The sequence below is a fragment of the Ruegeria sp. BJ5 genome (assembly GCF_056537865.1).
Genome location: NZ_JBQFSH010000002.1, coordinates 111587 through 225826 on the forward strand (window position 1 = coordinate 111587; position 114240 = coordinate 225826).

Below are 114240 nucleotides of genomic sequence, written 5' to 3' on the forward strand. Positions count from 1 at the left end.
CACGCTGATACAGATCCGCGCGCAGATCGGCGCGCGGCCGGTTTGGATCGCCAGCTCGACCCACGCAGGCGAGGAAGAGACCGTTCTGGCCGCCCATGCCGAATTGCTGAACCGCTGGCCCGGCCTGCTGCTGCTGCTGATCCCCCGCCACCCGGAACGGCGGGACGAGGTCTGCGCCCTGATTGATGCCGCAGGTCAAAGCCACGCCCTGCGCAGCGCCGGGCAGCCGATCACCGGCGACACGCAGGTCTATGTGGCCGATACGCTGGGCGAAACCGGAACGTGGTACGCTTTGTGCCCGATCGTGTTTCTGGGCGGGTCGCTGAAAGAGATTGGCGGCCACAACCCGTTCGAGCCGGCGCAGGCTGGCGCCGCGGTGATCACCGGGCCGGGTTACTACAATTTCGCCGAGACATTTGCCCCGCTGGTGGACAGCGGCGGCGCGGTCGAAGTCGCTTCGGCGCCGGAGTTGGCCAAGGCGGTCGAGCTCTGGCTGTCGGACAAATCGGCGCTGGCAGCGGCGCAAGCGGCGGCGCAATCCTGCGTGAACACCCAGAAATCGGCGCTTGATGCGATTGTGGATACGCTGTGCGACAAACTGGATCTTGAGGACGCAGGCCCCTGACCGCAAGCGGCAGCGGGGGCCTGCGCCCCCGCCACGGTATCAGGCTGCGGGCATCCGCTGTTCGACGATCTCGGCCCACCAGCTGCACCCGGCAGGGATCGCCTCGTCGTTGAAATTGTATTCCGGGTGGTGAACCATCGCCGTGTCGCCATTGCCGACCAGGATATAGGCGCCGGGGCGCTCTTCCAGCATGTAGGCGAAATCCTCGCCGCCCATGACCAAAGGCGCCTCCTCGCAGGCCCCCGAAACCGAGCGGGCGACCTCGGCGGCGAACTCGGTCTGCTCGTCGCTGTTGATCATGACCGGATAGCCCCGGATATAGTTGACATCGGCAGTACCGCCGAATGTCGCGGCGACGCCCGAGCAGATTTCGTTGATGCGCTGCTCAGCAAGGTCGCGCATCTCTTTGCTCATCGTGCGCACGGTGCCCTTGATCTGCACTTTCTGCGGGATCACGTTGAACGCCTTCGACGAGGTCTCGAACGAGGTGACCGAAACAACGACCTGATCGATCGGATCGGCATTGCGCGACGCGATGGTCTGCAACGCCAAAACCGCCTGCGCAGTCATGACAGTGGTGTCCACGGTTTCGTGCGGTTTGGCGGCATGACCGCCACGACCTTCGAAAGTGATATCGAACTGGTCAGTTGCCGCGAAGAACGCCCCCGGACGGATCGAGAAGCTGCCCACAGGCTTACCGGGCCAATTGTGCATTCCGTAGACTTCCTGAATGCCCCAACGCTCCATCAGGTTGTCTTCGCACATTTCGCGGCCGCCGCCGCCACCCTCCTCGGCGGGCTGGAAGATCACAACGACGGTTCCGTCGAAATTGCGCGTTTCGGACAGGTATTTGGCCGCCCCCAGCAGCATGGCGGTGTGGCCGTCATGGCCGCAGGCATGCATCGCACCCGGCGTTTTCGAAGCATAGTCCAACCCCGTCGCCTCGTGGATCGGCAAAGCGTCCATATCCGCCCGCAATCCGATCACCTTCCCCTTGGTGTCGGCCTTGCCTTTGATCACCCCGACCACTCCGGTGCGGCCAATCCCCGTGACCACCTCGTCGCAGCCGAATTCTTTCAGCTTTTCCGCGACCAGCGCACTGGTGCGATGCGTATCGAACAGAATTTCAGGATTCTCGTGAATATCACGCCGCCAGGCGGTGATTTCATCCTGCAATTCGGCAAAGCGGTTCTTCACTGGCATTTTCGTCTTCTCTCCTTAAAAAATCTCAGGCCACCGGCATCCGGCGTTCGACCATTTCTGCAAACCACGAGCATCCGATCGGAATGATCTCGTCATTGAAATCGTATTCGGGGTGGTGAAGCCCGGCGCTGTCGCCATTTCCCAAGACTATGAAGGCCCCGGGACGTTCCTGCAACATGAACGAGAAGTCTTCGCCCCCCATCACCATCGGTGCCTCGGCACAGCTGCCACCGACGGCAATTGCCGCGGATTCTGCATATCCAGTCTGCTCTTCCGCATTGATCGTGACGGGAACGCCGCGCGAGTAGGTCACCGTGGCGGTGCCACCCATGGTCGCCGCGACACCTTGCACAACTTCTTTCAGCCGCTGTTCGATCAGGTCGCGCATCTCGTTCGAATGGGTGCGAACGGTGCCACGCAGCCGGGCCGATTGCGGGATCACGTTGAACGCTTTCGACGAGGTCTCGACCGCAGTGACCGACAGAACGGCCTGCAAGATCGGGTCGGCGTTGCGCGAAACGATGGTCTGCAGGGCCACGATCAGTTGCGACAGCATGACCGTCGTGTCCACGGTTTCCTGCGGCTTGGCGGCATGACCGCCGCGGCCTTCAAGATGGATGTCGAACTCGTCCGCCGCTGCCAGCAGAGGCCCGGAGCGAATGGCAAACTGCCCGGTCGGCAGGCCCGGCACGTTGTGCATCGCATAGACTTCCTGGATTCCGAAGCGGTCCATCAAACCGTCCTGGCACATGGCTTCAGCACCGTTGCCGCCTTCTTCGGCCGGCTGAAAGATCACGATCGCGGTCCCATCGAAGTTCCGGGTCTCGGCCAGATATTTGGCGGCGCCCAGAACCATCGCAGTGTGACCGTCATGGCCACAAGCATGCATGGCGCCCGCAGTCTTGGAGGCATATTCCGCTCCCGTCTGCTCCTGCATTGGCAGCGCATCCATATCGGCCCGCAGACCGATCACGCGGCCTTGGGTGTCGGTCCTGCCCTTGATCACACCGACCACCCCGGTCCGGCCAATCCCGGTCACGACATCGTCGCAACCGAACTCCTTCAATTTTTCGGCAACCAATGCGCTGGTCCGATGGGTATCGTAGAGAATTTCAGGGTGTTGATGTATGTCGCGCCGCCAACCGGTGATTTCGGGGTGCATTTCGGCAAAACGGTTCTTGATCGGCATGACTGTCTTTCCTGTTTCAGGCGATGGGCATTCGTCGTTCGACAAGCTCGGCGAACCAGCTGCATCCGGCCGGAATGGCCTGGTCGTCGAAATTGTATTCGGGATGGTGGCACATGGCCGTGTCGCCGTTCCCCAAGAAGATGTAGGCTCCGGGCCGTTCTTCAAGCATGTAGGCGAAGTCTTCCGACGGCATGATCGGATCCGTTGCGTCATTGACCTTGCCGGCCACCGCCTCGGCGGCTTCGGCGGCGAAGGCCGTTTCCGCTTCGGAATTCACCGTCACCGGGTAGCCGGGCGTCCAGGTCACGCGGGCTTTGGCGCCAAAAGCCGAGGCTGTGTCTTCGGCGATCCGGCGCACGCGCTCCTCGGCGATGCCACGGTATTCCGGGTCCAGTGTGCGAACCGTGCCCTGCAGCCGGACCGTGTGCGCAATCACGTTCGAGGCGACGCTGTCAGTTTCAAACGTCCCCACCGTCAGCACCACCCGTCGGATCGGATCGACGGTGCGGGATACAACCGATTGCAGCGCAACCACGATATGCGATGCGACCAAGGTTGAGTCGATGGCTTCATGCGGTGCGGCGGCGTGGCCACCTTTGCCGGTCACGACAATCTCGAACTCGTCCGACGACGCCAGCAGCGCGCCGGGCCGGATTGCGAACTCTCCGACAGGCAGGCCGGGCATGTTGTGCAAGCCGTAGACTTCCTGAATGCCCCATCGATCCATTAGCCCATCACGGCACATGGCCAGACCGCCGGCCCCGCCTTCTTCAGCCGGTTGAAAGATCAGTACCACCGTTCCGTCGAAATTGCGCGTCTCGGCAAGGTATTGCGCAGCGCCGAGCAAGATCGACGTGTGCCCGTCATGCCCGCAGGCATGCATCTTGCCCGGCACGGTCGAGGCATAGTCCACTCCGGTCGCCTCGTTGATCGGCAAGGCATCCATGTCGGCCCGCAACCCGATCACGCGGCCCTGCGTGTCCGTCCGCCCTCGGATCACGGCCACGACACCGGTTTTGCCTATACCCGGCGTGATTTCATCGGCACCGAACGCCTTGAGCCGGTCGACAACGAAGCCGGCGGTTTCATGCACGTCGTACATCAACTCGGGATGCGCATGCAGGTGCCGCCGCCACTTGGTGATCTCGGCGTGCATTTCGGCAAGTCTGTTTTTGACCGGCATGTTCAACTCTCCGAGCTTCTGACTGAAATCCTGAGTTTCCAGTGCCTCTTTTGGGTCACGCCGCCAGTTTGTAGATCAGACGCTGCATGAAGTCATGGCCGGCGTTGAACTGAGCGATCGTGATGTATTCGTTCGGCTGGTGCGCTTGGGCGATATCCCCGGGCCCACAGATCACGGCCGAGTATCCGGCTTCCTGAAACTGACCGGCTTCGGTGCCATAGCTGACGACATGGGTAGCGTTGTCGCCCGTAAGGGCGCGCACCAGCGTCTCGGCTTCGCCATCGGTTTCCGGGACCAACGCCGGAACGGCAAAGCTGGCCTTCACCTCGATATGGGCGTCCGGATGCACTTGCTGCATCTTCCTTTCCGCCGCTCTTACCTGTTCCAGATAGGCTTCTTTCCACGTCGATGCCTGCTCGCCGGGGACGACCCGGAAATCCATCATGAAACGGCAATCCTTGGCCGTGATGTTGTGCGCAGTGCCGCCCTTGATCATGCCCACGTGACAGGTTGTCCAAGGAGGATCAAAGACTGCCGCGATGTCGCTGGGGTCCGCCGCCATGTTGATGTCGTTCTGGGCATTTGCCCAGTCGATCAGCGGCGCTGCATACATGATCGCATTGACACCGGTATGCATGATCGAACTGTGCACCTCGTATCCAACCACATGGGTATCATAGCCGAAACCGCCCTTGTGGCCGGTGACGGCCTGCATCATCGACGGCTCGCCCACCACCACGGCCGAGCCCTTGGGCAAAACCTCCTGCATGGCGACGATCATGGGCGGCGCACCGGTGCAGCCGACCTCCTCGTCAAAGCTCAGCGCCAATTGCAGCGGGCGTTTGACGTCGGCGTACTGCGCCTCGACCAGCGCCCAGATGGCGAGGGCGTCAAAGCCCTTCATGTCACAGGTGCCACGTCCGAAATACTTGCCGTCCCGTTCGGTCACGACAAACGGGTCGCTGTCCCAGGGTTGTCCGTCCACCGGCACCACATCCGTGTGACCGGAAAGCACGACCGCGCCTTCCTCCCAGGGGCCGACATGGGCAAACAGGGCCGCCTTGTGCGGCTGATCCGGATCCGGCCATCGGTGGGCACGGATACCGTGGCCGTTCAGGTAGTCTTCGACCCAGTCGACCAGCGGCAGGTTGCTGTCGCGGCTGACGGTGGGAAACGAGATCAGCTTGGTCATGATCTCAAGCGGAGTCAGGCGCTGTGGCATATGGGTCAGTAACCGCTGTCGGTCGTCAGAATGAAGTGACCCGGCTCGACCTCGCGGTATTCCGAAGGCGCAGGCTCATAGCCGATTGGGTGAATTGGAGACGGGATCGGTTTGAAATTCAGATCTTTTTCCGACTTGCGCTGATTGGGATCGGCGATCGGAACCGCCTTCATCAATGCCTGCGTATAGGGGTGCTGCGGGTTCTCAAAAACACGCGCCCGTGGGCCCAGTTCGACGATCCGGCCCAGATACATCACACCCACGTGGTGGCTGACCCGCTCAACCACGGCCATGTCGTGGCTGATAAACAGATAGCTCAGGCCAAGTTCGGACTGCAATTCCATCATCAGGTTCAGAACCTGCGCCTGAACAGAAACGTCCAGCGCGGAAACGGCTTCGTCCGCAATGATCAGTTTCGGGTTCAGGGCCAGCGCCCGGGCAATCGCAATTCGCTGCCGCTGCCCACCCGACATTTCGTGCGGGAACCGGCGCATGAAGCTGCGTGGCAGGTGCACCTTGTCGAACAGCTGTGCGACCCGGTCCTGCAGTTCCGACCCCGATGCCACGCCATAGTTGCGCATCGGCTCGGCCACCTGATCAACCAACTGCATCTGCGGGTTCAGCGATGCGAATGGGTCCTGAAAAATCATCTGCATATCCAGACGGGCCTTGCGCAGGCCCTTCTGTTCCAGCTTCATGATGTCCACACCATCAAGACTGATTTCGCCGGCCATCGGCTCTATCAACCGCAGGATCGAGCGGCCGGCCGAGGATTTTCCACAACCCGACTCCCCAACAAGGCTCAACGTCTGCCCTCTGTTCAGGGTGAATGAGACATCTTCAACCGCATGCACATTCGAAATGGTGCGGCGCAGGATCCCGCCTTTGACCGGGAACCGCGTGGTCAGGTTCCGGACTGACAGCAAAACTTCCTCGGTTCCGGGAATCGGGGCGATCTTCTGTCCTTCGACACCCAACAACTTCATCGGCTCGGGGGCGGACTTTCCGCGCATCTCACCCAGCTTGGGCACCGCGGCTAGCAGAGCCTTGGTGTAGTCATGCTGGGGATTCTCGAAAATCTCGGTGACGGTGCCCTCTTCGACCTTGTTGCCGCGGTACATGACGACGACCCTGTCGGCCATCTGGGCGACCACGGCCATGTCATGGGTGATGAACATGACCGCCGTGCCGGTTTCACGCTTCAGCCGATCCATCAGAGCGAGGATCTCGGCCTGGATCGTCACGTCCAGCGCCGTGGTGGGTTCATCGGCGATCAGCAGGCGCGGCTCGCAGGCCATGGCCATTGCGATCACAACCCGCTGGCGCATCCCACCCGACAATTCGTGCGGATACTGCTTGAGCCGCCGCTCGGGTTCGGGGATACGGACCTGTTTCAGCAGTTCCAGGGCCCGTGCTTCGGCCTGGGACTTGGACATATCCTTGTGAATCCGCAACCCTTCGGTCAGCTGTCGCCCAACCGTGAAGACGGGGTTCAGCGCCGTCATCGGCTCCTGAAAGATCATCCCGATTTCGTTGCCGCGAATCTGCTTCATAAGGTCCTGATCGGTCTTGGCCAAATCCAGCTCGGTTCCGTCGGTACGGTCGAAAATCAGCTGTCCGCCGGCGATCTCACCCCCGCCAAATTCAACAAGGCGCATCAACGACAGCGAAGACACGGACTTGCCCGACCCCGATTCGCCCACGATGCAAACGGTTTCGCCCGGACGGACCTCGAACGAGACGTCCTCGACCCCGACGACGGGCCCATCCTTGGTTTGGAATTCGACCCGAAGTTCCCTGATCTGGGCGATAGGCTGATCCAGCACGCGAGCGCTCCCCTTGGCTGCATGAGTGTTTTGATTGCCGAACGCTAAGGCGGGCTGACAGGAAAAGTCAAACGCATTGCCAGTTTCGCTGCGGCAAGGCTTGCAATTTCTGCAAACTCTGTTTCGATACCCCGCGTAACCGTGCCGAGAAATTGGGCGTAGTGCGCAGACATTTGCGCAATTGTCTTTTGTTTCAGCGACTTGAGCCCGGCACGGCAACGCCAAATCCGCAGGCCTTGCGGAGAAAATCGAGACACGAATGTGTCCAACAAGGAGTGTATGATGAAAATCAAAACCCTTTTGCTTGGTGCGATTGCAAGCACGGCGATGGCCCCGATGGCCATGGCCGAGCGCGGATCGGACGGCAACGTCAGCATCATCTATTGGCAAGCACCCTCGATCCTGAACCCGTTCCTGTCGGGCGGCACCAAAGACGTCGAAGCGGCCTCGCTGGTGATCGAACCCCTGGCACGCTACGACCAAGACGGCAACATGGTGCCCTATCTGGCAGCCGAAATCCCGACCGTCGAAAACGGCGGTGTGAGCGAGGATCTCACCTCGATCACGTGGAAGATCGCTCCGGGGATCACCTGGTCGGATGGCACGCCGTTCACCTCGGCCGACGTGAAATTCACCGCCGATTACTGCATGGACCCCGAAGGTGGCTGTGCGCAGGTGACCAAGTTCGAAGGCGTCACCAGCGTCGAAGCTGTGGATGATCTGACCGTCAAGGTCACTTTCGACAAGCCGACCCCGTTCCCCTACGGTCCGTTCGTCGGCGGCGAAAGCCCGATCATCCAGGCAGCTCAGTTCGCGGACTGCATGGGCGCGAAAGCTCCGGAATGCACCGAGCAGAACTTCAACCCGATCGGCACCGGCCCGTTTGTCGTCACCGAGTTCAAGCCGAACGACGTGATCACCTTCAAGGCCAACGACAACTATCGTGACCCGGCGAAACCGGCCTTCGCAACCGTGACCTTCAAGGGCGGCGGCGATGCGACCGCGGCCGGTCGCGCCGTGATGGAAACCGGCGAGTTCGACTATGCCTGGAACCTGCAGCTGGCGCCCGAAGTGATCGCGCAGATGCAGGAAGGCGGCAAAGGCACTCCGGTGGCAGGCTTTGGTCCGCTGGTCGAGCGCATCATGCTGAACCAGACCAACCCGTCGCCCGAACTGCCGGAAGGCGAGCGTTCGACGGCCAAGCACCCGCACCCGTTCCTGCAGGATCCGGCGGTCTACAAGGCTATGTCGATGGCAATCGACCGCCCGCTGCTGGTTGAGATCGGCTATGGCCAGGCGGGTAAAGTGACCTGCAACTGGGTACCGGCTCCGGCTGCGTTCAACTCGACCTCGATGACCTGCGACACGCAGGATATCGAAGGCGCCAAGAAACTTCTGGATGATGCCGGCATCGTCGACACCGACGGCGACGGCGTCCGCGAGAAGGATGGCGTTCCGCTGAAGATTGTCTATCAGACCTCGACCAACGCTGTCCGCCAGGACTTCCAGGCGCTGATCAAGGAATGGTGGAGCCAGATCGGCATTGAAACCGAACTGCGCAACATCAACGCTTCGGTCTTCTTCGGTGGTGACCCGGGCTCGCCCGACACGTTCCAGAAGTTCTATGCGGACGTTGAAATGTACGCCAACACCTTCAACGGCACCGACCCGCAAAGCTATCTGGGCAACGGCCTTTGCGACAAGGCACCGCGTCCCGAGACCCAGTGGCAGGGTGAGAACATCAGCCGCTTCTGCAACGAAGAGTTCGACAAGCTGCACGCCCAACTGGCGCAGACCGCCGGTCTGGAGCAGCGCGCCGAAATCGCGAAGCAGCTGAACGACATCATGGTTCAGAACGGCGGCATGATCCCGCTGGTCCACCGTGGTCGTCTGTCGGCCCACGCCAACACTCTGGGCGGTGTCGTCCTGAACGTGTGGGACAGCGAACTGTGGAACATCGCTGACTGGTACCGCAAGACCGGTTCCTAAGCGCTAGCCTTGCACAGCCGCGTCCCGATCTGTATCGGGGCGCGGTCTTTCGCAAGTTCCACCAACAAGAAGACGCATATAAAGGCGCCTCTTAATGCTCAACTTCACCATTCGACGACTGATTCTGGCCGTTCCGACGCTCTTGTTCATCAGCCTCGTCATCTTCCTGCTGCTCGAGCTCGCCCCCGGCGACCCGATGGCACAGGTTCCGCTTACCGTTCCGCCCGAAGTCAAAGAGAAGATGCGCGAGGCGCTTGGCCTCGGCCAGCCGATGCATGTCCGGTTCTGGAAATGGATCGTGCAGTTCTTCTGGATCGAACCGCAGGTTCTGGTCGACCACATCTTTGGCACCACCTTTTCCGAAGGTGACCTGCGTGTGATTTCGTGGCAGACCCGCTCGCCCGTCATGGACATCGTCGTTCAGCGTATCCCGCAGACCCTGTGGGTTGTCGGCACCGCTTATGTGGTCGCCATCCTGATCGCGCTGCCCATCGGCATCTATTCGGCCTATCGCCAGTATTCGTGGTTCGACCAAATGGGTACTTTCGTGTCGATGGTCGGTTTCTCGGTTCCGCCGTTCTTCTCGGGGGTGCTGGTGATCGTGATCTTCTCGGTCCAGTTGGGCTGGTTCCCGTCGATCTATGACACGACGCATGTGGTCAATGACTGGGACAGCTTCGTCGTTCAGCTGAAACAGATGATCATGCCCGTGATGGTGCTGGCGTTGCAGATCACCGCGCAGCTCAGCCGGTTCATGCGCGCCTCGATGCTGGACAACCTGAACCAGGACTACGTCCGTACTGCTCGCGCCAAGGGCCTGAGCGAGTACACCGTCGTCATGGTGCATGTCCTGCGCAACTCGATGATCCCGGTGGTCACCGTGATCGCCCTAGGGATCCCGGCGATATTTGGTGGCGCGATCATCACCGAGCAGGTGTTCAAGGTGAACGGCATCGGCCAGCTGCTAATCGGCGCCATTCAGGCCAATGACCTGCCGATGGTGCAGACGCTGACCTTCATCTTTGCCGTGCTGATCGTCCTGTTCAACCTGATCGCAGACGTTCTCTATGGCATTTTGGACCCGAGGATCCGCTATGACTGATCACAATCAATCAGACACGCTGGTCCCTGATGAGGGCCTTGCGCCGGCCTCGACGGCCTTGCCGACTGCCGATGTAATGGAAGAACTGACCACCCCGCCCCGCAGCCAGTGGCGCGACGTGTGGGACCAGTTCAAGACCCACAAGGGCGCCATGATCGGCGCAATGCTGTTCATCTTCATCGTCGCAGCCGTCTACCTGGGCCCGTTCCTGTGGACCATCGACCCGACCCAGATCGACATCCGTGCCCGCAACCAGGGGCCCAGCTGGGCCCACCCGTTCGGCACCGATCAGCTGGGCCGGGACATCATGGCGCGAATGATGTCGGGGGGGCAGACTTCGGTCTCGGTCGGCATCACTGCGATGCTGCTGGCGCTGTTCCTGGGGTCGTTCATCGGCGTGGTTGCCGGGTTCTTCAAACGGCTGGACGGGCCGCTGATGCGCCTGACTGACCTGTTCCTGGCCCTGCCGCTGCTGCCGCTGCTGCTGGTGATGATGCTGCTGTTCCGCGAGCCTCTGTCCGCTGCGTTCGGGCTCGAGCGCGGGATCTTCATCCTGATCGTCTGCGCCATCGGAATCACCTCGTGGATGCCTACGGCGCGGATCGTGCGCGGCGACGTGCTGGCCATCAAGGAACGCGAGTTTGTTCTGGCTGCCCGCTCGATCGGCACAAGCAACACGCAGATCATCACCCGGCACATCCTGCCCAACGTGCTGTCGCCGATCATGGTGTCGGCCACGCTGGGCATCGCCACGGCGATCATCACCGAAAGCGCGCTGTCCTTCCTGGGGCTGGGCTTCCCGCCCGATTTCCCCACCTGGGGCCGGCTGCTGTTCGATGGTGTTGACTATCTGCAGCAATACCCCGAGCGTGTGTTCTGGCCCGGCCTGGCGATCTCGCTGACCGTTCTCAGCGTGAACTATCTGGGCGACGGCCTGCGCGATGCGCTCGATCCGCGGATCCGCGGACGCTGAACCAAAGTCAGTCGGCGCGCCTGAGCGCGCCGGCCAACACCACGATCACAACGGCCAGCGGCAGCAGGACAGCAAAGGCCAGCCGCAGTGACAGAATACCTGCCAGAAGCCCGATCAGCGGCGGACCGATCAGCAAACCTCCGTATCCCAAAGTGGCCACACTGGCGATGGCCTGCCCCGGCGGGACATGCGGGTCGTTCGCGGCCCGGCTGAAAGCCAGCGGCATGATCACCGCATAGCCCACGCCCATCATCGCGAATCCAACCAGCGCCCCGACCGCGCCTCCGGCCGATACCACCAGGAACACGCCAACGGCCGCGCAGACTCCGCTGACCCGGGCCACCGGCACCGGGCCGAACCGGGCGATCACGAGACCGCCCAGCAGCCGCACAGCAACCATGAACACCGAAAAGACGGCATAGCCCAAGGCCGCAACGCTTTCAGCCACACCCGTGACATCCCGCAGGAAGATGGCGCTCCAGTCAGCCACTGCGCCCTCGCCCAGCGCGCCGCACATCGCGGTCAGCCCGACCAGAACCAGAACGCCGCTGGGCAGGGCAAAGATGGCGGTTACATCAGACTGCACCCGCCGCGATGTCCATCGAACCCAAGACAGGGCAAGCGCCAGCGCCACGGTTGCCCCGCCGGCCAGCAGGAAATGCGGCAACACGTCAAGCTGCAGCTGAACCGCGCCATAGCCGCTGAGCGCTCCCAACCCGGCGCCGAGGCTCCACATCGCATGGAACGAGGACATCACCGGTTTGGCATAGGCCTGTTCGACCTCGGCGGCCCAGGCGTTCATTGCCACATCCATCGAGCCGTGGAAGGCCCCGAAGATGAACAGGAACGCTGCCAGCATGGCGAAGCTGTCGGCGGCCGCAAGAAGGATCAGTGATGCTGTGTACAGAACCGCGATCACCCGCGTCACCGTTACCGCGCCGAACCTGTCGGTCAGGCGTCCGGTGACCGGAAAGGAACACACCGCGCCGGCTGCCATGAACAACAGGCCATAACCAAGCTCCTCGTGGCTCAGCCCCAGACGGTCACGGACGGCCGGAATGCGCGAGGCCCAGATCCCGAACAGGGCGCCGTTCAGGATGAACATGGCGGCCACGGCCCGCCAGGCTGAAACCAATCCGATCATGAAACCTGCCCTGCCTGCGAAATATCTGCCTCGCAGCAATACAGGCCGCGCCCCGGTTGGCAAGCCGCGCTATTCCAGCGTGCGGCGGATGCGGCGCACGGCCAGCCAGACAAGCGCCACTACAGGCAGCGTCACGCCTGCGGTCAGCATCCCCTTGCTGATCCCCGCATTGGTCAACGGGTACAGCAGGTAACTGACCAGCGACACGGCATAATAGCTGATAGCGACCACCGACAGACCTTCGACCGTGTGCTGCAATCGCAGCGCCAGATCCGCCCGGCGGTCCATGCTCTCCAACAAGGCCTGGTTCTGCGCGCTGCGCTCGACATCGACGCGCGTCCGCAGCAGGTCGCCGGCGCGAATGGCCCGGTCCGAAAGTGCCTGCAGCCGCCGTTCGGTTGCCTTGACCGTGCGCATGGCCGGGTCATAACGGCGCATCATGAAATCGGCGAATGTCTGACGCCCGTGGAAGCGATCCTCGCGCAGCGCCTCGATCCGCTGGTGCACGATGGCCTCATAGGCCCCCGTCGCGGCAAAGCGAAAGGCCGAACGCGCCGACAGCGTCTCAAGCTCGGTCGAGGTGGCCAGCAATTGCGGCAGCAGATCGTCTGGATGGGTCGTGTCCTTGGTCATTTCACCCATCAACTGGGTCAGTTGCCGGTCCAGCTCGCCGATCTGGGGCATCAGGGCCTTGACCCGTGCAAAGCCCAACATGGACATCGCCTTGTAGGTCTCGATCTCGCACAGGCGCTGGATGATCCGGCCGGTGCGCCTGCGCCCGGTCCCCTCGGACACGAACAGGGCAAACCGCATGTGGCCCGCCGGGTCGATGCGAAAATCGCTGGCGCAAATCGCCGAGTCGTCCAGCACCCGCGACACCGCCAGGCTTTCCGGTTCGAACCAATCCGCCAGCGCGGCTTGCGTGGCCCCGTCATCCGGGCGCGGCACCACCCGCAGCATGATCGAGGTCACGCGCTGGCCCGGACTGGCCATCAGCCAGTCAGGGGGGAACACCTCGAAATCGGCGGGGTTGAACGCGCGCTCGCTGACATTCTGAGTGATGGCCGTATAGGTCACGAATTCAGTGTGGTGCTCCCACTTCAACCAATGCCGCCCGATCTGGCCGGCATAGTGGGTGGCATCGGGCTGCGGATGCTGCGCCCCGTGGCGGTCCAACAGGTCGATCAGGTGAGCCATATCTTTGGCTCGGTCGCGCGCCACCGCGGCGACCGGTTTTTTGATCGCAAGGAATACAACCGTGCACGGCGCCTGCGCCACGGGGAACGGCCGCGCGTGCAATTCATTGGCCAGCGCATAGCGCAGCGGATGATCCTCGATTGGCGTCATGAGCGGCTCCTTGTGTTCCGGGCACTATACGACACCGAAGCATTTCATCAATTATCTTTTTATTTCATATACTTACATGGATACCGCGGTATACAAGCCGGCTATCTCATTGATTTGGCTGCCAGAGCTCGATCGGATTGCCCTCGGGGTCGTGCAAACGGGCGAAGTTTCCGATCTCGCTGTTCCATTCGTCACGGGTCTCCACCTCGATTCCAGCCGCACGCAGCTGGTCGACCATGGCCGCCAGATCGTCGACGCGGAAATTGATCATCCATTGCTGCACGGCATCACCGAAATAGTCTGTGTCTTCGGCGAATGGGGCAAACACGGTGTAGCCTTCGCGCTGCTTCCACGGAACCGGGTCATAGTGATTGACGCCCAGATGGGTCTCGTACCATTGCGACAGAGCCTTTGGATCCCGGGCGCGGAAGAACACGCCGCCGATGCCGTTTACCTTATGCATGGAGCACCTCCTGCCGATTGGGGTTGATACGGCATCATACCCTGAAACGGAAAAAGGCGCCCGCGAGGGGCGCCTTTTCCAAGGATAAGAGCCACAGATCAGTCGATCATTGGCAGCAGCTTGTCCAGCGACTGCTTGGCGTCGCCATAGAACATGCGGGTGTTCTCCTTGTAGAACAGCGGGTTTTCGATGCCCGAATACCCGGTGCCCTGCCCGCGTTTCGAGACGATCACCTGCTTGGCCTTCCAGCATTCCAGAACCGGCATCCCGGCAATGGGGCTGTTCGGGTCTTCCTGTGCCGCAGGGTTCACGATGTCGTTCGAGCCAATGACGATCGCCACATCTGTTTCCGGAAAGTCGTCGTTGATCTCGTCCATTTCCAGCACGATGTCATAGGGCACTTTGGCCTCGGCCAGCAGCACGTTCATGTGGCCCGGAAGACGGCCCGCGACGGGGTGGATGGCAAAGCGCACATTCTTGCCCTTGGCGCGCAGCTTGCGGACCAGTTCGCTGACCGATTGCTGCGCCTGCGCCACCGCCATTCCGTAGCCGGGGATGATGATGACGCTGTCGGCATCGTTCAGCGCTGCTGCAACACCGTCGGCGTCGATCGCCACCTGTTCGCCTTCGACCTCCATCTGGGGTCCCGAAGTGCCGCCAAAGCCGCCGAGGATCACGCTGACAAAGTGACGGTTCATCGCCTTGCACATGATGTAGGACAGGATCGCACCCGACGAGCCTACCAGCGCGCCGACGACGATCAGCAGGTCGTTGCCCAACGAGAAACCGATCGCAGCCGCGGCCCAGCCCGAGTAGCTGTTCAGCATAGACACAACGACCGGCATGTCGGCACCGCCGATGCCCATGATCAGGTGATAACCGATGAACAGCGCCGCCAGCGTCATCAGGAACAGCGGGAAGAACCCACCCGAAGCGGTGTACCAAATCAGACAGATCAGCGAGAGGCCAGCCGCCGACGCGTTCAGCGCATGCCCGCCCGGCAGCTTGGTGGCCGCTGAGGTCACCTTGCCGGCCAGCTTTCCATAGGCCACGACCGAACCGGTAAAGGTGATCGCACCGATGAAGATGCCCAGGAACAGCTCGACATGCAGAATGGCCAGCTCGGCCGGAGTTTTCTTGGCGATCAGTTTCGCGAAGGCCCCCAGATCCGACAGGTCGGCATCCTTGGCCGCGTCAACGATCGCAAAGACTTCGGCGACGTTCTTGATCTCAAAATGGGCGTTGTAGCCGACAAAAACCGCCGCCAGACCCACCAGCGAGTGCATGGCGGCCACAAGCTGCGGCATCTCGGTCATCTGGACGCGCTGCGCCACGTATTGACCAATCAGACCACCGCCGATGATCAGCAGCAGCGACAGCAGCCACAGGCCCGACCCGGGGCCGACCAGCGTGGCGAACACCGCCAGCGCCATGCCGACGATGCCGTACCATACCGCGCGCTTGGCGCTTTCCTGGTTCGACAGGCCGCCGAGCGAAAGGATGAACAGAACAGCCGCAACGACATAGGCGGCAGTGGTGAAGCCAAATTCCATGTGCCCGGCCTCCTTAAGATTTCTGGAACATGGCGAGCATGCGCCGGGTTACGAGGAAACCGCCGAAGATGTTGATCCCGGCCATGAAGATCGACAGCGCCGCCAGCAGAATGACGAGGAAAGACCCCGACCCGATCTGCATCAACGCGCCTACGATGATGATCGAGGAAATCGCGTTGGTGATCGCCATCAACGGTGTGTGCAGACTGTGGCTGACGTTCCAGATCACTTGGAAGCCCACAAAAACGGCCAGCACGAAGACGATGAAATGCTGCATGAAGCTGGCCGGAGCCACCAGCCCCACCAACAGCATCAGCGCCCCGCCCACGCCCAGCAGGGTAACCTGCTGCTTGGTCTGCGCCTTGAAGGCCGCGATCTCTTGCGCGCGCTTTTCTTCGGGCGTCAGTTCCTTGACCTCGGCCTTGGGTTTGGCCGCGATGGCCTGCACCTTGGGCGGTGGTGGCGGGAATGTGATCTCACCTTCGTAGGTGACGGTCGCGCCACGGATCACGTCATCTTCCATGTTGTGATTGATCTGACCGTCCTTGTCGGGGGTCAGGTCAGTCATCATGTGACGGATGTTGGTCGCATAAAGCGACGAAGACTGAGCCGCCATCCGGCTGGGAAAGTCGGTATAGCCGATGATGGTCACGCCATTGTCGGTCACGACCTTTTCATCCGGCACGGTGCCTTCGACATTGCCTCCACGCTCGGCCGCAAGGTCTACAATGACCGAGCCGGGCTTCATCGCCTTGACCATATCCTCAAGCCACAGCTTGGGGGCCGGGCGGTTGGGGATCAGGGCCGTAGTGATAACGATGTCCATCTCGGGCGCCAGCTCGCGGAACTTGGCCAGCTGAGCATTGCGGAACTCCTCGGACTGAACGGAAGCATACCCACCGGTGGCCGAGCCATCCTGCTGTTCTTCCTCAAAGTCCAGATAGACGAATTCGGCGCCCATCGACTCGACCTGTTCGGCGACCTCGGGGCGCACATCGAACGCATAGGTGATCGCGCCAAGCGACGTCGACGTCCCGATGGCGGCCAGACCTGCCACGCCGGCACCAACGATCAAAACCTTGGCCGGCGGCACCTTGCCCGCGGCCGTCACCTGGCCGGTGAAGAAACGGCCAAAGTTGTTGCCCGCTTCGATCACCGCACGGTACCCGGCGATGTTGGCCATCGAAGACAAAGCGTCCATCTTCTGCGCGCGGCTGATGCGGGGCACCATTTCCATCGCGATGACATTGGCGCCCTTGGCTTTCGCCAATTCCATCCCTTCTTCGTTCCCTGCCGGGTTGAAGAACGAGATCAGCGTCTTGCCCTTGGTCAGGCGCTTCATTTCGGTCTCGGTGGGCACGCGCACCTTGGCGATGATGTCCGACGATTTCCACAAAGAGGCGGCTGTCTTGACGATTTCCACCCCGACGGCCTCGTAAGCCTCGTCCGAGAAACCGGCGGCAGCACCGGCCCCCTTCTCGATGGCGCATTCGTAGCCCAATTTCTGCAGCTGCACGGCTGACTCCGGAGTCATCGCGACCCGGTTCTCGCCTTTCAGTATTTCCTTTGGCGTGCCTATTTTCACCGGCAAGTCCCCCTAATTTTCACTCTGACCGAGCGGGTGGTCGGTATTGTTTGTTAAGCAAAGATCTATCCTGCGCAACATTATTTCGCAAGCGCAGCATTCATTACGTTGTGTCACGGGTCGGCGCATTTCAGATCCACCGACGGGTTTTGCGTTCGTAACGCGCGAAGTCCGCACGGAAGGTGCGGCGCAGGCGGTCCTCTTCGGGCAGGATGAACCGCCGTTCCAGTACCCAGACGAAGACCGGAACCAAAACCAGCGACAGCACGGCATCGAAGCGCAGGATCAACCCGGCAAGGATCAGGACATCGCCCAGATAGATTGGATTGCGGCTGCGTTTGTAGATGCCCGATTGCACCATTGCGGTGGGTGTTTCATGCGGAATGACCGTCGTACGGTGGCGGCGGAATTCTACGATTGCCAGAACCGCCAACAGGATACCCCCACCAATCAGCAGACCGCTCAGCAGGTCGGTCAACCCGCCTTCCAGCGACAGGCCGAGCGACAGATAACGGCCCTGCAACCAGGCCAACACCGCGAAGCCCAAAAGCCACAGTGGCGGTACGTCGATACGGCGCATGTGCATCCCTTTTGAATGACGACATGCACCGACACATGTCGCTTCCGGGCCAAGTCCTACCGCTTTCAGACCCCGATGGCAAAGCATCTTGGCCCTGCGGCCGAATATTGTGCACCCGAGCCACAAACAGGTGGGCGTAGACAGCCCGGCACCGATCCGATACCCCGGTTCGGACACAAGAAAACACCGGGATTGATCATGACCGATTTCGCCGCCACCAAAGCCATGTTCCACCTGCCGGAAGGAGTGCTGTATCTGGACGGCAACTCGCTGGGCCCTCTGCCCAAGGCGGCGGCCGCGAAAGTACAGAAGATGCTGACCGAGGAATGGGGCCAAATGCTGATCACCGGGTGGAACAAGGCCGGATGGATGAGCATGCCGACTGACCTGGGCGATCGGATCGGCCGCCTGATCGGCGCCGCACCCGGCACGGTCGTGGTAGGCGACACGCTGTCGATCAAGGTCTATCAGGCGGTTGCGTCGGCATTGGAGCTGAACCCGGGGCGCAAGGTGGTGCTGTCAGACAATGGCAACTTTCCCTCCGATCTCTACATGGCTGACGGGCTGCTGCGCTCGCTGGGCGAGGAGTACGAGCTTCGGGTCGTGGACCCCGAGGCCGTGGCCGAGCACATTACCGACGAGGTCGCGGTGCTGATGCTGACCGAGGTCGACTATCGCACCGGTCGCAAGCACGACATGAAGGCGTTGACCGAACTGGCACATGCTCGGGGCGTCATCACCGTGTGGGACCTGGCCCACTCAGCCGGGGCCATCCCGGTGGACCTGGCCGGTTGCAACGCCGATTTCGCGGTCGGGTGCACCTACAAATACCTGAACGGCGGTCCGGGCGCCCCGGCCTTCATCTATGTCGCGCCGAAATGGGCCGACACCGCGCGCCCGGCCCTGTCGGGCTGGCTGGGGCACGAGGCCCCCTTTGCCTTCGACCTCGATTATCGCCCCGGCGCGGGCATCGAGCGCATGCGCGTCGGCACGCCTCCGGTGATCCAGATGACCGCGCTGGCCGCGACGATGGATATCTGGGACATGGCCGACATGGACGATGTGCGCGCGCAGTCCATCGCCCTGACCGAGCAGTTCATCCAGCAGGTCGAGGCCACCTGCCCCGATCTACAACTGGCCAGCCCCCGCGACCCCGCGATGCGCGGCAGCCAGGTCTCGTTCCGGTTTGCCGACGGGTACGCGGCGATGCAGGCCCTGATCGCCCGCGGCGTAATCGGGGATTTCCGCGCGCCCGACATCATGCGGTTCGGCTTCACGCCGCTGTATATCGACGAAGGCGACGTGACGCGCGCCGTCGAGATCCTGACCGACATCTTGCAGAACCGTTTGTGGGACAAGCCGGAATACAAGATCCGGCAGCGGGTTACCTGACCTCAAGCCCCGCGCCGATCAGCGCGGTCAGCTGGGCGATGCGCTGCTCGAACTCCTCGGCGTTCGAGGCGGTCATCTTGATCCCCTTCAGCGCGGCGGTGATGGTCCGCGCGGTCTCGGCCGGTCCGTCCGGCAGGCGCACGCGACCGGCCGCCAGTTCGCGCTTTAGCCATTCAGCGTAGAGATCCGCCAGCGCCGCCTCACCCTCGGCCACGATGTCGGCAGCGGTGGACTTGCTGGTATCCAGCATCTCAAGCCCATGCGGCGAGGCCAGTATGGCCGCCATCCCGGCGATCTGCGCGTCAATCGCCCGCGCCAGGATCTCGGACACCGCTCCGTCGCCCTGCAGCGCATGTGCCACCGCCGCGATCTTTTCGGCGTAATGCGCCTGTGTCAGGCTGCGAACGATGGCATCTTTGTTCTTGTAATGCAGATAGACCGCTGGACGGGACATGCCCGCGCCACGCGCTATGTCATCCATCGAGGTCTTGCGGAACCCATAGGCGGAAAAGGCCTGAAACGCCGAAGTCAGGATCGCCTTTGCCCGTGTATCATCCAGTTTTTCCGCCATGAATTGACCTCTGACAGTTTCGCGCGAAATTGTCAATTGACGCACTGACATTTTTCATCAATTATGTCAGAAACCAGCCACAGCCAAAAGAGGTGCGCCATGGCGACCACGCTGACGATCAACGGAAAGCCACATCAGGTCGATCTGCCCGACGATGTCCCCCTTCTGTGGGTGCTGCGCGACGAGGTGGGCCTGACCGGAACCAAGTTCGGCTGTGGGGTGGCCGCCTGCGGAGCCTGCACGGTGCATATCGATGGCGAGGCCGTCCGTTCGTGCCAGGTTGCCCTGTCCGATGTCTGGGGCGAGGTCACCACGATCGAAGGGTTGGGGACGCCCGACAACTTGGCCACGATCCAGCAGGCCTGGGTCGACCATCAGGTCGCGCAATGCGGCTATTGCCAGTCGGGGCAGATCATGCAGGCCGCCGCGCTGCTGGCCGAAAACCCTGCCCCCTCTGACGAAGAAATCGACGAGGCGATGCAGGGCAACCTGTGCCGCTGCGGCACCTACCCCCGCATCCGCGCCGCGATCCACGACGCCGCCGCCAAGCTGAAGGAGGCCTGATCCATGGCCAGCATCGGAAAAATCCTGCGCCGCACCTTCCTGATCGGATCAGCCGCCATCGTCGGTGGCGTGGCTTTCGGCGTCTATTACGTCAACCGCCCCGCCAAGAACCCGCTGAAACCGGGCGACGGCGAAGCGGCCCTGAACCCCTTCATCCTGATCGACCAGAACGGCGTGACCCTGTTTGCGCCCCGCGCCGAGATGGGCCAGGGCGTGAAAACCACATGGGCTGCCCTGATTGCCGAGGAACTGGACGTGGATCTGGATCAGGTCACCGTTCTGCACGGACCTGCGGCGGCGGCTTATTACAACTCGGCCCTGATCGGCGAGAGCCTGCCCAACAAGGGCTATGACGTCTCGAACTTCCAGCACAATCTGGGCGAGGCCCTTGGCGTGATCGGCAAAGCGCTCAGCCTGCAGGTCACCGGCGGCTCGACCTCGATGAAGGACGGGTTCGAGCGAATGCGCGCGGCTGGTGCCTCGGCCCGCGAGACGCTGAAACAGGCCGCCGCCGACCGACTGGGGGTGGATCGGGCTCAGTTGAAGACCGCTTCGGGCCATGTCATCGCGCCTGATGACAGCAAGATCGCCTATACCGACCTGGCTGCAGACGTGGCGCAGATGGAACCGATTGAGGCAGAGCTGCGCGACCCGTCCGAGTGGCGTTATCTGGGCCGGACCCTGCCGCGTCTGGACATGGTGGAAAAGGCTACCGGCACCGCCCAGTTCGGCGTCGACGTGCGCCTGCCCGGCATGAAATTCGCCAGCGTCCGGATGAACCCCAAGCTGGGCGGCCAGATGAACGGCTTCGACGACAGCGCCGCCAAGGCAATGCCTGGTGTCGAAAAGGTTGTCGATCTGGGCAACGGTGTTGCGGTGATCGCCACCAACACCTGGCTTGCCAACCAGGCGGTCGAGGCCATCGACGTCGATTGGGGCGAGGCCCCCTATCCGCCCGAAACCGACGCCATCTTTGCCGAGATCGCCAAGGCTTTCGACACGGACCCGAACTCGACCATGCGCGATGACGGCGACGTCAGCACCGTTCCCGAAGGCGCGACAGTGATCGAGGCCGCATACACTGTCCCCTACCTGGCCCACGCCACGATGGAACCGATGAACGCCACCGCGCTGTTCACCGGCGACGCCTTGGAACTGTGGTGCGGCAACCAGGCCCCCACGCTGATCCAGTTCCGCGTTGCCAACACGGCCGGTCTGGACACCGAAGCCGTCCAAATCCACACCACCTATCTGGGTGGCGGGTTTGGTCGCCGTGGAGAACTGGATTTCGGCGACATAGCAACCAAAGTGGCCATGGCGATGCCCGGCACTCCGGTCCAGACGACCTGGAGCCGCGAAGAGGATATGCGCCACGACTACTACCGCCCCGGTGCGATGGCGCGCATGCGCGGTGCGGTTCAGGATGGCAAAGCAGTGCTGATCGACGGTGCGGTCGCCGCGCAGTCCTGCACGCAGCAAGCCGTCGAGCGCTATACCGGAATGCCCGGCGCTGGCCCGGACAAGGTTCTGGTCGAAGGGTTCTTCAACCAGCCCTACGCGGTGCCCAACTATCGCATGAGCGGCCATATCGCCGATCTGAAGATGCCGGTGGGCTTCTGGCGCTCGGTCGGCAACAGCCACAACGGGTTTTTCCACGAAACCTTCATGGATGAGATGGCCCATGCCGCCGGACGCGACCCGCTGGAGTTCCGACTGGAGCTGATGCGCGATGAACACGCGCCGTCGGCCGGGTGCCTCGAGGCGGTGCGCGACATGTCCGACTGGACGGGCAAGACCCCCGATGGCGTGGGGCGCGGCGTGGCCTTCACCTACAGCTTCGGCACCCCGGTCGCGCAGGTGATCGAGGTGGTCGACGAAGACGGCACCATCCGCATCAGCAAGGCCTGGATCGCCTGCGACATGGGGCTGGCGCTGGACCCTGAAAACGTCAAGGCGCAGATGTTCGGCGGCATGATGTATGGCCTGTCGGCGGCTTGCTACGGCGAGATCACCTTCGCCGATGGCGAGGTCGAACAGATGAACTTCCCCGACTATGACGCGCTGCGCATGCACACCGCACCGCAGGTCGAGGTTCAGGTGTTGGAAACCAACCGCTTCATGGGTGGCGCGGGCGAGCCCGGCACGCCGCCCTCGATGCCGGCGCTTGGCAACGCGCTGTTTGACCTGACCGGCCAGCGCGCTCGGACCCTGCCGCTCAACAAGCAGTTCAACCTGCTGGTGTGAAACGAAAAAAGACCGGCGCGGTGATTGCCGCGCCGGTCTTTTGAAGAAATCCGAGAGCCGATTGTCAGGCCGATTGCCGCACCGGCGTCGGCATTGCACTTGCCGACCAAGCCCGCACCGCGTCGCCGAAAGCCTGAAACAGAGGCCGCGACACCGGGTCATTCGCGGCATCCCATTCCGGGTGCCATTGCACCGACAGGGTGAACCCGGGCGCATCCTGGATATAGATCGCCTCGGGCGTACCATCCGGCGCGTGGCCGTCGATCACCACGCCCTTGCCCACCGTCTTGATGCCCTGCCCGTGCAGCGTATTGGTCATCACCTCACTGGCACCGAACAGGCGGTGGAACACCCCGCCCTCGGTCAGCTTGACCACATGGCGCAGGGCGAATTTCTCTTCCAGCGTGCCATCGGGCGGCATGCGGTGGTTCATCCGGCCGGGCAGATCGCGGATTTCCGGGTACAGAGTGCCGCCCATGGCCACGTTGACCTCCTGGAAGCCCCGGCAGATGCCCAGAAAGGGCTGGCCGCGTTCCACGCAGGCCCGTACCAGCGGCAGGGTGATCGCATCGCGCGCCCGGTCGAATTCGCCATGCGCATCGGTCGCCGGCTCGCCGTATTCCTCGGGGTGAACGTTGGGGCGGCCACCGGTCAGCAGGAACCCGTCGCAAACCTCAAGCAGTTCGGCCACGTCGACATAACGCGGGTCGGCCGGGATCAGCAGCGGCAGACAGTTCGCAACATTCGCGACCGCGTCCGAATTCATCGTCCCCCCGGCATGGGTGGGGTACTGGTCGTTCATCAGATACGAATTGCCGATGATGCCAACGACGGGTCGGGACATTGCGCTACCTTGCTGTTTTACTTGAACTGGTCGGAAATTATCCGCCCCTTCAGTAACGTGCAAGAAAACACGCCCTGCACCATGGCGCAAGGACGTGTTCAGATACGCACATATTGTTCCCGATTTCCGCAGAGCGCTGGACGAATTTCCCGAAACAGGCGGCCGCGGCGGAACGGCGCTTTTACAGATCAGGTCTCGCCAGTCAGCCCGGCGGCCTCGATCCCGGCCATGGCGGCAGCGGCGTCGTTGTCCGAGGTGTCGCCGGTGACCCCGACGGCCCCGATCACAGCGCCCTTGCGGTCGCGCAGCAGCACGCCGCCCGGAACCGGAACGACCTGCCCGCCATAGACCCCATTCACCGCAGCCATGAAATAGGCCTGCGCCTCGGCCCGCTGCATCTGGGCGGTGCCTGCCATGCCCAGCATGACCGATCCATAGGCCTTGCCATGGGCAATCGCGAAGCGGCCGGGGGCCGCGCCGTCCTCGCGCTCGAAGGCGATGACATGGCCACCGGCGTCCAGAACCACCACCGACAGGGGTTTCAGGTCCATCTCGCGCCCTTTCTCAAGGGTTTTGCGAATGATGGTGCGGGCCTTTCTGAGTGAAACCGACATGATCTTGTCCTCTGTCTGCGGTGGTCTGCCCCGGTTCTAGCCCTGACGGGCCTTCAGTTCCAGCCGCCGCGCATGCAGCACCGGCTCGGTATAGCCCGAGGGCTGCACCCGCCCCTTGAACACCAGATCGCAGGCGGCCTGAAAGGCGATGCCGTCGAAACCCGGTGCCATGGGCCGATAGGCCGGGTCGCCTGCGTTCTGCCGGTCAACCACGGCGGCCATCTTCTTCATCGCGGCCATCACCTGATCGGCGCCGATCACGTCGTGATGCAGCCAGTTGGCCAGCGCCTGGCTCGAAATCCGGCAGGTGGCGCGATCCTCCATCAGACCCACGTCATTGATATCGGGCACCTTCGAGCAGCCGACACCCTGATCGACCCAGCGCACGACATAGCCCAGGATGCCCTGCGCGTTGTTTTCGATCTCCCGGGTGATTTCATCGTCGCTGAGGTTGCGGCCACTCAGCAGCGGGATGGTCAGCAGATCGTCCAGCGTGCCGCGCGGACCTCCGGTAGCGATCTCGTCCTGACGGGCCAGAACGTCTACCTTGTGGTAATGAGTCGCGTGCAGGGTCGCTGCGGTGGGCGACGGCACCCAGGCACAGGTCGCACCGGCCATCGGGTGGCCGATCTTGGCCTCGAGCATCTCACCCATCCGGTCGGGCATGGCCCACATGCCCTTGCCGATCTGCGCCCGGCCCTTCAGCCCGCAGGCCAGCCCGATATCGACATTGCGATCCTCGTAGGACTGGATCCAGGGCGTATTCTTCATGTCGCCCTTGGGCAGCATCGGCCCGGCCTCCATCGAGGTATGGATCTCATCCCCCGTCCGGTCGAGGAACCCAGTATTGATGAAGGCCACGCGCGATTTCGCGGCGCGGATGCATTCCTTGAGGTTCACCGAAGTCCGGCGCTCTTCATCCATGATGCCCAGTTTCACGGTGTTGCGCGGCAGGCCCAGAATGTCCTCGACCATGTCGAAGATCTGGACCGAGAACGCGACCTCTTCTGGGCCGTGCATCTTGGGCTTGACCACGTAGACCGAACCGTGGACCGAGTTGCCGCCATCACGCTGCAGGTCGTGCATCGCGATCAGCGTGGTGCACAGCGCGTCCATCAGCCCCTCGCCGATCTCGTTGCCTTCGGCGTCCAACACGGCGGGGTTGGTCATCAGGTGGCCCACATTGCGCACCAGCATCAGCGACCGGCCCTTCAGGCTGCCGGCCGATCCGTCGGGCCGGGTAAAGGCGATGTCCTCGGCCAGTTTGCGGGTAAATGTTCGGCCACCCTTCGAGACCTCTTCGGTCAGATCGCCCTTCATCAGGCCCAGCCAGTTGCCATAGGCCACGACCTTATCCTCGGCATCGACACAGGCCACCGAGTCTTCGCAGTCCATGATGGTGGACAGGGCCGATTCCAGGCGCACGTCGGAAATGCCCACCGGGTCCGAGGCGCCGATGGTGCTGGACGGATCGATCATGATCTGGATGTGCAGGCCGTTGTTCTTCAGCAGCACGAAGTCCGGGGCCTCGGCCGCACCGCCGAAGCCCACGAATTTCCCGAGTTCGGCCAGCGCCGGGACCAATGCACCGCCTTCGACCTTCAGACCGGACACATCGGCCCAGCTGCCTTGGGCCAGCGGTGCGGCCTCGTCCAGAAACGCCTTGGCCCAGGCGATGACCCGCGCACCTCGGGCCGCGTCATAGCCGCCCCCCTGCGGCAGGTCGCCCATCGCGTCGGTGCCATACAGCGCGTCATACAGGCTGCCCCAACGGGCATTGGCCGCGTTCAGAGCAAAACGCGCATTGGTGATCGGCACCACCAGTTGCGGGCCGGGCGTCGCGGCGATCTCGGGGTCGACATTCGCCGTGTCGATCTGGAAATCGGGGCCTTCATCCAGCAGATAGCCGATCTCGCGCAGGAACGCCTGATACTCGGCCATGTCGATGGGTTGCCCTTTGCGCGCAAGGTGCCACGCGTCGACACTGCCCTGGATATCCGAACGCTTTTGCAGCAAGGCGCGGTTTTTCGGGCCAAACTCGGACACCATCCGCGAAAGACCGGCCCAGAATGCATCGGGCTCAACGCCCGTTCCGGGAAGTGCGCGTTCCTCGATGAAATCGATCAGAACCTGATCTACGTCCAATCCGCTCCGGATAGCTCTGCCGTTCATGACTCGAATCTCCTGCCCATCGTGTGCCGTTGTATGCAGTCTTCAATTAGGGTCATTGTTTCCGATAGGCAACTTGCCGCTGCATCAATCCGTCTTTCCATTCCGGCTGAAACAGCTTCAAACCGTACAAGGGAATGCCGCCCTGACCCGCCTGCTTGCAGCGCCACGGCGATCCTCCTAACGTCGCGCGGGAACACACCGACACGAGGCCCCAGATGCGCGACGCCGCCCCCACTACGATCTACCTGTCCGACTATTCGCCCTTCGGTTTTCTGGTCGACAGCGTTCACCTGACCTTCGATCTGGCCCCGCAGGCAACGCGCGTGACATCGCGCATCGCGTTCCGGCCCAATCCGCAGGCCACCGACCGCACGTTTTTTTTGCACGGTGAAGAGCTGAAGCTGATCCGCGCCAGCATCGACGGCACCCCGATCACTCCTGACGTCACCGACAAAGGCCTGACCGCCAGCGTCCCCGATGCCCCCTTTGTCTGGGAGGCCGAGGTCGAGATCGACCCCGGCAACAACACTGCGCTCGAAGGGCTTTACATGTCGAACGGCATGTATTGCACCCAGTGCGAGGCCGAGGGGTTCCGCAAGATCACCTTCTATCCCGACCGGCCCGACGTGATGACCACCTTCACCGTGCGCATCAACGGCGACTTGCCGGTGCTGCTGTCGAACGGCAACCCGACGGGCAAGGGCGAAGGCTGGGCCGAATGGACCGACCCCTGGCCCAAGCCCGCCTATCTGTTCGCGCTGGTCGCAGGTGATCTGGTTGCCCACTCCGACAATTTCACCACCAAATCGGGCCGCCATGTCGATCTTAACCTCTGGGTCCGCCCCGGGGACGAGGGCAAATGCGCCTTTGGCATGGAGGCCCTGAAGCGGTCGATGAAATGGGACGAGGATGTCTATGGCCGCGAATACGATCTGGACGTGTTCAACATCGTCGCCGTGGATGATTTCAACATGGGCGCGATGGAGAACAAGGGGCTGAACATCTTCAACTCGTCGGCGGTACTGGCCAGCCCTGAAACCTCGACCGATGCCAATTTCGAACGGATCGAGGCGATCATCGCGCATGAGTATTTCCACAACTGGACCGGCAACCGCATCACCTGCCGCGACTGGTTCCAGCTGTGCCTGAAAGAGGGGCTGACCGTGTTCCGCGACGCACAATTCACCTCGGACATGCGCTCGGCCGCGGTCAAGCGCATCCATGACGTGATCGACCTGCGCGCGCGCCAGTTCCCCGAGGACAACGGGCCGCTGTCGCACCCCGTGCGCCCCGAAAGCTTTCAGGAGATCAACAACTTCTACACCGCGACCGTCTATGAGAAAGGTGCCGAGGTGATCGGCATGCTGAAAACGCTGGTGGGGGACGAGGCCTATTCCAAGGCGCTGGACCTGTATTTTGAAAGCCACGACGGGCAGGCCTGTACGATCGAGGACTGGCTGAAAGTGTTCGAGGACACGACCGGCCGCGACCTGACCCAGTTCAAGCGGTGGTACAGCCAGTCCGGCACGCCCCGGGTGAAGGTCGAGGAGGTTTGGGCCGACGGCACCTATACCCTGACCCTGTCCCAGAGCACCCCACCCACGCCCGGCCAACCCGAGAAGCTGCCGCAGGTGATCCCCGTGGCCGTGGGCCTGCTGGGTCCCAATGGCAACGAGGTGCGCGGCACCGAGGTGCTGGAACTGACCGAAGTGCGCCAGAGCTTCACCTTCGAAGGGCTGGCCACGCGGCCCGTCGCCTCGATCCTGCGGGGGTTCTCGGCGCCGGTGATCCTGGAGCATGACCGCCCCAACGCCGAACGCGCGTTTTTGCTGGCCCATGACACCGATCCGTTCAACCGGTGGGAGGCCGGACGGACGCTGGCGCAGGATACCCTGCTGCGCATGATCACCCAGGACGCGGCCCCCGATGCCGAATACCTGGATGGTCTGCTGGCCGTTCTGCGCGACGCCGAACTGGACCCGGCCTATCGCGCGCTGATGTTGGGCCTGCCGACCCAGTCGGAACTGGCCGCCGCGCTGCACGAACAGGGCGAAACGCCCGACCCGATGGCGATCTGGCGCGCGGTCGAGACCCTGCGCCAGGCCACCGCCCAGCACATGCAAGACCTGTTGCCCCGCCTGCACTCCGAGGCGCTGGTCGACGGCCCCTATTCGCCCGATGCCGAACAGGCGGGCAAGCGCGCCCTGGGCAGCGCCGCGCTGGCCCTGACCACCCGGCTGGACGGCGGGGCGATGGCGGCCGAGGTCTATGCCAAGGCCGACAACATGACCCTGCAGCTTAGCGCTTTGTCCTGCCTGCTGCGTGCTGGCAAAGGTCAGGCGGAACTGGCGGCATTCTACGACCAATGGCGCCATGACCGGCTGGTGTTGGACAAATGGTTCGGGCTTCAGGCCTCGCTGGCCGCCCCGGACGATGCGCCGCGGATCGCCCGCGCCCTGTCCGAGCATCCGGATTTCAACTGGAAGAACCCCAACCGGTTCCGTGCGCTGATGGGTGGGCTGGCAATGAACCATGCCGGGTTCCACCACGCCAGCGGCGAGGCCTACGCCCTGCTGGCCGACTGGCTGATCCGGTTGGACCCGGTCAACCCGCAGACCACCGCGCGCATGTGCACCGCCTTTCAGACCTGGAAACGCTATGACGCCGACCGTCAGGACCTGATCCGCGCCCAACTGACCCGCATCGCCGAAACCCCGAACCTGTCGCGCGACACGACCGAGATGATCTCGCGCATCCTCGGGGCATGACGGCGCCCGAGGGCTCCGGGTTTCGCTTTACCCGACACAACCGGTCGCCCCGCAGCATCGCCATCCTGGCCGCTGTCTATGCGGGGCTGCTGGCACTTGTGCTGGTTTTCGGCGCGGCCTGGTGGCTGATCGGGTTGCTGGCGCTGGGCACCCTGCCCGCGTTGTGGGACGTGCTGCGCGACACCGATGCCGGGCTGAACCTGGACCCGGCCAAACTGAGCTGGCATTCGGGCGCGCGGCAGGGCGAGATCGACCTGACCGAGATCGACTTCTTCCGCTTCGACACGCGCTGGGATTTTTCCGTGCGCGTGTCGATTGTGTTGACCAGCGGCAAGCGGTTGCGCCTGCCGGACGAGTCCCTACCGCCGCACAAACAGCTGGAACAGGCGCTGCAACAAGCCGGCTTCCGGGTTGATCGGCACCATTTCACGGTTTTCTGAAACGATTCACGGAATCCGCGTAGATTGATCCTGTCTGATCCATTGAAGCAGAAAGTTTAATGTTAGAATCCTTGAACTGGTCACAATTCCGGTTCAGAATTCATCGCTAGTTAACAAGTTTGTACAGTTTCGAGTGTTTTCGATGTTCCGGTCGTTCTGGGCAGGTCTTGCCCGTATCAATCCCATATCAACTCACGTGGCTCCGGTTTCGGACGCGGGTTCCCGCTGTCTGGAAGATGTCGGGCGTCTCAATATTCCCGTTGCGGAACTGGGTGCGGCTGACCTGATCGGGCGGGACATGATCGAACGCGGGCGCCATCTTGCTCGGCAGGATCGTTGGGCCGAACTGTCAACCGAGATCCGGGCCGCGGACCAAGCGCGGACAACAGCCCCGGACGGGCTGCCCATCGCCGATCTTCTGGCGTTTGGCGCGCGATCGGATGTTGTCCTGGCCGCCGAACACGCGCTGTCCGACGGCGGTGCGATCGCCGAGTACGACCTGCTTGGCGGTATTTCCGAGCTTGAGGGTGTGAAACAGGATCATCCCGATGATCCGATGATTGCTCTCATCGTCGCTCTGGCCCACATCGATCTGGCATGGGCGTGGCGTGGCACGGCTCTGGACGCTGCGCTACCGCCGCTGCATCGTTCACGCTGTGCTGCACATTTTGACCGGGCTGCAGCCATACTGCCCCAGTGCCGCAAGGCGCTGCCGGACAGCCCTGTGGTCGCCGCCGCCGACTGTGCCCTGTTGGCTGGTCAGCGCACCAAACGGGCCCGGGTGGCGGATCAGTACGAACGCCTTATTTCGCTGGATCCGCGAAACCATCGACACATGCGCGCGATGGGCAGCCACCTGCTACCGCGATGGTTCGGCAGCTATGAAGAGCTTGAGGTGCAGGCCCTGCGCAATGCCGCGAACACGCGCGACACGTGGGGTGCCGGCGGATACACATGGGTTCAGTTCGACGCAATTGCATTGGATGAACAAGCCTGCGCGCGGCTGGACATCGAGTATTTTCTGGAAGGTCTACGCGACATCGTGCAACGGATGCCGGACCAGAAAACGATCAACCTGCTGGCCTCGTATTGCGCGATCACGGTGCAGAATGGGTTCGGTCTGGACGACAAGGCCGATCTGGTCCGGTCCCAGATCAGGGAGGCCGCCCAATGGCTGATCCGCGATCATTTGACCGAACTGCACCCGCTGATCTGGGCCCACGCGGCCAACGGGTTCAACAACTCGGTCCGCGTCAACTCACCCGAGCGGTTCGCGGCACGTGGACAGCGTGACGCCTTGCGCGCCATCGGTGATCTGTTCCGCGAGGAATTGCGCAACGGGACCGACGTGACCTTCACGCCTTCAGGTCTGCAACTGACCAGCCACTGAGAATTGCGTCTCGGCGCCCTTTGCCCCTTGCCCCTTGGCCTTGCCGGGCATAATACCCATGCCTGAACTTCTGCGGAAATGAGGCGCGCCATGCTCGACTTGACCTATGAACTGCCCAAACCCAAGACCATCGCCGGTGCCAAGCACGACTGGGAACTGGTGATCGGGATGGAGGTGCACGCGCAGGTCTCGTCCAATGCCAAGCTGTTCTCGGGGGCATCGACCAAATTCGGGGCCGAGCCGAACTCGAACGTGTCTTTCGTGGATGCGGCCATGCCGGGCATGCTGCCGGTGATCAACGAATTCTGCGTGGAACAGGCAGTGCGCACGGGTCTTGGCCTGAAAGCGCAGATCAACCTGAAATCGGCCTTTGACCGCAAGAACTATTTCTATCCCGACCTGCCACAGGGCTACCAGATTTCCCAGCTGTATCACCCGATCGTGGGCGAAGGCGAAGTTCTGGTGGAACTGGGCGACGGCACCGCGCGCATGGTGCGCATCGAGCGTATCCACATGGAACAGGACGCAGGCAAATCGATCCACGACATGGATCCGAACATGTCCTTCGTCGACCTGAACCGCACCGGCGTTTGCCTGATGGAGATCGTCAGCCGCCCCGACATCCGCGGCCCGGAAGAGGCCGCCGCCTATATCGCCAAGCTGCGCCAGATCATGCGTTATCTGGGCACCTGCGACGGCAACATGCAGAACGGCAATCTGCGGGCCGACGTGAACGTGTCGATCTGCCGTCCGGGCGACTATGAGAAATACATGGAAACGCAGGACTTTTCGCACTTGGGCACGCGTTGCGAGATCAAGAACATGAACTCGATGCGTTTCATCCAGCAGGCCATCGAGGTCGAGGCGCGTCGCCAGATCGCCATCGTCGAGGGCGGGGGCAAGGTCGAGCAGGAAACCCGCCTGTATGACCCCGACAAGGGCGAGACGCGCTCGATGCGGTCCAAGGAAGAGGCGCACGACTATCGCTATTTCCCCGATCCCGACCTGCTGCCGCTTGAGATCGAGCAAGCTTGGGTCGATGGCATCGCCGCCAAGCTGCCCGAGCTGCCAGACGAGAAGAAAGCCCGGTTCATCAATGATTTCGGCCTGACCGACTATGACGCCTCGGTGCTGACCGCCGAGGTTGAATCGGCCGTGTACTTCGAAGAGGTCGCCAAGGGTCGCAACGGCAAGCTGGCCGCGAACTGGGTCATCAACGAGCTGTTCGGCCGCCTGAAGAAAGATGACCGCGACATCACCGACTCGCCGGTTTTGCCCGCGCAGCTGGGTGAGATCATCGACCTGATCGCCTCGGACGCCATCTCGGGCAAGATCGCCAAGGACCTGTTCGAGATCGTCTATACCGAAGGCGGCGACCCGGCGCAGATCGTCGAAGAGCGCGGCATGAAGCAGGTGACCGACACCGGTGCCATCGAGGCTGCTTTGGACGAGATCATCGCTGCCAACCCGGCCCAAGTCGAGAAGGCCAAGGTGAACCCAAAGCTGGCCGGCTGGTTCGTCGGACAGGTGATGAAGGCCACCGGCGGCAAGGCCAACCCCAAGGCGGTCAACCAGTTGGTTGCGCAGAAGCTGGGCCAATAAGGTCTTTCCATTTGTACAGGCCCGGCAGCCGGGTTTGCCCGGTTGCTCAAAGTTTTACCCGGAGTTCTTGACGCCTTCCAGGCTCGAGGCGGCGCTTGACTCGGGCGGCCGGTTGCGGCCTTTGTCTTGGCCAGAGAGGTAAGGTGCCATGCAGAACAGATTTGACCAGGAGCTGGAGGACCGGCTGGTTCGCTACGCTGCTATCGACAGCCAGAGCGACGAAAACTCACCCACCACCCCCAGCACGGAAATCCAATACGACATGCTGAACCTGCTGCGGCAGGAACTGACCGAAATGGGCGCGCAGGATGTGACCATGACGGACTATGGCGTCGTTCTGGCCACCATTCCGGGCACCGCGCCGGGGCCGACTATCGGCTTTCTGGCCCATGTGGACACTGCACCGCAGTTCAACGCGACCGGGGTCAAGCCGCGGGTCATCAAGGGCTACAATGGCGGCGACATCACCTTTCCCGACGATCCGTCGCTGGTGCTGTCCCCGGCCGAGCATCCCTATCTGGCCAGCAAGGTCGGCGACGACCTGATCACCGCCTCGGGCACCACGCTGCTGGGCGCCGACGACAAGGCGGGCGTGTCGATCATCATGACCATGGCCCGGCGCCTGTTGGCCGATCGGACAGTCGCGCACGGACCGATCCGCATCGCCTTTACCCCCGACGAGGAAATCGGCCGCGGTGTGACCGAGGCGCTTCCCAAGGATCTGGGCGCCGACTTCGCTTATACGCTGGATGGGCAGCAACTGGGCGAGATCGAATACGAGAGCTTCTCGGCTGACCGGGCGGTGATCAGGATCGAGGGCGTTTCGATTCACCCCGGCCTGGCGAAGGACAAGATGGTGAACGCGACCCATCTGGCGGCCAAGATCGTGCAGACGTTGCCGCAGGCCACCATGACCCCCGAAGTCACCGACGGGCGCGAAGGGTTCATCCACGTGACCGACCTGAACGGCGGCTCGTCCGAGATGGAGATCAAGCTGATCCTGCGCGATTTCGAGATGGACGGGCTGGAAGCCAAGGGCGAACTGGTGCGCAAGGTCTGCGACGCGGTTCAGGCCAGCGAACCGCGCGCCAAGATCAGCGTCGAGATCAGCCACCAGTACCGCAACATGCGCTATTGGCTGGAAAAGGACATGACACCGGTGGATCTGGCGCGCGAGGCCTGCCGCGAAATGGGGATCGAGCCGGTCTCGGTTCCGATCCGCGGCGGCACGGACGGGTCGCGCCTGACCGAATTCGGCACCCCCTGCCCCAACATCTTTACCGGGATGCAATGCATCCACGGGCCGCTGGAGTGGATCTCGGTCCAGGACATGGCGGTGGCGACCGAGCTGTGCCTGAAGATCGCCTCAAAGGCGACGCAGGGGGAAAGCAACAGTCGAGGCTGAAATTCGCCGGGGCGCGAAGTTTTCTGTTCCCCGTCCCGGACGGAACGATACATTGCCCGCCAACACCAGTTCAGGAACCATTGATGCAGCGTTACGAATACAAGGTCGTCCCGGCCCCCAAGAAAGGCACCAAAGCCAAAGGGGTCAAAACACCCGAGGGCCGGTTTGCCGTCACCATCGAGCAATTGCTGAACGAGTTGGGTGCGAAAGGCTGGGAGTACCAGCGCGCCGAGCTGCTGCCCAGCGAGGAGCGGGTCGGCCTTACCGGAACCGCGGAAAACTGGCGCAATGTTCTGGTGTTTCGCCGTGCGGTCGAAACCGAAGTCGCCAACGACGACGTCGCCGCACTCCTGACCCCGCCAGAAGAGGATGACACTCCACTGGCACGACCGGTTCCTGGCCCGGACGATGCGGCTGCGGCCGGTCAAGTCGAGGCTCCGGCCCGCATCGCGCAGGACCATGACGACCCGCCGCTGACGCTGAAGCCGGCCAAGTCAGAAGATGCCCCCAAAGCGGATGCCGAGGACGAAAAAGAAAAGCCCGACAGCTAGGCGAAGGCCGCGTCAGGCCGGCGCGGCACCGTAGGCGTTTTCGGCCTGCTCGCTGGGTTGAATGTAGAAATACAGAAGGATCAGCGTACCGATCAGCGGAATCAAACCGATCAGGATCCACCAACCGGACCGCCCGGTGTCATGCAGACGGCGCACACCCACCGCGATGTTCGGCACGATCACGCCCAACGAGACTAGCCACGACAGCGGTTGACCGGCTTCCGAAGCGAAGGCATCGAAGCCCAGCAAAGGCGCCACCACCGCACCGTCTATCAACTGTGTGACAACCAGCACCAAAAAGAGCGCCAACACCCACCACCAGAACTCGGAGCGCGGCGCGCGCCCCTGAAAGGTTGCGTATTTTGACAGCACCGTACGAACGGCGTGGCTCATCTGTTCCATAGTTTCCTCCGCGCAAATCACGGGAAACATAGCAGATTATTGAAAAAAGCCGACAATAATCGACAACGTCGGGCGGAAGGCTTCAATCACCGATGTCCAAAGCCAGGGCGTGGATGCGCGGAACGATGTCGCCCAGGGCCTTGTGAACGGCCCGGTGGCGCGCAACGCGGGACTGCCCCTGAAACGCGGCAGCGCGAATGCGGACGTTAAAGTGGCTTTCGCCGCCTTCCTGAAACCCTGCGTGGCCGCGATGGCGTTCACTGTCATCCACGACTTCCAGTTCACGTGGGTTGAACTCGGCCTGCAGTCGCTGGCGGATTTCGTCGGTCACGGTCATTTTTACGCTCAGCGGCAATTATTTTGCCGCGCCCCTCTTCTACTTTCGATCACTTAGATTAAACTGCTGCCTCCGAGTCGAAAAGACGCGTTCATGAGGATGAGCATATGGTGAAATCAGATCCCTTCGGATTCGACATGTCGGTGTCCAGCGCCAAGAAGAAAAATCCGCGCGGGCGTCGGGGCATGTCGGGCGCGTCCGAGACCTCGACCCGGGTCTGTGACCACGAAGGATGCCAGGAAGCCGGCAAGTTCCGCGCGCCCAAGGCACCGGATGTGCTGGACGACTTTTTCTGGTTCTGCCAGCAGCACGTGCGCGAATATAACCAGAAGTGGAATTTCTTCGACGGCACCACCGAGGCCGAACTGAACGCCCAACGGTCGAAAGACAAAGTGTGGGAGCGCGAAACCAAGCCGATGGGCGATCCCGAGGCGCGGGCTTGGGCCCGGCTTGGCATCGAAGATCCGCATCAGGTTCTGGGCGAAAACGCGACCAAGAACCCCGGTCGGGCCGCAACAGGCCGTCGTCTGCCGCCTACTGAGCGTCGTGCGATCGAAATCCTCGAAGCCAAGGACACCTGGACCAAGGCCGAGGTTCGCAAAGCCTACAAAAAGCTGATCAAGGTGCTGCACCCGGACATGAACGGCGGCGACCGCAGCCAGGAAGAACAGCTGCAGGAAGTCGTCTGGGCCTGGGATCAAATCAAGGACAGCAGAAACTTCAAATAGCGGTTTTAGTGCGCGAACGTATCGCGTAACGCGGCAGCTTCGGGGCGTTTTAGGCAACGGACGCGCGTTTGCTCAAAAGCGGATGCCGCGTTTCGCAGTTCGGGAAATAGCACACGGAGTTCCTCGGCATCCTCCCGATCGAAGGACATCACCGCCATTTCACCTAAAAACAGACTTTCAGTTGGCAAACCATTCGACAACAGTATCGCGTGGCGACAGCAAGCAATGTGGTAGTATGTAACGGGATCATAAGTATTTACTTGGCGAATTGTTTGTTCGTTAACGAGATGAACTGCCGCGGCGAAAACTTTTGGCTCTCCAAACAGCAACTCTGCGCGCCAACCCTCCACGACAATCCTATGTTGTGGAGAAACGTACAAATCTCGGTCAGGCAGTCCTTTTCCGAATGCACCTTTCTGAATGCAAACCGGACGTAACTGGGGGTTTCGCTTCAAAGCTTCTGCCTGCAGGGTCTTCTCTCCGATCCACTCGATGCGTAGCAGTTCACCACTGGAAGCGCGCACTTTGTCACCAACAGCGAGTTCCTCAACAGCGCGACAGCCACTTTCAGTTTCAATCAATGTCCCTTTCACGAAACACGGCACCGTTCCAGCGGGCAAGCTAACGGTTACCCCAATCGAGGCATTGTTGCCATTTCCAGGCCCGCTGGAGGCGCTGACGATCAAACTCAGAGTTGTATTTGGGGGAACAATAACCCCCGGCTGCAGGTCCACTGTTAGTAAACCAGAACTGGAAATCGTAACCGAGTAATCTGAAGGAGAAAGAAGTCCGTCATCTGTTACAGATACAAACCAAGACGCTGGCTTGTTGGAGTTGTAGTCCACAGAAAAGGTGTCCGTGTTCGGAGGAAAGAAAATCCTCGTTGGACCGGTAATTACTAAAGCCATGGCAACCTTTTACTCAAACTAAGTCCGAAATAGTGTACCACCTCCACAACACATTTCAATATCTGCACGTGACGAGCCGCAAGTTGTGACGATTTCTTGTGGCATTTGCCCGAGGTCACTTTCCCGTTCGCCGAAAGTGTTGCCCTGCCTAGTTTCTACACGTCCTTAGGATGACGCTGAATCCAGAAACTGCCATCTCGACGTCTGGTATTGCCGCCTGACAGTTCTGGCTCGCGACTAGCAAAGAAATCTGCTGTGTACTTGAGCAACTTGCAAAAAGCCCCATGAGACCATTTTTCATATGTCTGATAAGGTCATTTTCAACATTTGGATTATTGAATACTTACCTGCATACAGCATTTCCGACACATGGATCGGCATGTGCGTCCGAACAGGCCGCAGTGCCTTTGTTGACAAACGCGGCTTGACCTGCACCTGGTACGCGTCGCGACCAAGGATCGCCCGCGCGTCAATAGGGCCAGTTTGAAAGAAAAACCTGCTCACCTTTCCAAGGGGGCCGCTTTCCCTTGCCCTTATCTGCAATATGTTGCACCACACACGGGTTCAAACCCGGCAAAACGGGCCAAAGGATAAGGACAAGGCGAATGGCTGACGGATCGACCGATATCAACGCAAAACCCACCGAAGAGATCTCGGTCCGTGACGTGTTCGGGATCGACAGCAATATGTCCGTCAAAGGGTTCGCCGAAAGCAGCGACCGCGTTCCGGCAATCGACCCTACCTACAAGTTTGACCCCGAAACCACGCTGGCAATTCTGGCCGGGTTCACCCACAACCGCCGGGTGATGATCCAGGGCTATCACGGCACCGGCAAATCGACCCATATCGAGCAGGTTGCTGCGCGACTGAACTGGCCTGCCGTGCGCGTCAATCTGGACAGCCACATCAGCCGGATCGACCTCATCGGCAAGGATGCGATCAAGCTGCGTGATGGCAAACAGGTGACTGAATTCCACGAGGGCATCCTGCCCTGGGCGCTGCGCAACCCTGTGGCCATCGTGTTCGACGAATACGATGCAGGCCGCGCCGACGTGATGTTCGTGATCCAGCGGGTTCTGGAGCATGACGGCAAGCTGACCTTGCTGGACCAGAACGAGATCATCACGCCGAACCCCTATTTCCGCCTGTTCGCCACTGCCAACACCGTGGGCCTTGGTGACACCACCGGCCTGTATCATGGCGTTCAGCAGATCAACCAGGCCCAGATGGACCGCTGGTCGCTGGTGGCGACGCTGAACTATCTCAGCCACGACGCCGAGGTGATGATCGTTCTGTCCAAGGCGCCGCATTACAATACCGAAAAAGGCCGCAAGACCGTCAGCCAGATGGTCACCGTTGCCGACCTGACCCGGACGGCGTTCATGAACGGCGATCTGTCGACCGTGATGAGCCCGCGTACGGTTATCAACTGGGCGCAGAACGCCGAAATCTTCCGCGACGTGGGCTACGCCTTCCGCCTGTCTTTCCTGAACAAATGCGACGAGCTGGAACGGCAGACCGTTGCCGAGTTCTATCAGCGTTGTTTTGATGAAGAACTGCCGGAAAGCGCGGCCAGCGTGAGCCTGGGTTGATGGCATCGGCTGCGCCCGGTTCGGGCGCAACGCCCCCGGCGGGGACATCGGGGGCCAGATGAAGGCGGGGTCCGGTAACTTCGACCGGGCGTCGGGCCTAAGGGCGTGAGTGAGGGCTGATAGATATGGCGCAGAAGAACGACAACCCTGCTGATCCGTTCAAGAAGGCTCTGGCCGAGGCGACCAAGGTCATGGCCGATGATCCCGAGTTGTCGGTAAGCTATTCCGTCGACCCGTCGGGCCTGTCCGGAGACTCGATGCGCCTGCCGCAGGTGTCACGTCGAATGACACGCGAAGAGGTTCTTTTGGCGCGGGGCACAGCAGATGCCCTCGCGCTGAACCGGCGCTACCATGACGATGCGACGCATGCGCGCTATGCGCCTCCGGGAGATATGGCGCGCGACCTCTATGAAGCGATGGAAACCGCCCGGTGCGAGGCGATGGGCGCCCGGGACATGCCCGGCACGGCTTCGAACATTGACGTCAAGATCGGTCACGAGGCGTTGCGGCGCGGCTATGACCAATGCAAGCAACCCTCCGAGGCACCGCTTGCGGTGGCGGCGGGTTATCTGATCCGTCATCTGGCGACCGGGCGTGATCTGCCCGCTGCAGCCGAGAACGTCATGAACCTGTGGCGCGGGTTCATCGAAGAACAGGCCGGCGGGGTGTTGGAGAATCTCGACGAGGTGCTCTCGGATCAGGCCGAATTCGCCAAATTCGCCCGCCAGATGATCAAGGATCTGGGCTATGGCGACCAGTTGGGTGACGACCCGGACGAACTGGACGAAGATCAGGAAGATCAGGCCGAGGAAGACGCCGAAGAACAGCCCGATCCGGACAGCACCGGCCAGGACGACCAAGACGAACAGGACGCCGACGCGACGCCCGAGCAAACTCAGGAAGAGCAACAGGATCAGTCTCAGGCGCAGGTCTCGATGGACGAGATGGCCGAGGACGAGATGGGTGAAGAAGCCGAGATGCCCGAGGGCGAAGCGCCTTTGGAGCCGCCTGCCCCTCCGCCCGCCTCCGAGGCCGATCCGGACTACATGGTCTACCTGAACACACATGACGAAGAGATTGCGGCCGAGGACCTTGCCGAACCCGCCGAACTGGAACGGCTGCGCGCCTATCTGGATCAGCAGCTCGAGCCGCTGAAGGGCGCTGTAAGCCGCTTGGCCAACAAGCTGCAGCGCCGCCTTCAGGCACAGCAGAACCGCAGCTGGGAGTTTGACCGCGAAGAGGGCATTCTGGATGCCGGTCGGCTGGCGCGGGTGGTAGCCAACCCCACGACACCGCTCAGCTTCAAGGTCGAGAAGGATACCGAGTTCCGCGACACCGTGGTGACGCTGTTGCTGGACAATTCTGGCTCGATGCGTGGACGGCCGATTTCCATTGCAGCGATCTGCGCCGATGTTTTGGCCCGCACGCTGGAACGGTGCAACGTGAAAGTCGAGATCCTGGGCTTCACGACGCGGGCATGGAAGGGTGGACAAGCGCGTGAGGCGTGGCTGAACGATGGCCGCCCACAGCAGCCCGGCCGCCTGAACGACCTGCGCCACATCGTCTACAAGGGCGCCGACGCGCCTTGGCGCCGCGCACGGCCCAATCTTGGCCTGATGATGAAAGAAGGCCTTCTGAAGGAAAACATTGACGGCGAGGCGCTGGAATGGGCCCACCGCCGGATGCTGGCGCGTCGCGAACAGCGCAAGATCCTGATGGTGATCTCGGATGGCGCTCCGGTCGATGATTCAACGCTCAGCGTGAACCCGGCCAACTACCTTGAGAAACATCTGCGCGATGTCATCGCCATGGTCGAAAAGCGCAAGATGGTCGAGTTGCTGGCCATCGGCATCGGCCACGATGTCACCCGTTATTATGATCGCGCGGTCACGATCACCGATGTCGAACAGCTGGCAGGAGCGATGACCGAGCAATTGGCCGCGCTGTTCGACAGCGACCCGCGCGCGCGGGCCCGCGTGATGGGCATGAAAAAGGCCGGCTGAGGCCGGTCTTGCCTCCAGCGGTAGCATTTACGAAAGAAAGGTGAAGGCAGGCGACCAAGACCTGTAGTGAGCCGAAGGAGAAGCAGATGTTCCAGTCTTTCGAAGTCACGGCGCGGCCCGAACAGGGGCCGCCACGATTGGCGGCGTTGCGCACAGAATTGGAGCGCGAACGACTGGATGGCTTCATCGTCCCGCGTGCCGACGCGCATCAGGGCGAATATGTAGCCGCCCGCGACGGGCGGCTGGCATGGCTGACCGGGTTCACCGGTTCTGCCGGGTTCTGCGTTGCGCTGCGAAACGTGGCCGGCGTATTTGTGGACGGACGGTATCGCACTCAGGTCAAGGCGCAGGTGGCGTCCGATTTCACGCCGGTACCGTGGCCCGACGTAAGCCTTGCGGTGTGGCTGAAACAGCAATTGCCCGATGGAGGGCGGGTGGCGTTCGATCCCTGGCTGCATTCCGCCGGACAGATCACGGCGACCCGGGCCGAGCTGCAGAATAGCGGGATCGAGTTGGTTCCGTCAGACAATCTTGTGGACCGTATCTGGTCCGACCAGCCACCACCGCCAATGAACCCGGTCAAGGTGCACCCGCTGGAATTTGCAGGCGAAAGCGCCGAAAGCAAGGTCTCGCGGCTGGCTTCGGCGCTTGCTCGAAACGGACGGTCGGCTGCCGTCATCACGTTGCCGGATTCGATCATGTGGCTGCTGAACATCCGCGGGTCAGACATTCCGTACAACCCGGTTGCGCATGGGTTTGCGATTTTGCAGGCCGACGGGCACGTGGACCTGTTCATGGCCGCAAAAAAGCTGAATGGGATGGACGAGCATCTGGGGCCGCGGGTTTCGATCCACGAGCCCGACGCGTTCCTGAACGCTGTTGCGGCGCTTGAGGGCGCGGTGCAAGTGGACATGGGAACTCTGCCGCAGGCCGTTGCCGATGTGCTTGGCGACCGGGCTGTGGACGGCGGCGACCCCTGCGCCCGGCCCAAGGCCTGCAAAAACGAAGCCGAAATTGCCGGTAGCGCCGCCGCGCATCTTCGTGACGCCGCCGCAGTGATCGAAACACTGTGCTGGCTGGATGCCCAACCACCTGGCAGCCTAACCGAAATGCAAGTGGTCACACGGCTGGAGGAGAACCGGCGGCGCGACAATGCGTTGCAGGATATCTCGTTCGACACCATTGCCGGCACCGGGCCAAACGGCGCCATCATGCACTACAGAGTGACCGAGGAAACTGACAGCCGGCTTGAGGACGGTCATATTCTGGTTCTGGACAGCGGCGGACAGTATCTGGATGGCACCACGGACATCACCCGGACGATCCCCATCGGCACGGTGGGAGACGAGGAAAAGACCTGCTTTACCCGGGTTCTGAAGGGAATGATCGCGATGTCGCAACTGCGCTGGCCCGTTGGCCTGGCCGGTCGAGACATCGAGTGCATCGCCCGGGCACCTTTGTGGGCCGCGGGCCAGGATTTCAATCACGGCGTCGGTCACGGTGTCGGCGCATACCTGAGCGTTCACGAAGGGCCACAGCGCTTGGCGCGGGTCAGCCACGTTCCGCTCGAGCCCGGGATGATCCTGTCGAATGAACCGGGTTACTACCGCGAAGGTGCCTTCGGCATTCGGATTGAAAACCTGCTGGTTGTTGAGGAAGCCCCCGCCCTGCCCGGCGCAGATCCCGAGCGCGCGATGCTGTGCTGGCGGACACTGACATATGTCCCCATCGATCGACGCCTGATCGTCGTCGACATGCTGACCAGTGCCGAGCGTGATTGGCTGAACGCGTATCACCGGGACGTGGCAGAAAAAATTCGGCCAAGACTGTCACATGCCGCGCAACTGTGGTTGGATGCCGCAACCGCGCCCTTGTGACACCCGTTTGTCACATAGTGTGGGCATAGGCGAAGGCCTGAACACAACGAGGCCGCGAAGACGAGGGAAGGAGCAGACATGACAGATTACATCAAGATCCGCAAAGCACCTGGCAAGTGGTGCGTCAGGTCCGGTGGCGCGATTCTGGGCGAAACGTCCAACGCCCTGGAATTGTTGGAAGGCGATCTGGCCCCCGTCATCTACTTTCCGCGCGCAGACATCGCGATGGCCTTTCTGGACAAGACCGACAAGTTGACCCATTGCCCGCACAAAGGCGATGCCACGCATTACTCGATCGTCAACAAGTCGAGCGTGACGCAAAACGCGGTCTGGAGCTATGAAGATCCAATTCCCGCCGTTGCCGAAATCAAGGGCTACCTTGCGTTCTACCCGCTGGAGTCGGTGAAGGTCGAACAGATTTGAGGGTCGGACAAACCTGGCCCTCAACTACGTCTGTCAGAAACTGTAGCTGTATCCGAGAATGAGCGAGTGCGAAGAGTAGCGGCCATTCGTGAGATCTGTCGGAATGAAAACTTGGGTCGTGGTGAAATCAAGATCGCCGGTCGTCTTGTAGCGGTACCCGATGTCAATGTTCCCGCGTTCCCCTACCTGAAAGCGTCCGCCAAACCCCAATTGCCCCGCAATGGCGGTGTCACTGTCATCGACCAATGTGACGCCAGCACCGGACTGACCGTCGTGGGACACGCGCGCAAACCCGAGCCCGCCACCAACATAGGGCTTGAACCTGCCCTGTACCGGGACGTCATACCAAAGGTTTGCCATTCCGAAGGTCGCATCAAAGCTTCCGTCATACTGAGTAAACGGGCGACCGATTTCCTTGGTATCATTCGAAGCATATGAAAGTTCGAACTCGGCCCGTAGATTTGACGCGACACGTAGTCCGACGGCCAGACCGTAGGTTACTCCATTGTCGGTTGTGATGGTGCCTTGGCCAACCACGACCGAAGGAATTGTCTGGAAAAAATCAAAATCATAGTCGCCCATATCGGTGATACCGAGAAAGCCGGTCACATACGGAGCCTCCTGCGCCCGCGCGGGGACAGCACCAATCATCGAAACCGCAACCACGACAGTCAGCAAAGAAGACCGTTCGAAAACCATGTTTACACCTCAATCAAAGTGGCTATCAGGAGTACTTCTTCAATCAGGCTAGAATGCTCCCACTTTTTGACAAGGTATCAAAATCAAAGAGAAACCCTCAGTGGCTCGCCAGCCACTGCTGCGTCATGAGTGTTCCTCGGCAGCTGTTGCGGCCAGTGCACGGTTGTACGCCTTCAATGCGTCCACGTGGTACAAGGCTCCGACCGGGTTCTCGACCCCGTCATCATCCCGAACAACCACCGGGAGCCAGGTGATTCCGTCTCGATCGAAATACGGCATTGCCGCCTCGAGGGTTGCGCTGGCCCGGACGCAGAGGCCCTGCTCGATCATCTCCTGAACCTCCTCCCTGCTTGCCGTATTCGGATCTCCCAGCGGTCGCATCACGGCCCCGGCGCGCAGCATCGCCAGCAAATAAGCCTGTGGCCCGGCGGCCAAATGCACCCCGCGGCGCTCGAGCTGGGTCAGGAAGAAGGACCGGTCCACAAGGCGGGAGGCCAACGCCGTGGACATCGACACCGAGACCATCACGGCAAGCCCGATCTGCCAGTCTCCGGTCAATTCAAACACAATCAACGTGGTCGAAATCGGAGCGCCCAGAACCGCCGCCGCGACAGCACCCATGCCGGCAAAGGCATAAAGCGTATGCGTGCCCGAAACGCTTGGCAGAAGGCCTGTGGCGATCAGGCCAAAGGCAAGGCCGGTTAGCGCGCCGATCATCAACGACGGAGAAAACACCCCGCCGCCCATACGACCACCCATGGTTATGGCCACTGCCACGGTTTTCATCACTGCAAACAGAATGGCCGTGGTCAGCACCAGATCTCCGGTCAGGGCACGGATGGTCGTCTCGTATCCGACGCCGATGATATGCGGGAACCACACCGCCAGCACGCCCAGCATTGCGCCGGACACGGCGGGTCGCAGCCAGCGCGGCAGCGACAGGCGCGCCTGCACGTGATTGCCAAAGTCTTCGGCAAAAAAGATCGACCGCATCAGCAACAGCGAGACCAGCCCACAGATCAGCCCAAGGATCAGAAAGGCCGGAAGTTCGACGTAAAATTGCAGGGATCCGGGCGTATCCAGGACAAACTCTGTCACATCGCCATATGCCAGCCGGTTGATGACGGTGCCGGCCACCGACGCGATCACGATCGGAGCGAATGCGTGGACTGCAAAATGGCGCAGCACGACTTCCAGCGCGAACAGCGCTCCGGCGATCGGGGCGTTGAAACTGGCCGATACAGCGGCGGCCACTGCGCAACCCAGCAGGTCGCGGCCGGTTATTCCATCCGCATTGATGCGCTGGCACACCCAGGTCGAAATCACGCCGGCCATGTGCACGACAGGTCCTTCCCGGCCCGTCGACCCGCCCGTGCTGAGTGTGATCAGCGAGGCGAAAAACGACGCGACCCCGGCCTTGGTTTCGACCCGGCCATCGCTGATCGCGGATCCTTCGATCACATCGGCGACAGACCGAACTCTCCCGTCATCGGTAAAACGGTGCAGGATGATCCCGACGACCAGCCCTCCAACCGTGGGGATTGCCAAAATCCAGGTCCAGTGCAGTTTCTCCGCAAAGCTGTGCAAAAACAGGATGTCATCGGTCTGATAGACCAGCGCTTGCAGAGCCGCGATCCCCTTGCGAAACCCCAAGGCCATGAAACCCGCCGTGATCCCGATCACCAGCGCGATGAACCAGAACTGGATCTGGCTTGGCCCGCGGCGCCGCAGCACCCGCCACGCGTCCTTGAGCGCGGCCAGGGCCTGGTTGAGCTGAGTGCGCAGGACGGTTCGGGTTGATTGTGTCATAGGGCTTTGTGGATAAACAGGTATCCCTTACTAAGCCACGCCGGGCGCTTAGAAAAGTCGGCTGACAAGATATTGAAGGCAAGTGTCGCCGCCCGGCTGCATCAGGCTTGCAACAACGAACGGGCGGCCGCGCGGGCTTCATCCGTGATGACGTCGCCCGAAACCATGCGCGCGATCTCGTCGATCCGGTCCGGCTCGGACAGTGGCAGGACGGTGGACAGGGTCTGCCCGTCGGCCACATGTTTCTGAACCCGCCAGTGATGCGCGGCACGGGCCGCGACCTGCGGCGAATGGGTTACCACCAGCACCTGCCCGCCCTGTGCCAGCGCCGCAAGCCTGCGGCCCACGGCATCGGCCGTGGCGCCGCCGACGCCGCGGTCGATTTCGTCAAAGATCATGGTCCGGGTGCTGTCATCGCCCGACAGGCACACCTTGAGCGCCAGCAGAAAGCGGCTGAGTTCTCCACCCGAGGCGATCTTGTTGAGCGGCCCCGACGGCGCGCCCGGGTTGGTGGCCACGGTGAACGCCACGGCGTCCTGCCCCTCGGGTCCGGGGTCGGCGGGCGTGATCTGGGTCTGGAACACAGCACGCTCCATCTTCAGCGGCGCAAGCTCGGCCATCACCGCCGCGTCCAGCCGGCCGGCCGCCTTTCGCCGCAGAGCGCCGAGCGCCTCGGCGGCCGCGTCATAGGCGGCCTGCGCGGTCTGAACCGCAGCACGGCGGTCGGCCAGGTCAGCGTCTCCGGCCTCAAGCTGGCCCAGACGGGCGCGCAGCGTGTCGGCGAAACCGCTCAGGTCATCGGGGGCCACGTCATGTTTGCGGGCCAGTGCGCGGATGGCAAACAGACGTTCTTCGGTCTGCTCCAACTCGACAGGGTTGAAGTCCAGCGCCTCAAGGCAGGCGGTCACGCCGTCCTGCGCCTCGCCCAGTTCGATCAGGGCGCGCCCCAAGGCGGCGATCGGCTCGTCCAGCTGGCCCTCGGCCCGGTCGGCGACACCTTCCAACCAGCGCACGGCATCCGCCATCGCCCCTTCGGCCCCGTCACCGCCCAGCAGGGCAAAGGCGCGGGCCACGTCGTCGCGGATGCGCTCGGCCCCCTGCATCATCCGGCGGCGGGCGTCGAGCTCGGCATCCTCTCCGGGTTGCGGATCGAGCGTGTCGAGTTCACCCACGGAGTGCCGCAGAAATTCCTCTTCGCTGCGCACGGCGGCCACAGCGGCCTCGGTCTCGGCCAGGGCCTTGCGGGCGCGTGCCATCTCGGCCCAGGCAGCGCGTACGGCGGCCAGTTGCGGCTCGGCCCCGGCATAGACGTCCAGCATGGCGCGATGGCCGCGCGGGTTCAGCAGGCCCCGGTCATCATGTTGGCCGTGCAGTTCGACCAAGGTTTCCGACAACGCGCGCAGCACCTCGCCCGAGCATCGGCGGTCGTTGACCCAAGCGGTTTTGCGCCCCTCGGCAGTGTTGACGCGGCGCAGGATCAGTTCCGACCCGCCGGGTAAACCAGCCTCGGCCAGGATCGCATGGGCGGGATGGCCCTCGGGCAGTTCGAACTCGGCCACGACCTCGCCCTGCGCAGCCCCCTGCCGGACCAGTTCGGCCCGTCCGCGCCAGCCTAGCACGAAGCCCAGCGAGTCGAGCAGGATCGACTTGCCCGCGCCCGTTTCGCCGGTCAGCGCGTTCAGGCCCGGCTGAAAGGTCAATTCCAGCCGGTCGATGATCAGCATATCGCGGATATCAAGGGCGCGCAGCATCGGGTCGTCAGCGTCCCAAGCCTGTGACCATGGCGACTACAACCACTGGCCCTTGATGGTCTGGCGGTAGATCGTGCTGAGCCAGTTGTTGCCGCGGCTCTTGAGTTCAAGCCCGCGCGAGGTCAGCAGATTGTAGGCCGCATCATACCATTCAGACGACTGGTAGTTGTAACCCAGGATCGCGCCGGCCGATTGAGCCTCGTCGACCAGACCCAAGGCCAGATAAGCCTCGACCAAGCGGTACAGCGCCTCGGCTGTGTGGCTGGTGGTCTGGAAATCCTCGACCACAACACGGAAACGGTTGATGGCCGCGGTATAGTGATCCTGACGCAGGTAGTAGCGCCCAATCTCCATTTCCTTGCCTGCCAGATGGTCGAAGGCCAGATCGAATTTCAGCACCGCCGAGGTGGCGTATTCGCTGTCGGGATAGACCTCGATCACCGTGCGCAGCGCCTGCAACGCCTGGAAGGTCAGGCCCTGGTCGCGGCCGACCTCGTCGATCTGGTCATAATAGCTGAGCGCCAGAAGGTATTGCGCATAAGCTGCGTCTTCGTCGGTTGGGTAGAAGTCTATATACCGCTGCGCGGCTGCGCGGCTTTCCTCATACTCCTTGTCCGAGTGGAACGCGAAAGCCTGCATGATCAGTGACCGCTTGGCCCAGTCGGAATAAGGATAAAGCCGTTCGACTTCGGAAAAGTACCAGGCCGCATCTGCGGGACGATTCTGAGCAAGCTCGTATTCGCCACGGGTGTAGATCTGCTCGGGCGTAAAGCCTTCAAGGTTCTGGGATTTGTCCGCGCCCCTGTTGCCAAACAGGCCGCCTGCGTTGCCGCAGGCCGTCAAAGTAGCTGCCAGAATAATCGCGCCCGCAAGCCTGACTGCCGCTTTGGTGCCAACCATACCGCCCATCCTAGTCGTCTTGTCTCTTTGGGTAACCCCGGATTGAGCTTTGGTCTAGCACATAAAATTCCGGTGCAAAACGCCTTATCGGCCCCGCGACCGATTTGTCGCCGGGCCGTGCCGGATCAGGCAACTTCGGGGATTTCGTCCCAGACCAACCCCTGCCCGGGCAGTTGCGCGGCTTGTTCAGGCGTACACAGCACCGGGCGCACGGCGCCAGGCGTTTCGAACAGCTTGCGCAGCAATGTGTTGGTCATGGCATGGCCGGATTTCTCGCCGACGAAGTGACCAAAGATCGGGCCGCCGGCCAGATACAGGTCTCCCAACGCGTCCAGCATTTTGTGGCGCACGGCTTCATCCTGGTGACGGAAGCCACCCGGTGTCAGCACTTCGGCCCCTTGAACAACAACCGCATTCTCCAGAGTGCCGCCCAGTGCCAGACCGTTTTCGCGCATCGCCTCGACATCGGTTCGGCGGCAGAAGGTCCGGCAGTCGGACAGTTCCCGAGCAAACGACCCGTTGCGCATATCCAGGATCTTCGACTGGCTGCCGATCGCAGTGTCTTCGAAATCGATGTGGAACTCGATGATCAAACCGTCAGCCGGCCGGATCGAGGCACGGGCACCTTCCCGCTCTGCCACGACCGGCTTGAGGACCTCATACGCCAGAACCGGGCTGGCCTGACGGCGGACACCCTTGGCGATGATACCGCGCACGAAGTCGATCGAAGAACCGTCCATGATAGGAACTTCGGGTCCATCAATCTCGATCAGGGCGTTGTGGATCCCGCACCCTGCCAGCGCAGCCATGATATGCTCGACAGTCGACACCGAAACGCCTGCGTCATTGACCAGGCGCGTACACAGTTGGGTTCTTTCGACCACATCGTAGATGGCCGGGATCAACGCATTGCCCAGTTCGATATCGGTCCGCTTGAACCAGATCCCGTGACCGGCAGCTGCCGGTTTCAGAACCATCGTCGCGGGCTTGCCACTGTGCAGGCCCACGCCTTTGAACGTGATCGAAGATTTGAGCGTCTGTTGCAAATTGAACCTCGGTGAGCGGTGTCCAGCCTTTTCCGGCTGTGTTGCACCCTCAGTTAAGGAAGCGCGGGTCAAGGCTCAACTCACTCTTTGTAACTGAATGAAACAGTTCTGCAACAGATCGGCAAAACCCTGCTTACTGGCACTTAAACGTCTGCATCAAAAGGAAAAAGGGCCGCCTTTCGGCGACCCTGTGAGTGGATATTGTTACCGCGATCAGTTGGCCTGACGGCGCAGGAAAGCCGGAATTTCGATACGTTCCTGCTCGGGATCGACCTCTTCATGCGAGGGTGCCGTAGCGTCAGTCTGGCGCATCGCAGGCTGTTGCCGGGCCGGTTGAGCGGGGGTATCCGGGGCGTGCCCAGTCATCCGGTCGATCAAACGGTTGAACCCGAACCGCGGCCGTTCCTCGGCGGCGGGCTGACGCTGCGGCGCCGGTTCCTGCGGGCGCGACGCGGTCAGACGCTGGGCCGAAGTCGGTACGTTCTGAACAGCTGCCTGCAGCCGTTCCAGCGCGGCAGGCGAAGGCGTTCCTGGAGTATGCGGCACCTGTTGCGGCTGATAGCTTTCCGCCGGGCGTTCGACCGGCTCGGGCTGCGGATCGAACTCGGCGCTGCGCGGCTGATAGGCCGGGGGAGGCAGCCCGTCGTCATCGTCCTCGACAGCCTCATCCGCGCCTTGACCGAATTGCAAAGTCGTGTGCGAAGGCTCTTCGGCCGCTTCAAACAGAGACGGTTCGCGCGGAGCTTCGGGCTGCGGGGCCGGTTCAGCAACCTCCGCCGCGACCGGAGCCGGCTGTGCTGCTTCTTCTTCCGCCGATACGGTACGGGTCAGAGGAGCGGACATGGACCGGCGCGGAGCCGGCGCCTCGGAGCCGCTTTCGCTGGCATCGATGCCGGTTGCCACGACCGAGACGCGCATCTTGCCTTCCATCTCGGGATCCAGCGTCGAGCCGACGATGATGTTGGCCTCGGGGTCCACTTCCTCGCGGATGCGGTTGGCGGCCTCGTCCAGTTCGAACAGAGTCAGGTCATGGCTGCCAGTGATGTTAATCAATACGCCCTTGGCGCCCTTGAGGCTGATTTCGTCCAGCAGCGGGTTTGCGATGGCCTTTTCCGCAGCCTGGATGGCGCGATCTTCGCCCTCGGCCTCGCCCGTACCCATCATGGCCTTGCCCATCTCGTCCATCACCGCGCGGACGTCGGCGAAGTCGAGGTTGATCAGGCCCGGACGCACCATCAGGTCGGTTACGCCCTTGACGCCCTGGTACAGCACGTCATCGGCCATCGAGAAGGCCTCGGTGAACGTGGTCTTTTCGTTGGCCAGACGGAACAGGTTCTGGTTCGGGATAATGATCAGCGTATCGACGACTTTCTGCAGCGCCTCGACACCGTCCTCGGCCTGACGCATGCGCTTGGCGCCTTCGAACTGGAACGGTTTGGTCACCACGCCCACGGTCAGCACACCCAGTTCACGCGCAGCCTGCGCGATGATCGGAGCGGCGCCGGTGCCGGTGCCCCCGCCCATGCCGGCGGTGATGAAGCACATATGCGCGCCAGCCAGATGGTCGACGATCTGTTCGATGCTTTCTTCGGCGGCGGCGGCGCCGACCGATGCGCGGGCGCCTGCGCCCAGACCCTCGGTTACCTTGATGCCCAGCTGCACCCGCGCCGACGAGCGGCTTTGCTGCAGTGCCTGCGCGTCCGTGTTGGCCACCACGAAGTCAACGCCGTCGAGTTGTTTTTCAATCATGTTGTTGACGGCGTTGCCACCTGCACCGCCTACGCCAAATACCGTAATCCGAGGCTTGAGTTCGTCGTGCCCGGGCATCGAAAGATTCAATGTCATGCTCTGTCCGCCTGTATTTATGATCCCGCAAAGCGGTGTTTTTCTTGCCTATCCGCTTGTGATTCTACCTTTCCAAACGTCAAACGTCACGCCAAAAATCGCGTGAATCCACAAAATATGGAAGAAATAAGGCGGTTTTTCGCGGCATTTCGCCCGACTGCGCAAATCTAGCGGTTCGGGGCGGACAGACCACCACACACGCGAATACCCCCAGCCTGATTTGGCGGGTGCGATGCTGGACATCCTGTTCAAACTGCGGCTGACTGCTCGGGTCCTGCCGACGAGCCTCTGACGGGCCTTGTCGATATTCTGAGGGATAAATCCCTGCACCGCAACCGGAATTTTCAGCTGATGGGAACGGAAGGACAATCCAGGCCGTCGTCCGAAAACCCGCTGACTTCCTGGATTTCGCCATCCCCCAGCCGCGCGATCCTGACCAGCAACCGCCCATCATGCTCGAACGGCCACCAGCATACCGGGCCGGGCTCGGTGTCATAGAGGAAGCACAGCTTGCCGTCAGGCGTCGTGATCTGGCCATAGACACAGCCCTCGCCCTCTCGCCGCCAGACCGAGCGGGTTGGGCTGAGGAACTCCTCGGTGCCCACAAGCATACCGCTGGTCAATTCGTGGAACGTGACGGTTTTCCCGACCACCGCGTCCAGGAATGCTTCGGGCGAGATACGGGTCTGCGCGACAGCCGCAGCCGGAACCCAGGCTGCGCAAAACACCGCAGCCCGGAGCAGGAACCTACCAGTTGTCACGGAACCAGCGCACGGCACGCTTGAACGGCCGTGCTGCGTAGGTATCGACCGGGATTTCAAAGTCCCACCATTCGTCCTGCGGATGCGCCGCGAACAGCGCAAGACCGACCGCCGACGAGAACCCCGGGCCTGTCGCAGATTGCGGCAACCCATGCACACGCAGCGGTCGGCCCAGACGCACCCGCTGACCTAGTATCCGGCTGGCCAGCCCATCCAGACCGGGGATCTGACTGGCTCCACCGGTCAAAACGATCTGTTGGCTTGGCATATGTTCGAACCCTGCAGCGTCCAGCCGAACGCGGACTTCCTCGAGGATTTCCTCGACTCGCGGGCGCATGATGCCGATCAGCTCGGCACGGCTGACGGTACGCCGGTCGTGTTCCCAATCCCCAGTGTCGCCGCCAATGTCGATCATGTCGCGGTCATCGGCTCCGGTGGCGTGAACCCCGCCATTGAAGGTCTTGATCCGCTCGGCGACCGAGGCGGACACACCAAGCCCCATAGAGATGTCACTGGTGACGTGATCCCCGCCCATGCGGACACTGTCGGCATAGATCATGTGCTTTTTGATGAAGATCGAAACGCCGGTGGACCCACCGCCCATGTCGATACAGGCCGCTCCAAGTTCCTGTTCGTCTTCTACCAGCGCAGAAATCCCCGACACATAGGCCGAGTTCGCGATGCCAGCCAATTCCAGGTCGCACCGCTTGACGCAACGAATGATGTTCTGAATCGCAACCGCATCGACCGTCAACATGTGCATGTCGACCGCAAGCGTCTGCCCCATCTGCCCCCGCGGGTCGATCAAGCCAGATCGGTTGTCCAGAGCGAAGTTCACAGGTTGTGCATGCAGCACCTCGCGCCCTGACCCATAGTCCGGGACATCGCACGCGTTCAGGACACGACCGATCTCGGCCTCGGTCACCAGCTGACCGTCCAGATCCACCTGCGCATCCAGCCCATAAGACCGAGGGTTTGCCCCCGAGAAACAGGCGATCACATGGTCTACCCGGATATCGGCCATCTTCTGAGCGGCCTGCAGCGCGGTGCGGATGGCGCGCTCGGTCTCCTGCATGGCCGTGATCTCACCAAAGCGCACCCCGCGCGATCGGGTCGTCGCCGCACCGATCACCCGGAACCCGGTCTGCCCGGCCATGGACCCGATCGAGTTGTCCTCGCTGAGCCGCGCCGACCCATCAAAACGCAGCACAAGACAGGCGATCTTGGAACTTCCGACATCCAGGATCGCAACGACACCGCGTTGCATGGCCTGTCTGCGCATCTGGCGCATTGCGCGTTGAGACTGATAGAGATCCGTCATCATCGTATTACTGCCCGTTACCCATAGTCACTTTTGTATTCCACCAGTCTGCGCTGGCGGCTTCTGTCATCCGAATGGTCGGCCGCGCCCCTATGCGCATATCGACCACGGCAACATCCCGTTCCAGAAGGTCCTGCACCTCGTTCACCGCCAGTACACGCTCGAGCGCGCGCACCGGGCGCTCCGTCGGCAGCATGACCCGTTGGCCTCGGTCCAGAACCAGGTCCCAGCGCCGCTCGCCGACGCGGACCAGACCGCGCACCCGGCTGCCCAGGCTGCGCGCAGTGGCCAGAAGCTCCAGTGCCTCGGCCACATGCTGATCTGCACCCTGACCGGCAATCAGCGGAAGATCGGAGCGCTCGGTCCGAGCCGCGATCTCGGCCACGTGTGTGCCCGTTTCGTCCAACAGCTGGATGCCTTCACGGGTGCGCCAGACGATCACGGGCTGACGTTCGACAACATCGACCTGCAGAATGCCGCCCGGACGGATCCGCACGGTTGCCGATTTGACCGGGTCCAAGCCGGTGATCGTGTCCCGGATCTGCTCGACATCCAGATCCCAGGAGCTGAGCGGGAAGTCCAAAGGCACGACTTCGCGGATGTCATCAGCAAGGCCGGCCCCCGCCCCGTCGATCGCCATGAGCTTGACCATGAATTCAGGACGCTCCTGGAACGACGTGATCAGGTTGTCCACCTGCGCCCGAACCGCTTCTCGCCGCTCTTCGGCCGCGAAGTAGAGCCCAACCGTCGCCACGACGGCGCAGAGCGGCACTCCGATCTTGACCCCCAGCCGGATTCCCGGCGTCAGCATCCATCGCTGGAACCGATAACTGAACCGCGACGGTGCCGGGTCCGCACGGCCCTTGCCACGGCGGAAGAACCGACCACCGCGCAACCGCAATTTGGGCTCTGCGCGGTCGGCGTCGGCATCCGCAGACTGGAACTCGGTATCCGGGCCGGAAAGAGGCTTGGCGCGGTGGATCACCGGCGCACGTGTGGCGGTCAGCGGTCGCATGAGGCGTCCTCGACCATCCAGGCGCAGAGCTGACCGAAGGTCATGCCCAGATGCGCGGCTTGTTCAGGCACCAGCGAGGTGGGGGTCATACCCGGCTGGGTGTTGGTCTCCAGTAGAAACAGGCCCTCTTCGCCCTTGGCGTCGTCCCAGCGGTAGTCGGTACGGCTGACGCCGCGGCACCCCAGAACCTGATGGGCGCGCAGGGCATATTCCATGCACAACTCGAAGATCCGCGGCGGGATCTCGGCCGGCAGCACGTGGCGCGATCCGCCGGGCTTGTATTTGGCGTCGTAGTCGTACCAACCGTCGGTCAGAATCTCGGTCACGGTCAAGGCGCGGTCGCCCATCACGGTCACCGTCAGCTCGCGCCCCGCCACGTATTGTTCGACCATGACCTGTTCGGGCATGTCATCCGACAGCTGCGGCGGGCCCTTCGACCCTTCGAACACAAGGTAGATCCCGACGCTCGAGCCTTCGTTGTTGGGCTTGACCACATATGGCGCGGGCATGACGTGCCCCGCCATCACGTCCGATTTCGGAACGATCACGCTGTCGGCTACAGGCAGGCCGGCCGCGCGGAAAACCTCTTTGCTGCGCTGTTTGTCCATGGCCAGCGCCGAGGCCAACACGCCGGAATGCGTGTAGGGCATTCGCAGCCACTCCAGCAGACCCTGCACGCAACCATCCTCGCCCCAGCGGCCATGCAGGGCGTTGAAAACCACGTCAGGCTTGATGTCCTGCAAACGCGCACAAAGGTCAGGACCGGCGTCCAGTTCGACGACCTCGATCCCTTCTCCCACAAGGGCGGCTGCGCATTCGCGCCCGCTGCTGAGAGACACCTCGCGTTCCGCCGAGGGGCCACCCATCAATACCGCCACTTTGGGGTTTGTCCTGCTCGACCTACCCACGTTCGTGCGCCTCAATGTCCCCGGACCTTATCTGGTGGTCCGTATTTCGTTATGCCTTTGATCCGTCGCCTGAATTTGCCTGTTTTGGTCTGACGGTCGGGGCTTTAATCTGTCAGCGGATCACCAACCCGCATGATTTCCCACTCTAGCGTGATCCCGCTTGTTTCGTAAACCTTTTTTCGCACCTCTTCGCCCAGCCCTTCGAGGTCGGCGGCGGTGGCGTTTCCGGTATTGATCAGGAAATTCGAGTGCTTGGGGCTCATCTGTGCGCCCCCGCGCCGGGCGCCGCGCATTCCGGCGTCGTCGATCACCTTCCAGGCCTTCAGGTCGTGAACATCGTCCGACCTCCCGGTCGAGGAGAATCCGGCCGGATTGCGGAAGGTCGACCCGGCGCTGCGGTCCTTGGTGGGCTGGGTCTCGTCGCGCTTTTTCAGCTGCGCCTCCATCCGGGCGTGCAGGTCGGCCGGATCACCCGCCGGGCCCTGGAACGTGGCCGACACCAGCACCGCACCCTCGGGCAGGTCGGACTGACGATAGCGGAAGTTCAGATCGGCCGGCGCCCGTTCGACCACCTCGCCCTGCCGGGTGACGATGGTAGCCGATTTCAGAACATCCGCCGTGTAGCTGCCATAGCACCCGGCGTTCATCCGCACGGCCCCGCCGATAGAACCCGGAATGGTGCGCAGAAAGGTGAGGTCCACCCCCGCATCCGCCGCCTTGCGCGCCACATGCGCATCCAGCGTGGCCGCCCCCGCGGTGACGGTGGTGCCCTCGACCGAGATGCCGTTGAAGCCGCGCCCCAGCCGGATCACCACGGCCCGCAAGCCCCCATCGCGGACGATCAGGTTCGAGCCGACGCCCATGGGAAACACCGGCACCTCGGCCGGAAGGTCGCGCAGGAAAGCCTGCAAATCCTCAAGGTCAGCCGGCTGAAACAGATAGTCCGCCGGGCCGCCGACACGCAGCCAGGTGAGGTCGTTCAGAGCACGGGCCGCGGTCAGACGGCCACGAGGCGTTGGGATCGTGGTCATTGTCCGGATCGCACCGCCAGGCTGCGCCCGACGACTCCGCCCATGATTTCCGCGAACAGAATCGGCAGAACACCTCCGGTCAGCCAGACGAAGTGCCCAAAGGCCTGCTCCTCCTCGCCCGTGCCGACGCCTGCCAACATCACGATCAGGACAAGCGCAACAACCGAAGTCAAACCGATCAGCCACAACAGCGCGCGCAGGCCAAGCCATCGCGCGGCGACAAAGCCGGCCAGCGTCCCGAGCACAAGCGCCGCGAGCGGCAGGTAAGCAAATGTGGCGATGTCCGTCATCGTTGGTCTCCGAAGGGGTGTCGGGTTATTTGTCCGCCGCCTTCATGCCTTGCATTTTCGCCTTTGTCCAACGGGTCAGATAGATCACCGGCCAGCGCAGCACCGACATGCCGGCGGCGAGAACGAACAGGCCGACCCACGGCCCGTTTTCATAGGTGACATAGCCTAGGATCGGAATGCCCACCGCGATCAGCGCATAGGCGCGGGTCCAGTGGTTGTCCTTGCTGGGGATCATAGCCAGCACATTGGCGGCGATGCCCCACAGGGCGGCAAGTGCAATCGACCAGCTCATTGCTCCACCTCGCGGCCCGACCATTTGCGCCAATAATACCGGATAGGATTGCGGAACATCGATACGAACCCCGCAAAGGCCAGCGCTCCGATCAGCCAGCCATGCGCCACGCCCAGCCAGACGATCAGAACCGGTGCGCAGATCAGCAGCACGATGCCCGGCGGGAATTGCAGGCGCATCGGCAGCAGTGCCACGACAGTGGCGCAGATCACCCAAAGGGCGGCAAAGATGACGGAATAATCCATGGTTCTCTCCGCAAATGAGTCACGCACCAAGGCAGCGACACATCCGCAAGTTGTGCACCCAAATGCCTGCTAACGTCAAACGGCTTGTTTTTCCTTCAGCCGGTCAGGCAGCGCATTTGCCCAGGTACTGATGGTGCCGGCACCCAGGCAGACGACCATGTCGCCGGGCCGGGCCTGCTCGCGGACCAGACGCTCTAGGTCGCCTTCGTCCAGCAGCGCGCGCGCGTGACGGTGGCCGTGACGGATCAGGCCCTGCACCAGATCGTCGCGGCTGGCACCTTCGATCGGATCCTCACCGGCAGAGAAGACCTCGGCAATGGCCACGACATCGGCGTCGTTGAAACAGGCGCAGAAATCGTCGAACAGGTTGGACAAGCGTGAATAGCGGTGCGGCTGGTGCACGGCGATCACGCGGCCTTCGGTTGCCTGACGTGCAGCCTTGAGCACCGCCGCGATTTCCACAGGGTGATGGCCGTAATCGTCGATGATGGTGACGCCGTTCACCTCGCCCACCTTGGTAAAGCGGCGGTTGACGCCGCCGAAATTGGCCAGCGCGTCGCGGATTTCAGCGGTTTTCATGCCCAGATGACGTGCCACGGCCACGGCTGACAGCGCGTTCGAGACGTTGTGATCGCCCGGCATCGGGAGGGTGCAACCCTCGATCACGGTATCCTCGTATTGCAGGTGGATGTCGAAATGCGCGATGCCGCCCTTGTAGGTCAGGTTGACTGCACGCACGTCGGCTTGGGCGTTGAACCCATAGGTGCGCACGCGGCGGTCGGTGATGCGGCCCACCAACGCCTGAACCTCGGCATGGTCGGTGCAGCACACCGCCAGACCGTAGAACGGGATGTTCGAGACGAAATCATGAAAGCCCGCGCGCAGCCGGTCGAAATCACCCCAATGCTCCATGTGCTCGGGGTCGATATTGGTGACGATGGCGATGGTCGCCGGCAGCCGGTTGAACGAGCCGTCGGACTCGTCGGCCTCGACCACCATCCATTCGCCCTGCCCCATCCGCGCGTTCGAGCCGTAGGCATGGATCACGCCGCCGTTGATCACGGTCGGGTCGAAATCGCCCGCCACCATCAACTCGGCCATCATCGTGGTGGTCGTGGTCTTGCCGTGGGTACCGGCGATGGCAATGTTGGATTTCAGCCGCATCAGCTCGGCCAACATGTCGGCGCGGCGCACCACCGGCAGGCCCAGCGCACGAGCGCCGTCCAATTCAGGGTTGCCCGGCTTGATCGCTGTCGAGACGACCACGACGGTCGCATTGTCGAGGTTTTCAGCCCGCTGACCCACAAAAATCTCAGCCCCCAGCGAGGCCAGCCGGTCGGTGATCTTCGACGCTTTCAGATCGGATCCCTGCACTTGGTACCCAAGGTTCAGCAGCACCTCGGCGATGCCCGACATTCCGATGCCACCGATGCCCACGAAATGGATCGGTCCGACATCCTGCGGGAGTTTGGTTGCTGGATTCATGGGGTCTCCTTCTGCGCCAGCTGTTCGACAAGGGCCACCAGACGCTCGGTCGCGTCGGGCGCCCCGACCGACAGGGCAGCATGGGCCATTTTCTGTGCAGCTTCGGGGTTGGTCAGAACCAGTGCGATTTGCTCGGTCAGGGCGGGAACGTCAAGCGCATTTTCGGGGATCATGATTGCCCCGCCCGCCTGCACCAGCCCGCGCGCATTGGCGGTCTGGTGATCGCCTGCGGCGGCGGCGAAGGGGATCAGGATCGAAGGTCGCCCGATCACCGAGATGTCGGCCACGCTGGACGCACCCGAGCGGCTGATGACCAGCTGCGCCTCGGACATGCGGCGGGGCACGTCGTGGAAAAAGGGCTGGACCTCGGCCAGAATCCCGTGGTCGGCGTAGAAGGCGCTGACCCGTTCGGTGTCCTCCTCGCGCGCTTGGTGAGAGACGCGGATATACTGGCGCAGGCTCTCGGGCAGTGCAGCTATGGCGCCGGGGACTACATCGCTGAGGATACGGGCGCCCTGGCTGCCGCCCATCACAAGCACCGACATCGGATAGTCTCCGGGCGGGATGTAGGGCGCGGCCGCACGTTCCAGAACGGCAGCCCGGACGGGGTTGCCGGTGTGGATACCGTGGGCGCCCTCGGGCAGGTCGGTGGGCCAGACACCGCAGGCCACATGCGCAACCCGCGTGGCGAACAACTGGTTCACGCGCCCCAAAACGCCGTTCTGTTCGTGGATCATGCGGGGCAGACGCAGCATCACCGCCGCGCTCAGCGCCGGGATCGACGGATAGCCGCCGAACCCAACCACCACGTCCGGCCTGTCGCGCAGCAACTGGGCCGTCATCCCGGCCACACCGGCCGCGATCCGCGGGCCGGCCAGCGCCTTGGCCGCCAGCCCGCCGCGGGCGAAAGTGGCCGAGGAGACCTCGACGATCTCGGTTGAATGCGGGAAACCGCCGGTATAACGCGCGCCGCGCGCATCGGTGGACAGGCGCACGCGCCAATCCTTGTTCAGCATCGCCTCGGCCAGCGCCTGGGCGGGGAACATGTGGCCCCCGGTTCCGCCAGCCGCGATCAGCAAATAAGGGTTCGTCATCAGCCTCGTCCGCGCAGAATGTCGCCCAGTTCGCCCTGTGGGCGGGTGCGGGTGAAGGCCAGCAGCATGCCCAGTGCGATGCCGCCCGCGATCAACGACGAGCCGCCGTAGCTGACGAAAGGCAGCGTCATGCCCTTGGCCGGCAGCAGGCGCACCGCGACGCCCATGTTGATCATCGCCTGAACACCGAACATGCAAGCCAGCCCCGTGCCTGCCAACCGGGTGAACATGTCACGCTCGCGCATCAGTCGCAGCAGGGACCGTACCACGATGATTGAATAGAGCGCGATGATGATCAGCACCAGGATCAGGCCGTATTCTTCGGCCGCGACGGCGATGATGAAATCGGTATGTGCATCGGGCAGCGACCATTTCACCTGCCCCTCGCCAACCCCAACCCCAAACAGCCCGCCCTCGCGGATTGCGTTGGTGGCATAGCCCAACTGGGTCGTCGGATCGACCTCTTGATTCAGGAAACCATCGATGCGCCGGGCGAAGTGTTCAGAATTGGCGTAGGCGAACATGCCACCCAAGACGACCGCCCCGGCCATTCCCAGCAGCAGGAACATCGGTGCACCCGCTACGAAATACATCACGCCCCAGCCGAACAGGATCAGACAGGCCTGACCGAAATCAGGCTGCATCACCAACATGCCAACAATCGACATACACAGCGCAAACGACCACAACCGCCCCGGGGGGCCATTGATCTCCTGCGCTGCGGCCAGCAGCCACGCGGCCACGACAATGAAGCCCGGCTTCAGAAACTCGGACGGTTGCAGCGAGGCGAAGCCCAGCGAATACCAGCGCACCGCACCTTTGCCGAAATCGGTTCCGAAGACCGGCAGAAAGGCCAGCGCAACAAATGAGGCCAGAAAGCCCAGCACCGCCAACCGACGCACCAAGGTGGGTGACATCATCGAGGTCAGCATCATCGCGATCAGCGCCAACACACCGAAAAGGGCCTGACGCTCGACATAGTGGAACGGATCGAACCCGTTGCGCTGCGCCAACGGCGGCGACGAGGCCAGCCCCAGCAGAAGCCCGATCGCAAACAGGATCAGCACGCAGGACATCGTCCAGCGGTCAATCGTCCGCCACCATTTCGGAAGGATCGGTTCACCGCGCTGGTCCTGGACCGCGCCATACACCATCTCAGTCATGAGATACCGCCACTATCTGCCTCGTTAACGTCCCGTTTTCGGGATCTGTTTGAGAGTCTACAGGGAAAATGCCCCTCAGGCCAGCCTCTTCCTCTTGTCATTGGCGTCAATCCGCGCCAAGGGCGAGGGATGCGATTTGACACGATCATACTGGGCGCCGGAGCCGCCGGCATGATGTGCGCCGCCCATTGCGGCGGGCGTGTACTGGTGATCGATCACGCCAAGGCGCCGGGGGAAAAGATCCGCATCTCGGGCGGGGGGCGGTGCAACTTCACCAACCTCCACGCCGGACCACAGAACTTCTTGTCGCAGAACCCGCATTTCTGCAAATCTGCGCTGGCGCGGTACACGCAATGGGATTTCATCGACCTCGTGGACCGTCACGGCATCGCATGGCATGAAAAGACGCTGGGACAGCTGTTCTGCGACGGCTCATCGAAGCAGGTCATCGCCATGCTGCTGGCCGAGATGGACCGCGCAGGCGCCGAGCTGTGGTTGCACACGTCGCTGCGCGATCTGCGCAAGACCGAAACCGGCTTTGAAATGATGGTCGAGCGCGAGGGTGCGCGATATGACCTGAGCTCTGCCAACGTGGTATTGGCCACCGGCGGAAAATCCATCCCCAAGATGGGTGCGACCGGGCTGGCCTATGACATCGCCGCGCAGTTTGGCTTGCACGTCACCGAAACCCGTGCCGCTTTGGTGCCGTTCACCTTCCCCGACGGGCGGTTCAAAGACTTGTCCGGTGTTTCCGTGCCGACGCGATTGTCGAACGATCGCAAGAGTTTCGACGAGGCACTGCTGTTCACCCATCGCGGCCTGAGCGGGCCGGCTGTGCTGCAACTGTCCTCATACTGGCACGAGGGCGAGGCGATCCGGGTCAACCTGATCCCCGAGCTGCCCCTGTTCGACCTGCTGCGCGAACGGCGGCAAAGCGCAGGCCGCAAGGCCCTGACAACCGAACTCGCGCGCCACCTGCCCGCCCGCCTGGTCGAGTATCTGAGCACCCATATCCCGATGCGCGGCAACCTGGCCGATCAGTCGGATGCGGCGTTGCAGGCACTGACCGATTCGCTGTCCGACTGGGCACTGACCCCCTCGGGCACCGAAGGGTATCGCACCGCCGAAGTCACCTTGGGCGGCATCGACACGGACGGCCTGTCGTCCAAAACGATGGAGGCCAGGGATGTCCCCGGCCTCTATACGATTGGTGAAGCGGTGGATGTCACCGGATGGCTGGGCGGGTACAATTTCCAATGGGCGTGGTCCTCGGGCCACGCCGCCGGAATTGCGATCGCCGGTCGCCTTTAGCCTACGACGTTATAGCCGCGGCCGCGCATGCAGTTGCGGACGATGACTTCCTGCTTCTGGGTGTTTTGCAGAGCGCTGGCCCCTGCCCCCACCAGTGCGCCAGCGACGGCCGCACGGCCCAGATCGCTTGCGCTGTCGTCGATGATGGCTTTGGTGCCTGCTGCACCCGCCGCGCCAATGGCCGCCGCGCCAGCGGTATTGCTGTCGATCGTGCCCTGCTGCCGCGCCACGGCCTGACACTGCGCCAAGTCTGCGTTGTAATTCGGGCTGACGGGTCCATCCACAATGGGCTGGTAGTTCGCGCCTGTGTTCGTGCAGGCCCCTGCCACCAGGATGGCCGGCAGGATCATTGAAAGCTTGCGGTTCAGCATGGTCTTAACCTCGTGTTGGATTCCTAGGGTAACAAAATCATTAATTCTGGTGCGTCAAGCTGATAGCACTTCAATTTGGCCCAACCGGCGGTTCATTGCAAATGCGCAGTTCAAAGCCGCTTTTGTACCTGCGCCACGAAATCGTCACCGCGCTGTTCGAAATTGTCGTACTGGTCGAAACTGGCCGCCGCGGGCGCCAGCAGCACGGTCTCACCCGGCGCGGCGTCGCGCATGGCCTGTTCGACCGCCTCGGCCATGGTGGTGCAAACGCGGGCTTCAACCGACAACTGCATGGCGAAGCCGGCCGCCTCGCGCCCGATCACGTAGGCGCACAGAACCTCGTCGGTCGCGTCGTTCAGCGCTGCGATACCGCCCTCTTTCTCAAGCCCGCCGCAGATCCAGCGGATCTTTTTGAACGCGCCCAGCGCCTTGGCGGCGCTGTCGACATTGGTGGCCTTGGAGTCATTCACGAATGTCACACCGTTTGCCTCAGCGATGATCTGGCTGCGGTGCGGCAAGCCTGGATAGCTGAGCAACGCGTCCTCGATCAACTTGGGCGCCAGCCCCAGCGCGCGGCAGGCGGCATAGGCCGAGCACGCGTTTTGGTGGTTGTGCGTTCCGGGCAAGCCCTTGATGCCGCGCAGGTCGATCGACGCGGCCTGCCGCCCCTTGCGGTACTCCGACAGGAACCCCTTGCGGGCAAAGACCTGCCAACCCGGACCGGCCAATTTGCGCGCCACAGAGACGCGGATCACCCGGTCGTCGCCCGGCCCTTCGGCCAGTTGCCCAGCGAGAAACGCGCCTTCGATCTCGTCCACGCCGATCACGGCACGGTCGGGACCGCCTTCTGAGAACAGGCGGCGCTTGGCGGAAAAATAGCCGCCCATGCCCCCGTGTCGGTCCAAATGGTCGGGCGAGAGATTGGTGAACACCGCCACGTCGGGCGTCAGCGCACGCGCCAGCTCGGTCTGATAGCTGGAAAGCTCCAGCACCACCACTGATCCGTCGCCGCCGGGGTCGATATCCAGAACGCCGCGCCCGATATTGCCCGCCAGCTGCGCCTCGCGCCCCGACTGGGTCAGGATGTGGTGGATCAGCGCGGCCGTGGTCGATTTCCCGTTCGAACCGGTGACGGCGACCACACGCGGCGGCACATCGAACTTGTCCCATTCGGCACCGCCCAACGAGCGGAAGAACAGACCAATGTCATTGTCGACCGGTACGCCAGCCTGCAGTGCGGCGGCAACAACCGGGTTGGGTTCGGGATAAAGATGGGGAATGCCGGGTGAGACGATCAACGCGGCGATCGCGTCGAAGGCGCCCTGCCGTCGCAGGTCCTGACACAGGAACCCCTCGGCCTCGGCCTTTTCGCGCGCGGCAGGGTTGTCATCCCAGCAGACCGGCTCGGCCCCACCAGCCCGCAATGCGCGCGCCGTGGCCAAACCCGACCGCCCCAGCCCCAGAACCGCAACCTTATGTCCTGAAAACCCTTTGACCGGGATCATGCCGCGCACCTTCTTCCATCTGCCAATGCGCCGCCACCCTGTACCGAAGAATTGACCCTTGGCAAGGGCGGCGACAGGCTCGCGCCCTCGGCGCGAGCCGGGCCCAACGGGCACAGGCGGGCCGCAGGCCCTCCGCGCCCGGCTGGAGCCTTACCGTACTTTCAGTGTTGCAAGGCCAATCATCGCTAGGATCAGCGAGATGATCCAGAACCGGATCACGATAGTCGGTTCGGCCCACCCCTTCTTCTCATAGTGGTGATGGATCGGCGCCATCAGGAAGACCCGCCGCCCTGTGCGTTTGAAATACAGCACCTGGATAATCACGCTCAACGCCTCGACCACGAACAGGCCGCCGACGATGGCCAGAACCAGCTCGTGCTTGGTGGCGACGGCGATGGCGCCCAGCGCACCGCCCAAGGCCAAAGACCCGGTATCCCCCATGAACACCGCGGCGGGCGGGGCGTTGTACCACAGGAACCCAAGCCCGCCTCCAAACAGCGCGGCGGTGAAGATCAGGATCTCACCCGTGCCGGGCACATAATGCACGTCCAGATATTCGGTAAAGTCGACGCGACCCACCGCATAGGCGATCACGCCCAAAGTCGACGCCGCGATCATCGCGGGCATGATGGCCAGCCCGTCCAGCCCGTCGGTCAGGTTCACTGCATTCGCCGCCCCCACGATCACCACGATCGAGAACGGAATGTAGAAGATACCCAGATTGATCAGCGTGTCCTTGAAGATCGGCACGGCCAGCTGGTTCTGCAGCATCTCCGGGTGGTGCAGCGTCGCCCACAGCGCGGCCAGCGCGGCGATGATGATGCCCAAAGCCAGGCGCATTTTGCCTGAAACGCCCTTGGTATTCTGCTTCGACACCTTGGCATAGTCGTCCGCGAATCCGATGGCCGCATAGGCCAGCGTGACGAAAAGAACCATCCACACATAAGGATTGTCCCACCGTGCCCAAATCAGCGTGGACGTCACCAGGGCACCTACAATCAGCAGACCACCCATCGTGGGCGTGCCGGCCTTGGTAAAGTGCCCCTCGGGGCCGTCATCCCGGATTGGCTGACCTTTGCCCTGTTTCCTGCGCAGCACGTTGATCAACGGCTTGCCGAACAGGAAGCCAAAGATCAGGGCCGTCAGAAAGGCGCCGCCTGCGCGGAAAGTTATGTAGCGGAAGAGGTTGAAGAAATCCCCTCCGTCCGACAGGCTGGTCAACCAATAGAGCATTACAAAACCTTTCTCACACCGCGGTCATGGGTGGTCATGCATCAAGCGCGCCCACTTGCCCCATTTTCCGCAAACCGTCAACAATCCGTGCCAGCGCCATGCTGAGCGAGCCTTTGGCCAACACGGCATCGCCCGCCCGAACCAGCTGCGGCAGCTCTTGAACCATTTCGGCGCTGGTCTCAGACCACAGCCCGCGCTTGTCCTCGGGCAGGGCCTCGTGCAGCGCCCGCATCAACGGACCGATGCAGTGCACCTTGTCGATCTGCTTCATGGCCGGCACTTCTGCCATCGCTGTGTGCATCGCGCGTTCATCGGGCCCCAGCTCTTTCATGTCGCCCAGAAAGGCGATGCGCCTTTCGCACTTAGCTGCCGCCAGCACATCCAATGCCGCCGCCATCGAGGTCGGATTGGCGTTGTAGCTGTCATCCAGCAGTTCGATCTGCCCGCCATCCGGCAGGGCCAGCGTCTCGCGCACGCCCCGCCCCATGACCGGCGCCCATTTTCCCAGGCCGGCGATGGCCGCGTCCAGATCGACGCCCAGCGCAACACAGGCGGCAAGCGCGCCCAGGCCGTTCATGGCAAAATGCGTCCCCGCAGACTGCACATCGAAGGCGATAGGCTGGCCCATCGCCTCGGCGGTCACGTGGATGTCAGTTGGCGACTGGGTCACGCCGATCAGCCGATAATCCGAGGCCGTGCGGCCGAAATCCACGATCACAGCGCCATGCCGGGCGGCACAGGTGCGCAGGATGTCGGTGTGATCCAGGTCGGCGTTCACGATGGCAGTGCCGCCGGCCTCCAGCCCATCAAAGATGGCGGCCTTTTCGTGGGCAATGCCAGCAACCGACTCGAACGCCTCGAGGTGAACCGCGGCGACGGTAGTGACCAGCGCCACATGCGGGCGAGCCTGCCGCGCCAGGGGCGCAATTTCGCCGGGGTGGTTCATGCCGATCTCGATCACCGCATATTCGGTGTCGCGCGGCATCCGGGCCAGAGTCAGCGGCACGCCCCAATGGTTGTTGTAGCTGGCGACGCTGGCATGGGTGCGGCCCTGATCCGACAGGATGGTCGCCAGCATCTCCTTGGTCGAGGTCTTGCCGACACTTCCCGTCACCCCAACCACGCGGGCCTTGCACCGGTCACGGGCGGCGCGGCCCAACGCCTCGAGCGCGGTCTGTACGTCATCGACGATCAGCAGCGGCGCATCGGGGGCCACACCGTCGGGCACCCGCGAGACCAGCGCGGCGGCGGCCCCTTTTTCCAGCGCCTGCGCCACGAAATCATGCCCGTCGCGCGCCGCCTTCAACGCCACGAACAGGTCGCCCGGTTGCAGCGTGCGCGTATCGATGGACACGCCGCCCGCCTGCCAGTCGGTCGTGGCCCGTCCGCCCGTCGCGGCGGCGGCCTCGGATGCGGTCCAGAGTGTCATGCGACCCTCCCGTCCAGTGCGGCCACGGCGATGCTGGCCTGCTCCACATCATCGAAGGGCAGAACCTGGTCACCCACGATCTGCCCGGTCTCGTGCCCCTTGCCCGCGATCAGCAGCGCATCGCCCGGCTGCAATGCATCGATGCCGCGCAGGATGGCCTCGGCCCGGTCGGCAACCTCGGTTGCGTCGGGGGCCCCGGCCATCACCGCGGCGCGGATGGCTGCGGGGTCTTCCGAGCGCGGGTTGTCGTCGGTGACAAAGACGATATCGGCGTTCTCGGCCGCGGCGCGGCCCATCAGCGGGCGCTTGGTCGCGTCCCGGTCGCCGCCCGCGCCGACGATGGCGATCAACCGGCCCATCACATGCGGACGCAGTGCCTGCAACGCGGTGGCCACAGCATCGGGCGTGTGCGCGTAGTCGACGAATACCGCAGCCCCGTTGCTGCGGGTCGCGGCCAACTGCATCCGCCCCCGCACCGTAGTCAGATGCGGCAACGTGTCGAAGACATGGTCGGGCTCGTCTCCGCTGGCGATGACCAATCCGCAGGCCAGCAGAACGTTTTCCGCCTGAAACCCGCCGATCAGGTTCAGCCGGGTCTGGAAGGTCTTGCCGCGCCAGGCAAAGCGCAAATCCTGCCCGGTGGCGTCAAACCGTTGGTTCAACAGGCAAAGATCAGCGTCCCCGCTGCCCACGGTCAATACTGTCTGACCGCGCGCCTGCGCGATATCACGGATCGCGGCGCCTTTCGGGTCGTCCATGTTGATCACGGCCGTTCCGTCCTGCGGCAGAACCCGGTCGAACAGGCCGGCCTTGGCCGCGAAATACGCCTCAAACGTCGCGTGATAGTCCAGGTGATCCTGGGTGAAATTCGAAAACCCCGCCGCCGTCAGGTGCACGCCGTCCAGCCGGCGCTGTTCCAGACCGTGCGACGATGCCTCCATCGCGGCGTGGGTCACGCCGGCCTCGGCGGCCTCGGCCAGACAGCGATGCAGGGTGATGGGTTCGGGCGTCGTGTGGGCCAGCGGTGCCGTCCACGCGCCCTCGACCCCTGTGGTGCCGAGATTGACGGCCATGTGTCCCAACTCGGTCCAGATCTGGCGCACGAACGTTGAAATCGAGGTCTTGCCGTTGGTGCCGGTGACCGCCACCATGGTGCGCGGCTGCGCCCCGAACCACAATGCGGCGGTGTATGCCAGCGTCTGGCGCGGGTCCTGCACCACCACCAGGGCGGCGTCCGAGGCGGCCAGTTCATCAGCGGCGATCCGTGCGCCTTCGGCATCGGTCAGAATGGCGGCGGCCCCCATGCGCAGGGCATATTGGATGAATTCGCCGCCATGCACGCGCGTCCCCGGCAGCGCCGCGAACAAAAAGCCGTCCTTGACCTGACGGCTGTCAACGGCCAGCCCGGTAATCTCCGGGTCGGCACCGCCGCGCGCGGTCAGGGCCAGCTGGCTGAGTTTCTTTGACCTTGCGCCCATGACCCACCTCTGTCGGACTGCCTAATTCGAGGTCAGCGTTATAGCAGCGCGATCCTCAGGCTCAAGCCGCGGACGCAGCCCCAGCAGCGGCGCGATGCGGCCGATCAACTCGGCGGCCACGGGCACCGCCGTCCAGCCTGCCGTGCGGCGCTTTTCGCCGTAGGCCAGGATCGACGGTTCGTCCAGCGCAACGATCAGTACATATTTCGGATCGTAGGCCGGAAAAACCGAAGCGAAGGTGGCGATCACCTTGTCATCATAGTAGCCGCCGCGCGGCTTGGGCTTGTCGGCGGTGCCAGTTTTGCCGGCCACGGCATAGCCCGGAACGTCACCAAAGCTGGCGGTTCCATCCGTCACCACCTTGCGCAGCATCATCAACGATTGTTTGGCCGCGCTTTCCGACATCACGCGCGGCCCGTATTGCGGGCCGTTGCGGCGCAGGATCGTGGGACTGACATAATGCCCGCCATTGGCGATGGCCGCATAGCCCGCCGCCAGATGCATCGGGCTGGTCGACAGGCCGTGGCCGTAGGAAATGGTGACGGTGCTCAATTCACCCCACTTCTTGGGCTTGAGCGGCACCCCACCCTTGGCCTCGACGATCTCGAACGGCGTGGGGTCGAACATGCCCAGCGCGTTCAGGAACTGCTGCTGGCGCTCGGCGCCGATCTGCAGCGCCAACCGCCCGGTGCCGCGGTTCGAGCTGTGCACGATCACATCGGCCACGCTGATCTTGCCATAATTCTTGCCGTTGAATTCGCCGATCGGGAAACGTCCGATCTTCATCGGCCCCGAGGTGTCGATGATCGTGTCGGCATTGACCAGCCCCAGATCGACCGCTTGCGCGGCGGTGAAGATCTTGAAGACCGAGCCCAGTTCGTACACCCCCTGCACATAGCGGTTGAACAGCGGGCTGTCCGAGGGGTCAAAGCCCGAGGTCGGCGGGCGCGGACGGTCGTTCGGGTCGAACGATGGCAACGAGGCGGCAGCAATCACTTCGCCGGTATGGGCGTTCATCAGCACCGCCGAGGCGCCTTTGGCGTTCATAATCTTCATGCCGCCGTCCAGCACCTGCTCGACCGCCGCCTGAACGGTCAGGTCCAGCGACAGCTGCAGCGGCTTGGTTCCGTTGGCGGGATCGCGCAGATAATCGTCGAACTGTTTTTCCACCCCGGCCACACCGATCACCTCGGCGGCCGAGACGCCTTCGCGCCCAAAGCCGGAGCCACCTAGGATATGCGCGGCCAGCCGGCCGTTGGGATAGAGCCGCATTTCGCGCGGGCCAAACAGGATGCCCGGATCGCCGATGTCGTGCACTGCCTGCTTCTGCTCGGGCGAGATACGCTTTTTGATCCACAGGAATTTGCGCTTGCCGGTGAAGTCCTTGACCAACCGCTCTTTGTCCAGATCCGGGAAGATCGCCACCAGCTTTTCCGCGGCCGCGATCGGGTCGATCATCAGCGGAGGCTGGGCATAAACGGAATAGGTATCAAGGTTCGTCGCAAGGATTCGGCCTTCGCGGTCCACGATATTCGCCCGCTGCATGGCAATCGACGCGCCCGGGGCGCTCGCCAGCGGTTCTTGCGCCTCCGAAGTAGCCAAAGCGCCCATCCGGAACCCGACAACGGCAAATGCCGCAAAGAAAAACGCGCTGAGCACTAGCAACCGCCCTTCGGCGCGGGCGCGGGCGCGGTCCTTCATCTCTTCGTGGCGGCGGCGGATGTTCTCGCGCTCAATCACCTTGGGGTTTTCCCCGCGGGCACGGGCCTCAAGGATGCGGGCAAGCGGGCGGAGCGGTGTGCGTGTCATGGGATCTGCACCTCGCCCAGGGCCTGGGTGTCCGTGATCGCCTGCAGTTCGATCGGGTCGGCGATGGGCAGGTCGGGATCCTCGGCATAGGCGATCTGGTCAGCGCGTCCGAATTGCTCGGCGCGCAGCGGCAGAAGGCCCAGACGCTCGAAATTAAGGTCGGCCAGTTCACGCAGTCGGTCGGGGCGGTTCAGATAGGCCCATTCGGCCTGCAATACAGCCAGCCGAGCCTGGGCCGCGCCGATCTGGTGCTGCAGAGACTGGGTTTCCTTCAGTACCTGTTGGGTGCGGTAGTTTTCCTGATAGGCCCACAAAGCGAGCCCGAAAACACCCAAGGCGGTCAATACAAACAGAATACTCTTCATCTTGCCTTTCCCCCGATCATGGGCATGCCAATGGCGCGGGCATCAATTTCCCCCGCCGGAGCATCGGTACGAACAGCAACCCGCAACTTGGCCGAGCGCGCGCGCGGGTTGTCCTGCAACTCCTGCGGGTCGGGGCCGATGGCCTTGCGAGTCTTCAATGTGAATTGCGGCTGATCCTGCTGGATCTCGGGCGCATAGCGGTTGGCACGGCCGGTCTTGCCCGCGCGCGACTGGAAAAAGCGTTTGACCATTCGGTCCTCGACCGAGTGGAAGGTGACCACGGCCAATTGCCCGCCCGGCTTCAACGCGCGCTCGGCGGCCATCAGGCCCTGGAACAGCTCCTCGTATTCGGCATTCACCGCAATGCGGAGCGCCTGGAACGACCGAGTTGCCGGATGGGATTGTCCGGGCTTGGCGCGCGGCAGGCAGGATTCGACGATCTCGGCCAGACGCAGGGTGGTGGTGATGGGCGACTCGGTGCGGGCCTTGACGATGGCGCGCGCGATGCGGCGGCTGGCCCGTTCTTCGCCATAGTGGAACAGGATGTCGGCCAACTGCTCCTCGGTCGCGCTGTTGACCAGATCAGCTGCGCTTTCGCCCTCCTGGCTCATGCGCATGTCCAGTGGGCCGTCCTTCATGAAGGAAAAGCCGCGCTCGGCCTGATCCAGCTGCATGGACGAGACACCAAGGTCCAGCACCACGCCATCGAGGTTGCTGGCGTATTCATCCATGCGAGAAAAGACACCCGGCTGCATCACCAGCCGATCGCCATATACGGCTGCCCACTCCGCCGCCATTTCAAAGGCCAACGGATCGCGATCGACACCGATAACCGTGTCGGCGCCAGCCTCAAGCAAACCCCGGGTATAGCCGCCTGCACCAAAGGTGCCATCCAGCCACGTGCCAGATACCGGATGAACCGCGTCCAGCAACGGGCGCAGCAGAACGGGAATGTGGGGTTTATCAGATGAAGTGTGATCCGCGCCGGCCATGCCGTCACGCACCTTCGATGCCATCAAGGAACTGCATCGGATCGAAATCCTCGGGCAGTTCGTCCAACCAGTCTTCGGTGGCGGCCAGTTCCTCGGCCTCGTATGTCTCGGGCTTCCAGATCTGGAACGTGTCGCCCGCGGCGATGAAGAACGCCTCGCCTTCCAGCCCGATCTTGTTGCGCAGCTTGGCCGGCAACACCAGGCGTCCGGTTTCATCGACGTTGGTCGGGAAAGACTGCCCGTGGAACAGGCGCTGCAACATCTTGCGCTGCATCGAGCCGCGCGGCAGCGCGTCGATCTTGGCGTCGACCTCGTCGATCGCCTCCATAGTATAGCATTCAAGGTATTTGCGGCGGTGGTCACCGTATACGATTACCAGTTCAGGATTGTCGCCAGGCTGCCAGTTGGGGTCCGAGGCCTCGAGCACACGGCGAAACGAGGCCGGGATCGACACCCTGCCCTTCGCGTCCACCTTGTGGTGGCTTTCACCTCTAAACCTGCGCGCCAAGACGACTGTCCCTTTCGCTTGCGCCCCACCTACGTCTTCCCCCGGATGAAAAACGGCGGGTTGATCTGCTGCCACTGATCAACCCGCCGCATTGACCCGCTTCGCGGGATGTCCAGCTGCGCGCGCCACCTGGGGGGATGTCTGCTCGCCCGCGCGCCGGATCTCTTGAGTGATGAAAGCGAGATGCCTGTATGAAACCTGTTTATTTTTGGTTCGGGGTCGTTTGGCGCCCCATGTGCCTCGTCCTCATCGGATGAATAAGGGATGCCATGGGAATTCATGGAAATCAATGAGATTTTTTTCCAATAAGGTTAGATTCGGAAAGCTACAGCAGTAGAAATCCATACGCAAACATGAAATCCGTCCACAGTTAGACGCACTAAACCAATCCAACACAACATATAGACAAATATCGCGCTGGAAAATTTTTCCCACGATTTCCCACATTTTCTGCGGAACGACCCTGAGTCCGTCCAGTACCCCCACTAATTCGGCCATATGGCGCCGAATCACCCTGCGTTCCTGGCCGAGCCCCGGAGAGACCGCCCCGGATTTCCCACCAATTCCCGCCAGTCCCACAAAGTCCCATGACCCCACCCAAATCGGGAGTTGACCCAGACGCACAAAAATCGCGCAATCCTGAACCGCACAAATTCCACGTTTACGCGCGCAAATTTTCATCAAAATGATGGGCGGCAGCCAGACCCGAGCAATGCCCCGCAGTTCGCGCTAACGAAAATATCCATATTTTAAAGGCATATTTTCGGGTGTCTGGATTCCGGCAGTCAATCTATGCACTTGCTGCATAGCAGCATTGATCCTGTCCGGTATTGTGCAATCGCAGCATTTGCCTATCTTCAGTCTCAAGCAAGCGCCGGAACATCGCGGCGGAAACGACAGATGATTGGGTAACGAACATGGCAGTCGCAAGCACCAACAGCGCACACAAGAGCGCATCGACATTTGGTTTCGCCTCTCTGATCGAAACCATGAAAACCCGTATCGCACGCTATCGCGTGTACCGCCAGACGGTGAACGAACTGTCGGAACTGTCGGACCGTGAGCTGGCCGATCTGGGCCTTCACCGTTCGATGATCCGTCGCCTGGCCATGCAGGCCGCCGAAGAACAATTCGCGCGCTGAGCGCCACGAAACACCGAGATCAGGTCCACTCCTCCTCCCATAGGACCTGTATTTCAGCGGCAGCATCTCTCCTCCTCCCTGATGCTGCCGCACCCTATACCGGCCTCAACCTGCCGGATGCTGATACATCGGGGCTCTCCTCCTCCCTGCTCTGATGTTGAAAGCGCGCGGTGGCATCTTCCTCCTCCCTGATGCCACCGCGCCCTTCGAATACCGGGCCAGACCCGGAAACGCATACATCGGGTTCTCCTCCTCCCTTCCCGATGTGAAAAGAGCGCGGTGGCACCCTTCCTCCTCCCTGGTGTCACCGCGCGCTTCAGATACCGGGGAAAACCCGGGTTCGGATACATCGGGGCTCTCCTCCTCCCTGCTCTGATGTTGACAAGAACGGCGGTTCCCTCCTCCTCCCTGGGAACCGCCGTTTTATTTCTTTCGGGCATGAAAAAGGCACCACGGGCAGGACCGGGCGCCAATCAACAAATCGAGCATGTGCCGGCGGGCACATTCCGCTGGATCAGAACGGAACGTCGTCTTTTGCGGATAGATACTGCGCGACGACCTTCTTTGTTCCGGCCTTGTCGAACTCGACCTCGACCTTGTCCCCTTCGATCCCGACCACGCCGCCATAGCCGAACTTCTGGTGGAACACCCGCTCGCCCAGCGTGAAGCTGGCCACGGCGGTCGCGTCGATCACGGTGTTGCGGGATTCGCGCGGCTGCGACATGCCATATTGCCCCTGCCGCGCCTGCATCCGTTTCCAGCCGGGCGAGTTGTAGACATTGGCCTGCGCCGCGCGGGTCTCGATACCTGCCGACATCTGCCCGCCACCATAGAGGCCCGGAGGCGTCAGCACCTCGACATGGTCCTCGGGCAATTCGTCGATGAAACGCGAAGGCATCGCGTTCTGCCACTGCCCGAACACCCGCCGGTTGGCGGCGAAGGAAATGGTGCAGACCTCTTCGGCGCGGGTGATTCCCACATAGGCGAGCCGCCGTTCTTCCTCGAGCCCTTTCAATCCGGATTCGTCCATCGAGCGTTGCGAGGGGAACAGCCCATCCTCCCAGCCCGGCAGGAACACGGCCGGGAACTCCAGCCCTTTGGCCGCGTGCAGGGTCATGATCGTTACTTTTTGAGAGGAGTCCGCTGCGTCGTTGGCGTCCCGAAGCTCTAGGTATTCTAGATACTCGACCAGTGTTTCATACTTTTCCAATCGCTCCATAAGCGATTTCAAGTTCTCCAGCCGACCGATTGCGTCCGGTGTCTTGGCATTTTGCCACATTTCCGTGTAGCCAGACTCATCAAGAACCATCTCCGCAAGTTCCCGAAGCGGAACCTCTTGGCGGCTGGCAACGCTGGCCCAACGGTCCAAGTCAGAAATCAGCTTTGGTAGCTCTGCCGCGCCTTTTCCTTTCAGCAACTTTGTCTCGACAGCAAGCCGCGCTCCTTCGAATAGACTCAGTCCGTTGGAGCGAGCGCATTGTTGAATTGTTTGTCTAGCTTTGTCCCCGAGGCCTCGTTTCGGGGTATTCAAGATACGCTCCAAAGCTAGATCATTGTCCCGACTGGCCAAAACTTTCAAGTAAGCGTGCGCATCTCGCCGCTCCAATTTGTCGTCATCTCTTGGACCGATTATTTGATAGGGCAGACCAATCGACATAAAGCGATCGGCAAAAGCTTCAATTTGATTGGTTGTCCGAACAAGAATCCCAATTTCACCAAGGCCAAAAGGACGCATCCCACGCGTCCCTCCCGTCATTGCCTCGATCTCCTCGCCGATCCAGCGGGCCTCTTCCTCGCCATCCCAATGGCCGATCAGGCGGACCTTTTCGCCTTCGAGCTTGTCGGTCCACAACTCCTTGCCCAGACGGCTTTCGTTGCCGCGAATGACGTTCGAGGCGGCGGCGAGGATATGCGGGGTCGAGCGGTAGTTCTGTTCCAGTCGCACCACATGGGCGCCGGGAAAGTCTTTTTCGAACCGCAGGATGTTGCCCACCTCAGCCCCGCGCCAGCCATAGATCGACTGGTCGTCGTCGCCCACGCAGCAGATATTCTTGTGCCCGCCCGCCAGCAGCCGCAGCCACAGGTATTGGGCGATGTTGGTGTCCTGGTATTCGTCCACAAGGATGTAGCGGAACCAGCGCTGGTATTGTTCCAGCACGTCCGCGTGGGTCTGGAAGATGGTGACCATGTGCAACAGCAGGTCGCCGAAATCCACCGCGTTCAGCTCGCGCAGGCGGGTCTGGTATTGAGCGTAAAGCTCGACGCCCTTGTTGTTGTAGGCCCCGGCATCGGCGGTGGGCACCTTGTCGGGCGTCAGGGCGCGGTTCTTCCAGTCGTCGATGATGCCGGCCAGCATCCGCGCAGGCCAGCGCTTGTCGTCGATATTGGCGGCCTGCACCAACTGCTTGAGCAATCGCAACTGGTCGTCGGTATCCAGAATGGTGAAGTTCGACTTCAGCCCCGCCAGTTCCGCATGGCGGCGCAGCAGCTTGACGCAGATCGAGTGGAAGGTGCCCAGCCACGGCATCCCCTCGGCGGGCTGGCCCAGCAGGCGGCCGACCCGTTCCTTCATCTCGCGCGCGGCCTTGTTGGTGAAGGTCACGGCGAGGATCTCGTTCGGGCGGGCCCGCCCGGTGTTCAGCAGATGCGCAATGCGGGTGGTCAGGGCCTTGGTCTTGCCGGTGCCCGCCCCGGCCAGCATCAGGATCGGGCCATCCAACAGCTCGACCGCTTCCCGCTGCGCCGGGTTCAATTCATTCAAGTAGTCCGCCTCGGGCCGAAGCGCGGCCATGGCGCGGGCCGACAGCGAGGCGCCTTCGAAGGCGTCATTTTCATCGAAACTGCTCATGCGCCCAAACTAAGCCGGAAGCGCGCCGAGGGAAAGGGTTTGTTCACGGCTTGTTCGCACGGTTTTGCGAATTTCTTTCGTAGCGCTGGTTGAGCCGTCAGGCGCAGGCTGCATCCGACTGAAACCCTTGCCGAATCGCGCGGCAGGTCGGATCAATCGACATGGACCTGCACAGCACCTATCCGGGCATCGAGGATCTGAAGCGCCGCGCACGCCGTCGGTTGCCGCGCTTTGTCTGGGACTATGTCGACAGCGGCACCGGGGCCGAGACCGCGCTGAAACGCAACCGGGCGGCGCTGGACCGCATCGGGTTTCTGCCCGCCATCCTGAAAGGCCCGCTGGAATTCGACACCAGCACCCGCTTTCTGGGGCGCGACCATCCGCTGCCCTTCGGCATGGCTCCGATCGGGATGTGCGGGCTGGTCTGGCCTGGGGCCGAGGCGCTGATGGCGCGCGCCGCCGCGCAGGCGGGCATTCCCTATGTTCTGTCCACTGTCGCCAGCCAAAGCCCCGAGGACATGGCCCCGCATATCGGACCCGACGCCTGGTTCCAGTTGTACCCGCCCAAAAACCCCGAGATTCGCGCCGACCTGCTGAGCCGCGCCCGGTCCGCTGGGTTCGGCACGCTGGTGCTGACGGTCGATGTGCCCGTGGCCTCGCGCCGGGAACGGCAGACCCGCTCGGGCCTGACCCATCCGCCGCGCCTGACGCCGCGCCTGCTGGCGCAGATCGCCGCCCGCCCGGCCTGGGCCTGGGGCATGGCGCGTCAGGGCAAGCCCCGGATGCGCACGCTGGACAAATATATCGACGGCACCGCCAACCTGCCACCCACGGCGCATATCGGGTACCTGCTCAGGACCTCTCCGGGCATGGATTACGTCAAGTGGCTGCGCGACCACTGGCAGGGTCCGTTCATCATCAAGGGCGTGCTGCGCCCCGAGGATGCCGAGCGGCTAAAACAGGCCGGGATCGACGCGCTGTGGGTGTCGAATCACGGCGGCCGCCAGTTCGATGGCGCGCCGGCCAGCATCGACATGCTGCCCGCCATCCGCGCCGCCACCGACCTGCCACTGATCTTCGACAGCGGGATTTCGGGCGGGCTGGACATTCTGCGGGCGCGCGCCTTGGGCGCCGATCTGGTCATGCTGGGGCGGGCTTTCCTCTATGGCGTTGCAGCATTGGGCGTGCGCGGCCCGGCCCATGTCATCGATATGTTGCGGCAAGATATGCTTGCAAATATGGGACAATTGGGTGCCGCAACGCTAAAAGATTTGCCTGATGTTAACGCAAACATTGATGCCGCGATGCAGCATGTGCCATAAAACGCCGCAATAGGCGGCGTTTGCGAGCGATAACATGCCGGTTCTACCCAGAACTACAGATATATCTGCGCGTAATCTCGGTCTATTAACACGGCCAAATGCAAAAGACCGGGACTTGCCATGACTGACTTCAAGAAAATCCTGATCGCCAACAGGGGTGAGATTGCCATTCGCGTGATGCGCGCCGCGAACGAGATGGGCAAACGCACCGTTGCCGTCTATGCCGAGGAGGACAAGCTGGGCCTGCACCGGTTCAAGGCAGACGAGGCGTATCGCATCGGCGAGGGTCTGGGCCCGGTCGCGGCCTATCTGTCCATCGACGAGATCATCCGCGTCGCCAAGGAAAGCGGCGCTGACGCCATCCACCCGGGCTATGGCCTGCTGTCGGAAAACCCCGATTTCGTGGATGCCTGCGTGCAGAACGGCATCACCTTCATCGGCCCCAAGGCCGAGACCATGCGCGCCCTGGGCGACAAGGCCAGCGCCCGCAAGGTGGCAATTGCCGCCGGTGTGCCGGTGATCCCGGCGACCGAGGTGCTGGGCGATGACATGGACGCGATCCGCAAGGAAGCGGCCGAGATCGGCTATCCGCTGATGCTCAAGGCGTCCTGGGGCGGCGGCGGCCGCGGGATGCGCCCGATCTATTCCGAAGACGAACTCGAAGAAAAGGTTCTGGAAGGCCGTCGCGAGGCCGAGGCCGCATTTGGCAACGGTGAGGGTTATCTGGAAAAGATGATCACCCGCGCCCGCCATGTCGAGGTGCAGATCCTGGGCGACAAGCATGGGCAGATCTATCACCTGTATGAACGCGACTGCTCGGTCCAGCGCCGCAATCAGAAGGTCGTGGAACGCGCCCCTGCCCCCTATCTGACCGAAGAGCAACGCGCCGAGATCTGCGACCTAGGCCGCCGCATCTGCGCGCACGTGAACTATGAATGCGCCGGTACGGTCGAATTCCTGATGGATATGGAGACCGGCAAGTTCTACTTCATCGAGGTGAACCCGCGCGTCCAGGTCGAACACACCGTGACCGAAGAGGTCACCGGCATCGACATCGTGCAGGCGCAGATCCTGATCGCCGAGGGCAAGACCCTGGCCGAGGCCACCGGCAAGCACAGCCAGGACGAGATCCGCCTCAACGGCCACGCGCTGCAGACGCGCGTCACCACCGAAGACCCGCTTAACAACTTCATCCCCGACTATGGGCGCATCACGGCCTATCGCTCGGCCACGGGCATGGGCATCCGGCTGGATGGTGGCACGGCCTATGCGGGCGGGGTGATCACCCGGTATTACGACTCGCTTCTGACCAAAGTCACTGCCTGGGCGCCGACTCCGGAAAAGGCGATCGCCCGCATGGACCGCGCCCTGCGCGAGTTCCGCGTGCGCGGCGTTTCAACCAACATCGCCTTTGTCGAGAACCTGCTGAAGCATCCGACCTTCCTGTCGAATGAATACACCACCAAGTTCATCGACGAGACGCCCGAGCTGTTCCAGTTCAAGAAGCGCCGCGACCGGGGCACCAAGGTTCTGACCTACATCGCCGACATCACGGTGAACGGGCACCCCGAGACCAAGGATCGCCCGCGCCCGCGCGCCGACCTGAAAGAACCCAAGCCCCCCGCGCCCAAGGCCGAACCGCTGATGGGCACGCGCAACCTGCTGGAACAGAAGGGCCCGCAGGCCGTGGCCGACTGGATGAAGGCCCAGCGCCAGCTGCTGATTACCGACACCACCATGCGAGACGGGCACCAGTCGCTGCTGGCCACCCGCATGCGCTCGATCGACATGATCCGCGTGGCACCCAGCTATGCCGCGAACCTGCCGCAGCTGTTCAGCGTCGAATGCTGGGGCGGGGCGACTTTCGACGTGGCCTATCGTTTCCTGCAGGAATGCCCCTGGCAGCGCCTGCGCGACCTGCGCGAGGCCATGCCCAACCTGATGACCCAGATGCTGCTGCGCGGCGCCAACGGGGTGGGCTATACCAACTATCCCGACAACGTGGTGCAGGAATTCGTGCGCCAGGCCTCGCAGAATATCGACGTGTTCCGGGTGTTCGACTCGCTCAACTGGGTCAAGAACATGCGCGTGGCGATGGACGCGGTGATCGAGAACGGCAAGATCTGTGAAGGTACCGTCTGCTATACCGGCGATATCCTTGATCCGAACCGCGCCAAATATGACCTTAAATACTATGTCGGCATGGCCAAGGAGCTGCGCGACGCCGGCGCCCATGTTCTGGGCCTCAAGGACATGGCCGGCCTGCTGAAACCCGCCGCCGCGCGGGTACTGATCCGCGCGCTGAAGGAAGAAGTCGGCCTGCCGATCCACTTCCACACCCACGACACCGCCGGCATCGCCAGCGCCACCATCCTGGCGGCCAGCGAAGCGGGCGTGGACGTGGTGGACTGCGCGATGGACAGCTTCTCGGGCAATACCAGCCAGGCGACACTGGGCACGGTGGTCGAGGCCCTGCGCCACACCGACCGCGACACCGGGTTGGACATCAAGGCGATCCGCGAGATCAGCGATTATTTCGAGGCCGTGCGCGCCCAGTACGCCGCCTTCGAATCCGGACTGCAGGCGCCGGCGTCCGAGGTCTATCTGCACGAGATGCCGGGCGGCCAATTCACCAACCTCAAGGCGCAAGCGCGCTCGATGGGGCTGGAGGAACGCTGGCACGAAGTCGCGCAGATGTATGCGGATGTGAACCAGATGTTCGGTGACATCGTCAAGGTGACGCCGTCCTCGAAAGTGGTGGGTGACATGGCGCTGATGATGGTCAGCCAGGGCCTGACGCGCGAGCAGGTCGAGGATCCCTCGACCGACGTGGCCTTCCCCGATTCGGTCATCGACATGATGCGCGGCAATCTGGGACAGCCTCCGGGCGGTTTCCCCGAGACGATCGTGACCAAGGTGCTGAAAGGCGAAAAGCCGAACACCGAACGGCCGGGCAAAGACGTGCCTCCGGTTGATCTGGAGGCCACCCGCGCGGAGCTGTCGAAACTGCTGGAGGGCAAGGAGGTCGATGACGAAGACCTCAACGGATACCTGATGTATCCCAAGGTGTTCCTGGACTACATGGGCCGCCACCGGATCTATGGCCCGGTACGCACCCTGCCCACCCGCACCTTCTTCTACGGCATGGAGCCGGGAGAGGAGATCTCGGCCGAGATCGACCCCGGCAAAACTCTGGAAATCCGGTGCCAGGCGATCAGCGAGACCGACGAGAAGGGCGAAGTGAAGGTGTTCTTCGAACTGAACGGTCAGCCCCGCGTGATCCGGGTGCCCAACCGGATGGTCCAGGCCTCGACCATACAGCGCCCCAAGGCCGAGGTCGGAAACGCCAACCATGTCGGCGCGCCGATGCCGGGCGTGGTTTCGACTGTCGCCGTCACCGCCGGGCAAGAGGTCAAAGAAGGCGACCTTCTGCTAACCATCGAGGCGATGAAGATGGAAACCGGCATCCATGCCGAACGCGACGCCACCGTGAAGGCGGTGCATGTCCAGCCCGGCGGCCAGATCGACGCCAAGGATCTTTTGGTCGAGTTGGAATAAAACCGTTAAAACACAGAAAGGCGCGCCATCAGGCGCGCCTTTTTTCATCCGAGCGGGCTAGTTCAACCGTCGCTGGACTCCGCGACAGGCTGTTGCGGCAACTGTTCCGGCGTGCTGTCAATCGAAACCTCTTCCTCGATTGGCGCTGGCAAGCCCAACAAATCGTGCAGTTCATGAAGAGCCGGATCGGACAGGTCGCGGCCGCCGGTCAAAGTATCCAGTGCCTCCTGCGGATCGTCCGCTACTGCCAAGGCTTCTTCGGCTTCGGTTACAGCCTGCTCCGCTTCGGCCACGGCATCCTCGTATTTGTCCTGTGCGGTGATGCCCTCGGCTGCTTCTTCTTCAGTTGGCGCAAATTGGTCCTCGATCTCCGCTTCGGTCAGACCTTCCAGTTCGGACAATTCCTGTTCGCGCATTTCAAGCTCCTCTGTCGCGCCAGAGAAACCAAGTATACTCTGCTGATAGCTGTAAAGCTTGCCCGGCATGCTGTTCGGGGCCGCATTCATCAGGGCAGTCTGGCTGGCGTGCGCGGCATTCAAGCCCTTGAGCTCGGACGCGATTTTGCCGTGCTTGATTGGTTTGACATACGGCTCCTCGACAACTGCCGCCGCTACCCGCGCTTTACGGATCGGCTTCTCGACTTTCTTTTTTCCAGTGAAGAATTCGTCGAGTTTGGCTGCAAAACCGTTCTGCCCTTTGGTCCGAGATGTAGTTTTGGTGTTCTTTCGTTGTGCCTTTGGTTTAGCGAGACCGAGACCGGCGAGAAAACCCTTGCCCTGGCCGGACCCACCCTTCGTGCTGCGCGCAGATCCTCCGAGGCTGGCACTGGATTTTTCGGCGCTTTTGCCATTTCCGTTGCCGCCACCGTTACTATTTCCGTTTCCACCACCGTTACCATTTCCGCCACCATTGCCATTCCCGTTCTTGGCTATGGCGATATCTGGCGTAGCCAACACCGCAACGAAGCTAACTGCCCCGGTCAGCAACAAAGATGTCGCCACAACCCGTGACATGGAAATAAACCAATGCATGCCAATCCCCTTTTAGGTATCCAAATACTTGCGCCAACCGGCACAAGTTTGAGCAGAAATTTCGCATTATGCATATACTAGTTGTCGAATACGGCAAAATTTGGCCTTCGAACGAAACCGCTGTCACCCACTTAGTTCGAGAGAATTGACCTCGGGCGGCAGTTTGAAAATATCATTAACTTCATAGGCTTGCTCGTTTCTCAACTGACCTGCAAAGAGGCTCAGAAGCATGGCTGCGACCAACGCAGTCAGTTTTATGTTCTCAACCTTGTTCATCCCTCCGTCTCCACCATTGTCAATACCCGTGGCTGTAGGTTTCAACGGCTCAGCACACCTGTTCCGTCGCAAAATTTTTTCCGGCCAAGTGCGTTTTTCCTCTTGCAGCTTACCGCCAGAATTTATAGTTCACGCCTCACTCGACGGCGCGGGCGTAGCTCAGGGGTAGAGCATAACCTTGCCAAGGTTAGGGTCGTGAGTTCGAATCTCATCGCCCGCTCCAACGAGGACCGAAAGGTCGCACAAGATATCTGATTGCGGGCGTAGCTCAGGGGTAGAGCATAACCTTGCCAAGGTTAGGGTCGTGAGTTCGAATCTCATCGCCCGCTCCAGATATCCACCTTCCCACAACAAGCACTGGCGGATCGGTCGGTCCTGCGCCATTCTGTTCTGACATGCAGCAATCAGATGGATGCCCCGATGTCAGACTACCAAATCCGTACGCTGACCGCCGAAGAACTGCGCCACGCAGTGGATTGGGCCGGACGCGAGGGTTGGAATCCGGGTCATGAGGACGCAATCTGTTTTCGCTCGACCGACCCCGACGGATTTCTGGGCGGGTTTCTGGATGGCGAGATGATCGCCTCGGTTTCAGCCGTGAACTACGACGACGCGTTTTCGTTTCTGGGTTTCTATATCGTGCGGCCCGAGTTTCGCGGATCCGGTCATGGTCTGGAAATCGCCCAGCACGCCCTGGCGCATTGTACGGGGCGAAACATGGGTTTGGACGGGGTGGTCGAACAACAGGACAACTACCGCAAGTCGGGCTTTGTCTTCGCCTACAACAATTATCGGTTCTCCGGCACAGTGTCAGGCACCCTCTCCAGCCTACCCAAGACCAGTATCGAGGTTGCGCCCCTCGGTGGCCTGTCCGAAGACCTTCGCATCTATGACCGTGCCCTGTTCCCCGCGCATCGGGATGCCTTTCTGACGGAGTGGCTGAGCGCACCGGGCCACGTCTCGCGTGTTTGTATCCAGAAAGGTCGCATCGCCGGATATGCAACTTTGCGCCCCTGCCTGAATGGCTACAAGGTAGGGCCACTGTTCGCCGACGATCCGGACATCGCGCTGGCGCTTTTGGCTGCGGTTCTGGCCGAAGTTCCCGCTGATCACCGCAGCTCTGAGGTCTATGTCGACATGCCACAGCCCAACGCGGCGGCCTTTGCACTGGCTGACGCTTTGGGTTTGGAAAAAGTCTTTGAAACCGCGCGCATGTATTCCGACCACGAGCCGGATATCGACCTGAACCGAGTGTTCGGCGTGACGACGTTCGAACTTGGCTGAGCCTTAGAACGCCTTGAAGGTCATTGTCGTCAACGACCGCTCGATGTTCGGAATGACCAGAAGGTGTTCGTTAATGAAATGGCCCACATCCTCGGTTTCGGGGATGTAAAGCTTGAGCAGCAGATCATATTCACCGCTGGTGGAGTAGAGTTCCGAGTGGATTTCGCGCAGAGCGATCTCTTCGGCCACCTTGTAGGTGGTGCCGGGCTTGCAGCGGATCTGGATGAAAACGCAGGTGGACATTTCGTGGCCTTGTTGCTTCCGTTTGGCGCAGGCTGGCACGCCCCACGCCCGGGCGCAATCCCCTGCAACAGTTTGCTGCGATTGCAACGATCGGGCTGGATAAGGCCGCCCGTCCCCGTCTATAAGCGCCCCTGTAGCAAGAGGATTTCGCCAATGCGCACAGCTTCGATCAGCCGCAAGACCGCCGAGACCGCGATTACGGTCGAGGTCAACCTCGACGGCACCGGCACCTATGACAACCAGACCGGTGTGGGGTTCTTCGATCACATGCTGGACCAGTTGGCGCGGCATTCGCTGATCGACATGACGATCCGGGCCAAAGGCGACTATCACATCGACGATCACCACACGGTCGAAGACACCGGCATCGCGCTGGGTCAGGCGCTGACGCAGGCGCTGGGGGACAAAAAAGGCATCCGTCGGTATGGCGAGTGCCATCTGCCGATGGACGATGCGCAGGTGCGCTGCGCGCTGGACTTGTCGGGCCGACCGTTTCTGGTGTGGAACGTGGATCTGCCGACGCCCAAGATCGGCAGTTTCGACACCGAGTTGGTGCGCGAGTTCTTCCAAGCGCTGGCCACCCATGGCGGCATCACTCTGCATATCGACCAGTTGCACGGTTTCAACAGCCACCACATCGCCGAGGCCGCCTTCAAGGCCGTCGCCCGCGCCCTGCGCCAGGCGGTCGAGACCGACCCGCGCAAAGCGGATGCGATACCGTCCACCAAGGGCGCGCTCTAGATGCTGACCGCGATCATCGACTACGAAAGCGGCAACCTGCACTCGGCGGAAAAGGCGTTTCAACGCATGGCGCGCGAGCTGGACGCGGGCGAGGTCGTCGTGACCTCGGATGCCGACGTCGTCGCGCGCGCCGACCGACTGGTGCTGCCCGGCGACGGCGCCTTTCCCGCCTGCGCGGCCGAGCTGCGCGGGCACAAGGGCATCCACGATGCGATGGTCGAAGCGGTCGAGCAGAAGGGCCGCCCGTTCCTGGGCATCTGCGTCGGCATGCAGCTGATGGCAACCACGGGCCGCGAATATACCGACACGCCGGGCCTGAATTGGGTGACCGGAGACGTGGTGCGGATCGAGCCCGAAGACCGGGCGCTAAAGGTTCCGCATATGGGGTGGAACGATCTGGTGATCGAGAGCGAGCACCCGGTGTTCAACGGCGTTACCTCAGGCGATCACGTTTATTTTGTCCACTCCTACCATTTCCGCGTCGCCGATCCGGCGCAACGTCTGGCCCATGTGGACTATGGCGGGCCGGTCACGGCCGTGATCGGCCGCGACACGATGATCGGAATGCAGTTTCACCCTGAAAAAAGCCAGGATGTGGGCCTGCGGATGATCGGAAACTTCCTGACCTGGGCCCCCTGACCGGTTACTGCACGCGGGTCCAGGCCTGGCCGCGGCAGATCAGGCCGCCCGCGACGCAACCCTTGACCGTCAGCTTGTTCTGACCGTCAAGCGACATCTTGGAATTGTAGGTCTTGTCCCGGTCCGGCGCCCAGATCTTGCCGCCGCTATAGCTGCCGCCGCCATCCGCGACCATGTCCCAGATGATCTTCTTGCCAAGATTCTCGTAATCCAGCTGCTGGTTTCCGTCCTTGTCGAAGGCGCTGTCGATGGTGCCGCAAACGGCGCTGCCGCAAGGCCCGATCGAGACGTGCAGATATCCGCCGGTATCGCCCGGCTGGGTTTTCCAAAGCCCGTCGACCGGGTCATCCGCCCGTGCGCCGGTGGCCAAGGTGACAAGTGCCGCCGCAGCGGCCAGAGCAAGTTTGTTCATGGTATCCTCCCTGATTTGCAGCCAGTCTGACCGCCGGCACTGGTTCGGGCAAGATTGACTTTGCGTCGCGTTGCATCCCCTGCCCCGCCTGTGCCATATCCCGCGCCAGTACCAGTCACGAAAAGGCCGCCCGACATGATCCTCTACCCTGCTATCGACCTGAAAGACGGCCAGGCCGTGCGCCTTCTGCGCGGCGAGATGGACAAGGTCACGGTCTTCAACGAAGACCCCGCCGCCCAGGCTCGCGCCTTTGTCGAAGCCGGCTGCGAATGGCTGCATCTGGTGGACCTGAACGGCGCTTTCGCGGGGGAACCCGTGAACGCCGCCCCGGTCGAGGCGATCCTGAAGTCCTGCGACGTGCCGGCCCAGCTGGGCGGCGGCATCCGCGACATGGCCACTATCGAGACCTGGCTGGACAAAGGGCTGGCCCGGGTGATTCTGGGCACGGTTGCGGTGGAAAACCCCGATCTGGTCCGTCAGGCAGCCAAGGCCTTTCCCGGCCAGGTCGCCGTCGGCATCGACGCGCGCAACGGACGTGTCGCCACCAAGGGCTGGGCCGAGGAAACCGACGTGATGGTGACCGACCTGGCGCGCAGGTTCGAAGACGCGGGCGTGGCGGCGATCATCTACACCGACATCAACCGCGACGGCGCGATGCAAGGCCCCAATGTCGAGGCCACGGCCGATCTGGCCCGGGCAGTCTCGATCCCGGTGATCGCCAGCGGCGGAGTCAGCTCGCTGGACGACCTGATCGCCCTGCGCGACTGCGGGGCAAACCTGAACGGCGCGATTTCAGGCCGCGCGCTCTATGACGGCGCGCTGGATCTGCGCGAAGCCTTGGCGGCTTTGAAGGGTTAGGATATTGCAAGCGGTCCGCAAACAGGTTCTGCCTGAGCAGTCTGAATTGTGGTCGCTGTTCACTCCGGGTGATTTTGTTGACGGGTACTCGGTCCAAAGCGACCTTGCGCCGTTTGACGCAATGAAAATCGGTCTGAACATGCCGGGGTGGGTGAAGATCCTGATGGGGATCCGGAACGCAATCGTTGCCCCATTCGGTTTGAAGGACGGCAAGCACCTGAACACCGACAATGGCTCGCCCGACGCAGGCACCGGCGCGATTTTTCCCGTAACCTACAGGGATGAGACAGAGGTCATCGTGGGAATCGATGACCGCCATCTGGATTTCCGCATCGCCGTGCATCGCGACAAAGACCGCATAGTCATGGCAACCTGGGTGCGGCCTCACAATCGTTTGGGGCGTATCTATCTGACGGTGATCATGCCCTTTCACATTCTGATCGTGCGCAATTGCATGAAACGGATCGCGCGCGCTTCTCAGGTATGACGCCGATCAGTTGGCTGCGGCACTCGTCAGCTTGTTCAACGCACCGCGCATCTTGTCGATTACGGGGGATTTTTCCACCGCATCAAGCTCGTCCATGGTTTCCTTGGGATCCTCGTACACCAACCAGACCTGGCCGTCGGCATCCTCATAGGCTTGCACCTTGAGCGGAAGGAATAATCCCGCGCGGGGATCGATCTGCATGGCGGGCGTTCCCAGGGCCGGGTTTCCGAAGATCAACACCTGATTGGGCGGTATCGTCATGTCGACCTTATGCGCACCGGCCGCGTGGTCAACGCGGGCAAATACGGTCGCGCCTGCATTTTCGACGGCAGCCTGCAGCGCGTCGATGGCCTCGGTCACGGACTTGTCGGTCGGGACCTTGATGATGTCGTCAGCCATCGCCCAAGTCGCACCGGACAGAATGAAAGCGGTTGCAAGAAACAAGTTGCGCATGGTTTTCACCTCCTGCTGAAATCCGCTTCAGTTTCACGAGGTTCCGGGCGCAGGACAATCACAACTCTGGCATCGGCGGGGCTTTGCCGGTACAGGTGCGGCAACAAAGGACAAACCATGCTGAAAACCCGCATCATTCCCTGTCTGGATGTCGCCGATGGCCGCGTGGTCAAGGGCGTGAATTTCGTGGGCCTGCGCGACGCGGGCGATCCGGTGGAATCGGCCAAGGCCTATGACGCCGCCGGCGCTGACGAGATCTGCTTTCTCGACATCCACGCCACCCATGAAAACCGCGGCACCATGTTCGACGTGGTTCAGCGCACGGCCGAGCAGTGCTTCGTACCGCTGACGGTGGGTGGCGGTGTCCGCACCAAGGATGACGTGCGTGCGCTGCTGCTGGCCGGGGCCGACAAGGTCAGCTTCAACTCGGCCGCCGTGGCCAACCCCGACGTGATCGCCGAAGCTGCCGACCAGTTCGGCAGCCAGTGCATTGTCTGCGCCATCGACGCCAAAACCGTCAGCCCCGGCAAATGGGAGATCTTCACCCACGGCGGACGCAAACCCACCGGCATCGACGCTGTTGAATTTGCCAAGACCGTCGTCGCCAGGGGCGCGGGTGAGATTCTTCTGACCTCGATGGACCGCGACGGCACCAAGGCGGGGTTCAACATTCCACTCACCCGCGCGATCTCGGACGCGGTCGACGTGCCGGTTATCGCCTCGGGCGGCGTGGGCAATCTGGACCACTTGGTCGAAGGCGTGACCGAAGGCGGAGCCAGCGCGGTGCTTGCGGCCTCGATCTTTCACTTCGGCGAATACACGATCCGCGATGCCAAGGAACACATGGCCGCTACGGGCATCCCCATGAGGCTGACATGAGCATACTGCACGATCTGGCCGCCACGATCGCATCCCGCAAGGGCGCGGACCCCGACTCCAGCTGGACCGCCAACCTGCTGTCCAAGGGCCCCGAGAAATGCGCCGAGAAGTTCGGCGAGGAAGCCGTGGAGGCGATCATCGAAGCCGTGAAGGGTGACCGCGACCGGCTGACATCCGAGGCCGCCGACGTGCTGTATCACCTGCTGGTCATGCTGGCCGCGCGCGACGTAGCGCTGGATGACGTTCTGGCCGAGCTTACCAGGCGGCAGGGCACCAGCGGCATCGCCGAAAAGGCCGCGCGCGACCGGGGCTGACACCCGGCTTTCACCAATAGCGTCCGCACCATATACTGGTTGACCGAAGCGCCTGTCGGGCGCAGGGGCGACAAGGGAGGCAGGCATGTTCAAACCCATGATCTGGGCACTGACGACGCTGGTTATTCTGGGGCTCGGCGCATGCTCATCCGCGCCGCCCGCCCGCAGCGACGACGTCGCACGGCTTGCAGCCCAGATCCAAGCGCTGGGGCCCGAGGTCGACCCGGAAGAAGCCCGGCGCGCGGCCCGCGTCACCTATGCCTATACCGCGAAACTGGCGCAGGAATACCAGATCACCGATCCCCCTCTCATCCACAACGCCAAGGTCAACAAAGGGCTGCGCCCGCGAGGGCTGTGCTGGCACTGGGCCGAGGACATCGAACGGCGCTTGAAGCAGGAGAACTTTCGCACGCTGACCCTGCACCGCGCGATCGCCAACGCTGACAACCCGTTCCGAATCGATCACAGCACGGCAATAATTAGCCGACGCGGTGATTCGATGTACGACGGTGTCGTTTTGGACCCGTGGCGCTATGGAGGGGTCCTGTTTTGGAGTCCTTTGCGCGAGGACACGCGCTATGAATGGGTCCCGCGCGACATCGTGCTGGAGAAACGGCGGCAAGAGCAAATTGCGGAAATGAACTCCGTCGCGGTGAACTGAACCGTCAGAGTTTTGATGAGATGATGCCGGTGGCGAACCCGCCCATGCGCAGCTCGCCGAGCAGGCGCTGATATTCAATCTTGGGGCAGCGATTCATGACGACATCGACACCGCGCGCCTGCGCCACCGCGGCGGCCTCGGCGTTTTCGACTCCGATCTGCATCCAGATCGTGCGCAGGTCGGGAAATGCAGCCAACGCCTCGTCCACGATCGGAGGAACGGCTTCGGACCTGCGAAAAATATCCACCATGTCAACGGGTTCACTGATTTCGGACAACGAAGCCCGAACGGTTTCACCAAAAAGATCGGCTCCGGCATGGCCGGGATTGACCGGAATCACCCTGTACCCCTTGAGCGACAAGTAGCGCGCAACATAGTAGCTGGGCCGTACTGGGTTCATCGACACGCCAACGACCGCAACCACCTTGGTGCGTTTCAGGACGGATCTGAGGAAGTCATCGGAATAGTCGGTCATGGCTGCAGCCTAGCCGTGACTTGGAAAAGAAAAAAGCGCCCAAGTATACCTTGGGCGCCAGTTGTTGGAACGAGGGACAGTGAAATGACCCGCGGCAGTTCCGTTCCGCGGTCACCGTGACATTTAGGCACGAGTTTCGGAAAAAAAAGAGGCCGCGCGCATTTTTGTGATGACACGAGCGGATAAGCGGGAATTCGCCTGTCAACCGTATAGGATCGCCGGCCAGTTCTTCTCGGCCTTCTGGATAAAGCCGGTCGTGTCCGTCAGCCACATCTTTTCGATCTCGAGGGAATGCGTCAGATACAGCCTGCCGCCCACGATTTTCCACGCCATCGGGTCCGTGCTGGTCAGCTCGCCATAGGCCATGGCATAGGCGCAATATCCGCCGAACCTCGGCGCGTAGGCACGCGGATTAAGTTCGAACGCCTCTCGGTTCTCCTGCGAGGCAAACCGCCAGGTAGCGCCCTTCCACATCACCGCAATGTCGGGTCGCCCTTGAACCGGGCCGCCATCTCGAAAATAGCTGACCGCGTCATAACCGGTAATGGCCGCACCTTTTGCGGAATAGAAGACCGGGGCGGTCTGCGCCCGCAATGTCAGCGGACAAGCGATTGAAAAGGTAAGACCGGCAAGTACGGATCGTCGGGATAGCATCAGATTTCACGGGTTGTGTTTTACAGACACTATAAGATGCAACTTTTGACGCGCCGCGAAACCCATTTGACGCAGTTGTGAAGGGTCGTGTCGGAAAGGGCTCAGTCGAACACGTCCTCGATCACATCCCAAGCTTCGTCCAGAACGCGCGAGAAAAGGCCTTTTTTCCTTTTCTTGTAGCTCTTCTTTTTGGGCTTTTGCATCGGAATGCTGTGTCGCGGCTGTGGATCTGAAGCCTTTTTGACAGGGATCATCTTCAGGTTATGCAGCGGGGCACCGCAACTGGAACAGCTAAGTTCGTGCCGCTGGCGACCCGTGAGGACCAGCGCCGCGCGGGTGCCGCAGTAGCAGCACGTAGCAATCTTGGACGGGGCGGGAATGGGTCTCTCCTCTCAATGCGGCTGAGAAGCATATAGGGCAATCGCCGCGGCATTTGAGACGTTCAGGGATCCGAAACCGCCCGCTGCGTCAATTTTGACAAGCATATCCACCGTTTCCTTGGTCTTTTGCCGCAATCCCGGCCCCTCGGCGCCCAGAACCAGCGCAACCGGACGATCGCGCTTGCCGTCCAAAGTTGCCTCGATGGTCTGATCGGCCTCACCATCCAGGCCCAGAACGAGGAATCCCATATTCTGCAACTCGACGATCGCGTCAGCCAGGTTTCGCACCCGCAGATAGGGTTGGCGCTCCAACGCACCGCTGGCGGTCTTGGCCAGCGCACCGGTTTCCGGCGCCGAGTGGTGGCGCGTGCCGATGACCGCGCTGGCGCCCAGAACCTCGGCCGAGCGCAGGATCGCGCCCACATTGTGCGGATCGGTCACGCGGTCCAACAGCAGCACCCGAGGGTTTTCGCGCCCGATGCAATTCTCGGCCAGACCGCCCCACTCCAGCGGCTTGACTTCAAGCGCCGCGCCTTGGTGCACCGAGCCCGGGTCGATTGGCGCGTTGAATTTTCGCGGATCGACGAGTTCAGCCTGCATGCCGGATTCCGCGATCGCATCCGCCAGCTTGTCCTGTGCGTTGCGGGTCACGATCAGGCGCAGTTTCTGCCGTTTGGGGTTCATCAACGCATCACGCACGGCGTGCAATCCGAACAACCAGACGGTTTCGGAAGTCGCCGCTTTGCGCGCCTGCTCTTTCTCAATCACCCACTTCGGTTTCTTCATTTTACTGGCCTCCGGGCCGGGAACAATGTTTCCTGCGCCAAAGCGGAATTTTCCTGTTGACGCTCCTTTTGAGCGCTAGTAATCACGCCTCCACGTCAGGTGCAACGCCTGACAGTGGGCGACAGGCCGCAAGGTGTGGCAGGGGACTGTAACTCCCTCGCGGAGACGCACGCCTGGTTCGATTCCAGGGTCGCCCACCATCTTCTTCCGCAAATCAGAACGCAGATAGATGGCGCACACCGGGTTTGTCCGGGTGGTCCCTTGCGCTTGCCCTCGATTCTGCAAGGAAATTCAGGCAAAGGTTGAGTGCCCGGAGATCATGCGATGCCCCGAGCATCAACGGCCGGACATCGGACGGCTTGGGAATGGCGGTTGCGTCCCGACACCCAATGCTCGTATCGAAACGGGATTTTCTGACTCATCCTTTCCAATGAGCAGCTTAGCTGCTTCAAATTCCAAAAATTTACAATTCCATAAATATAAGAGTTCAAGAATTTACAAAATAATATTTCATTTCTAGGGACTTGTTGGGGAATTTTCATTCTGCCCCTCATACTTGCCCTGCGCAGGTTGCGTTTTACCCGACGGAAGAGGAGCCCGAGGGCGTAGCCTGCTAATTGGGAGGAATTCATGTCAAACAAATCTGTCACGCGTCGCGGCGTGCTGAAGTCTGGTGCCGTCACAAGCGCCGGTCTGGCATTGCCGACGATCTTCACGGCCTCGTCGGCCGCGGCCTATACCAACGAACCCACTGGCGGATCAGTCACGCTGGGCTTCAACGTGCCGCAGACCGGTCCCTATGCCGAAGAAGGCAATGACGAACTGCTGGCACAGCAGCTGGCGGTCGAGCATCTGAATGGCGAAGGCGACGGCGGCTGCCTGAACACCTTCACGTCCAAGGCGCTGAAGGGGAACGGCATCCTGGGCAAGAAGGTCGAGTTCGTCACCGGCGACACGCAGACCAAGTCCGACGCCGCCCGTGCATCGGCCAAGTCGATGATCGAAAAAGACGGCGCGATCATGATCAACGGCGGTTCGTCCTCGGGCGTGGCCGTTGCGGTTCAGGGCCTCTGCCAGGAGGCGGGCGTGATCTTCATGGCCGGCCTGACGCACGCCAACGACACTACCGGCAAGGACAAGAAGGCGAACGGCTTCCGTCACTTCTTCAACGCCTACATGTCGGGTGCCGCTCTGGCGCCGGTGCTGGCCAAGGAGATGGGTACCGAACGCCGCGCCTATCACCTGACCGCCGACTACAACTGGGGCTGGACCCAGGAAGAGTCGATCGTGGCGTCGACCGAGGCGATGGGCTGGGAGACGGTCAACACCGTCAAGACCCCGCTGGCCTCGACCGACTTCTCGTCCTACATCGCGCCGGTTCTGAACTCGGGCGCAGACGTGCTGGTTCTGAACCACTACGGCGGCAACATGGTCAACTCGCTGACCAACGCGATCCAGTTCGGCCTGCTTGACAAGGTCGTGAACGGCAAGGACTTCAAGATCGTCGTTCCGCTGTACTCGGAACTGATGGCCGCCGGCGCCGGCGAGAACATCAAAGGCGTTCTGGGTTCGATGAACTGGAACTGGCAGCTGCAGGATGAGGGCACCAAGGCCTTCGTGAAATCCTTCGGCGAGAAGTACGGCAAGCCGCCGTCGAACTCGGCCCAGACCTGCTATGCCCAGGTGCTGCTGTACGCGGATGCGTGCGAGCGCGCAGGCACCTTCAACCCGTGCGGCGTGGTCGAAGCTCTCGAGGACTTCGAGTTCGACGGTCTGGGCAACGGCCCGACCTGGTATCGCGGTGCCGACCACCAGTGCTTCAAGGATGTGCTGGTCGTGCGCGGCAACGAGAACCCGACCAACGCCTATGACACGCTGGAGATCGTCGAAATCACTCCACGGGCGCAGGTCGAGTACGATCCGGATCACCCGATGTTCGCCGGTGGCGAACTGGGCAAGTGCAACCCGGGCGCGTAACCCCGACACTCGGTTTTTCGCAAGAAAACCCCTGAGTCCTCAAAACGGCTCTCTCCGGTCAGACGACCGGGGAGAGCTGCCGGGACCAGTCAAAGGTAAGGACAATGGACGCAATCCTACTGCAAATTCTGAACGGGCTGGACAAGGGCTCGGCCTATGCGCTGATCGCGCTGGGGCTGACGCTGATCTTCGGCACGCTCGGCGTGGTGAACTTCGCCCACGGGGCGCTGTTCATGATCGGCGCCTTCTGTGCCGTCACGCTTCAGAAGATCTTCAACCTCAGCTACGAGGTGGTCGACGAGACCCAAACAGACTTTCTGGGCAACCCGCTGAAGGTGAAGACCCCCTATGTCGAAAGCTGGTTCGGCCCCGAGCTGGGCGCCACCATCATCGACTGGTCCGTGCCACTGGCCATCCTGTTCGCGATCCCGATAATGCTGATGGTCGGCTACGTGATGGAACGCGGCCTGATCAAGCATTTCTACAAGCGTCCCCATGCAGATCAGATCCTTGTGACCTTCGGCCTGGCCATCGTTCTGCAAGAGATCATCAAGTATTTCTTCGGCGCCAACCCGATCCAGACCCCGCCGCCTGAGGCGCTGAGCGGGTCGGTCGATCTGGGCGTGGCGTTCGGCTTTGATCCGAATGCCATCATCTATCCGATCTGGCGTCTGGTCTATTTCCTGTTCGCGGTCGTGATCATCGGGGGCGTGTTCTCGTTCCTGCAGTTCACCACCTTCGGTATGGTCGTGCGCGCCGGAATGGCCGACCGGGAAACCGTGGGTCTTCTGGGCATCAACATCGACCGACGGTTCACCATCATGTTCGGCATCGCAGCCGCGGTGGCTGGCCTCGCGGGCGTGATGTACGGGCCGCTGAACCCGCCCAACTATCACATGGGAATGGATTTCCTTGTGCTCAGCTTCGTGGTTGTCGTGGTCGGCGGAATGGGCTCGCTGCCCGGCGCGGTTCTGGCCGGGTTCCTGCTGGGCATCCTTGAAAGCTTTGCCTCGACCACCTGGGCGACCACCACGATCCCGGGCATCAACCAGATCATCATCTACCTTGTCGCCATCATCGTTCTTCTGACCCGTCCGCGGGGTCTGATGGGCCGCAAAGGCGTGATGGAGGAATAACCCATGCTGGGACTGAACAAAAAAGACACAAGCCTGCTGATCGTCGTCGCGTTGCTGACGCTGCTGGCCCCCTTCATCCTGAACCCCTTCCCCACTGACAGCGCCATGGCGCAGTTCAACGCGGGCTATCCGGACCTGATGCAGCGGTTCGTGATCTTCGGAATCTTTGCCATCGGGTTCAACATTCTGTTCGGCCTGACCGGATACCTGTCCTTCGGCCACGCGGCCTTTCTGGGGGTGGGGTCCTACTCGGCCGTCTGGATGTTCAAACTGCTCAGCTACAACGTCATCCCCGCCATCGCGCTGAGCGTCGTGGTCGCCGGGCTGTTCTCGGTGCTGATCGGCTATGTCAGCCTGCGCCGGTCGGGGATCTACTTCTCGATCCTGACGCTAGCCTTCGCGCAGATGAGCTTTGCGCTGGCCTATTCGGTGCTGTCGAACCCCAAGTTCAACCTGACCAACGGGGAAACCGGCCTGCAGGTCTATGCCGATGACCCGCAGATCCTGCAGGGGGCCAATGCGCCCGATCTGCCGCATCTGTTCGGCCTGCCGATGCGCGCGACCTATACGATGGATGTGGGAGCGTGGAGCTTTGACTTCAACGCGGGCTACTATCTGTGCGCGGTGATCATGATGGTGGTGTTCTACCTGGCGATCCGCATCTTCCGCTCGCCTTTCGGCATGATGCTGCGGGCGGTGAAGTCGAACCAGCAGCGGATGAACTATACCGGATTGAATTCCAAACCCTACACACTGGCCGCGTTCGTGATCTCGGGCATGTATGCCGGTCTGGCCGGTGGCCTGATGGCCGCAATGGACCCGCTGGCCGGCGCTGAACGGATGCAATGGACCGCCTCGGGCGAGGTCGTGCTGATGACCATCCTGGGCGGCACCGGTACTCTGATCGGGCCGGTTCTGGGCGCGGGCTTCATCAAGTATTTCGAGAACATCTTCTCGAAGATCAACGACAACGTGCTGCACAGCTGGTTCGCCTTCCTGCCTGACGGGCTCGAAGACGCGGTGGTGTTCATCATCCACCCGTTCATCGGCAAGGGCTGGCATCTGACCCTGGGCATCCTGTTCATGCTGGTGGTGATCTACCTGCCTGGCGGGCTGGTCGAGGGCGGTCAGCGGTTGCTGAACTGGATCCGCCGCAAAAGCGTTGGCGGGGATGACACCCGTGAAGGCAAAACCGAGCCGGCAGAATAAGGAAACGCGTCAATGGCAATTCTGAAAGTTAAAGATGTCAGCAAGCGCTTCGGCGGCCTCAAGGCCCTGACGGACGTGAACCTGAGCGTCGAGGAAAACTCGGTGCATGCGATCATCGGCCCCAACGGGGCGGGCAAGTCCACTCTGCTGAACTGCCTGGTGGGCAAACTGATCCCGGATACCGGATCTGTCCTGTTCGACAACCAGTCTGTGCTGGGGCGCGAGCCGTACCAGATCAACCAGATGGGCATCAGCCGGGTGTTCCAGACGCCCGAGATCTTTGGCGAGCTGACCGTAATGGAGAACATGCTGATCCCCATCTTCGCGATGCGCGACGGGGCATTCCGCATGCACGCCTACGAGACCATCGCCAACGAAAAAGAGGTGGTCGAACAGGCCGAAGCCATGCTGGAAGAGATGAACATGGCCGACAAGCGGCACATGCATTCAGCCTCGCTGTCGCGCGGCGACAAGCGGCGGCTCGAGATCGGCATGTGCCTCAGCCAGAAGCCTCGCCTGCTGCTGCTAGACGAGCCCACGGCCGGTATGGCTCGGGCCGACACCAACAACACCATCGACCTGCTGAAACAGATCAAGGATGAGCGCGACATCACCATCGCGATCATCGAACACGACATGCATGTGGTGTTCAGCCTGGCCGAGCGGATCACCGTTCTGGCGCAGGGCACGCCGCTGGTCGAGGACACCCCCGAAAACATCCGCGGAAACCCCAAGGTCCGAGAGGCCTATCTGGGCGAGGCGGCGTGAGGAAAAGCTATGAACGAGAAACCTGACTTTTCGAAAAACGCCAATATGGCCAGCACCGCGCCCGCGTTCCTGTCGGTGTGGGACATGCATTCGTACTATGGCGAAAGCTACATCGTCCAAGGCGTCAGCTTCAACGTCCACGAGGGCGAGATCCTGGCCCTGCTGGGGCGCAACGGGGCCGGCAAGACTTCGACCCTGCGCTCGATCGCGCGCGTGGGCGAGCCCGAGGTGCGCCACGGCGAAATCTGGCTGGACCACAAGCCACTGCACAACATGACCAGCTACGAGGCCGCCGCCGCCGGATTGGGCCTTGTGCCCGAGGATCGGCGGATCATCCCCGGCCTGACGGTCGAGGAGAACCTGCAGCTGGCCCAGATCGCCCCCCCGATCGGCTGGTCGCTGGAACGGATCTACGAGCTGTTCCCGCGTCTGGGCGAACGGCGCAAGCAAGAGGGTGTGACTCTTTCGGGCGGCGAACAGCAGATGCTGTCGATCGCCCGCGCGCTGGCCCGGGACATCAAGGTGCTGCTGCTGGACGAACCCTACGAGGGGCTGGCCCCGGTGATCGTGGACGAGATCGAAAAGACGCTGATCCACATCAAGCAACAGGGCATGACCACCATCATCGTCGAACAGAACGCAGTGCGAGCGCTGCAACTGGCCGACCGGGCAATCATTCTGGACACCGGCTGCATCGTGTTTGACGGCACCGCCGACGAGGTGCTGGAAAACACCCAGCTGCGCGAGGAATATCTGGCGATCTGACCCGTGTCAGTTGGGCAGGCAGGCCCATTCGGCCACGACCTGCCCCTGCCGGAAGGCCAGAACCGTGCCGAACTGGTTCAGAACCGCTTCACTCTGACTGGCGCGCAGCAAGGCGATATCGCCGGGCTGCGCCTTTGTCGTTTTCGGACCCACCCAAACCTCCTGGTTGCTTGAACGCCCGAATACGCCGGAATAGCCGAACCCGTCAGGCCAGACGGGGCTGGCCAAGTAATGCCCACCGGAAATGGCAAGGTTGGTCCGGCGCAGTCCGGGCAGGTCAATCCCCGGCACCGGGTTGCGCGGCATGACCTTGAGGATCGGTGTGGCCAAGAACAGCGCGGGCAAAAACGCCTTGGTCGATGCATGGTCAAAATCCGAAGGTTTCACCAGAACCGACCCAAAGGCAACCTCGGTCGCCGGGGTTCGCGTGGCCGGGTCCTGAAAGGTCAGGCTGCCACCGGTGTTCAGGCACAGCCCCTGCGCCCCCTGCCCTAGCGCAGCGACCGCTTGCCCAAAGGCTTTGGCACTGGCTCGCCGCGCGCGGCGTCGGAGCGGCCCAGGCAGTTTGGCCAGATGCACCTCGTACCCCATCACGCCCGACAGAGCCGCATGGGCATGATCCGCGATCCTTGCCGCGACGCCTGCGACCTGATCGGCGGTCAAGCCGCCGCGGTGCAGGCCCACGTCGATCTCGAGCGACAGGCGCAGGGTTTCGCCCGTGTCAGCGGCCAGCGACAGATACGCGTCCAGCCGTTGTGGCGTGTCGATCAGCCACTGCACCCTCCGGGCGGCGTCGGGATGCGTCTCAAGAATCCGCCGGGCGGCCGTCACCGGCAGCGGTTTGCCCAGCAGGTGATCGGTGTCCGGCTCGGCGGCCAGCAGGGCCGACAGCATCGGTTCGGAAAAGCTCATCAAGCCCGATGTCGGAAGCCGGCTGCGGATATGGTCCAGCAGAGGCAGGCACGGCAGAGACTTGGCCACCAACCGGGCCTGCAGGCCGTAGCCCAACCCTGCGCGGGCGGCGTCGCAATTCGCCGCGACCCGGTCCAGATCGACGACGGCAACCGGCCGGTCGACGCCATGATCGCGCAGCGCTTGGGCGAGTTGTTCAAGATACTCTGCAGTCATGGGCGAAACATCCGGGCCAGCGCGGGTGTCAGGAACTTGTCCGTTGGGTCCAGCTTTTCGCGCAATGCGCAGAATGCATCGAAATCGGGATAGAGGCGCGACAGATCGGAATAGGTCAGGCTGTGCAACTTGCCCCAATGGGGCCGGCCGCCGGCCTGCAGGAACAGCGGCTCCATCGCCTCGAAATAGCGCAGATGGCCTTCCTTCGCATCGGTGTGGATGGCAACCGATACCCGTGGGCCACCTTGGAACGGTGATAGGCATGCGTCGTCGCCTGCGGTCTGGCGCACCTCGATGGGGAAATAGATGTCGGCATGGTCACGCTCCAACCGCCGGATCAGATCGGACAGCACGTCCCGGGCGTTTTCCGGCGGCATGTGATATTCCATTTCCTTGAACCGGATATGCCGGTCGCTGCACAGAACGCGCCAGCTTTCGCCGACGTAATCCTCGTCGGACTGGGCCAAGGTCAGCAGACGCAGCAGGGCGCGCCGCAAACCGGGGCTGAGCCGACCCGCATTGCGCGCCAGCTTCAGAACCTTGACGGCGATCATGTCCAGATCGCGCGGCGCGCGAGTCTGGGGCGCGTCGGTTATGTCATGCCGGATTTCTACGGTCTTCCCGGTGAACGGGATGTAGAAGAATTCGAAATTCCGGTTCTCGTCCCAATGCTGGTGCATGCGCTCCAGACTGTCCTGCAGGTCCGACAGACGCACCCGGCGGCGCAGGTTGTATTTCGGCACGACGTTGATCTGTGCCTCGGTTAGGATGCCCAGCAGACCCAGCGAGACCTGCACCATGTTCAGCGGAATGTCGTCGGTGGTCAGGGTCTGCCCATCCGCGCCGATCAGCCGGGCTGCGGTGATTTCGGCGGACAGGCACGGCAGGGTGCGCCCAGTGCCATGGGTCGCCGTGGCCGCCGCGCCGGCCAGAGTCTGCACGTTGATATCACCCAGATTGCGGAAGGCCATGCCATGCTCGGCCAGCGCCGGCGACAGATCGCGCAGCCGGGCATTGGCGTTGATCCAGGCCCGCCCGCCTTCGACCCGCGTCACGGCAGGCAGGTCCAAGGCGGTCAGGTCAATGATGTGTTGCGCCCCCGGAACGAGCGGGGTGAAGGAATGCCCTGCCCCGACTGGACGCAGGGTTTCGGCCGAGGCGATCAGCTGCTGCAGGTCCTCGAACGTTATCGGCCGCTTGGGCCGTATTTGGCTGGTCTGGTTGCCTGCCCAGTTCTGCCACATGGCTGATCCTCCTCCCATCCGGGGCAGAGGATTGCAGCCGGGGCGATAGGGAACAAGCCCAGTTTTCAGGACGTTACGTCGGGAAAGCTGTTATTCGGCCGCAGGCCGCAGGTTGGCAACGCTGTCGAACCAGTCCTCGATGGCGTCCAGACGGGGCTCAAGCGACTGCGCAGAACCATCGGTGAAATCCACGAACTTGTCACGGTTCAGGCCGTTGACCCCGACCAGCACCGGGACATCGAGCGCCAGAGCCTCGGCGATGACGGGGCGGAACCCGCGGCCATCGGCCTCGTGCTTGCCGAACTTGTTGACGATCAGCAATTGCGGACGGTCGGCCAGCGAAGCAGTCACATAGCCCACCGCCTGCTCCAACGCAGCCGGGTCCAGCCGGCACCCGCGCGATTGGCTGCCCAGCGATTGCGAGATGCGGATGGTCTCGCCATCCGGCAGCACGCGCAGGTCCATGTCGCATTTGCTGCTGTCGGCGCATTCTGTGTTGGTCTGAACCACACCGGCCAGACAGGCGCCCTTGGCCAGCAGGCGTTCGGCTACCGCGCTCAGCAGGCGGTCGGTTGCGCCGCGATCGGTGGTGGTGACATAGGCCAGGAGCATCGGCAGACCTTTCGGATTTTCATCTTGTTGTTTCAATTAGCACGCATGGGGCGCCCCTTCCAGCGCCCGCATCACGGCAGCGGAGACATCCCGATCACCGGCGCGTGCAAGTGCAACAGCGCGGCATAGGCCAGCCCCGCCACCAACCAGACCCAGGGCCGCGGCCATGGACGTGGCAGCCGCAGCGACAGGCGTGCGGTGCTGCGCGACAGGCGGGGCCAATCGGACCCCATCTCGCGCGCCTTGCGTCTGTCGATCAGGGCCATGCCAATCCATGCGAAACCCGCGAACAGGCCAAACAGAACCACATGCGCCAGGCTGCCATTGGCCAGCAGATGCGCCAGCGCCCACAGCATCATCGCCAACAGGATCGGGTGCCGGGTGGTCCGCAGGATGCCGGGCTGCTCGGGGTTGAACGGGCGGCGTCCCAGTCCTCCGAAGGAAAACGGGTTGGTCGCCGCCAGCCCGGCCACCGCCAGCCAGCAGACGACGGGCATCACCAGCAGCGGCACCCAGCGCAGGATCGCCAGCGGCGGGATGACCTCGACATAGGGCGCGTTGGCCGCCGCCACGATCAGCCAGGCCAGAACCGCCAGCGACAGCGCCGAATAGACCGCGAAATAGGGACCGCGCCCCATCAGCCCGATCAGCCGCCCGCGCACTGCCGGACGCGCCGGAATGGCGTGGCTGAGCAGAAAGATCAGAAGTGCAGCAACAAAAGCGCCCCAACCGGCCATGGTCATCTCCGCCTGTTTTGCGCCCGAGATAGCGGGGGAAACGGCCCCGGTCCTTGTCCGAAATCAAGTGTGGTCGGGGGCAGCTGCTCCGCCCCCGATCCAACGTTACAGGCCCAGCGCCTTGCGGCGTTCCTCGGCAAAGCCCTGAACCATGCGGTCGGCGATCAGTGCCAGAATGGCCATCGCCGCCCCGGCCGAAATGCCCAGCCCCACATCCGCCTGCCCCAGCGCCAGATAGATCGACTGGCCCAAACCGGTCGTGCCGATCAGCGCCGCGATCACCAGCATCGCAAAGGCATAGAGGATCGTCTGGTTCAGCCCCAGGAGGATCGTGGGCGCAGCATAAGGCGCACGCACGTCGCGCATGATCTGCCACTCGGTCGCGCCGCTTGAGATCGCGGCCTCCATCATCTCGTCCGGGGTGTTGACCAGCCCGTGACGGGTGTAGCGGATCATCGGCACGATCGCATAGGCGCAGATCGCCAGAAAGGCCGAGAACTCGCCGATCTGGAACACCATCAGCACCGGGATCAGGAACACGAACAGGGGAATTGTCTGCAGCATGTCGCAGATCGGGTGCACGATCTTCCAGACCGGCGACCAGACCGCGCTGGCGAGGCCGATCAGCCCGCCTACGACGGCGCAGAAGAACACCGCCGCACCGCTGAGATAGAGCGACAGCAGCGCCCTCTCCCACAGGCCCGAGATCAGGATCGTGCTCAGCAGCGCCACAGATAACGCCGCCAGACGCCAACCGCCTGCCACCCAGCCCAGCGCCGCCGCGCCGGTCAGCACGAAGGGCCATGGCAGGTTCGCGATGCCCGTCTCGAGCATGCCGATCAGGATCAGCGTGACCAGTCCACCGGTCAGGTGCCCGCGCCAAGCCATCAGCAAGGCGATCACCGCACCGGCGGCGAACAGGCCAAAGCTCATGGCCGGGGTCCACTGGAACCCCCAGGTGAAGGGCAGAACCGCCTGACTCAGACCAATCCGCAGCGGCAGCAGCACATAGAACATCGAGTTGTTCTTGAGCGAATCCAGCCACGGCCCGTTATTCTGGGTAAAGGTGGTGAGGCCGCTGTCCACCGCCTGCGCGACCGGATCCAGCAGTGTCAGTTCGGACGGATTGGGCAGCCGCGCCCAGAACAGCAGCGTGAACAAGACCGCAAAGCCGAGAACCGCCCAGACGACGCGGTTGTCGTGGCGTTTGCGTTCAGTGGCGAGCGTGCCGCTCATGCGGTCGATCACCACGGCAAAGACCACGATCACCATGCCGGCCAGTAGCGATTCACCGAACTGCGCCTTGCGCATGGTCAGCAGGACCTCCCAGCCGATGTCGTTGAACCCGCCGATGACCGCGGCGATGATCACCATCGACAGGGCCGCCATCAGGCACTGGTTCACACCCACCATGATCTGTGTCGCCGCCGCCGGGATTTCCACCTGGAACAGCTGCTGGAACCGGGTGCCGCCCGACATGATGGCGGCTTCCTTGATCTCGGGCTCCACCCGCTCCAAGCCCAGCATCACGTTGCGCGCCATCGGCGGCGCCGCATAGATGGCCGAGGCAATCAGCCCCACCACAGGGCCAAACCCGAACAGCAACAACAGCGGCGTCAGATAGGCAAAGGTCGGTACCGTCTGCATGATGTCCAATACTGCCTGAACGGCCGATTTCACCCGCGGCACCTCGTTGGCCAGAATGCCGATCGCTCCGCCGACGATCAGCGCGACGGGGACCGAAACGGCCACCAGAGCCAATGTATTCATGCTCTCGGCCCAATAACCCGAGGCCAGCACGAAGCTGAGGCCCAGAAAGCCCAGCGCCGCCATGGGCAGTCCGCCCAGATACCAACCGAGTGCCGTCACCAGCCCGATCAGGATGGGCCAAGGCGTGTGGCCCAGCACGAAATTGGCCCAGTTCATCGGATAGGTCATAAGGTCGGAAAACAGCCGGGCCGCCGGTTTGATCGCGTTCAGAAACCAGTCGAGGAAGGCGCCCACCCATTGCGTGGCTGGCACTTCCCATGACGCAGGCCATTTGACGAGCCAAGGCGCGTGCGGCTCAAGCGCCAGGCACAGCGCGCCCACGATCAGCGTGATCAGGGCCGCCTGCGCGCCGGCTGTCAGGTGAATCCGAGTGGGTGTGGGAACATCGGCGACGACGGTCATGCGTCATCCACCTGCAGGGCTGCGGCCAGATCCGAGGGGTGCACGGTGCCGACGATCGCGCCGGTTTCGTCATGCACCGGCACGGGCTCGTACAATGCCATACAGCGCGCCAGCGCTGCGTCCAATGTCATCTTTGTTGTCAGGCCAGGGTCATCGGGACCGCGCTCGGCCTCGCCCGCTTGCATGACCGAGGCGACTTTGGCGTGCTGGCCCTTGGCCACGTCCTTTGAGAACTCGCGCACATAGTCGTCGACGGGGCGCAGAACGATATCCGTCGGCGTGCCGATCTGCACAATCTTGCCGTCCCGCATGATTGCGATGCGATCCGCCAGCTTTAGCGCTTCTTGAATATCATGCGTGATGAAGACGATGGATTTCTTCAGCGTCGCCTGAATGCGCAGGAATTCGTCCTGCAGCTGCCGCCGGATCAACGGGTCCAAGGCCGAGAACGGCTCGTCCAAGAACCAGATATCGGGGTTCACTGCCAAAGACCGGGCGATGCCCACGCGCTGACGCTGACCGCCCGAAAGTTGCCGAGGAAAGCTGTCCTCGCGGCCCTCAAGCCCCACCAAAGAAATGACTTCCTGCGCGCGGGCCAGACGTTCTTTGCGCCCCACCCCCTGCACGCGCAGCGGATAAGCCACGTTTTCCGCCACCGTCATGTGCGGAAACAGTCCGAAATGCTGGAACACCATGCCCAGTTTCTTGCGGCGCAGTTCGGTCAGCTGCTTCTTTGGGGCACCCATCACGTTGTCGCCGTCGATGCGGATCTCGCCACCCGTTCCGGGCAACAGCTGCGAGATGCAACGGATCAGGGTCGACTTGCCGGACCCCGACAGCCCCATGATGACGAACAATTCACCATCGCGGACTTCGAAATTTGCATCCTGAACAGCCGGGATGAACCCCTGTTCGCGCAAATCGGCAGCGGCCTTGTCGGCGTCGTTCCCTGACCGAGACAACGCGTCGGTCAGGGCCTTTTCTGCGCCTTGGCCAAAAACCTGCCAGAGAGACTGGCAGGCAATGGCTGGCGTATTCGCGTCAGTCACTTAGGTGGCTCACTTCGTTGCCGCGTCCACGACCGGACGCCACTTGTCTTCGTTGTCCGCCATCCAGGCCGCGACAACCTCTTCGACCTTGCCGCCGTCAACGTCGATCGCACCCATCATCGGCTGCTGGTCTTCGACCGCCAGTTGATAGTTGCTCAGGATTTCATACGCGGCAGGCCACTTGTCCGCCAGACCGCTCCACCCGGCTTTGAAGATGCGCGAGGGCGAGAAATCGCAGTCGTTGACGGCATTGGGGTTCGGCCCCCAGGCCGGATCATTGAAGCAGGCGTCTTCGCCCGGCGGCAACTCAACGAATTTCACATCATAGGCCGACATGGCCCAATGCGGCTGCCAGAAGGTGATCAGCAGGGGCGACTTGCGGTCGGTCGAAGCGCGGAGTTCGGCGATCAGCGCGCCCTCGGACCCGGCAGGAATAGCCTTGAACGGCAGTTCAAGCCCCACCATGCGGTCTGCCCCGGGCGTACCCCAGTCAGCCGGATAGTCGACCAGACGTCCCATCGGCAGGGTCTCCGCCGTCGCAAAATTCTGCGCGCAGTCCTTCAGCGCTTCCCACGCGGGCAGACCCGGGCACAGGTCGGCAACATGGGCCGGATATGCGATGCCTTCCTTGGCATCGAGGCCAAGGTCGCCGATTTCGACCACGGTGCCCTCTTCGATTTTCTTGGCGTATTCGTCCGACACGTTCGACGACCAGATCTCGAGCGTGGCGTCGATGTCTCCGTCGGCCAGCGCCTGGAACTGGTTCAACATGCCCGCGGTGACGAATTCAACCTGGTAACCGGCGGCCTTGAGCATCTCTGCGGCGACATGCGTGGTGACGTGCTGGCCCGTCCACTCGTTGATCGCCAGTTTAATCGGCTCGTCCACCGCGCCCATGTCAGCCGCGTGCGCGGCGCCGGCGACCATGATCGCCAGAAGGCTTACATTCAGTTTTTTCATGGATTTTCTCCCTGTTTCTTTGTTTTGCCCACCCCGGCGGAAACATGCCCGCCGGCTGACTTGTCTAACGACAATACCATGTCGCAACATGCACAAATTTGGCCGGAAAAGGAAAGCGAACAGTTCGCGTCATTCCCAACAAACGGCCTTGGTACCGCATTTCATTCCTCTTGCGCCCTCGTGTCATGGGGCGCCTTGCCCGAGGGTTCGCGGACCGGACATTGATTGACGAGTCAATCACAAACCCAATTGGGGTCGTTTGTCGAGTATTTCTTGTAACGATGGGGCAAATTCCTGATTTTCCGATTGTTTTGCCCAAAAGGCAGACCGCACTCAGCCGCCGCCCTTGCATTGGCCAGAACAAATTGGCAACACTTAAGGCGAAGGGAGCTTTTCGATGCACCATTTCGATGAGATCTATGGGCTGGCGGCCGACCGGCACGGCGGACCGCACGCGCTTGAAGACAAACTGTCCAAGCCGAAGTCCGCCGAGGAATTGGCCGCCCTGCCAGAGGATCGGTGGCTTTCGACAATCACAAAGTGCATCTTTCAGGCTGGCTTCAATTGGAAGGTCATCGAGGCCAAGTGGGACGGTTTCGAGGCGGCCTTTGACGGGTTCGACGTCGGGCGCTGCGCCTTCATGGATGATGAGAAATTCGACGCGCTGTTGCAAGACACGCGCATCGTGCGCAACGGCACCAAGATCGCCACCGTGCGCGACAACGCAGCGTTTCTTCTGGAACTCCGCACGGAAGGCGGCGTTGGCAAAGTGTTGGGCGGCTGGCCATCGACCGACTATGTCGGACTTTTGGACATGCTCGCAAAACGTGGTTCTCGGTTGGGCGGGGCTTCAGCCCAGTATGCGATGCGCTTTGCCGGGCGAGACAGCTTTATCCTGTCACGCGACGTGACGGCCCGTTTGATCGCCGAAGGCGTCATAGACAAGCCAGCCACCTCCAGGAAAGCGATGGCTGCGGTGCAGGACGCCTTCAACACTTGGATGCATCAATCCGGCAGGTCGTTGACCGAAATCAGCCGGGTGCTTGTGATGAGCCTCTAGAATCGCTTGCGACCGAACCACAGCGGGCTAGGGTTTGTTCATGGTCCGGTTGATTTCGATCCTGCTGTTTCTTGCCTTGCTGTCCTGCGGTCGCCCTCTGACCGAGAACGAGCGCGCATTTGCAAGCAAGGTGCAGGGCGAAACGCTGGATCTTGACCGGGTTCGGCTGATCGAGGGCGCGCCAGTCGCCTCCATAACCTACGAACGAAAGGCCAGACCGAGGCTGGCTTGCCGCGAGCGCATCCTGCCGCCGGTCAAGGACGAGATCGTAACCGGAAAACCGGCGGCGATCGCTCTGTTCAACCGGGTTTACTTCACCAAGGACTGGTATCTTGACGACTACATGGCGCGGTACCCCGACCAGATGAACCTGGTGGCCGCCATGATCTTTGCCCATGAACTGACCCATGTCTGGCAATGGCAGAACCGGAAAACCACCGGCTATCACCCGTTGCGGGCGGCCGCCGAACATGGTGGCCGCAAGGATCCTTACCTGTTCGATCTGGATAACTCGGCCGATTTCCTGGACTACGGGTTTGAACAGCAGGGCGCCATCGTCGAGGAATATGTCTGCTGCCGCGCATTGGATCCGGACGCCCCGCGGACCCAGCGTTTGCATGACATGCTGGCCAAGCATTTCGACCCGGAAAAACTGCCGGGTGCCCGGCGAGAAAGCGACGTGGTTATCCCTTGGAGCGGTGCCAAGGTGGAAGGCATCTGCAGATGAGGTTCACTTGCCTTGCAAGGTCTTTAGATACGCGACCAGATCGGCAATCGGCTTGCTTGTCAGGATCGGCTGGCCGGCATCTGTCTTGATGGCGGTGTCCTGCCCTTCGAAATACGGCCCGTAGACCGGCATCGGACTGCCATGGCTGACCAGAGGATCGCGGCCGTCTATCCGCTGCACCACACGCGCGGTCGGAAATTTTCCGCCCGCGTCACCGAGCGTCTTCAGATTGGTCGGTTGGATTAACAGCACGCCGGCCATTGGCCCGTGTCCAGTCGCGTCCAGTCCATGACAGGTGGCGCAATGGTGCAGGTAAAGCTGCTCGCCGGCTTCGGCATCCTGGGCTGCAGCACCTGTGGCGGCAATCGCACCTGCCATGGCCAAGGCCGTAAACGTCAACAGTTTCATTGCGTTCCTCCGTTCTAACGCCAAAAGCAGGGTTGCCCGAACCGTCACGACCCGCAATGATCCAGATCAACGAAATCGGCTAAGGGGTCCGGGCCATGACACATTATGCAGCCATCATGCTCGCCGCCGGGATCGGAGTTCCGATTCTCGCCGCGCTGAATGCGGCGCTCGGAAAGCTGATCGGCTCGCCCACCACCGCTGCGGTCATCCTGTTTGCCGTGGCGTTTGGATCTTCGGCGCTGGTGATGCTGCTGTTCCCCGGAACACAAGCTTTGGCAAAGGTTGCGCAGACCCCGAAACATCTGCTGTTGGGTGGGGTTCTGATTGCCTTCTACGTGCTATCCATTACCCACGTCGCACCGCATTTCGGCGTCGGCAACGCGGTGTTCTTCGTGCTGTTGGGGCAGTTGATCAGCACCGCGGCCATCGACCATTTCGGCCTTTTCGGCGCGCAGGTCACACCGCTGACCCTGATGCGCGCCGGCGGGATCGCGGTGATGGCCGTAGGCGTCGCGATCACTCAGCTGGCCTGAGCACACCCCCATCCAGCCGCAGCATCCGGTCCATACGCGCCGCAAGGTCAAGGTTGTGCGTGGCAATCAACGCCGACAGGCCGGACTCGCGCACCAAATCCATCAGCGCGGCAAAGACCTGATCCGAGGTACCCGGGTCCAGATTCCCTGTTGGCTCGTCCGCCAGCAGGACACGCGGTTCATTGGCTAGGGCCCGGCAGAAGGCCACCCGCTGCTGCTCGCCCCCCGACAAAGCTGCCGGGCGGTGGTCGGCACGTTCGGCGACGCCGACACGTCCCAGCAGATCCATCGCGCGGGCCTTGGCCGCCCTGTCGGACACCCCGTTGGCCAATTGCGGAAGCACGACATTTTCCAGCGCGGTGAATTCCGGCAGCAGGTGATGAAACTGATAGACAAAACCCACATCCCGCCGACGCATCGCGGTGCGGGTGCGGTCGCCCTTGCCGGTCGCGTCCTGACCGCCGATTTCGACCGTCCCGGAATCCGGTGTATCCAGCAGACCGGCGATATGCAGAAGGGTCGACTTGCCCGCCCCCGAGGGCGCCACAAGAGCTACCGCCTCGCCCGCGCGCAGCTCCAGATCGGCGCCGCGCAGCACCTGCACCTCGGCGGGCGTGCCTTTCAGATAGGTCTTGGTCAGGCCGGTCAGACGCAAGGTGACATCATTCATATCGCAGCGCCTCGACCGGGTTCAGCCGTGCCGCACGGCGGGCCGGGAAATAGGTGACGAAGAAGGACAGACCCAGCGACAGCCCAACCGCCTTGAGCACGTCCGACAGGTGCAGCTCGGCCGGCAAGGCATAAATGCCCCTTATCGTCGGATCCCAGACGCCGCCGCCCATCACGTAGTTCACGAAAGAGAAGATCGGGTCGATATAGAGAGCGAACAGACAGCCCAGGATGACGCCCATCGCGGTGCCGATGATCCCGGTGAAGGCACCACAGATGAAAAACACCCGCAGGATCGACCCCTCGCTCAGCCCGATAGTGCGCAGGATGCCGATGTCGCGCCCCTTGTTCTTTACCAGCATGATCAGGCCCGAGACGATGTTCATAGCGGCGATCAGCACGAGGATCGACAGGATGATGAACATCACGTTGTCCTCGACCTCAAGCGCGCGCAGAAAGCCGCCTGACGCGTCCTGCCATGTCCAGATCTGCGACCGTTCTCCCGCCGCCTCAAGGATGGGGATCAGGATCGGGTTCAGGTCCTCGGGGCGGTCGACCATCACTTCGATCTCGTCGGCGACGCCCTCGCGGTTGAAAAAACTCTGCGCCTCGGAAAACGGCATGTAGACGCGGGTGCGGTCGATGTCATAGCGCCCGGCCGAAAACACGTAGACGACTTCATAGGCATTCACGCGGGGCGAGGTGCCGAAGGCGGTCTTGACCCCGTTGGGCGAGGTCAACTTGACCCGATCTCCCACCGTTGCACCGATGGCGCGGGCCACGCCCGAGCCGATGGCGATCCCCTCCTCGAACCGGGACAGGTCGCCGTAGGCCTGATCGCTTTCGGCAATACCGGGCAGGCTGTGCAGGTCATCAGGGCGGATACCGAACACCTCGACCCCGCTGCTGCGATCGCGGTTGGTGATCAGAACTTGCCCCTTGACCAGCGGAGCAGCGCGCTGAACACCCGGCACCTGCGCGATACGTTCGGCCATGGCGTCGTATTCAACGATGGTGCGATCAACCTGCCCTTGCGCGTCCAGTTCGCCGGCCGAGTAGACTGTTACATGAGCGTTGGCCCCAAGAATGGTGCCCACGAATTCGGACCGGAACCCAGACCGGACCGCCAGCGTGGCGATCAGCGCAAAAACAGCCAACGTGATTCCGATCAACGAGATCCAGGTCATCACGCTTACACCGCCTTCGGCACGCCGGGCGCGCAGATAGCGCCAGGCGATCTTCCATTCGAATGCGGCAAAGGGGGGGGGTGTTCTGGCCATTCCTGCTCCGGCAAATCTGTGGTGGGGACATTTTCGGGATTTGGCTGGATGGTCAAGCCGCTTCTGGATGCGCGCGCCCGTTCAACCGGCCAGCGACGCAGTTGCATCCAGCACAGACTGGGTCGTCTCACGATCACTGATCCCTCGCCGCGCCAAGGCCTCGAACAAGCGATCTCGGGTTTCAGGCGTCAGCATGGAAACCGCCCGGTTGTGTAGACCAAGGCTCAACAGTTCCGGGTCGTCGATCCTGGCAATCAGACCTTCCAGCTTCTGTTGCGAATAGGTCGGCCACAGCCCCAGCGCGGTGCTGGGTGCGTCCTCGAACCACGGGCGCAAAGCCAGATCCGACCGGAGGCAAAATGCATTCAGCAGCATGAATTCCGAGGGTCTCCGGCGCGATCCGAAGAGCGACTGCACCGATCCGTAGCGTTCGTTGATCTCGTCCAACATCTCCAGCACCAACGACCTACGCACCGGGAACGGCGTCGAGAACGTCGTGGTCTTCAAAGCCTCAATATCCGGGACGGTGACCTGCAATGCGTCCAGGCTCTGCTGCAGCCAGCTGCGGTGAAAGTCGCTGTTGACCGAAATGAACGGAAGCCGGGCGGCTCCGCCATCAGCAAAGAACTCTGCCTCAGTGAAAGACCGCAGAAACAGGTTTTTGGTGTCCAGAATAACTATCTGCTCCGCCTCGGCGATCCGTGCGGCACCCAGCTTGAGCACCTGCTGCGTGCGGTATCCGTTGTTGCCGCGCCAGCCCCCCTTTCGCACGAAAGGGATACGGTGCCGTCCTTCAATCAGAAGCCGGTCGCCCAGTGAACGCCGGGCGCATTGACCTGCCCCAAGCAGAATGTCATCGCCCCCGACGACCCGAACCTTGGATTGCAAAGGACCGTAGGCCGCCAATATGGGCTCGATACGCGCCCGCAATGTGGTTTCGTCCACGTCGTTCAGGACAACATGGATGGAAGCAACCTTGGCCGGATCAGCAAATCGCGCAAAAGAACGCGCCTGCAACTCGAGCAGCGGGTAATCCTTGGAATACACTATCGTGGCAAAACTCAGCACGGTCGGGTTGCCTTTCATAATCACTTGGCGCCGCTGTATCAGCTTCTCGACCGGCCGCCAAATCCGCTTTGCCGTGTTGCCGCAGAATCAGCCGTCGGGCGCAAATTCCAGCAGCGGATGAATTTCGGAAGACGATTACACCGCTGGTTGTGAAGCCCATCACAGACAGGCCCTTATTGTTTCAGGTATGAAGTCAATGTGAGGTTCAGACATTAAACTGAACTTGAGATGCAACATTATAACAGCAACTTTGTTTCGCATTTTGCTTCTTTTGAGAAATTTTGGCACCCTGATTGTGGGGGAATACATTTTAAAGAGCGGGGGTCGCTCATGAATATTGAAAAGGAAATTGAACAGGTTGGTGCGCCAGCCACGACGATCACTTCTCAGGACATGGATTGCGAAACCGCAGCGTTGCTGCGGGCCGTCATCCGACCGCTGTTTGCCGGTGCGGCCAGTTGGGCCAGTCTAGCCGACACGCTGCGCGAAAAAGGCTATCGCCTGGCATTCCAAAGCGGGCGCATGTGCCTGATGGACCGGGCGACCGGCAAACGGCTTTGCGGGTTGCGGTTCCTGGACATCGAATTGAAGGATCTGGTCCGACGTATGGGCCGCCCCGTCGTAGTCGCCCGAGGTGACAGGGCGGATGGGGAACTACTTCGCGCGCGTCCGGCGACGGGCGGGTCCTAGTACCGCCGCCAGAACTGGACGGACCGGCGTAGAGACTTGGCAAGGCCGTGTTTGGCGGCCCGCCGGATCGGCAGTGGCGTTTCCGGGCGCCTCAGCACCTCGATGAGCAGGTTTGCCGGCATATGTCCGCGGCGATAGAACTCCGCGAAATCACCCAGATCCAATCCTTGTGCCGCACGATAATCGGCAAAGAACCGTTGCCAGACTCGGGCATAGTCCTGCCCCGTCGCTTGCTGGTCGCTGGTCTCGCCTCGGTCCCAGAACAATGAAATCGGCTCATCCATCCTTTCGCCGCGATAGCCCCCGGCAACCAGTCGCAGCATCAGGTCGTAGTCCGCGGCGATGCGAAACTGTGTGTCGTGTCCCCCCAATTCCTGAAAAACATCTCGTCTCAAAAAAACAGAATTATGGCAAAACGGCATACGCTGGAGGATGGCTTTGACCGACATCCGTTTTTCCATCTTTTCCCCGCCGTCAGCGGACCGGTGCAGGGTTGACCCAAAAAGATAGTCGGGGTGGGTCGCGGTCAATCGCTCGGCCGCCCGGTTCAGAACATCATCCGCTGCCAACGAGTCGTCGGAATTGAGGAACAGCACGTATTCGCCGCGTGCGGCTTTGACGCCGCGATTCATCGCGTCGTACAGGCCTTGGTCCGGTTCACTGATCAGCCGCGTGCGCGGAGCGTCGGCGATCAAATCCTGAATGAATTTGACCGTCCCGTCCGTCGATGCTCCGTCCTGAATGATGTGCTCGGAACGGTCGCAATTCTGCCGCGCCATGCATTCGATGACGCGGGGAAATGTGTCCTGGCGCCCTTGGGACAGCAGGTTCCAAGTTGCCGTGATCACCGAGATCAGCGGCGCGTCACCGGTTTCAGACGGAGCGCTCATAGATCTCGGCAATGCGGGTTACGGCGGCCTCGGGGCTCAGCTCTTCGCTTTCGCCCGTGCGGCGGCTGGTCAGTTCGACCACCCCGTTCTTCAACCCGCGCGGGCCGACGGTGATACGCCAGGGCAGGCCGATCAGATCCATCGTGGCGAACTTGCCCCCTGCCCGCTCGTTGCGGTCGTCATAGAGCGGCTCGAGCCCCAGCGCGGTCAGCGCCTTGTAGATCTTGTCGCAGGCCGCGTCGGCCTCGTCATCGCCTTGCTTCAGGTTGACGATGCCGCAGTGGAACGGGGTCACGCCCTCGGGCCAGATGATACCCTTGTCGTCGTGGCTGGCCTCGATGATCGCGCCGATCAGGCGGCTGACGCCGATTCCGTGGCTGCCCATGTGCACCGGAACCTGCTTGCCGTCGGGGCCTTGAACGGTGGCGCCCAACGGCTCGGAATACTTGGTGCCGAAATAGAAGATCTGACCCACCTCGATGCCACGCGCGCTACGGCGGCGTTCCTCGGGCACCTGCTGGAACAGGGCCTCGTCATGGGTCTCATCCGTTCGGGCGTAGAGCGACGTGAACTCCTCCATGATCGCCTGGCACTGGGCCTTGTCGTCATAGTCGATGTCGCGCTGCCCCAGACGGATGTCAGTGACCGCGCTGTCATAGAACACCTCGGATTCGCCGGTATCGGCCAGCACCAGGAATTCATGCGTGTCGTCCCCGCCGATCGGGCCGCTGTCGGCGCGCATCGGGATCGCCTGCAGGCCCATGCGCTCATAGGTGCGCAGATAGCTGACCAGGTGGCGGTTATAAGCGTGCAGCGCGTCCTCTTTCGTCAGATCGAAATTGTAGCCGTCCTTCATGTAGAACTCGCGGCCGCGCATCACGCCGAAACGGGGGCGGATCTCGTCGCGGAACTTCCACTGGATCTGGTAGAGCGTCAGCGGCAGGTCCTTGTAGCTGCTGACGTGACCGCGGAAAATGTCGGTGACCAGTTCCTCGGCGGTAGGGGTATAGAGCATATCGCGGCCATGGCGGTCCTGCATACGCAGCATTTCCTGACCGTAATCATCATAGCGCCCGGATTCCCGCCACAGATCGGCCGATTGCAGGATCGGCATTTGGATCGGGATGTGCCCGGCGCGGATCTGCTCCTCGTGCACGATGTTTTCCAGCTTGCGCAGCACCTTGAAACCCAGCGGCAGCCACGAATAGATCCCGGCGGCAGCCTGCTTGATCATCCCGGCGCGCAGCATCAGCCGGTGGCTGACGATCTGGGCCTCGGACGGGTTTTCCTTGAGTACGGGCAGAAAGTAACGGCTGAGGCGCATGTTTTTACCTTGCAGGTGAGAATTCCACGGCCACGTGATTATGCGAAAGCCTCGCCGGGGGCAATCGGGCAATGGCGGATTTGCGACCTCAGGTCAGTCGGAATTTTGATTGACCCGCCAATCAGGTCTCGAAACAGTGGGAAAACTTCTGAAGACGAGGCCCCAATGCAGACCATCCGCGAACCCGCCCGAGACATCCCCGTGGTGCACAAGACTGACGTACTGGTGGTGGGCTCTGGCCCGGCAGGGCTGGCCGCTGCGCTTGCGGCCGCACGCGCCGGGGCCGAGGTCGCTCTGCTGGACCGTTTCGGCTGCATGGGCGGCAATATCACCGCCGTCGGTGTCGAGGGCTTTGCCTGGTACCGACACGACAAGACCATCGAGGCCGGCGGCATCGGATGGGAGTTCGAGCAACGCGCCAAGGAGATGGGCGCGGCGGTCCCGGAAAGCCAATCGCTGAGCTACGAGTTGGACAGTGAGGGGTTCAAGCTGGTGGCTGACCGGTTGGTGGAAGAGGCCGGTGTCCGCCCGATGCTGCATCGCCAGTTCGTGGCCCCAATCATGGACGGCGACCGGATCACCGGTGTGATCACCGAGTCGAAGGCGGGGCGCGAGGCGATCCTTGCCCGTATCGTGATCGACGCCACCGGCGATGCCGACGTGGCCCACCGTGCCGGCGCCCCGACCCGCAAGACCGAGCCGGAACAGATGATGGCGGCCTCGGTCATGTTCCACCTGGCCGGGGTCGACAAGCGCGCCTTCATGGAGGGCGTAAAGGCCGACCCGCAGACCTACAAGGACTGGGGCGGCGGCGGCGAATGGAACATCGAAACCAGCGGCAAAGAGGACGACATGTTTTCGCCCTTCGTCTACAAGCCGTTCCAGCAGGCCATCGACCAAGGCCTGATCCCGGCGCATCTCAAC

Annotated in this window: 106 protein-coding genes and 3 tRNA genes (2 of these 109 only partly in view); 43 read left to right on the plus strand and 66 right to left on the minus strand. The window is 62.2% G+C overall.

What is annotated here, in order from left to right; translation table 11 throughout:
- Window positions 1-625 carry the end of a 3-deoxy-D-manno-octulosonic acid transferase gene (locus ACR0NY_RS08045; RefSeq protein WP_170340362.1) on the plus strand. Its footprint begins 686 nt before the window's first position, so 625 of the gene's 1311 nt are visible here — the last part of the coding sequence; the start codon falls outside the window, past its left edge; its stop codon occupies window positions 623-625.
- A gap of 39 nt (window positions 626-664) precedes the next feature.
- Here ACR0NY_RS08045 and ACR0NY_RS08050 read toward each other — a convergent pair whose 3' ends face one another.
- From ACR0NY_RS08050 to ACR0NY_RS08070, 5 genes are read right to left on the minus strand one after another with little or no spacing between them, the layout of a single operon-like run.
- The gene (locus tag ACR0NY_RS08050; RefSeq protein ID WP_170340360.1) at window positions 665-1828 is read right to left on the minus strand and encodes a M20 aminoacylase family protein; all 1164 of its coding nucleotides are present in this window, start codon (window positions 1826-1828) and stop codon (window positions 665-667) included.
- 25 nt (window positions 1829-1853) lie between these two features.
- Window positions 1854-3017: a M20 aminoacylase family protein gene (locus tag ACR0NY_RS08055; protein WP_170340358.1), complete on the minus strand. Its 1164-nt coding sequence runs from the start codon at window positions 3015-3017 to the stop codon at window positions 1854-1856.
- Between the two features lie 16 nt (window positions 3018-3033).
- Complete coding sequence (locus tag ACR0NY_RS08060) at window positions 3034-4200, minus strand: M20 aminoacylase family protein (RefSeq protein WP_170368164.1); 1167 nt, start codon at window positions 4198-4200, stop codon at window positions 3034-3036.
- A gap of 55 nt (window positions 4201-4255) precedes the next feature.
- Window positions 4256-5422, minus strand: coding sequence for an acetylornithine deacetylase (gene argE, locus ACR0NY_RS08065; RefSeq protein ID WP_170340354.1), 1167 nt, complete (start codon window positions 5420-5422; stop codon window positions 4256-4258).
- A 5-nt stretch (window positions 5423-5427) separates the two neighbouring features.
- Window positions 5428-7248, minus strand: a complete 1821-nt coding sequence (locus tag ACR0NY_RS08070; protein ID WP_170340352.1) for an ABC transporter ATP-binding protein — start codon at window positions 7246-7248, stop codon at window positions 5428-5430.
- Window positions 7249-7530: 282 nt separating this feature from the next.
- Here ACR0NY_RS08070 and ACR0NY_RS08075 point away from each other — a divergent pair, with 282 nt between their 5' ends.
- From ACR0NY_RS08075 to ACR0NY_RS08085, 3 genes are all read left to right on the plus strand, one after another.
- Window positions 7531-9237, plus strand: a complete 1707-nt coding sequence (locus ACR0NY_RS08075) for a peptide ABC transporter substrate-binding protein (protein ID WP_093965071.1) — start codon at window positions 7531-7533, stop codon at window positions 9235-9237.
- Window positions 9238-9331: 94 nt separating this feature from the next.
- Window positions 9332-10339 (plus strand): ABC transporter permease, encoded by a 1008-nt coding sequence (locus tag ACR0NY_RS08080; protein WP_170340351.1) that lies wholly within the window; start codon window positions 9332-9334, stop codon window positions 10337-10339.
- On the plus strand, window positions 10332-11312 hold the full coding sequence (locus ACR0NY_RS08085) for an ABC transporter permease (protein ID WP_093964881.1): 981 nt from the start codon (window positions 10332-10334) through the stop codon (window positions 11310-11312). Before ACR0NY_RS08080 ends, ACR0NY_RS08085 begins: the two co-directional genes overlap by 8 nt.
- Before the next feature lie 7 nt (window positions 11313-11319).
- Here the strand turns inward: ACR0NY_RS08085 and ACR0NY_RS08090 are convergent, their stop codons facing one another.
- From ACR0NY_RS08090 to ACR0NY_RS08115, 6 genes are all read right to left on the minus strand, one after another.
- Window positions 11320-12456, minus strand: coding sequence for an MFS transporter (locus tag ACR0NY_RS08090; protein WP_170368163.1), 1137 nt, complete (start codon window positions 12454-12456; stop codon window positions 11320-11322).
- A 69-nt stretch (window positions 12457-12525) separates the two neighbouring features.
- Complete coding sequence (locus ACR0NY_RS08095) at window positions 12526-13803, minus strand: DUF3422 family protein (RefSeq protein WP_170368162.1); 1278 nt, start codon at window positions 13801-13803, stop codon at window positions 12526-12528.
- Window positions 13804-13909: 106 nt separating this feature from the next.
- A complete protein-coding gene (locus tag ACR0NY_RS08100; protein ID WP_170368161.1) occupies window positions 13910-14266 on the minus strand; it encodes a VOC family protein in 357 nt (118 codons plus the stop codon).
- A 98-nt stretch (window positions 14267-14364) separates the two neighbouring features.
- A complete protein-coding gene (locus ACR0NY_RS08105; protein WP_170357315.1) occupies window positions 14365-15819 on the minus strand; it encodes an NAD(P)(+) transhydrogenase (Re/Si-specific) subunit beta in 1455 nt (484 codons plus the stop codon).
- A gap of 13 nt (window positions 15820-15832) precedes the next feature.
- Window positions 15833-17404: a Re/Si-specific NAD(P)(+) transhydrogenase subunit alpha gene (locus tag ACR0NY_RS08110; protein WP_170340345.1), complete on the minus strand. Its 1572-nt coding sequence runs from the start codon at window positions 17402-17404 to the stop codon at window positions 15833-15835.
- A 130-nt stretch (window positions 17405-17534) separates the two neighbouring features.
- Window positions 17535-17984 carry a methyltransferase family protein gene (locus ACR0NY_RS08115; protein ID WP_093964875.1) on the minus strand — a complete coding sequence of 150 codons (450 nt, stop codon included), beginning with the start codon at window positions 17982-17984 and terminating at the stop codon, window positions 17535-17537.
- A gap of 198 nt (window positions 17985-18182) precedes the next feature.
- Here ACR0NY_RS08115 and kynU point away from each other — a divergent pair, with 198 nt between their 5' ends.
- Complete coding sequence (kynU, locus tag ACR0NY_RS08120) at window positions 18183-19376, plus strand: kynureninase (protein WP_170368160.1); 1194 nt, start codon at window positions 18183-18185, stop codon at window positions 19374-19376.
- On the opposite strand, the gene ACR0NY_RS08125 is transcribed toward kynU, so the two are convergent.
- Window positions 19369-19947: a TetR/AcrR family transcriptional regulator gene (locus tag ACR0NY_RS08125; RefSeq protein ID WP_170368159.1), complete on the minus strand. Its 579-nt coding sequence runs from the start codon at window positions 19945-19947 to the stop codon at window positions 19369-19371. The two genes, kynU and ACR0NY_RS08125, sit on opposite strands and share 8 nt — an antisense overlap.
- 99 nt (window positions 19948-20046) lie before the next feature.
- Here ACR0NY_RS08125 and ACR0NY_RS08130 point away from each other — a divergent pair, with 99 nt between their 5' ends.
- Window positions 20047-20511 (plus strand): (2Fe-2S)-binding protein, encoded by a 465-nt coding sequence (locus ACR0NY_RS08130; RefSeq protein WP_170368158.1) that lies wholly within the window; start codon window positions 20047-20049, stop codon window positions 20509-20511.
- Between the two features lie 3 nt (window positions 20512-20514).
- Entirely contained in the window at window positions 20515-22755 is a 2241-nt protein-coding gene (locus ACR0NY_RS08135) for a xanthine dehydrogenase family protein molybdopterin-binding subunit (RefSeq protein WP_170368157.1), read from the plus strand.
- Between the two features lie 64 nt (window positions 22756-22819).
- Here the strand turns inward: ACR0NY_RS08135 and ACR0NY_RS08140 are convergent, their stop codons facing one another.
- The 3 genes from ACR0NY_RS08140 to ACR0NY_RS08150 form a co-directional block, all read right to left on the minus strand.
- Window positions 22820-23599 carry a gamma-glutamyl-gamma-aminobutyrate hydrolase family protein gene (locus ACR0NY_RS08140; RefSeq protein ID WP_170368156.1) on the minus strand — a complete coding sequence of 260 codons (780 nt, stop codon included), beginning with the start codon at window positions 23597-23599 and terminating at the stop codon, window positions 22820-22822.
- 188 nt (window positions 23600-23787) lie between these two features.
- Window positions 23788-24213 carry a GlcG/HbpS family heme-binding protein gene (locus ACR0NY_RS08145; protein ID WP_093964871.1) on the minus strand — a complete coding sequence of 142 codons (426 nt, stop codon included), beginning with the start codon at window positions 24211-24213 and terminating at the stop codon, window positions 23788-23790.
- A gap of 36 nt (window positions 24214-24249) precedes the next feature.
- Complete coding sequence (locus ACR0NY_RS08150) at window positions 24250-26385, minus strand: malate synthase G (RefSeq protein WP_170368155.1); 2136 nt, start codon at window positions 26383-26385, stop codon at window positions 24250-24252.
- Window positions 26386-26600: 215 nt separating this feature from the next.
- Here ACR0NY_RS08150 and pepN point away from each other — a divergent pair, with 215 nt between their 5' ends.
- The 6 genes from pepN to ACR0NY_RS08180 all read left to right on the plus strand — a co-directional run bounded on the left by pepN (window position 26601) and on the right by ACR0NY_RS08180 (window position 34541).
- Window positions 26601-29153, plus strand: coding sequence for an aminopeptidase N (pepN, locus tag ACR0NY_RS08155; protein WP_170368154.1), 2553 nt, complete (start codon window positions 26601-26603; stop codon window positions 29151-29153).
- A complete protein-coding gene (locus ACR0NY_RS08160) occupies window positions 29150-29593 on the plus strand; it encodes a hypothetical protein (protein ID WP_170340328.1) in 444 nt (147 codons plus the stop codon). Before pepN ends, ACR0NY_RS08160 begins: the two co-directional genes overlap by 4 nt.
- A 142-nt stretch (window positions 29594-29735) precedes the next feature.
- Window positions 29736-30983 (plus strand): hypothetical protein, encoded by a 1248-nt coding sequence (locus tag ACR0NY_RS08165; protein ID WP_170340326.1) that lies wholly within the window; start codon window positions 29736-29738, stop codon window positions 30981-30983.
- Between the two features lie 90 nt (window positions 30984-31073).
- Window positions 31074-32585 carry an Asp-tRNA(Asn)/Glu-tRNA(Gln) amidotransferase subunit GatB gene (gene gatB, locus ACR0NY_RS08170; protein ID WP_170340324.1) on the plus strand — a complete coding sequence of 504 codons (1512 nt, stop codon included), beginning with the start codon at window positions 31074-31076 and terminating at the stop codon, window positions 32583-32585.
- Between the two features lie 148 nt (window positions 32586-32733).
- Window positions 32734-33990, plus strand: a complete 1257-nt coding sequence (gene pepT, locus ACR0NY_RS08175; protein WP_170368153.1) for a peptidase T — start codon at window positions 32734-32736, stop codon at window positions 33988-33990.
- Window positions 33991-34073: 83 nt separating this feature from the next.
- The gene (locus ACR0NY_RS08180) at window positions 34074-34541 is read left to right on the plus strand and encodes a DUF4177 domain-containing protein (protein ID WP_170368152.1); all 468 of its coding nucleotides are present in this window, start codon (window positions 34074-34076) and stop codon (window positions 34539-34541) included.
- Window positions 34542-34553: 12 nt separating this feature from the next.
- Here the strand turns inward: ACR0NY_RS08180 and ACR0NY_RS08185 are convergent, their stop codons facing one another.
- Together ACR0NY_RS08185 and ACR0NY_RS08190 are read right to left on the minus strand one after the other, a co-directional pair.
- Window positions 34554-34943: a DUF805 domain-containing protein gene (locus tag ACR0NY_RS08185; protein ID WP_170340933.1), complete on the minus strand. Its 390-nt coding sequence runs from the start codon at window positions 34941-34943 to the stop codon at window positions 34554-34556.
- Window positions 34944-35025: 82 nt separating this feature from the next.
- Entirely contained in the window at window positions 35026-35280 is a 255-nt protein-coding gene (locus tag ACR0NY_RS08190) for a BolA family protein (protein ID WP_093964863.1), read from the minus strand.
- Between the two features lie 107 nt (window positions 35281-35387).
- On the opposite strand from ACR0NY_RS08190, the gene ACR0NY_RS08195 reads away from it, so the two are divergent.
- The gene (locus ACR0NY_RS08195) at window positions 35388-36008 is read left to right on the plus strand and encodes a J domain-containing protein (protein ID WP_093964862.1); all 621 of its coding nucleotides are present in this window, start codon (window positions 35388-35390) and stop codon (window positions 36006-36008) included.
- A gap of 5 nt (window positions 36009-36013) precedes the next feature.
- Here ACR0NY_RS08195 and ACR0NY_RS08200 read toward each other — a convergent pair whose 3' ends face one another.
- Complete coding sequence (locus tag ACR0NY_RS08200; protein WP_170368151.1) at window positions 36014-36916, minus strand: Hint domain-containing protein; 903 nt, start codon at window positions 36914-36916, stop codon at window positions 36014-36016.
- Between the two features lie 605 nt (window positions 36917-37521).
- Here ACR0NY_RS08200 and cobS point away from each other — a divergent pair.
- The 4 genes from cobS to ACR0NY_RS08220 all read left to right on the plus strand — a co-directional run bounded on the left by cobS (window position 37522) and on the right by ACR0NY_RS08220 (window position 42811).
- Window positions 37522-38508 carry a cobaltochelatase subunit CobS gene (gene cobS, locus ACR0NY_RS08205; RefSeq protein ID WP_093964859.1) on the plus strand — a complete coding sequence of 329 codons (987 nt, stop codon included), beginning with the start codon at window positions 37522-37524 and terminating at the stop codon, window positions 38506-38508.
- Between the two features lie 125 nt (window positions 38509-38633).
- Window positions 38634-40511 carry a cobaltochelatase subunit CobT gene (gene cobT / locus ACR0NY_RS08210; RefSeq protein ID WP_170368150.1) on the plus strand — a complete coding sequence of 626 codons (1878 nt, stop codon included), beginning with the start codon at window positions 38634-38636 and terminating at the stop codon, window positions 40509-40511.
- A gap of 86 nt (window positions 40512-40597) precedes the next feature.
- Window positions 40598-42388 carry an aminopeptidase P family protein gene (locus ACR0NY_RS08215; protein WP_170368149.1) on the plus strand — a complete coding sequence of 597 codons (1791 nt, stop codon included), beginning with the start codon at window positions 40598-40600 and terminating at the stop codon, window positions 42386-42388.
- A 78-nt stretch (window positions 42389-42466) separates the two neighbouring features.
- Window positions 42467-42811 (plus strand): DUF427 domain-containing protein, encoded by a 345-nt coding sequence (locus ACR0NY_RS08220; protein WP_170340310.1) that lies wholly within the window; start codon window positions 42467-42469, stop codon window positions 42809-42811.
- Between the two features lie 33 nt (window positions 42812-42844).
- On the opposite strand, the gene ACR0NY_RS08225 is transcribed toward ACR0NY_RS08220, so the two are convergent.
- From ACR0NY_RS08225 to ftsW, 17 genes are all read right to left on the minus strand, one after another.
- Window positions 42845-43510, minus strand: coding sequence for an outer membrane protein (locus ACR0NY_RS08225; RefSeq protein WP_093964855.1), 666 nt, complete (start codon window positions 43508-43510; stop codon window positions 42845-42847).
- A 123-nt stretch (window positions 43511-43633) separates the two neighbouring features.
- A complete protein-coding gene (locus ACR0NY_RS08230; protein WP_170368148.1) occupies window positions 43634-45319 on the minus strand; it encodes a chloride channel protein in 1686 nt (561 codons plus the stop codon).
- A gap of 101 nt (window positions 45320-45420) precedes the next feature.
- Window positions 45421-47070 (minus strand): DNA repair protein RecN, encoded by a 1650-nt coding sequence (recN, locus tag ACR0NY_RS08235; RefSeq protein ID WP_170368147.1) that lies wholly within the window; start codon window positions 47068-47070, stop codon window positions 45421-45423.
- A 36-nt stretch (window positions 47071-47106) separates the two neighbouring features.
- Complete coding sequence (locus tag ACR0NY_RS08240; protein ID WP_170368146.1) at window positions 47107-47970, minus strand: outer membrane protein assembly factor BamD; 864 nt, start codon at window positions 47968-47970, stop codon at window positions 47107-47109.
- A 125-nt stretch (window positions 47971-48095) separates the two neighbouring features.
- Window positions 48096-49016 (minus strand): UDP-3-O-acyl-N-acetylglucosamine deacetylase, encoded by a 921-nt coding sequence (gene lpxC / locus ACR0NY_RS08245; protein WP_093964852.1) that lies wholly within the window; start codon window positions 49014-49016, stop codon window positions 48096-48098.
- Window positions 49017-49229: 213 nt separating this feature from the next.
- On the minus strand, window positions 49230-50861 hold the full coding sequence (gene ftsZ, locus ACR0NY_RS08250; protein ID WP_170368145.1) for a cell division protein FtsZ: 1632 nt from the start codon (window positions 50859-50861) through the stop codon (window positions 49230-49232).
- A gap of 344 nt (window positions 50862-51205) precedes the next feature.
- Window positions 51206-51589, minus strand: a complete 384-nt coding sequence (locus ACR0NY_RS08255) for a hypothetical protein (protein ID WP_260065228.1) — start codon at window positions 51587-51589, stop codon at window positions 51206-51208.
- 19 nt (window positions 51590-51608) lie between these two features.
- A complete protein-coding gene (gene ftsA / locus ACR0NY_RS08260; RefSeq protein ID WP_170368143.1) occupies window positions 51609-52943 on the minus strand; it encodes a cell division protein FtsA in 1335 nt (444 codons plus the stop codon).
- A 7-nt stretch (window positions 52944-52950) separates the two neighbouring features.
- Window positions 52951-53958: a cell division protein FtsQ/DivIB gene (locus tag ACR0NY_RS08265; protein ID WP_170368142.1), complete on the minus strand. Its 1008-nt coding sequence runs from the start codon at window positions 53956-53958 to the stop codon at window positions 52951-52953.
- On the minus strand, window positions 53946-54866 hold the full coding sequence (locus ACR0NY_RS08270) for a D-alanine--D-alanine ligase (protein WP_170340296.1): 921 nt from the start codon (window positions 54864-54866) through the stop codon (window positions 53946-53948). Before ACR0NY_RS08270 ends, ACR0NY_RS08265 begins: the two co-directional genes overlap by 13 nt.
- Window positions 54867-54970: 104 nt before the next feature.
- On the minus strand, window positions 54971-55897 hold the full coding sequence (murB, locus tag ACR0NY_RS08275) for a UDP-N-acetylmuramate dehydrogenase (protein WP_170340294.1): 927 nt from the start codon (window positions 55895-55897) through the stop codon (window positions 54971-54973).
- Window positions 55894-56187, minus strand: a complete 294-nt coding sequence (locus tag ACR0NY_RS08280; RefSeq protein WP_170340293.1) for a hypothetical protein — start codon at window positions 56185-56187, stop codon at window positions 55894-55896. The genes murB and ACR0NY_RS08280 overlap by 4 nt, the downstream gene beginning before the upstream one ends.
- Window positions 56188-56212: 25 nt before the next feature.
- Window positions 56213-56479 (minus strand): DUF2484 family protein, encoded by a 267-nt coding sequence (locus ACR0NY_RS08285; protein ID WP_005984154.1) that lies wholly within the window; start codon window positions 56477-56479, stop codon window positions 56213-56215.
- Window positions 56476-56724, minus strand: a complete 249-nt coding sequence (locus ACR0NY_RS08290) for a DUF2484 family protein (RefSeq protein ID WP_170340291.1) — start codon at window positions 56722-56724, stop codon at window positions 56476-56478. The genes ACR0NY_RS08285 and ACR0NY_RS08290 overlap by 4 nt, the downstream gene beginning before the upstream one ends.
- Before the next feature lie 75 nt (window positions 56725-56799).
- Entirely contained in the window at window positions 56800-58209 is a 1410-nt protein-coding gene (gene murC, locus ACR0NY_RS08295) for a UDP-N-acetylmuramate--L-alanine ligase (RefSeq protein WP_170340290.1), read from the minus strand.
- On the minus strand, window positions 58206-59303 hold the full coding sequence (locus ACR0NY_RS08300) for a UDP-N-acetylglucosamine--N-acetylmuramyl-(pentapeptide) pyrophosphoryl-undecaprenol N-acetylglucosamine transferase (protein WP_170340288.1): 1098 nt from the start codon (window positions 59301-59303) through the stop codon (window positions 58206-58208). The genes murC and ACR0NY_RS08300 overlap by 4 nt, the downstream gene beginning before the upstream one ends.
- On the minus strand, window positions 59303-60466 hold the full coding sequence (gene ftsW / locus ACR0NY_RS08305) for a putative lipid II flippase FtsW (RefSeq protein ID WP_093964841.1): 1164 nt from the start codon (window positions 60464-60466) through the stop codon (window positions 59303-59305). Before ftsW ends, ACR0NY_RS08300 begins: the two co-directional genes overlap by 1 nt.
- Window positions 60467-60595: 129 nt before the next feature.
- On the opposite strand from ftsW, the gene ACR0NY_RS08310 reads away from it, so the two are divergent.
- Complete coding sequence (locus tag ACR0NY_RS08310) at window positions 60596-61777, plus strand: BaiN/RdsA family NAD(P)/FAD-dependent oxidoreductase (RefSeq protein ID WP_170368141.1); 1182 nt, start codon at window positions 60596-60598, stop codon at window positions 61775-61777.
- Here ACR0NY_RS08310 and ACR0NY_RS08315 read toward each other — a convergent pair.
- From ACR0NY_RS08315 to mraZ, 9 genes are all read right to left on the minus strand, one after another.
- On the minus strand, window positions 61774-62148 hold the full coding sequence (locus ACR0NY_RS08315; RefSeq protein WP_093964839.1) for a glycine zipper family protein: 375 nt from the start codon (window positions 62146-62148) through the stop codon (window positions 61774-61776). The genes ACR0NY_RS08310 and ACR0NY_RS08315 overlap by 4 nt on opposite strands.
- A gap of 110 nt (window positions 62149-62258) precedes the next feature.
- On the minus strand, window positions 62259-63653 hold the full coding sequence (gene murD, locus ACR0NY_RS08320; protein WP_170340284.1) for a UDP-N-acetylmuramoyl-L-alanine--D-glutamate ligase: 1395 nt from the start codon (window positions 63651-63653) through the stop codon (window positions 62259-62261).
- Window positions 63654-63803: 150 nt separating this feature from the next.
- On the minus strand, window positions 63804-64886 hold the full coding sequence (gene mraY, locus ACR0NY_RS08325) for a phospho-N-acetylmuramoyl-pentapeptide-transferase (protein WP_093964837.1): 1083 nt from the start codon (window positions 64884-64886) through the stop codon (window positions 63804-63806).
- 34 nt (window positions 64887-64920) lie between these two features.
- Window positions 64921-66315 (minus strand): UDP-N-acetylmuramoyl-tripeptide--D-alanyl-D-alanine ligase, encoded by a 1395-nt coding sequence (locus ACR0NY_RS08330; protein ID WP_170368140.1) that lies wholly within the window; start codon window positions 66313-66315, stop codon window positions 64921-64923.
- On the minus strand, window positions 66312-67793 hold the full coding sequence (locus ACR0NY_RS08335) for a UDP-N-acetylmuramoyl-L-alanyl-D-glutamate--2,6-diaminopimelate ligase (RefSeq protein ID WP_170368139.1): 1482 nt from the start codon (window positions 67791-67793) through the stop codon (window positions 66312-66314). Before ACR0NY_RS08335 ends, ACR0NY_RS08330 begins: the two co-directional genes overlap by 4 nt.
- A 21-nt stretch (window positions 67794-67814) precedes the next feature.
- Window positions 67815-69602 (minus strand): peptidoglycan D,D-transpeptidase FtsI family protein, encoded by a 1788-nt coding sequence (locus ACR0NY_RS08340; protein WP_170368138.1) that lies wholly within the window; start codon window positions 69600-69602, stop codon window positions 67815-67817.
- The gene (gene ftsL, locus ACR0NY_RS08345) at window positions 69599-69967 is read right to left on the minus strand and encodes a cell division protein FtsL (protein WP_093964833.1); all 369 of its coding nucleotides are present in this window, start codon (window positions 69965-69967) and stop codon (window positions 69599-69601) included. The genes ACR0NY_RS08340 and ftsL overlap by 4 nt, the downstream gene beginning before the upstream one ends.
- Window positions 69964-70959, minus strand: coding sequence for a 16S rRNA (cytosine(1402)-N(4))-methyltransferase RsmH (gene rsmH, locus ACR0NY_RS08350; RefSeq protein WP_170340544.1), 996 nt, complete (start codon window positions 70957-70959; stop codon window positions 69964-69966). The genes ftsL and rsmH overlap by 4 nt, the downstream gene beginning before the upstream one ends.
- A gap of 4 nt (window positions 70960-70963) precedes the next feature.
- Window positions 70964-71467, minus strand: a complete 504-nt coding sequence (gene mraZ / locus ACR0NY_RS08355; protein ID WP_093965061.1) for a division/cell wall cluster transcriptional repressor MraZ — start codon at window positions 71465-71467, stop codon at window positions 70964-70966.
- 917 nt (window positions 71468-72384) lie between these two features.
- Between mraZ and ACR0NY_RS08360 the strand changes: the two genes are divergently transcribed.
- The gene (locus tag ACR0NY_RS08360) at window positions 72385-72609 is read left to right on the plus strand and encodes a DUF1127 domain-containing protein (protein ID WP_093964832.1); all 225 of its coding nucleotides are present in this window, start codon (window positions 72385-72387) and stop codon (window positions 72607-72609) included.
- Between the two features lie 514 nt (window positions 72610-73123).
- Here ACR0NY_RS08360 and ACR0NY_RS08365 read toward each other — a convergent pair.
- Window positions 73124-75457, minus strand: coding sequence for an ATP-dependent helicase (locus ACR0NY_RS08365; RefSeq protein WP_170368137.1), 2334 nt, complete (start codon window positions 75455-75457; stop codon window positions 73124-73126).
- A 161-nt stretch (window positions 75458-75618) separates the two neighbouring features.
- Here ACR0NY_RS08365 and ACR0NY_RS08370 point away from each other — a divergent pair, with 161 nt between their 5' ends.
- Both ACR0NY_RS08370 and ACR0NY_RS08375 read left to right on the plus strand, forming a co-directional pair.
- Window positions 75619-76779, plus strand: a complete 1161-nt coding sequence (locus ACR0NY_RS08370) for an alpha-hydroxy acid oxidase (protein ID WP_170368136.1) — start codon at window positions 75619-75621, stop codon at window positions 76777-76779.
- Between the two features lie 120 nt (window positions 76780-76899).
- Window positions 76900-80337: a pyruvate carboxylase gene (locus ACR0NY_RS08375; RefSeq protein ID WP_170368135.1), complete on the plus strand. Its 3438-nt coding sequence runs from the start codon at window positions 76900-76902 to the stop codon at window positions 80335-80337.
- 62 nt (window positions 80338-80399) lie between these two features.
- On the opposite strand, the gene ACR0NY_RS08380 is transcribed toward ACR0NY_RS08375, so the two are convergent.
- A complete protein-coding gene (locus tag ACR0NY_RS08380) occupies window positions 80400-81368 on the minus strand; it encodes a hypothetical protein (RefSeq protein ID WP_170367667.1) in 969 nt (322 codons plus the stop codon).
- A 123-nt stretch (window positions 81369-81491) separates the two neighbouring features.
- Window positions 81492-81644 (minus strand): hypothetical protein, encoded by a 153-nt coding sequence (locus ACR0NY_RS08385; protein WP_170368134.1) that lies wholly within the window; start codon window positions 81642-81644, stop codon window positions 81492-81494.
- A gap of 148 nt (window positions 81645-81792) precedes the next feature.
- Between ACR0NY_RS08385 and ACR0NY_RS08390 the strand changes: the two genes are divergently transcribed.
- The 3 genes from ACR0NY_RS08390 to ACR0NY_RS08400 all read left to right on the plus strand — a co-directional run bounded on the left by ACR0NY_RS08390 (window position 81793) and on the right by ACR0NY_RS08400 (window position 82928).
- Window positions 81793-81867 (plus strand) — tRNA-Gly (locus ACR0NY_RS08390).
- A gap of 34 nt (window positions 81868-81901) precedes the next feature.
- Window positions 81902-81976, plus strand: a tRNA-Gly gene (locus tag ACR0NY_RS08395).
- 88 nt (window positions 81977-82064) lie between these two features.
- A complete protein-coding gene (locus tag ACR0NY_RS08400) occupies window positions 82065-82928 on the plus strand; it encodes a GNAT family N-acetyltransferase (RefSeq protein WP_170368133.1) in 864 nt (287 codons plus the stop codon).
- 3 nt (window positions 82929-82931) lie between these two features.
- On the opposite strand, the gene ACR0NY_RS08405 is transcribed toward ACR0NY_RS08400, so the two are convergent.
- Entirely contained in the window at window positions 82932-83171 is a 240-nt protein-coding gene (locus ACR0NY_RS08405) for an Lrp/AsnC family transcriptional regulator (RefSeq protein ID WP_050602861.1), read from the minus strand.
- A 153-nt stretch (window positions 83172-83324) separates the two neighbouring features.
- Between ACR0NY_RS08405 and hisB the strand changes: the two genes are divergently transcribed.
- Window positions 83325-83912: an imidazoleglycerol-phosphate dehydratase HisB gene (hisB, locus tag ACR0NY_RS08410; protein ID WP_170340267.1), complete on the plus strand. Its 588-nt coding sequence runs from the start codon at window positions 83325-83327 to the stop codon at window positions 83910-83912.
- Window positions 83913-84551 carry an imidazole glycerol phosphate synthase subunit HisH gene (gene hisH, locus ACR0NY_RS08415; protein WP_170340265.1) on the plus strand — a complete coding sequence of 213 codons (639 nt, stop codon included), beginning with the start codon at window positions 83913-83915 and terminating at the stop codon, window positions 84549-84551.
- Window positions 84552-84555: 4 nt separating this feature from the next.
- Here the strand turns inward: hisH and ACR0NY_RS08420 are convergent, their stop codons facing one another.
- On the minus strand, window positions 84556-84963 hold the full coding sequence (locus tag ACR0NY_RS08420; RefSeq protein WP_005977442.1) for a DUF2147 domain-containing protein: 408 nt from the start codon (window positions 84961-84963) through the stop codon (window positions 84556-84558).
- Window positions 84964-85098: 135 nt separating this feature from the next.
- Between ACR0NY_RS08420 and hisA the strand changes: the two genes are divergently transcribed.
- Together hisA and ACR0NY_RS08430 are read left to right on the plus strand one after the other, a co-directional pair.
- Window positions 85099-85821: a 1-(5-phosphoribosyl)-5-[(5-phosphoribosylamino)methylideneamino]imidazole-4-carboxamide isomerase gene (gene hisA, locus ACR0NY_RS08425; RefSeq protein ID WP_170368132.1), complete on the plus strand. Its 723-nt coding sequence runs from the start codon at window positions 85099-85101 to the stop codon at window positions 85819-85821.
- A 4-nt stretch (window positions 85822-85825) separates the two neighbouring features.
- On the plus strand, window positions 85826-86308 hold the full coding sequence (locus ACR0NY_RS08430) for a DUF2867 domain-containing protein (RefSeq protein ID WP_170368131.1): 483 nt from the start codon (window positions 85826-85828) through the stop codon (window positions 86306-86308).
- A 6-nt stretch (window positions 86309-86314) separates the two neighbouring features.
- Here ACR0NY_RS08430 and ACR0NY_RS08435 read toward each other — a convergent pair whose 3' ends face one another.
- Entirely contained in the window at window positions 86315-86761 is a 447-nt protein-coding gene (locus ACR0NY_RS08435) for a DUF302 domain-containing protein (RefSeq protein WP_254432849.1), read from the minus strand.
- A gap of 117 nt (window positions 86762-86878) precedes the next feature.
- Here ACR0NY_RS08435 and hisF point away from each other — a divergent pair, with 117 nt between their 5' ends.
- From hisF to ACR0NY_RS08450, 3 genes are all read left to right on the plus strand, one after another.
- Window positions 86879-87640: an imidazole glycerol phosphate synthase subunit HisF gene (gene hisF, locus ACR0NY_RS08440; protein WP_170368130.1), complete on the plus strand. Its 762-nt coding sequence runs from the start codon at window positions 86879-86881 to the stop codon at window positions 87638-87640.
- Window positions 87637-87954: a phosphoribosyl-ATP diphosphatase gene (locus tag ACR0NY_RS08445; protein WP_170368129.1), complete on the plus strand. Its 318-nt coding sequence runs from the start codon at window positions 87637-87639 to the stop codon at window positions 87952-87954. Before hisF ends, ACR0NY_RS08445 begins: the two co-directional genes overlap by 4 nt.
- An 85-nt stretch (window positions 87955-88039) precedes the next feature.
- Window positions 88040-88615 (plus strand): hypothetical protein, encoded by a 576-nt coding sequence (locus ACR0NY_RS08450; protein WP_170368128.1) that lies wholly within the window; start codon window positions 88040-88042, stop codon window positions 88613-88615.
- Window positions 88616-88619: 4 nt separating this feature from the next.
- Here the strand turns inward: ACR0NY_RS08450 and ACR0NY_RS08455 are convergent, their stop codons facing one another.
- From ACR0NY_RS08455 to rlmB, 3 genes are all read right to left on the minus strand, one after another.
- A complete protein-coding gene (locus tag ACR0NY_RS08455; protein WP_170368127.1) occupies window positions 88620-89090 on the minus strand; it encodes a CoA-binding protein in 471 nt (156 codons plus the stop codon).
- Between the two features lie 201 nt (window positions 89091-89291).
- Window positions 89292-89744, minus strand: coding sequence for a YHS domain-containing (seleno)protein (locus ACR0NY_RS08460; protein WP_170365708.1), 453 nt, complete (start codon window positions 89742-89744; stop codon window positions 89292-89294).
- A gap of 392 nt (window positions 89745-90136) precedes the next feature.
- Window positions 90137-90910, minus strand: a complete 774-nt coding sequence (rlmB, locus tag ACR0NY_RS08465) for a 23S rRNA (guanosine(2251)-2'-O)-methyltransferase RlmB (protein ID WP_170340253.1) — start codon at window positions 90908-90910, stop codon at window positions 90137-90139.
- 116 nt (window positions 90911-91026) lie between these two features.
- Here rlmB and ACR0NY_RS08470 point away from each other — a divergent pair.
- The 6 genes from ACR0NY_RS08470 to ACR0NY_RS08495 all read left to right on the plus strand — a co-directional run bounded on the left by ACR0NY_RS08470 (window position 91027) and on the right by ACR0NY_RS08495 (window position 96765).
- A tRNA-Tyr gene (locus ACR0NY_RS08470) sits at window positions 91027-91110 on the plus strand.
- A gap of 430 nt (window positions 91111-91540) precedes the next feature.
- Window positions 91541-92887 carry a substrate-binding protein gene (locus ACR0NY_RS08475; RefSeq protein WP_093964815.1) on the plus strand — a complete coding sequence of 449 codons (1347 nt, stop codon included), beginning with the start codon at window positions 91541-91543 and terminating at the stop codon, window positions 92885-92887.
- A gap of 104 nt (window positions 92888-92991) precedes the next feature.
- Window positions 92992-94023: a branched-chain amino acid ABC transporter permease gene (locus tag ACR0NY_RS08480; protein ID WP_093964814.1), complete on the plus strand. Its 1032-nt coding sequence runs from the start codon at window positions 92992-92994 to the stop codon at window positions 94021-94023.
- Between the two features lie 3 nt (window positions 94024-94026).
- Complete coding sequence (locus ACR0NY_RS08485) at window positions 94027-95232, plus strand: branched-chain amino acid ABC transporter permease (protein ID WP_170340250.1); 1206 nt, start codon at window positions 94027-94029, stop codon at window positions 95230-95232.
- Between the two features lie 12 nt (window positions 95233-95244).
- A complete protein-coding gene (locus tag ACR0NY_RS08490) occupies window positions 95245-96000 on the plus strand; it encodes an ABC transporter ATP-binding protein (protein WP_093964812.1) in 756 nt (251 codons plus the stop codon).
- Between the two features lie 9 nt (window positions 96001-96009).
- The gene (locus ACR0NY_RS08495; protein ID WP_093964811.1) at window positions 96010-96765 is read left to right on the plus strand and encodes an ABC transporter ATP-binding protein; all 756 of its coding nucleotides are present in this window, start codon (window positions 96010-96012) and stop codon (window positions 96763-96765) included.
- A 6-nt stretch (window positions 96766-96771) separates the two neighbouring features.
- Here the strand turns inward: ACR0NY_RS08495 and ACR0NY_RS08500 are convergent, their stop codons facing one another.
- The 7 genes from ACR0NY_RS08500 to ACR0NY_RS08530 form a co-directional block, all read right to left on the minus strand.
- Window positions 96772-97893 (minus strand): alanine racemase, encoded by a 1122-nt coding sequence (locus ACR0NY_RS08500; protein WP_170368126.1) that lies wholly within the window; start codon window positions 97891-97893, stop codon window positions 96772-96774.
- Window positions 97890-99137 (minus strand): D-arabinono-1,4-lactone oxidase, encoded by a 1248-nt coding sequence (locus ACR0NY_RS08505; RefSeq protein ID WP_170368125.1) that lies wholly within the window; start codon window positions 99135-99137, stop codon window positions 97890-97892. Before ACR0NY_RS08505 ends, ACR0NY_RS08500 begins: the two co-directional genes overlap by 4 nt.
- A 90-nt stretch (window positions 99138-99227) precedes the next feature.
- Window positions 99228-99749 (minus strand): DUF2478 domain-containing protein, encoded by a 522-nt coding sequence (locus tag ACR0NY_RS08510; RefSeq protein ID WP_170368507.1) that lies wholly within the window; start codon window positions 99747-99749, stop codon window positions 99228-99230.
- A gap of 71 nt (window positions 99750-99820) precedes the next feature.
- On the minus strand, window positions 99821-100486 hold the full coding sequence (locus ACR0NY_RS08515; RefSeq protein ID WP_170340244.1) for an NnrU family protein: 666 nt from the start codon (window positions 100484-100486) through the stop codon (window positions 99821-99823).
- 105 nt (window positions 100487-100591) lie between these two features.
- Entirely contained in the window at window positions 100592-102658 is a 2067-nt protein-coding gene (locus ACR0NY_RS08520; RefSeq protein ID WP_170340242.1) for an ABC transporter permease, read from the minus strand.
- Window positions 102655-103707, minus strand: coding sequence for a quaternary amine ABC transporter ATP-binding protein (locus ACR0NY_RS08525; RefSeq protein ID WP_093964806.1), 1053 nt, complete (start codon window positions 103705-103707; stop codon window positions 102655-102657). Before ACR0NY_RS08525 ends, ACR0NY_RS08520 begins: the two co-directional genes overlap by 4 nt.
- 9 nt (window positions 103708-103716) lie before the next feature.
- Window positions 103717-104667: an ABC transporter substrate-binding protein gene (locus ACR0NY_RS08530; RefSeq protein WP_093964805.1), complete on the minus strand. Its 951-nt coding sequence runs from the start codon at window positions 104665-104667 to the stop codon at window positions 103717-103719.
- 397 nt (window positions 104668-105064) lie between these two features.
- Between ACR0NY_RS08530 and ACR0NY_RS08535 the strand changes: the two genes are divergently transcribed.
- Both ACR0NY_RS08535 and ACR0NY_RS08540 read left to right on the plus strand, forming a co-directional pair.
- Window positions 105065-105727 (plus strand): DNA-3-methyladenine glycosylase I, encoded by a 663-nt coding sequence (locus tag ACR0NY_RS08535; protein ID WP_170368124.1) that lies wholly within the window; start codon window positions 105065-105067, stop codon window positions 105725-105727.
- A 40-nt stretch (window positions 105728-105767) separates the two neighbouring features.
- The gene (locus tag ACR0NY_RS08540; protein WP_170368122.1) at window positions 105768-106454 is read left to right on the plus strand and encodes a hypothetical protein; all 687 of its coding nucleotides are present in this window, start codon (window positions 105768-105770) and stop codon (window positions 106452-106454) included.
- Window positions 106455-106457: 3 nt separating this feature from the next.
- Here ACR0NY_RS08540 and ACR0NY_RS08545 read toward each other — a convergent pair whose 3' ends face one another.
- Window positions 106458-106862 (minus strand): c-type cytochrome, encoded by a 405-nt coding sequence (locus tag ACR0NY_RS08545; protein ID WP_170340235.1) that lies wholly within the window; start codon window positions 106860-106862, stop codon window positions 106458-106460.
- A 95-nt stretch (window positions 106863-106957) separates the two neighbouring features.
- Between ACR0NY_RS08545 and ACR0NY_RS08550 the strand changes: the two genes are divergently transcribed.
- The gene (locus ACR0NY_RS08550; RefSeq protein WP_170340233.1) at window positions 106958-107395 is read left to right on the plus strand and encodes a DMT family transporter; all 438 of its coding nucleotides are present in this window, start codon (window positions 106958-106960) and stop codon (window positions 107393-107395) included.
- Here ACR0NY_RS08550 and ACR0NY_RS08555 read toward each other — a convergent pair.
- From ACR0NY_RS08555 to ACR0NY_RS08565, 3 genes are all read right to left on the minus strand, one after another.
- Window positions 107379-108065: an ABC transporter ATP-binding protein gene (locus ACR0NY_RS08555; protein WP_170340830.1), complete on the minus strand. Its 687-nt coding sequence runs from the start codon at window positions 108063-108065 to the stop codon at window positions 107379-107381. The two genes, ACR0NY_RS08550 and ACR0NY_RS08555, sit on opposite strands and share 17 nt — an antisense overlap.
- The gene (locus tag ACR0NY_RS08560; RefSeq protein WP_170340228.1) at window positions 108058-109344 is read right to left on the minus strand and encodes a lipoprotein-releasing ABC transporter permease subunit; all 1287 of its coding nucleotides are present in this window, start codon (window positions 109342-109344) and stop codon (window positions 108058-108060) included. The genes ACR0NY_RS08555 and ACR0NY_RS08560 overlap by 8 nt, the downstream gene beginning before the upstream one ends.
- Before the next feature lie 81 nt (window positions 109345-109425).
- Window positions 109426-110430 (minus strand): DUF6492 family protein, encoded by a 1005-nt coding sequence (locus ACR0NY_RS08565; RefSeq protein ID WP_170368120.1) that lies wholly within the window; start codon window positions 110428-110430, stop codon window positions 109426-109428.
- 312 nt (window positions 110431-110742) lie between these two features.
- Here ACR0NY_RS08565 and ACR0NY_RS08570 point away from each other — a divergent pair, with 312 nt between their 5' ends.
- Window positions 110743-111102, plus strand: coding sequence for a hypothetical protein (locus ACR0NY_RS08570; RefSeq protein ID WP_170340824.1), 360 nt, complete (start codon window positions 110743-110745; stop codon window positions 111100-111102).
- Here ACR0NY_RS08570 and ACR0NY_RS08575 read toward each other — a convergent pair.
- Window positions 111099-111992 carry a glycosyltransferase family 2 protein gene (locus ACR0NY_RS08575; protein WP_170368118.1) on the minus strand — a complete coding sequence of 298 codons (894 nt, stop codon included), beginning with the start codon at window positions 111990-111992 and terminating at the stop codon, window positions 111099-111101. The genes ACR0NY_RS08570 and ACR0NY_RS08575 overlap by 4 nt on opposite strands.
- Window positions 111976-113316, minus strand: coding sequence for a proline--tRNA ligase (gene proS / locus ACR0NY_RS08580; RefSeq protein ID WP_170368116.1), 1341 nt, complete (start codon window positions 113314-113316; stop codon window positions 111976-111978). Before proS ends, ACR0NY_RS08575 begins: the two co-directional genes overlap by 17 nt.
- Before the next feature lie 165 nt (window positions 113317-113481).
- Here proS and ACR0NY_RS08585 point away from each other — a divergent pair, with 165 nt between their 5' ends.
- Window positions 113482-114240 carry the 5' portion of an FAD-dependent oxidoreductase gene (locus tag ACR0NY_RS08585; protein ID WP_170368114.1) on the plus strand. Its footprint extends 606 nt past the window's final position, so the window shows 759 of its 1365 coding nt (coding positions 1-759); the start codon lies at window positions 113482-113484; its stop codon lies beyond the right edge, outside the window.

Bases quoted from the DNA above. Each gene is read 5' to 3' on its own strand.
- ACR0NY_RS08050 (WP_170340360.1), bottom strand. From the start codon at position 1,828: ATGCCAGTGAAGAACCGCTTTGCCGAATTGCAGGATGAAATCACCGCC.
- ACR0NY_RS08055 (WP_170340358.1), bottom strand. From the start codon at position 3,017: ATGCCGATCAAGAACCGTTTTGCCGAAATGCACCCCGAAATCACCGGT.
- ACR0NY_RS08060 (WP_170368164.1), bottom strand. From the start codon at position 4,200: ATGCCGGTCAAAAACAGACTTGCCGAAATGCACGCCGAGATCACCAAG.
- argE (WP_170340354.1), bottom strand. From the start codon at position 5,422: ATGCCACAGCGCCTGACTCCGCTTGAGATCATGACCAAGCTGATCTCG.
- ACR0NY_RS08075 (WP_093965071.1), top strand. From the start codon at position 7,531: ATGAAAATCAAAACCCTTTTGCTTGGTGCGATTGCAAGCACGGCGATG.
- ACR0NY_RS08080 (WP_170340351.1), top strand. From the start codon at position 9,332: ATGCTCAACTTCACCATTCGACGACTGATTCTGGCCGTTCCGACGCTC.
- ACR0NY_RS08085 (WP_093964881.1), top strand. From the start codon at position 10,332: ATGACTGATCACAATCAATCAGACACGCTGGTCCCTGATGAGGGCCTT.
- ACR0NY_RS08090 (WP_170368163.1), bottom strand. From the start codon at position 12,456: ATGATCGGATTGGTTTCAGCCTGGCGGGCCGTGGCCGCCATGTTCATC.
- ACR0NY_RS08095 (WP_170368162.1), bottom strand. From the start codon at position 13,803: ATGACGCCAATCGAGGATCATCCGCTGCGCTATGCGCTGGCCAATGAA.
- ACR0NY_RS08100 (WP_170368161.1), bottom strand. From the start codon at position 14,266: ATGCATAAGGTAAACGGCATCGGCGGCGTGTTCTTCCGCGCCCGGGAT.
- ACR0NY_RS08105 (WP_170357315.1), bottom strand. From the start codon at position 15,819: ATGGAATTTGGCTTCACCACTGCCGCCTATGTCGTTGCGGCTGTTCTG.
- ACR0NY_RS08115 (WP_093964875.1), bottom strand. From the start codon at position 17,984: ATGCGCCGTATCGACGTACCGCCACTGTGGCTTTTGGGCTTCGCGGTG.
- kynU (WP_170368160.1), top strand. From the start codon at position 18,183: ATGACCGATTTCGCCGCCACCAAAGCCATGTTCCACCTGCCGGAAGGA.
- ACR0NY_RS08125 (WP_170368159.1), bottom strand. From the start codon at position 19,947: ATGGCGGAAAAACTGGATGATACACGGGCAAAGGCGATCCTGACTTCG.
- ACR0NY_RS08130 (WP_170368158.1), top strand. From the start codon at position 20,047: ATGGCGACCACGCTGACGATCAACGGAAAGCCACATCAGGTCGATCTG.
- ACR0NY_RS08135 (WP_170368157.1), top strand. From the start codon at position 20,515: ATGGCCAGCATCGGAAAAATCCTGCGCCGCACCTTCCTGATCGGATCA.
- ACR0NY_RS08140 (WP_170368156.1), bottom strand. From the start codon at position 23,599: ATGTCCCGACCCGTCGTTGGCATCATCGGCAATTCGTATCTGATGAAC.
- ACR0NY_RS08145 (WP_093964871.1), bottom strand. From the start codon at position 24,213: ATGTCGGTTTCACTCAGAAAGGCCCGCACCATCATTCGCAAAACCCTT.
- ACR0NY_RS08150 (WP_170368155.1), bottom strand. From the start codon at position 26,385: ATGAACGGCAGAGCTATCCGGAGCGGATTGGACGTAGATCAGGTTCTG.
- pepN (WP_170368154.1), top strand. From the start codon at position 26,601: ATGCGCGACGCCGCCCCCACTACGATCTACCTGTCCGACTATTCGCCC.
- ACR0NY_RS08160 (WP_170340328.1), top strand. From the start codon at position 29,150: ATGACGGCGCCCGAGGGCTCCGGGTTTCGCTTTACCCGACACAACCGG.
- ACR0NY_RS08165 (WP_170340326.1), top strand. From the start codon at position 29,736: ATGTTCCGGTCGTTCTGGGCAGGTCTTGCCCGTATCAATCCCATATCA.
- gatB (WP_170340324.1), top strand. From the start codon at position 31,074: ATGCTCGACTTGACCTATGAACTGCCCAAACCCAAGACCATCGCCGGT.
- pepT (WP_170368153.1), top strand. From the start codon at position 32,734: ATGCAGAACAGATTTGACCAGGAGCTGGAGGACCGGCTGGTTCGCTAC.
- ACR0NY_RS08180 (WP_170368152.1), top strand. From the start codon at position 34,074: ATGCAGCGTTACGAATACAAGGTCGTCCCGGCCCCCAAGAAAGGCACC.
- ACR0NY_RS08185 (WP_170340933.1), bottom strand. From the start codon at position 34,943: ATGGAACAGATGAGCCACGCCGTTCGTACGGTGCTGTCAAAATACGCA.
- ACR0NY_RS08190 (WP_093964863.1), bottom strand. From the start codon at position 35,280: ATGACCGTGACCGACGAAATCCGCCAGCGACTGCAGGCCGAGTTCAAC.
- ACR0NY_RS08195 (WP_093964862.1), top strand. From the start codon at position 35,388: ATGGTGAAATCAGATCCCTTCGGATTCGACATGTCGGTGTCCAGCGCC.
- ACR0NY_RS08200 (WP_170368151.1), bottom strand. From the start codon at position 36,916: ATGGCTTTAGTAATTACCGGTCCAACGAGGATTTTCTTTCCTCCGAAC.
- cobS (WP_093964859.1), top strand. From the start codon at position 37,522: ATGGCTGACGGATCGACCGATATCAACGCAAAACCCACCGAAGAGATC.
- cobT (WP_170368150.1), top strand. From the start codon at position 38,634: ATGGCGCAGAAGAACGACAACCCTGCTGATCCGTTCAAGAAGGCTCTG.
- ACR0NY_RS08215 (WP_170368149.1), top strand. From the start codon at position 40,598: ATGTTCCAGTCTTTCGAAGTCACGGCGCGGCCCGAACAGGGGCCGCCA.
- ACR0NY_RS08220 (WP_170340310.1), top strand. From the start codon at position 42,467: ATGACAGATTACATCAAGATCCGCAAAGCACCTGGCAAGTGGTGCGTC.
- ACR0NY_RS08225 (WP_093964855.1), bottom strand. From the start codon at position 43,510: ATGGTTTTCGAACGGTCTTCTTTGCTGACTGTCGTGGTTGCGGTTTCG.
- ACR0NY_RS08230 (WP_170368148.1), bottom strand. From the start codon at position 45,319: ATGACACAATCAACCCGAACCGTCCTGCGCACTCAGCTCAACCAGGCC.
- recN (WP_170368147.1), bottom strand. From the start codon at position 47,070: ATGCTGCGCGCCCTTGATATCCGCGATATGCTGATCATCGACCGGCTG.
- ACR0NY_RS08240 (WP_170368146.1), bottom strand. From the start codon at position 47,970: ATGGTTGGCACCAAAGCGGCAGTCAGGCTTGCGGGCGCGATTATTCTG.
- ftsZ (WP_170368145.1), bottom strand. From the start codon at position 50,861: ATGACATTGAATCTTTCGATGCCCGGGCACGACGAACTCAAGCCTCGG.
- ftsA (WP_170368143.1), bottom strand. From the start codon at position 52,943: ATGACGGATCTCTATCAGTCTCAACGCGCAATGCGCCAGATGCGCAGA.
- ACR0NY_RS08265 (WP_170368142.1), bottom strand. From the start codon at position 53,958: ATGCGACCGCTGACCGCCACACGTGCGCCGGTGATCCACCGCGCCAAG.
- murB (WP_170340294.1), bottom strand. From the start codon at position 55,897: ATGACCACGATCCCAACGCCTCGTGGCCGTCTGACCGCGGCCCGTGCT.
- ACR0NY_RS08280 (WP_170340293.1), bottom strand. From the start codon at position 56,187: ATGACGGACATCGCCACATTTGCTTACCTGCCGCTCGCGGCGCTTGTG.
- ACR0NY_RS08285 (WP_005984154.1), bottom strand. From the start codon at position 56,479: ATGAGCTGGTCGATTGCACTTGCCGCCCTGTGGGGCATCGCCGCCAAT.
- ACR0NY_RS08290 (WP_170340291.1), bottom strand. From the start codon at position 56,724: ATGGATTATTCCGTCATCTTTGCCGCCCTTTGGGTGATCTGCGCCACT.
- murC (WP_170340290.1), bottom strand. From the start codon at position 58,209: ATGAATCCAGCAACCAAACTCCCGCAGGATGTCGGACCGATCCATTTC.
- ACR0NY_RS08300 (WP_170340288.1), bottom strand. From the start codon at position 59,303: ATGACGAACCCTTATTTGCTGATCGCGGCTGGCGGAACCGGGGGCCAC.
- ftsW (WP_093964841.1), bottom strand. From the start codon at position 60,466: ATGACTGAGATGGTGTATGGCGCGGTCCAGGACCAGCGCGGTGAACCG.
- ACR0NY_RS08310 (WP_170368141.1), top strand. From the start codon at position 60,596: ATGCGATTTGACACGATCATACTGGGCGCCGGAGCCGCCGGCATGATG.
- ACR0NY_RS08315 (WP_093964839.1), bottom strand. From the start codon at position 62,148: ATGCTGAACCGCAAGCTTTCAATGATCCTGCCGGCCATCCTGGTGGCA.
- murD (WP_170340284.1), bottom strand. From the start codon at position 63,653: ATGATCCCGGTCAAAGGGTTTTCAGGACATAAGGTTGCGGTTCTGGGG.
- mraY (WP_093964837.1), bottom strand. From the start codon at position 64,886: ATGCTCTATTGGTTGACCAGCCTGTCGGACGGAGGGGATTTCTTCAAC.
- ACR0NY_RS08330 (WP_170368140.1), bottom strand. From the start codon at position 66,315: ATGACACTCTGGACCGCATCCGAGGCCGCCGCCGCGACGGGCGGACGG.
- ACR0NY_RS08335 (WP_170368139.1), bottom strand. From the start codon at position 67,793: ATGGGCGCAAGGTCAAAGAAACTCAGCCAGCTGGCCCTGACCGCGCGC.
- ACR0NY_RS08340 (WP_170368138.1), bottom strand. From the start codon at position 69,602: ATGACACGCACACCGCTCCGCCCGCTTGCCCGCATCCTTGAGGCCCGT.
- ftsL (WP_093964833.1), bottom strand. From the start codon at position 69,967: ATGAAGAGTATTCTGTTTGTATTGACCGCCTTGGGTGTTTTCGGGCTC.
- rsmH (WP_170340544.1), bottom strand. From the start codon at position 70,959: ATGGCCGGCGCGGATCACACTTCATCTGATAAACCCCACATTCCCGTT.
- ACR0NY_RS08360 (WP_093964832.1), top strand. From the start codon at position 72,385: ATGGCAGTCGCAAGCACCAACAGCGCACACAAGAGCGCATCGACATTT.
- ACR0NY_RS08365 (WP_170368137.1), bottom strand. From the start codon at position 75,457: ATGAGCAGTTTCGATGAAAATGACGCCTTCGAAGGCGCCTCGCTGTCG.
- ACR0NY_RS08370 (WP_170368136.1), top strand. From the start codon at position 75,619: ATGGACCTGCACAGCACCTATCCGGGCATCGAGGATCTGAAGCGCCGC.
- ACR0NY_RS08375 (WP_170368135.1), top strand. From the start codon at position 76,900: ATGACTGACTTCAAGAAAATCCTGATCGCCAACAGGGGTGAGATTGCC.
- ACR0NY_RS08380 (WP_170367667.1), bottom strand. From the start codon at position 81,368: ATGCATTGGTTTATTTCCATGTCACGGGTTGTGGCGACATCTTTGTTG.
- ACR0NY_RS08385 (WP_170368134.1), bottom strand. From the start codon at position 81,644: ATGAACAAGGTTGAGAACATAAAACTGACTGCGTTGGTCGCAGCCATG.
- ACR0NY_RS08400 (WP_170368133.1), top strand. From the start codon at position 82,065: ATGTCAGACTACCAAATCCGTACGCTGACCGCCGAAGAACTGCGCCAC.
- ACR0NY_RS08405 (WP_050602861.1), bottom strand. From the start codon at position 83,171: ATGTCCACCTGCGTTTTCATCCAGATCCGCTGCAAGCCCGGCACCACC.
- hisB (WP_170340267.1), top strand. From the start codon at position 83,325: ATGCGCACAGCTTCGATCAGCCGCAAGACCGCCGAGACCGCGATTACG.
- hisH (WP_170340265.1), top strand. From the start codon at position 83,913: ATGCTGACCGCGATCATCGACTACGAAAGCGGCAACCTGCACTCGGCG.
- ACR0NY_RS08420 (WP_005977442.1), bottom strand. From the start codon at position 84,963: ATGAACAAACTTGCTCTGGCCGCTGCGGCGGCACTTGTCACCTTGGCC.
- hisA (WP_170368132.1), top strand. From the start codon at position 85,099: ATGATCCTCTACCCTGCTATCGACCTGAAAGACGGCCAGGCCGTGCGC.
- ACR0NY_RS08435 (WP_254432849.1), bottom strand. From the start codon at position 86,761: ATGCGCAACTTGTTTCTTGCAACCGCTTTCATTCTGTCCGGTGCGACT.
- hisF (WP_170368130.1), top strand. From the start codon at position 86,879: ATGCTGAAAACCCGCATCATTCCCTGTCTGGATGTCGCCGATGGCCGC.
- ACR0NY_RS08445 (WP_170368129.1), top strand. From the start codon at position 87,637: ATGAGCATACTGCACGATCTGGCCGCCACGATCGCATCCCGCAAGGGC.
- ACR0NY_RS08450 (WP_170368128.1), top strand. From the start codon at position 88,040: ATGTTCAAACCCATGATCTGGGCACTGACGACGCTGGTTATTCTGGGG.
- ACR0NY_RS08455 (WP_170368127.1), bottom strand. From the start codon at position 89,090: ATGACCGACTATTCCGATGACTTCCTCAGATCCGTCCTGAAACGCACC.
- ACR0NY_RS08460 (WP_170365708.1), bottom strand. From the start codon at position 89,744: ATGCTATCCCGACGATCCGTACTTGCCGGTCTTACCTTTTCAATCGCT.
- rlmB (WP_170340253.1), bottom strand. From the start codon at position 90,910: ATGAAGAAACCGAAGTGGGTGATTGAGAAAGAGCAGGCGCGCAAAGCG.
- ACR0NY_RS08475 (WP_093964815.1), top strand. From the start codon at position 91,541: ATGTCAAACAAATCTGTCACGCGTCGCGGCGTGCTGAAGTCTGGTGCC.
- ACR0NY_RS08480 (WP_093964814.1), top strand. From the start codon at position 92,992: ATGGACGCAATCCTACTGCAAATTCTGAACGGGCTGGACAAGGGCTCG.
- ACR0NY_RS08485 (WP_170340250.1), top strand. From the start codon at position 94,027: ATGCTGGGACTGAACAAAAAAGACACAAGCCTGCTGATCGTCGTCGCG.
- ACR0NY_RS08490 (WP_093964812.1), top strand. From the start codon at position 95,245: ATGGCAATTCTGAAAGTTAAAGATGTCAGCAAGCGCTTCGGCGGCCTC.
- ACR0NY_RS08495 (WP_093964811.1), top strand. From the start codon at position 96,010: ATGAACGAGAAACCTGACTTTTCGAAAAACGCCAATATGGCCAGCACC.
- ACR0NY_RS08500 (WP_170368126.1), bottom strand. From the start codon at position 97,893: ATGACTGCAGAGTATCTTGAACAACTCGCCCAAGCGCTGCGCGATCAT.
- ACR0NY_RS08505 (WP_170368125.1), bottom strand. From the start codon at position 99,137: ATGTGGCAGAACTGGGCAGGCAACCAGACCAGCCAAATACGGCCCAAG.
- ACR0NY_RS08510 (WP_170368507.1), bottom strand. From the start codon at position 99,749: ATGCTCCTGGCCTATGTCACCACCACCGATCGCGGCGCAACCGACCGC.
- ACR0NY_RS08515 (WP_170340244.1), bottom strand. From the start codon at position 100,486: ATGGCCGGTTGGGGCGCTTTTGTTGCTGCACTTCTGATCTTTCTGCTC.
- ACR0NY_RS08520 (WP_170340242.1), bottom strand. From the start codon at position 102,658: ATGACCGTCGTCGCCGATGTTCCCACACCCACTCGGATTCACCTGACA.
- ACR0NY_RS08530 (WP_093964805.1), bottom strand. From the start codon at position 104,667: ATGAAAAAACTGAATGTAAGCCTTCTGGCGATCATGGTCGCCGGCGCC.
- ACR0NY_RS08535 (WP_170368124.1), top strand. From the start codon at position 105,065: ATGCACCATTTCGATGAGATCTATGGGCTGGCGGCCGACCGGCACGGC.
- ACR0NY_RS08540 (WP_170368122.1), top strand. From the start codon at position 105,768: ATGGTCCGGTTGATTTCGATCCTGCTGTTTCTTGCCTTGCTGTCCTGC.
- ACR0NY_RS08545 (WP_170340235.1), bottom strand. From the start codon at position 106,862: ATGAAACTGTTGACGTTTACGGCCTTGGCCATGGCAGGTGCGATTGCC.
- ACR0NY_RS08550 (WP_170340233.1), top strand. From the start codon at position 106,958: ATGACACATTATGCAGCCATCATGCTCGCCGCCGGGATCGGAGTTCCG.
- ACR0NY_RS08555 (WP_170340830.1), bottom strand. From the start codon at position 108,065: ATGAATGATGTCACCTTGCGTCTGACCGGCCTGACCAAGACCTATCTG.
- ACR0NY_RS08560 (WP_170340228.1), bottom strand. From the start codon at position 109,344: ATGGCCAGAACACCCCCCCCCTTTGCCGCATTCGAATGGAAGATCGCC.
- ACR0NY_RS08565 (WP_170368120.1), bottom strand. From the start codon at position 110,430: ATGAAAGGCAACCCGACCGTGCTGAGTTTTGCCACGATAGTGTATTCC.
- ACR0NY_RS08570 (WP_170340824.1), top strand. From the start codon at position 110,743: ATGAATATTGAAAAGGAAATTGAACAGGTTGGTGCGCCAGCCACGACG.
- ACR0NY_RS08575 (WP_170368118.1), bottom strand. From the start codon at position 111,992: ATGAGCGCTCCGTCTGAAACCGGTGACGCGCCGCTGATCTCGGTGATC.
- proS (WP_170368116.1), bottom strand. From the start codon at position 113,316: ATGCGCCTCAGCCGTTACTTTCTGCCCGTACTCAAGGAAAACCCGTCC.